This is a genomic window from Symmachiella dynata, from assembly GCF_007747995.1.
In the GTDB taxonomy this organism is placed as follows: Bacteria; Planctomycetota; Planctomycetia; order Planctomycetales; family Planctomycetaceae; genus Symmachiella; species Symmachiella dynata.
Genome location: NZ_CP036276.1, coordinates 7,681,897 through 7,767,809 on the forward strand (window position 1 = coordinate 7,681,897; position 85,913 = coordinate 7,767,809).

Genomic DNA, 85,913 nt, shown 5'->3' on the forward strand with positions numbered 1-85,913 from the left:
ATAGACATGAAACCCGATCGGCAATTGCACGCGGTCTCCCGTATAACGCACGCGCTGTAAACAACCATCATCGGGCGTATAGGAACCCCAGCCCGCCATGCCGGAGACATACAATTGCCCGTCCTGCGGATTGAAGCGTCCGCGATGCGCGCCCGAACGAAACTCGCCAGGAAGCGGCACAATCGCCCCCTGCAATTGCCCGTCGACTTCGTCACGTAACAACAGAAAACTTCGCCCGCCGCCAAACGACAAATGGACCAACGCCCCTCGTAGCGGTCCCCAGCGGTCACTGTCGATATAGGCTTGGCCCCCGCTGGAATTATCCAATCCCCGCGGTAAATAAACCAATGGCAGTTCCGGCGCTTTCCCGTCGCGCGGAGCTTGATAACCAAAGTACGGCGGAGTGCCGTCTTCACCTTCAGCAGACGGACGAACGGCGCACACCATCGAGGCGGGGGTCCAGTCTCCTTCCGATGCGGGTACTGTTAATGTCCCATCAGGCAAGATTCCCAACCCGTCAGGATTTCTTAGTCCGGTCGCCATGACCTCCACGTTTTTTCCATCGGGAGAAATCCGCACGATCCCTTGATTGCCCGAGACGGTGTAAAAATTACCGGCGTCGTCGCACTGCAAACCACAAATAAAATCGTGCCCCGCCGGTGAGGTTTCAAAGGCGTTGCTAAAACACTCATAATAATCGGCTTCGCCATCTTGGTTTCGATCATGCAACCGGACCAATTGGTCGCGGCATTGCACAAAGATTCCCGCATCAGTCACGACCAGCCCCAATGCATGGTGCAGTCCCGAAGCAAAACGCCGCCACTGCGCCTGCTGACCGCCATCGGTAAATCCACTCACATGCCACACGTCTCCCTGCATCGTGCAGACCAGCGCGCTGCCGTCGGGAAGAAAGTCATGTCCTCCGCAAAACAGCAGCGCCTTCCAAGGATTGTCGAAAGGCAGTTCAATCGTATCGACCGCATACGGCCGCCCGGTTCCCGGTTTGACCGCTGTGGTGATCACCTCCGGCCATTGCCGTTCGCCCGGTTGGATCAATTCTCGCAGCGGATGTTCGTCGGTCGGCGCAACAACGCGGGTGAATTTGCCATCCTCGACCCACGGCGCATCGAGATATTCAACGTCGCCAATACGGTAAGCAAACACCACGCGCCGGCCATGTCGATAGAACCCGTGATACTCGAATGGCTGGTTCGGCTTGGCTGTTTTCTCGTGCTTCACCGGTTGGCCGTCCATGATCAAGCCGTGCATGAATCCATGACGGACCGATGAAAACTTGACAAACCCCCCGCTCCAGACGGCGTCATAACTGAGCGTCTCAGGATTGAAACAAGCGGAGAGTTCGTCGTCGTCTCCCAATTGCATGCAAACCGCGCGGGGGACGTTCACACCCCCGCCATGAAACACGCCGCTTTGCACGCTGCCCAATCGCGTCTCATTCCAACGCCCGTCGGACCACGTTGTCTCGGATTGATTTCCCCAGTGGCCCAGTTCGCCCCCGTCCAGGCCCGGAAATCCGGGTAGCAACGGCGGAGTCGGTTTCTGTTTGCGAAAATGTGCCGCTTGCTTGGCATAAAAATCATAGATGCGGTCGCGATTGACCGGCTGTTGCCACGACGGCCAATCCTGCGGATGCAGCGGCGCGCGGTCGTACTCAAACGGGGCCGGCGTATGCATGTGCGCATGTCCCATCAGCATGTGCAAAGCTTCGGGCTTGGCTGCATCGGAGCGACCTAAGTCGGTCAAAAAGCGAATCAGGTCCACTTGTTGTTGCCGCGTCATCGCAGCGGTCAACCCGTCGGGCATCAGTGAACCGGCAGGCACAATTTCATCAATATCCTCGTGAGCAATCGTGCTTTCCACCCCGGTTTGCGGGTCGCGGAGCACGATCGATTTTTTATCCTCACGCAGTTTGTGGCCACGGATCGCTTTTCCATCGTTGGTGATGACCGTGAATGAGACGAACTCCGGTTCCACCGTCCGCTGCGGCCAAAAGACCGATTCAATAATCTGTTCCGGCTTGCGCTGTTTGCCGATCATCGTCAGATCAGGACCGACGGTCCCGCCCTGCATGCCGATTTTGTGACACGACAAACAAGCGGTTTTCGCATCGGCGAACAAAGCCGCCCCCCGCATGAAATCACCATTCTCTTTGGCGGCAGCGACGGTCTCGTCGACAAACCCGGCGTTGAATTCTGAAGCCATGGTGGGTGGCTGCTGCACCGCAACGGTTTTAGGAAATGTCCACAACTGGATCGTCGACGCATCTTTTTTCACGGCTTGTTGCGGTTCGTGTGGGATGTCGCGCGCGCCGTTCGAAATCCGTACCCATTCGATGTTGCCGTTGCACGCCAAGCCCCCTTCGACCAGCCGCCCGATCGCCAATCCCCCGGGAATCGCAGCACCGCCTTTGGCTGAGATCTTTTGACTGGCGACCTGCTTGCCATCGACATACAACCGCACTCGCGTGGCTTCATAAACCATCGCCACCGTGTGCAGCTTATTGTCGCAAATCGCCGCTTTCGAACGCACGTGATCGGGCGACATTCCCGGCAGGTAAGCGGTCAAAACTCCCTGGCGCGGCATGGTGAAGATTTCCCAGTGCGTGGGAGATTTCTTTTCATCGCAGGCGACGAGGATGTTGTAATCATTCTTGCGATTCAGGCGAACGCGACATTCCACCGTGATGGGCGGTTGGCGGAAATCGTCGCGGCCCTCATAGACTTTTCCCCCGTCCAATGCCGCCGGCGCGGAGGGTTGCCAACTGCGATACAGCGGGCGGGCGCTGGGGGGATGCCCGCTGAACGTCCCCACCAGCCAGGATAAACCATCCAGATTGTCCTGCAGCCGCGCTTCGGCATCTTCTTGCGTGTGATTCAAAATCCCAATCGGCCCGGAGTAGCCGCTGTCGCGAATCGTTTTTAGCAATTCCGCATCCAGGTCCCCTGCCCCAAGCGGAAGGATCTTCGCCCCCCGCTGATCACCGCCGCGGACCATGCCGTTGAGGTTCACCGCATACAAATACGGCAGCATCTTTTTGAGCAATTGCGGCATCTTGTCGACATGCGCATGGCCGTGGTGCAGGTTGTAAACGATCCCCACGTTCGGTAAATCCAGCGCACGGATGATGGCGATTTGATTTTCCGGTTCGCCGAACCAACCTCCATGGTTATATAGCCCCACGCTACAACCAATTTTCGCTGCTGCTTCTGCAATGGGACGTATCCGCGCCGCTTCCTGTTGAACCCACGCCTGCTGATCCTCGGGCGTCTTCGGTCCACCGCTGCCGGTGACCCACAACTGCGTTTTGATGTCGTGTCGCTTGAGCACCTCTAAAATATGCCGCGCATCGTCATTGAGCACAGTCGGAAACCACCAGGCGGTCAATTCGATACCATGCGCTTTGAGTGCCTCCATTTCGGCATCGAAGGTCGGGACATGTTCGGCGCGATAATCATAGGCCAGCTTGCCGATCCCCAACCGCTCCAACATCGCGGCTCGCTGCTCGGGACTCCGCTTTTGATTGTCAAACGGAACAATACACCATGCGACGAGATTGTCTTTGGCGTAGATGTCATTTTGTTTTGACGGCGCGTCCTCAGCCTGCGCAACTAATCCGCTATGACATAACAGTAGCGCGCACAACATCACCAACCACGATCGACGCATCATTAGTCCTAATCATCCTAGAGCTTCATTGCTGCTTAAATTGGCGGCTGTGTGCCAGTGTTTATCAGTGATCCCCATACCGAGATTGCACTGGCAGAACCAGTGGCACACAAATTCTTGGGTGTCACAAAGCGTCAGAGCTGTGCCCTGATGTGGGGCGACAACCATGTTGAGCGCGCCGATCGTTACGAAAACAGCGCCGCGATCGGCCGGCCGTTATCGGTGATCGGTACGGGGCGATCGTCGGGAGTATACAACTCCTCGTGCGGATCGATTCCCATGGCATTGTGGATTGTGGCATGCAAGTCGGGTAGCGAAACTGGATCCGATTCAATCTTCATCGCCAGTTCATCGGTCACGCCGATTGTCTTGCCGTTGTTCATCCCGCCGCCGGCCAAGACGACGCTGAACGCCTTGGAATAGTGCCCGCGTCCGCCGCCACCGTCAAACTGCGCCGGGCGGCCGAACTCCGAGGCAACGACGATCAACGTCTTGTCCAGCATCTTGTGTTGTTCCAAGTCGAGCACCAACGCCGAAAGCGCGTCGTCGAGTTCTTGAATCAACACGTGCTGCTTCAGTTGGCCGTCGTTGTGCGTATCCCAGCCGGTTCCGTTGACGAAATTCAAATTGTGCGAGACTTCGATAAACCGCACCCCGGATTGCAACAATCGCCGCGACAACAAACAACGCTGGCCGAATTCCCCACCGTACGATTCACGCAGCGACGCCGATTCGGAATCCAACTCAAACACGTTCGCGAATTTGGGTCCGGAGAGCCGCAAGGCTTCGCTGATTGTCGTATCGTAGTCGGAGACGACCGATCCGGCGGGGAGTTGTTTGCGATATTCGTCGCGAACGCGGCGCAACAAATCCTCGCGCCGCGTTTGCCGGGCGGCTGTGATATGCGGAGCGCGTGAAAAGCCGGCGGGACCCGATTTGGTGTCGGTCAGATAAATATAACCCGCCTTCGCTCCCAAAAATCCCGGACCACGCGTTACGTTGGGATAGCCGATCAACACGTATCCCGGTGCATGTTCGCTGGCCGGACCGCGCTTGTGCGCCACAATAGAACCCACCGACGGATAAACAACCGTGCCGCTGGTCGGACGACCGGTGTGCACTTGATTGGTCGCAGCGGCATGTTCGTCGATCACATCGTGATGCACGGTCCGCACGATGTTAAACCGGTCCAAGATCTGGGCGCATTTGGGCAGGTGTTCGCAAACCTGCGTGTCCGGCACAGCGGTCTCGATGGACGGATAATACGAACCCGGCTTTTTTGTTTTGGCATCGCCCATCCGTTTGGGATCCCACGTATCGATATGACTCGATCCGCCGCCCAACCAAATCATGATGCAATGCTCCGCCTTGCCCCGCGGCACGACCGGAGCGGGAGACGCCTCGTTGGCCAAACCGCGCAACGGTTGTCCCAGCGACAACGCCGCAAGTCCGCCGCCAGCGACAGCACTTTGCGCCAAAAACCGCCGTCGTTGCTCATCCATTTCTGTGATCCCAAACATCAAGACTGCTCACCTTTCAACATTTCCACCGGTCGTCGCGCTCTTCTCGTTCCCAAGTCCCACAAACGGGTGCCACTGGCGGCTTGTCCGCCAGTGCAGGGTTAGAGTGCGATTTCCATGCTCGTGTACGCCAACGCGCGCACTGGCGGACGAGCCGCCAGTGGCACCCAATCCCGACCATCGGTCCATCGATCGAGTGTGATTTCTTTTATTGATTTCCCTCTTACGGCAAATAGACAAACTCCGGTGAGTTCATCAACGCCCACAACATATCTTCCATCCGTTCCCGCCAATCGGTGTTCAATCGCGACGTGGGTAAGTCACCTCGTTCGACGGCGCGTTGCAATTCGATTTTAATCGCATTGGCCCGCTCACTCAGATGATTCGACCAGGAGACCATTCCCAACGGCAACCGCTGCGGTTTCTCGACGGCTTGTGGAAGATCTTCCAAACGTTCGACGTAACCGGGTGATAATAATTCCACAAACAGCGTTTGCTCCTGGGCCGTCGGTTTCCGCGTCAAGACACGCATGTAGACCCGTTCCACCAACCGCTCGACCGGTTGTTCTTCCTGAGCCAATCGCGTGAATGCACTGTCGTCCGAGAGGCGCGTCATGCGACGACCCAACACCCCGTTGGCCAACACCGCCGGTTGCCGGACAGTCGGATCGTCATCGCGCTCGGTGATCGGATTTTGCCGAGCACTCCGCCAACCGAATGTCTCTAGGAATGTCACAAACGGTTGGGCAAACGGCAATGCCAAACTGGGACGATCGCGCTCGTTCGATAACGAGGCAAACTCCCACGCCCGCAGCGGCTCGCCAAGGTTTGTTGCTGTATCCAGTTTCATCGCTCCGTCGGGATCCAAGCACAATTGCCCGGCCCGCAGCGGCTTGCCTGCCGCGGCGAACATCGAATCGACCAACTGCTCGGCCGACATCCGCCGTGGAACTTGGCCGGCGAATAGCTGAGTTTGCTCCTCCGACAATTCGCCAATTTCGCTCTGGTAGGTCCGCGAATTCAAAATCAACCGCGCGATGTGCTTCAAGTCGTAATCATGCAGAACCAACTCGCGCGCCAAGTATTGCAACAACTCGGGATGCGATGGTTCGACATCGTGCCAATCGTCGACCGGTTCGACAAAACCGCGACCGAAATACCGTTTCCACATGCGATTGACGATCACCTCGGCAAACCGCGTATTGTGCGGCGACGTGATCAGAGCGGCCACATGCTCGCGAGGATCCGCTTGCGACGCAGCTGCTTCCGTCAGTGCCGCGTCATCAATCAATTCCGAAAAGGTCCATTCCGGTGCCACCTGCGATCCTGGTTTGAGCGTGACTTCGACAATCATCGAGGCGAGTGACTCTTCGTCACCCGGGACGCTACTTGTTTTGGGCACACGCAGCGGCTTGCGGTCGAGCATGGCCGCCAAGGCAAACAAATCTTGTTGTTTGTGATCATGAAACGGCGCATCGTGACAACGGGCGCAGGTCATGTTCAGCCCCAAGAATGCCCGACCGATGATCTGTGCCTTGGCCGCCATCGGTACGTCGTTTTGGGTTGCCATCGCAAAGCCGGCCGGGCCTCCGAAACGACGACTGCCGTCCATGCGAATCAACTCTGTGACAAATCGATCGAACGGTTTGTTGTCCGCCAACGATTCATGCAGCCAAAACCGAAACGGTCCGCTGTTGTTTAATTTGGGTTTGACCAATGAAGGATTCTCGGCCAGCACGTCTTGCCAATACCCCATCCAATTGTCCGCCCAGCCCGGTTCAGCCAACAACCGGTCAATCGCCCTGCTCCGCCGATTCGGATCTTGATCCGCTTGAAATTCCGCGAGGTGTGCTTCGCTGGGAATCGTCCCCGTCACATCCAATGCCACCCGTCGCAAAAACGAATAGTCATCCGTCAACGCGGCCGGCGCGACTTTGGCTTTTTCCAGTTGCGCTAGAATGAAACGATCGATGTCATTGTAAACCTCTGCCGTTTCCGCAACTTCCGGCACCACCGGTTTGTCTTGCCCGGCAATCACGTCGCGCGCTGCTGCGTGCCGCTGTGCCCATTTTTCGGCTTCTGCACTGCCCGCCACGTGGCGACTTTCGGCGCTCAACTGTGCAATTCGCTGCCGCTCACCTCGTTTGAATTCCGTCCAACCTTCATCCGTCAACAAAAAGGTTCCGCCACTGCCTACCAACCGGAAATCCTCACCCGGAGCAGCAATGCTGACCGAGGTTTCACCAAACTCCGGACGATGCCCCTGCCCTCCCACGATCATTTCAAACCGCAGATGGTGCCGCTTTCCGTCTCCTTCAATGACGGCGACCGTTTCGGTATCGCCGCGGCGCAAGGGGCGGATGTTGGGGGCTAAACTGGTATCCACATCAAAAACGCGCCCATGCGCGCTGCTGGAGATGCTGTGAAATTTCGTTTCCGCAATCAGTCGTCCATCCAAATACAGCCGCGCTGCATTGCGTGACCGCAACAAAATTTGCTGCGACCCGGCCGGGATTTCAAACGTTCCCGCCGCACGCAACAAAAACGGATTTGAGCGGTCCTTTTGCAGTCCCCGCGCATCATATTTCTTGGGAACCGCTACAAACGCCAACGTCGAAGTGGTAAAGCTTTCGACATATTTGGGCGGGCGGAATTCCCAAGAGCGGCGATTGGGCAGTCCTTCAAAAATATCGACCCACAACGTCCCGTTGGGAATCTCTTCCCAAACAATCGGCCGCAGTTCGGGAGCCACATAGCGATAACGCGCGGCGATCCGTTCGGGTGCCAATGCTTGGCGGTACAGCGCAACTTCGTCCAAGGCACCGCCAAAGGCGCCGCCATGGAATGTCGACCCGATGCGGACTTCGTCGTCATCGACCACCGGTGCACGATCGGTCGCTCCGCCGGAATCCCAAACGCCTTTCACCGGTCGACCATCGATGTAACCGACCAAGCTTTTTTCTTCGCCAAACGTATACGTCACCGCCACATGGTGCCAACCGCTATCGCCGCCTAAACCCTCTTTCGAAGTCCAGCGATGCCATTCCCCCTTCTCGCCACGACTGCGAAACAAAAAGCTAAGCGTGCCGGTTGGGGATTGCAGTCGCAAGGCCCAGTTCTGATTGTCACGCGCAAAATCAGGATGGTTCGTTCGCCCCTTGCCGATGATGTAGTGATAATCGCGGCCGCTGGTCAATTTGGGATTCACCCAAGCCTCGATCGTGATCGCATCCCCCGTATCAAAATCCAAAGGACTGTCCGCCCCCGGATCAGCGATACGAACGTACGAGCCTTTGGCCGGCAAACGAACGGACAGGTTGTCGCTGCCGAATAACGGAAAATCGGGCGATTGCGGACCGGGCGCTCCTGGTGAGACTTTTCCCACCACAGTTCCGTCCAACAACGCTTCCGCCTCCGGGGCCGCTATTGTGTTGCGTACCGTATCGCCCTGAGCATCCTGAAACCGCCAATAGGCGATCGGTTCGTCTGCTTTGACGATATCGGTATAACGATCAGACGGTTTATCGGTTTCTACTTCGGCAGCGAAGTTCGGCGTTGTGATTGCGCAGCCAATCAGAGCGGCACAAACGAGCGCGGTTCTCCTGTCCAACAGCATGAGCGAGTCCTTACGACAGATCTAGTAACTTGGTAGTGGCCCTACCCTGCATTATACTGGTTTCCGCCCACGAAAAACCATTGTAAGTGATGATCCAGCCGTGCATTTGTTCCGTTATCATGATTGCGTAGATTTGTGGCCGTATTGACCGGCCGCTTGCTTCCTTCCTCGGTTTTCGCCTTTCAGAAAGGCTTCTGAATGCTCGCCGACGCGCCGCAGTCCGCGGATGAACAACTCGAAATCTCCTGCCAGTCGTGCGGCGCGACAGTGCTGGTGGCAGCGAATATGCGGACTGTGCAATGCCCGTATTGCGCTTCCACGTCGATCGTCGAACGCCCCCCCACAGCCGATCGCCCCGATCCGACCTTTGTTTTGGGCTTTGTCATCGATCGTGACCGAGCCAAAAAATCGGTACGGCGTTGGCTACGCAATAGCGGTGTCTTTGCCCGTTCCGACTTCAAAGAAGCAGCACCGGAGGTCTTGCAAGGGGTCTACGTGCCCGCCTATCTCTACGGTGCCGTCGCCCACACAAACTACACAGCCGATATCGGTGAAAACTACACCGAGACCGAAACCTACACGACCACCGATGCCAAAGGAAACACCGTTGTTCGCACGCGGACCGTTACCCGCACCGAATGGCGACCGCTACGGGGTAACCACGCCTGCTACGTCCTCGACGTGATCGTCACTGCTTCCCACGGCGTCAGCAACAACAAACTCGAAGCGATCGAGCCCTACGACCTCCGGGCACTGAACCGCTATTCCCACGCCGCGATCGCCGGCTGGATGGCCGAAGATCCGTCACGGACCCAAGAAGAATGTTTCCAACTCGCGCATAGAGAGAGCGTGCAAAAAGTGGGCCGGATGCTCGACGAATTCATGCCCGGCGACAGCCACCGCGACCTGCGCTACCACACCAATTTAAGCAACGAAGTCATCGACCTCGTGCTCCTGCCGCTCTGGACATTCGCCGTCAAATACAACGAAACCAAACCCCCGGTACGAATTTTACTCAACGGCCAAACCGGCAAAATCACCGGCGACGTTCCGATCTCAGCGAAGAAAGTCACCACAGCAATAATAGTCGGCTTGGGCATCATCCTCGCCATCATCCTATTCGTCGCCGCCTTTCAATGATCGTTGTTGTCGATTGGAAGGTTTTCAGTAGCCACAGATGAAACACGGATCAAACACAGATAAAAAGTTGCGTGGAGACATTTCCCAAACCGACCGCTTGCGGTCGTAAGCAGCGCGACTTGTCGTTTTGGCAATGGGCCATCAGGCCTGTCCCCCGCCTGCCGCATCCCAACCGCAGTTGACACGCCGGGACCGGTTGGGCGACAATCGTTGCTGCACGCCCCATGACACCGTTATTTCCCTCCCCATGCCACGGTTTTCTTAAACGATAAAAGGTCTCACCATGACGGCTCCCACCACTGCCTGTCGCGGACCGGTTAGTCGCCGTAGTTTTTTAGAAGCGGGGTCGCTGGCGCTGGGTGGATTGGGGCTGAGTGATTTGCTGCGGGGGCGCGCTGCTGCCAAAGAGGCGACGGGACTGGCCGATGATACGTCGGTGATTCTCATTTGGCTGCAAGGCGGGCCGAGTCATCTGGAGACCTATGACCTCAAGCCTGAAGCACCGATTGATTATCGTGGCGAATGCAATCCGATCGCAACCGCTGCTCCCGGAATGGATATCTGTGAGCACCTGCCGATGCACGCCCAGGTGGCGGACAAAATCAACGTGATCCGCTCCATCTCGCACGGCTTCGCCAACCACGCCGCCGGAGCGGGACGGTTTTTGTCCGGCTACAACCCATTCAAACTCCTCGATCCGCTCGGACAGTTTCCCTGTTTGGGACCGGTCGTCTCGAAGATGTTAGAGGGCCGCCGCAATCCGGCCATGCCTCGCTACGTCGCCGACGCGTCGAACGTCTACGGCGGCGGCAGTGCTAGTCTTGGACCGGCGTATTTGCCATTCGTTGTCGGTGGGGACCCGAACGCCCCTGACTTCAAGGTCAAAAACCTGTCGCTCTCCCCGGCGATCAAAGACCGCTTAGATGACCGCAGTTTGCTCCGCAAAGCGTTCGACGGACTCAACCGCGAAATCGATCAATCGCGCGTGATGGACTCGATGGACAAATACGATCGCGAAGCGGTCAGCCTCCTGACGAGTAACAAGGCGCAGAACGCATTTGATTTGTCGCAGGAAAACCCCAAGGTCCGCGACAAATATGGCCGTCACAAATGGGGCCAACGCGCGCTGTTAGCGCGGCGACTCGTTGAAGCAGGTACGAGTTTTGTGACCATGCAAATGCAAAATCCCAGCATCCCGGGGGCGATTGGCAACTGGGATATCCATGCGGTCAATGGACACCTTTTCGACGATGCCCGCGCACGTCTGCCGGTCTTTGACCAAGCCATCGCCGCCCTGGTCGAGGATCTTTATCAGCGCGGTTTGGACAAAAAAGTGATGCTGATCGTCTCGGGAGAATTCGGCCGCACGCCGCGGATCAATCCACAAAAAGGGACCGCATCGAAGGTGCTCCAACCGGGCCGCGATCACTATCCCGGCGCCATGTCCGTACTCGTTTCCGGCGGCGGCATGCAAACCGGACAAGTCATCGGTTCGACAACCGCCAAGGGCGAACGCCCCAAGGATCGCAAGCTGGACCCCAACGACCTGTTGGCGACGATCTACCGTTTTCTGGGCATTGACTACGCAGAAATGGTCCCCGACAACAACGGCCGCCCGGTCCCGTTGATTCCCTTTGGGACACCGATCCGCGAGTTGCTGTAGGCACGTCACCATTGCATGCTGGGCGGTAGCTTTCCACGACGGACGGTTCAATCAAACGGAATCGGCGGGAGCGTCTCGACCGATGGCTGAGTCGGCTCCTCTTCTTTTTCAAACAATTTCTCTACCGGATCCATGTTCTGCGGTTTGATGGGGGACCCAATGTCGCGATACAAGTCCCAGGTGACGTTTTTAGATAGGCCTTCAAAATTCTGAAACAGCTTCGACGCCGGTCCGTCAACATGAAAAATCCCCGGAGCCTTTTCCCGCTCCGAACTAGCGATACGATCTTTATCGCACGGATGCGTATCAAAGATGCCGGTCTTTTCCTCATCGCCTGACTGCTTGATTTGGCGCAGCGCTTTCGGTGTTAATTCATCGCCCATTTTCAGCATCACTTTGGCTAGGTCGTCTGGATACAAACCTTGATTCAGCAACCCCACGACAGCTTGCTGAGTTAATCCGTAGGCCACACCCAATTGCCGGATTCGATGCGATGTCTCGGCGAATGTCTCCGAGCCGGCGACGCGGGTCTCATAGCGGTCCGCATCGTATTCCATCTGCCGCAACATGAATCCGCTGACCGCATGTCCTACGAGCATAAGGAACCAGAGCACGCCACGAGTGATCGCCACACACAATTGGCTGAGCAATAAAATCCAGCCGATCCGAAAATCGACTTCCGAAGCGGTCTCCGCCAACCATTCATCCCACTCGTCCCGTTCGTAAACAACGCGGGCAAACCAGCCGTTGACGTTTCGTACAATATACGTCAACCGCATCCCCACACCTTGGCTAAAATGGCCGAATTCATGGGCCAGTACGCCGGTGAGCTGCCGAGCAGAAAGCCCGGCTGCTAAGGGAATGCCGATGGTCAAAACCAAATCCGATCCAAAAAAACTCAACCAACCACGGCGAAATCGCGCGGATGCGTTTAATTCATAATCGATGTCAATACGTCGCGGTTGCGGCGCCCCAACAACTTCGCAAATGCGTTCAACAAGCGCGAAGATCAACGGCTCTCCCGCATTGGTCAGCGAACGGCGGCGGACATGTTTGGCCGGTCGCGCAAATAACGGTTTGATCATAAACAGCACGAGAATCCCGCCAATAACCAACGGCGCGAGATAGACCAGAAACACCATAATCATGCCGCGGCCGCGGGCGGCTCCCAGCATGCCGGTGTGGTTGACCGCATGGTAGTAGACCGCATATCCGGTCAGGCCAATCAGAGCCACGTACAGCAACGGAAGCACGACCATGACGATGGTCACCAACAAAATACCGAATCGGTACACGATCGATCGTCGAACCGGTTTGATGTCACCCCGAAATGCGCGGTTTAGCCATCGCGCAGGGTCGGTCGTGGCCGGCGTTTTCTTTTTGCCATTCGTGCGTCGCTGTGCCGTCGCCGCGGGATCCGACCGTGATTGGGTGGTTTGAGCCTTGATACTCTTCGGTGAAGTACGAGGAGTGGGTAGGGTGAATACTGAACTGCATTTGGGGCATTTCCGTTTTTTGCCCGCAAGTTCGGGAGCGACTTTGAAAACTGCCGCACACTCTGGACATTTCGCCTGGAAGGACATCGCGCTTTTCCAATTCTTGATTTGATGTACGACATTGCATGCGCGAACCAGTCAGAAATGCGAAATTCATTTCATCGCTTAAAAAGTTTTTGAAATCGCGCAGATTCAGCATACGGAGGGGGCACCAGGCAAGCAAGAAAAAATTGGGCGCAGGCCAAATCCTTCGACAACACGCAGTCCACTTGCTCAACCTGCGAATTGCGGGTGCCACGACTGACTTGAAGGCCCAAAAAGTCGCACCAATTATTGTGGCAAATAAACAATATTTTTCTTGATTCGACGAGCCAGTTGCGCATACTAGCTCTTACGTCGAGTCGCTTCTGCGAATCCATCTCTTCGACGTTACAGAATGATGCCGTCAAGATTTCGAACCGGCCTTCGGTTTCGAAGTTTGGCCCATTTCGTATTTCCGAAGAGAGACACCATGCTTGCTCCCGCGCATCGCCGTTCGCATTCTCCCCTCTGCCATGACAATTTTCCGTTGTCGCTGCAGCTACGGATCCGAACTTAGCAATCCGTTTCCGTGGCACAAAAAGTATGCGCGCATTTGCCGTCATGTCGTCAAGCCGTAGCTGTCATTTTGATGATACGTGAAAACGGACATGTCGTGGGAAAAGCTGGTTTCCATCTTTGGTCGTCGGTTCATCAGTTTCTCTACTTCTTTTGAAAGACGATTCTTATGAGTTCGTACACATCTCCCTTGGATTCACTGCGACAAGATCACGAGGTCATGGAAAATCTCCGCGATCTCTTTGGCAGCCGTCGAAAAGTCGATGAGTTGGAATTGGCACAAGAAATTCATCCCCTCAACCGGCGAGCGATCGTCGAATTTCTTGATGACCCGGTGGGGCCGACGGAAAACCACAGCAGCGACGACGCATTTTTCTCCGAAGCGATCGTGCTGGCGACCGGCCGTCCGTCGTTGTTCATTCAAGACAACGAAATCCAATTGGGTAACGTGCAACTACCCAACCTGAAACAACGCCTGGAGGCAAACCGTGCGACCATTGAACATCCCATCCCGGCCATTGGTCGTGTTGAGTTGATGTTTCACCCGGACTACGAATGGGTGGGTACCGGTTGGTTGATTGAAGATTTGATGTTGGTGACCAATCGTCATGTCGCCAACATCTTTGCGGAACGGCGCGGCGGCGCTTATGCCTTCCGGCAATTCGCTGGAAACACGGTCAGTGCCTGGATCGATTTTCGCGAGGAACATCATCGTGCGGATGCAATCGAAATCGAGGTCGAATCGATCCTGTACGTGGCGAACACGGGAAGTCGCAATCCCGACATCGCCATTTTAAAGCTCCGCAATCAAGGCAATTTACCCCCACATTTAGAGTTAGCCGCTGCCGACGCAAACCAGCGCGATCATGTGGGAGTCGTCGGATACCCGGCCTGGGATGGACGTCGCAATCCAGGACCGGCCATGTCGCGCATTTTTCAAGACATCTACAACGTCAAACGCTATGCGCCCGGGCAAATCGCCGACGTGCGTAGCGGCGTGATCACACACGACTGCTCCACCTTGGGCGGCAACAGCGGTTCACCGGTGCTTGACCAAACAACAGGCAAGGTCGTCGGTTTGCATTTTGCGGGCCGCTTCATGTCGGAAAATTACGCGCTCCCTGTGAGTGCCATCAAGCGAGAACTACGCCGCGTATCCACTCAAGTCGCGGTCGACGATGTCCCGGTCCCCGTGGAATCGCTGAACAATCGCCGCGGATACGCTGAAGCGTTTTTAGGCAATCGTTCGCTCGCCGTTCCGCTACCAGCTTTGAACTCCGATCAATTGGACCACGCCGCTCCCGTCAGCGGGCGGGAACGGGATCGCGGGATCGGCAAATACGTACTCGACTACACGCATTTTTCGGTCGTCATGAATAAAACCCGACGGCTCGCCTATTATGCTGCTGTCAATATCGACGGAACTCAAGAAGTGGCCGTACGACGAACGAATACCCGCTGGCGAGTGGATCCGCGCATCGACCGCAACCACCAACACGACAACGATCTGTATGTGCGGAATAAACTCGATCGCGGTCATCTGGTCCGACGCCTCGATCCCGTCTGGGGAGACTACAACGAAGCCAAGCGAGCCAACGACGATACGTTCCATTACACAAACGCCGCACCGCAACATGCCCGACTCAACCAGCGCGACTGGCTCGCACTGGAAGACTATCTGCTCGTCAACACCAACCAGGACGACCAAAAATTGACAGTCTTCACCGGACCGGTGTTCACCCGATGTGACACGGACTACCGCGGAACGACGTTGCCGGAGGACTTTTGGAAGGTGGCGGTCATGGTTCAGGACGACGACTTGCTGGCCACCGGTTATCTACTCAGCCAAAAACAATTCATGGATGACTTGGAATTTGTGATCGGTGAATTTCGCACCTATCAAACACCGATCCGAACGATCGAGCAATTGACGGGCCTGTCATTCGGCAGCCTCGCCGAGCACGACCCCCTCGATGCAACCGAAGCCTTTGGCTTTCCCACGATCAACAGCCCCAACGATATCATTTTGGGGTAATCCATTCAGGGGACCCTCCCGTCTGCCGTTCGGTGTATCGAAAGCGATTTTAACCACGCGTCAGGCGGGAGCCTTCACACTCCTACGGTGATCGAATTTCCTGGAACCTAGTCGGCAAGCTCCGTCCAAAGCACCCCAATGTCGGGTGCCGCTGCTAGCTTGATGCACGAGGATCGCCAGCCACCACGCGCAAATCCACGCAACCGGCACAACCCGGCCAACACGCACCGCCGGGATGTTCGCGAAGACCGTCATGCCGGGCATGATCGACGGTCAAAATCCGCATACCCAGTCTCTAGCCCAAAACTCCCCAAGCGAGCATGCAGGTTTTACCGATTCCAAACGATGAATCGTCGAGATGACGAGAATCGCTATCAGCCGGTTATGTCTCAAAACCGGTGCGGCGATTCTCCGGGCTTCGCTCAGGTAATGTCGCTGCTGCGCTGCGAGCGCGATGCACTGAAACATACAAAATACGTGGACGCGAATCATGTTGAAGTATCCAGGGATGGGACGGTCCTTTGCCGTTTCGGTGACATTCGGCTTATCGCTGTTGACCGCCGTCGGCTGCCGCCACGCGCAACAGCACGAGTGCCGTACGCAACCAATGGCCTCGGCTTCCAACTACTGCCCCACCGCCCCCTATTCGACACCCGAGACAATGTCTCAACCGTATGGGGATGACGGCGAATATGTGCCCATGCCTCCCGAACCCGATGAAGCTACGCCGGCACCCAGCGAAGCCTATTCCGTTCCGCAACGCCGCAGTCCTGTTCAAGCCATCAAGGATGGGTCGCGCCGCTTGGGATCCAAATTGAGTCGCATGATCAAAGGGGATGAAGAAGTCGCCGAAGACGAAATGATCGGCCGTGATCACGTGTCGTCACCCGATCTGCAATCACCCGGCGCGTATTCCGCGCAGCCACAACTCGGACAACCGGCCGGTAACCAGTCCGGCGCATTCTCGGGCGCAGGCAACGCCTATCCGCCGCGGGTTCCACCCGTCCCCGATTCTGAATCGTTCGACGAGTTCGATGAAAACATCGACTTGAGCCTGCCGACGGAAAATATCCCCGGCGACGTGGAACTTCCCGACGGAAACGCGAACTACCGTCAGCCCCAGCAAAACTTGTCGCTGCCGGTCTCCAATTCGCAAGGCGAATTTGATCTGTATGCCCCACAATTACGTCATAGCACGCCGACTCCCACACTAGCGCCGGCGCCTTCCGACGTGCCACAACTCAGAGACGATTTCAATGAGAGCGGCAACGAATTCAACGACGCACAATTTGACGACGACGACTTCGACGACCGTGGTCCGCAACTCCTGCCCGCTCCAGGCCAAGGCGGCGCAAAACAAGTCAAGTTCGTGCCGGTCCAACCGAGCGGACTGAACCTGTTTCAAATCGGGACCTTGGGACTCTGCTCCGAAGTCCGTAGCTACGAGGATTTCAGCGAGATTGATCGCAACGAATTGCGCGCCGGGCAGGATTTGTTGATTTACAACACGCTCACCAATACCGAGAGCGTCCGATCCGCCGCAGGATTTCGCACGCTAACCCGGTCCCGCGTCGAATGGCTGGGCGCCGGCGACCGTGTGTTGCATCAAGTGCAATTGAGCGAAGCCCCCGATGCGTCTCGCTCTGTGCGACAAGACTATTTCCTCACGCACCAAGTCGCCGTGCCAGAGTCCCTCCCGGCTGGGCTGTACACGCTGCGGCTGACAGTCGAGGACCTCTTCGGCCACCAAGCGGCTCACGCGACCATGCAGGTACGGGTCATCGACTGACCGATCACACGCGAGCCTTGCCCAGTTCACTGATCGGACGGCTCGTCGCGATCGAAAACTCCGTATCATCCGGCGCCGTCAACGTGGTTGCTTGAGGAATCCCGAAGGCAGCGGCAATGGTCGAGAGCAGTGCGTCGGGCGTCACCGGAGAGTCAATCGGCGCAGTTCCCCGCGCGTCGCTAGCGCCAATGACCCGCCCGCCACTAACTGGCCCACCAGCCATCAAGGCCGACCACACCCCGGGCCAATGATCGCGTCCCCCGTGGGAATTGATCCGCGGTGTGCGTCCAAATTCCCCGCTGGCAACCACCAATGTCCGTTTGAGCAGACCAGTCGCCTCCAAGTCATCCAACAGGCTGGAAACAGTTTTGTCGAAGTCCGGGCAAACCGTGTCGCGCAAATCGGACATCGTCGTGATCGTCCCGTGACAATCCCATGACTTGTGTTGATCAAGATCAAGGAACATATTGACGGTCACAAAACGGACACCCGCTTCGATCAGTTGCCGCGCTTGAAAACAGGCGCGGGCGAACGGAGTTGTGCCATACGGTTGCGAGCTTGTTTTCTGAAGGGCCGATTCATAACCGCTGTCGGTCACCGGGTCGTGTGCGGTGCCCAGTATGCCAGCGGTTTGTCCCTGATAGGTCCGGATGCCGGTGTTCCCCAGCAATTGCGGCACGACACAATAACTCGGCACCCCTTCGCGCGGGCCAAGCAATGCATCAATCATCGATCCCAGCGCCGGGAACATAATTCCGCCTCGCGCGCAGCGACCAGTTTGGAGCAACTGCAGACCCGCTTCATGAATCGGCGCCGCCGTGTGATGCAGTGAGCGGAGCAGGGCGAACTGATGCGTCCGTTGCGCAAGACGTGGCAACGTTTCACTCAGTTGAATGCCGGGTGTGTTGGTGGCAATGGCTTGAAACGGCCCGCGAATCTGCGTCGGCGCCGCCGGTTTGGGATCGAATGTATCCAACTGGCTGGGACCGCCGGTCAGCACAATAAAAATACAACCGTCAATATCACGGTTGGCTGCGCGTTGATCCTCAGCGCGGAGCGCAGCTTGCTCAGCCGTCGACATTCCCAATATCCCCGCACTACCAAGTTTAAGCACATCGCGCCGAGAAACCGAGTCCCCCCCGGTGGGCGGAGAGTCCGATGAGTGTGACTGGGGCATAAGGTTTGACTCAGCTTCCTATGTATTTCGCGTACAGCGTCTTGGCGGTGGGAATGTCCTCGGTCCCTTTAATAATCACGCGACCGTCCTGGAACGCCGTCAGTTCATAATCCCCTTCGTTCAGGGCGATTCGGAACAAGTATTTGTTGTAGTTGATCGTGCCGATTCCTGCGAGGCGATTTGCCAAATCGTCGAACACCAACCGCGTCTTCGAGGGAGGTGAAACCTGGACAGCATTCCGCCCACAGAGGATCGTCGTCTGCGACCCCAACGTACCCCGCAGCCAAACCCGTTCCCCCGCATGACAGGCAGGGCAGCCGGAGCGATCGCGCAGCCCCTCCATATTCATCCGCCGAAACGTGCCGTCCCAAACATCGATCACCGTCAACTTCGGCTCGATCAAATTGCGTTGTCCCGACAGAATTTTCAGGGCATCGACTACCTGCAACGATGCAATCACATTGATGATCGCCGCCAACACGCCCGCCGTATCGCACGTCTCAACCGACCCCGGCTCGGGAACCGCATCAATCAGACACCTCAAACAAGCCGTCTCGCCGGGCAGAATCGTCATCGTTTGACCATGACTGCCAATGCACCCACCATAAACCCAAGGTATTCCGGTTTCCAACGAAACATCGTTGAGTAAATAGCGGATTTCAAAATTGTCAGTGCCGTCCAGAATCAGATCGACATCGTTGGCCAACCCCATCACATTCTCATAACTGACGTCGGCAACAATCGGGTCGATCTCAATCGTGCTGTTGATCTTCGCCAACTTGCGCCCCGCAGCAACCGACTTAGGAAGTTGATCGGCGATATCCTGTTCGTCAAAGAGCACCTGCCGCTGCAAGTTACTCAGCTCAACAAAATCGCGATCCACAATCCGCACAAAGCCGACCCCCGCACGGACCATCCCCTCAGCCAGCACCGTCCCCAGCGCGCCGCAACCACACACCAGCACGCGCCGCCGCATCAACTCCCGTTGTCCCTCTTCGCCAATCCCATGAAACAGGACTTGCTTGCTGTATCGTTGTAGGTCGTCGGTCATTTTTTAGTCGGCGGTGAGTGAGTGGTGAGTGGCCAGTGGCCAGAATTTCTGCAGTGAATGCAATCGGTATCGTTTTTCGGTTCTAAGTTCGTCATCGCCTCATCGATTTGAATCGGCCAACCCTCAAGCCTGTTCCCTCACGCCTCAAGCCTCCGAAGTAGTTTTTCCGCGGGCGGCATAAAAAATTCTCCGAATCTGTCTTCCCACGATGGGTGTAGTAGAGTCAGACTGTCGCGCGCAGGGGTGAGGTGCGATGGGTGGCGCGACGATGCTGAATCACGACGTGATCATCGATGCGCACCCAACCACTAGTCTATCGGATGATCCCAGGGTTTCTCAACGGGGAGGGTGACTATGTCGACTGTGAAATTAGACGGGACGAAGATTGTGCTGCCAAAAACCGGAGCCGACGTGTTTTGGCAAACCGTACACGAACATTATGCCGGCGAAGATCAGCGCAAGTGGAAGTACTTAGCCATGCTGGCATTGCGGGAAAACGCCGGATGGCCGCTGGACAAAATCGGCATGGTCTTCGGACACCCCAAAGGCCACGTCACCCGCTGCCTAGCCCGCATCAAACAGGACCTCAGGCAAGGATTCCGCGAAGAGAGCGAAGAGAAATGGCCGTTGGATAATCCGCGATAATCAGTAGGCAGGAAATTAGTGGCCGGTGGTCAGTGGCCGGTGGCCAGATAGGGGAGGGGAGCTGTTGATTGTGCATTTGCCCAACGGCCCACAACGACCAACCCTCACGCCTGTCCCCTCAAGCCTCACCCCTACGTCCCTACAGCCTAACTCCAACTAAGGAGAACCAACATGGAACTACGAAACGTCCCCATCGCGCAGCTACACGGTGCCGAATACAATCCGCGCGTGCAATTGCAACCAGGCATGCCGGGGTATGACCGGTTGAAGCGGTCGATTGATGAGTTTGGATTGGTGCAACCGATTGTCTGGAATGAACAAACCGGGAACGTCGTCGGCGGACATCAACGGTTGTCGGTCCTAAAAAATGAAGGGCACGAAACCGTGGACGTGATGGTGATAGCCCTCGACGAGTCACGCGAAAAAGCACTCAACGTCGCCCTGAACAATTCACAAATCGGTGGCGATTGGGATGCGGAGAAGTTATTAAGCCTCGTACAAGAACTGCACGAACTCCCCGACTTCGACGAAACCCTCACCGGATTTGACGTCGACGACGTGCGGGACCTTCTACTGCTCCCCGACCCCGATTGGAAACCCGAACCAGAACCCAACGATGCGCCCGACCTCGTCCGCGTCACCTTAGAAATCGCCACAGAGTCCTGGACCGAAATACAACCCGCTATCGATCGTTTAGTCCAACAATGGGGTTTGCGCGCGCATGTGAAAACGTGATGAAAGCCACCGAGAAACGTTGATCCCCCCCCTAAAAGGGTAGCCGCGATTGCGAACAGCAATCGGGGCGGGCGCAGCCCGCAAGAAGCCGCAGTGACCGCGAACCTCGACCGGGAAACCTTTGTTAAAATGTAAGCGCTAAATTGCGGCTTTGCATGCCTTCGGCACAACGATTTGGTATAGAACTGGGGGTGGTTACCTGACGCAAACCCAAACCAACCATCCATGAGAAGTGGCAATCCGGGACTCGTACCCCTAACTTTTGGATAACGATGAACTGCGCGTTGGCTTCCAGGTCTGGACCTTCAATGAGACTGCTTGGGAAGACTGGGAAAGGAAAGACAAGAAAATCAATGGGCTAGTACATCTGGGATTTTAGGAGTGATGATGAAAAACTATGAGTTGTTGGGTTATGAAGTGAATGAAGTGACCAGGAATTATTCAAAGTATCTACGGGAAAGACGGGGCGAACTTCACGGATGTCCTCGCGCAACGTTTCGTCGGAGCCACATCGAAATATTGCTCGATTATCCATGCCTGCAACAGTTGGGTTACGAGGAGATAGGAGATGTCTCGGCGGAGTTGGAGGAAGGACTGGCGTTGGTTGTCGATTACTTCCATGGAGATTGGTGGCGGGCTGAGAATATCCGCCGGATTGAACGTGAGTCTCCCGAACTGCTGCATATCAAGCCATGGATGAACGTCGACGCGATTATCCTGGACAATTCCCAGGACATGGATCGGTCGAATCCGGATTGCAAGTTTGAATGGCATGACGAGTTGCGGAGCGGGATCATCTTCGGCGGGTTGCTCGAAAAGTGGGACGAGGTCGCGCACATTTGTGCGGCGCTGGATGCCGACGTGTCCCCTGAGTACTCTGCCGGAACAATTATCGATGAGTATTTCCAATACTACCTCTGCGTCGCCGGCAAACTGAGCGGGCAATGGGACGCGGGGTTTGAGAAGCTGCTGGAGAGCGCGAAGAAATGCCGCCAAAAGCGGCTTCGCGATCTGTTAGCTGCCTGGGAAGCAGCGGTGGCGGGAAATCAAGCGGCGTTCGACAAAGCGTTTCCCGCGGCGATCAAGTCGTTCCTCAAACGCGAAGACGACCCGTCGGAATATTTTGGCGTCGCGATGGATGAAACGGTGATCGGGCTGATCACCAAACGCGCCGGGCTGTCGTTCCCCGACATGTCGGACAAACTAAACGCGGCAGTGATGACTCGCAAATCGCTGGGACTGGACTCGACACCGTAGGTCTTATGAAATTCTAAAGATAGCCAATGAAGAATTACGAACTGCTGGGCATCGATGCCAACAACCCTGAGGAATTCGCAGACCGCTTAAGGGAGCTTGATGCGGAACGCCGCGACGCCGAAGAGTGTCCTCGCTGGACCTATCGGAGAAGCTATATTCTGACACTATTGGAATATCCTTGCTGGGAACAGATGGGCTACATAGAGATTTCAGATTTGCCGCAGCGATTGGAAGATGGCTGCAAGGCGGTGATCGATTACTTCCATGGAGATTGGTGGCGGGAAGAGAATATCCGTCGCATTGAACGTGAAACACCTGAACTGCTGCGTATCAAGCCGTGGAGCACAGTAGAAAACATTATCGAAAACAATGCACAACGCATGGATCGATCCAATCCTGATTGCATGTTTCAGTGGTATGAGCCTCTGCGGAGCGGGATCATTTTCGGCGGCTTGCTCGAAAAGTGGGACGATGTCGCGCACATTTGCTCGGCTCTGGATGCCGACGTCGCCCCCGAGTACTCCGCCGGAACGATTATTGACGAATATTTCCATTACTACCTTTGCGTCGCCGGCAAACTGAGCGGGCAGTGGGACGCGGGGTTTGAGAAGCTGCTGGAGAGCGCGAAGAAATGCCGTCAAAAGCGGCTTCGCGATCTGCTGGCCGCCTGGGACGCAGCGGTTGCGAGTGATCAAGCGGCGTTCGACAAGGCGTTCCCCGCCGCGATCAAGTCGTTCATCAAGCGCAAAGACGATCCGTCCGAGCACATGGGCGCAGCCTTGGACGAAACGGTGATCTGGCTCATCGCCAAGCGCGCTGGGCTGTCATTTCCCGAATTGTCAGACAAACTCAATGCGGCCGTGATGACCTGCAAATCGCTGGGACTGGACACGACTCCGTAGCCGGAGCGACGACGAATCATGAGATACTCGATCCACTTCTTCGCCATGGATGCCGCCGCAGTTGCCGAACGGCTCCGCCATGAGCCGGACGCGATTGCCGAAGCAGTCGTCGCCAGAATATCCGCTGAGGGTGATCCGACGGAGCAGGATCTAGTCTATTCCCGGCAATTCGCGAAGAACATTTGCACGGAAAGTTTCTCAGACGAAGATACTGCCGACGAACTCAACACGCTGTGTTGGATGTGCGAGGTGCTTTCAGAAAAGATTGATATTCCGGAGTTCAACCTGTTTCGCTCCATCGATTATCTCGAGGACATCGGGGTGTGGCCGTTGTTTCAAGCAGAAAGGCCGCCGTTTCCCGTGCCTGGTTCCTCCAAAGAATTTCCACAAGTAGGCTATCTGAGCCGCCCCGCCATCGAGCAGTATGTCGCCGACGAGTTCGCCTCACTGCCCCCTTGTAACGACCCCGAAGCGGACGATGCTCGCGACGATCTGCTAGGCATCATGGAGTCGTTATGCGAAGACCAGTTGGATCTCTTAGCAATTTTGGTGGAAGTGTAAATTCCACACGGGTGCCACTGGCTTTGCCAATGTTGGACAGCGCCCGCCGACTGCCCGCCTACACCCCCGCCGCTTCGCGGCCGGCAATCAGCGCATCTAACTCCGCCTTCAATCGCGGCAGAATCTCGTCGTAGCCATACGCCCCAATCGATTGCGGACCTTTTTTGAGGTTCACAACGGTCGGGCCGCACCACAGGCCTAAGTCGGCGTCGTCGGTTTCGCCGGGGCCGTTCACGCGGCAGCCCATCACGGCGATCGTGATGGCGTGGTCCTTGGCGTAGGCGGTCATTTCTTTGACGTCTTGCGCCAATTCAATGAAGGCTTCGTTTTCCACACGCGAACAACTGGGGCAGCTGATGATGTTCAGTGTGTCGAGTTGAAAATCGACGAAGCTCCGCACGCGGCCGGCGGCGATGTCGGCTAAGATTCCTCGGCCGGCGTCGATTTCTTCCGGCTTGCGGGAGTTGGGCAGCGTTAGAGAAACGCGCACCGTGTCGCCGATGCCTTGGCTGATGAGTTGTTCAAAGGCGATGCGGGTTTTGATGATCCCATCAGGCGGCATGCCCGCTTCGGTGACTCCCAAATGCATCGGCACATCAGGACGCTCTACAGCGAACCGGCGATTGACTTCAATCACCTTTTGCGGATCCGAATCTTTCAGCGAAACGCAGTATCGCTCAAAGCCGAGTGAATCTAAAAATTCGCAATGGTCCAGCGCGCTTTCCAGCATGGGCGAGATCGAATCGTCGTCGTCATATTTGTCCGCCATGGCCGGATCAACAGAGCCGCAATTCACGCCAATACGAATAGCACAGTCAGTCTCTCCCGCGATGCCGACAATGTATTTCACCTTCTCTTGCCACGGCTTTTCTCGTTCGTGGTGGTACAGGTGTCCCGGGTTGTAGCGAATCTTGTCGACGTGCGGACCGATGATCTCCGCCAACCGGTAATTCTCCTGCAGATCGACGGAGAGATTGGCGGTGGTTTGTTTGCGAATTTCGGCTAGGGCAGCCGCATCCGGTTTGCTATCAGCGGCAATCCGCACGACATCCGCACCCGCTGCAACCAGCGCATTGGCCTGCGCAACGGTGGCATCGATGTCTTGCGTGTGCGTAGCACACATGCTCTGCACGGCGATGGGATTTCCATGACCGATGGTGATAGAACCAATATTGACGGCACGAGTGGGGTTGCGCGGCAGGTCCACCAGAGGCTCCCGGAGAGAAAATTTAAAGAAAATCAAAAAAAATGGGTAGTAACCCTTGATTCTTAGTCTATCATCAGTTCAACTATGCATCTCAAAGAGCGAACCGGCATATTTTGCCAAAGTCGCGCTTTGTGACGAAAACGGAATTTCATATCTGGCGCTCCTATCATATCCCTCTATTTTTTGCCCAGATACATACTTGAGACGTTTATTCGCTCCTCATCCGCCATTTTTGGATCGAGGAGCTATTTTTTTGCGCAGTCCTCATCGTTTGAATCCGTTTTGCCGCTACTGGGGTAATGAACCATTACAGCCCCGAATGATTGACTGAGAACTCAACGCTGTTTCCGATACGAGTCGGTAACCCAAAGACCGCAGAAAACGCCGATTCACAACTGTTCAGGCAACCGGGCGTCACGGAACACATCATAACAAATTGCTGTCGCCGCGTCGCTGATCAACAGGTTTGACCGTCACCAGAGCCGGTTTTCCCCGACTCCGCTAAACATTGAACCGCACCAGAATCTCGTCGCCATCGCGCATCACGTACTCCTTGCCGACCAACTGATGCAGGCCGGCCGCTTTGACTTCGCGTTCGGAACCGAGCCGCAGCAGGTCGGCCACCGCCATGATTTCTGCTCGGATAAAGCCCCGTGCCAAGTCGGTGTGAATCGTGCCGGCCGCCTCGACCGCTGTTTCGCCCCGCCGCAACAGCCAGGCCCGGACTTCTTTTTCGTCTGAAGTGAAAAACGTGATCTGCTCGGTGATCTCGAAAATCGTCCGCAATAGTTGTTTGCGACACGGTTCCCCCAGTCCCAACTCAGCAGCAAACTCGGCGCGATCGGCTTCGTCAAGTTGTTGCACATCCAGCTCCAACCCGGCCGGAGCGGCAATCACCGGGTGCCCCAATGCTTCGATGGCCGCCAGTTTGTCAGCATCGAAATCGGCTTCAGCGGTGTTGATCAGGACCAGTAGCGGCTTGCGCGTCAACAGCGAAAAGGACTTGGTATGCTTTTCCTGCTCGTCAGAAAACTCCTGGCTGCGGAGCGATTGTCCTTCGTTGAGCAGGACTTCGATCGGCTCTAAGAATTCCAATTCCGTCTGCAGTTCGTCGCGGTCGGGGCGGGGCTTTTTGATGTTTTCTCGCAGTCGGGCAATGCGATTGCTGATGACCTGCATATCGGCCAGCATCAATTCTTCTTCGAAGGATTGCACATCGCTGAGCGGATCCGCTCCGGCATAAGCGCCGATGACTTGGATCAACACGTTGGCTTCCCGCAGCACCGACATCCGCTGCGCGTTCCCTTCGCCCTGATCGCGACTCAAACCGGGAGTATCGAACAGTTCTATCTTCGCAGGTGAGATTTTTTTGGGATTAAACAAGGCAACCAAATCATCAAAACGCTGATCGGGAACCGTGGCGGTGCCGAGTTGTCCGGTGTGCGCTTTGGAGATATCGGGGGCGGTTCCGGTCAGCAATTCAAAGATACTGCTTTTTCCGCCCGCTTGATAGCCCACGAGTCCGATTTTCATCACGCGTTCCTGGTCGTTTGCTTGCGTTCTCAGTACACCAATACTGCTTGTCGCACCGCGCCGGTCGGGGTGTGAAGCAGGGGCGCGCTAGTGTAGTTGGGCAGCCGCCACCGGTAAAGCGATCGCGTCTAGAGACTCCGGAACCGTTTTCGCCACGGATCGCGCGTTTTTTGACCGCTGGGAGTCATGCCGAGGAACGACGCATGCCGATTGTATCGATTGAGACGCGCGCGAAAACCGTCGCCGGACTCCCCGTCTTAAAACCGCACAAGAAAGCCTGCCGACATGTACGCCCAACACTGGGGTCTCGTAGACATCCCTTTTCAATCGACCATCGACCAACGTTGGTTCTATGAAGGACCCTCTCACGAAGAGGCGGTCGCCCGGTTGTTATTCATCGTCGAACAACATCGCCGCCTAGGTGTGCTGGTGGGAGAAGCGGGAACCGGCAAGTCGATGTTGCTGTCTGTCTTAAAACGCGCCGTGCAACGTGCCCAAGGCCAAGTGGTGAACGTCAACGTCGCCGGTCGCTCGGGGGAGGAAGTCGTTTGGGAACTCGCTGCGGGATTACGACTCAGCCCACGACCCGACGATCCCCCCAGGACGCTTTGGCGCAAGATCGAAGAAGTGTTGCTCGGTAACCAACTAGCCCATGTACAAACCGTATTGGTGTTCGATCACTTTGAGTGGGCCGATCGTGAGTGTCAAAAAGCCATCGCCCGCTTGGTTCACCTCAATACGCAAACACCCACCTGGACAACCATCGTGGTCGCCGTCCGAGAAAAAGCCCTGCAGGAAAGTTGCGACCTGTTCCGGCACTTGATTGATCTGACAATTGAAGCACCGCCATTCAGTAACGATGAATCGCGCGATTACGTGATTAGCTTGTTGAGCAGAGCAGGGCGTCGCGATCCGTTGTTCACCGATTCGGCATTGGACCGCCTGCACGCATTGAGCGGCGGCGTGCCGCGCGAGCTCAACCGCCTGTGCGACATGAGCCTGCTCGCCGCCATGTCCGCCGGAGCAGTGGCCGTGACAGCCGATATTGTTGGTTCCTTTGCCGCCGAGGAGTCTGGCGATAAATCGTTCGACCGGCAATCAATTCTGAGCAATGCGTAGCTCGGCGGAAGCATCCAAGAAATTGGCCATGCGAATGTCGTCAGCGATGGGTCGTCGGCAAGTGCAACATCTTTTCGCGGAAATTAGTTCCTGACAGACTCCTGGACCAGAATCGGCTAACGGCAAGTTTGGGAGCTACCAATGGCGAACGAAAACAGAAAACTGTATTACTGGGTAGAGGGCGTTTCTGTATTCGTCTTTGTTGCCCTCGGGAGCGCCGTCGGACAGGCAACTCGATTGGTACAGGTGAATGTTGTTGATGGCGAGTTTATTTTCCCATCGCATTTTCCGATCTATGTTGGGGCCACGATCGGGGCCATCATCGGCTTGCTATTGGGATATGCGATTGCATGGCTGATAGAACAAATATCTAGCAACTCTGGTGACGAAACTAGAAATTTAGACAATACGTTGCTAACGGTTTCATCCTCTCAGCACCAATGCGATTCTTGACGCGCGCTGTCCGACCTAGTCCCAAACTGTCGGGCAAACATTCGGGTTGCTGCGCGAATAGCTGTGCGAAAACCCTCACCCCCGACCCCTCTCCCAGAGGGAGAGGGGGGAGTTGATGACGGTGATTCCGCGCAAGCTCCCTCTCCCTTTGGGAGAGGGCCGGGGTGAGGGGCAAGCCACGTATGATGTACGCCGACAGGTTCGGCCCAGCTTTGCCAAGAAGCACGAAGCCGCAATTCCCACGCTCTGAAACGAGCAAAGTCTCATCAGCAGGGACAGCTGAAACTGCTGCTTCTTGTGCCTGCGGCACACCGATTGCCGTTGGCAATCGCTGCCACCCGATGCTTGATTTTCCACGGATAAACGCAATCTGTCCCAGAGGGTGAGGGGCAAGCCACTTGGGATGCTCGCCTTCAGGTACGGCGCGACTTTGCCAGGAAGTTGACGCGCAGTACTCAGCCGTTTCATATGGTCTCCGGTGAATTTCTCGCTGGAATTGTGCTATCATGGCGTAAACATCACTGCAACAGTTTGCTCCGATCTGCTCAATTCACAGGACCGGTTGATGACTAACACACGCCGCGACTTCTTACGAACTTCCGCTGCACTGGGAACCGGGATCTTGATTCCCTATACGTTCACCACCGGGGCAGAAACCAAACCGCGATCGCCCAATGAACGGCCCCGCATTGGATCGATTGGGATGCGCTATCAAGGTTCGGTGATTGCCCGTAAGGCGGCGGAGCATGGCGATATTGTGGCCATCGCCGATGTCGATCGTGAAATTGCCGATAAGGCCCAAGCAGAGTTCGGCGGCAAAGCGGACATCTATGAAAACTATCGCGACTTGCTGTCGCGTGACGACATTGACGTTGTCACGATCGGTGCGCCGGATCATTGGCACGCGTCAATGCTGATCGATGCCTGCCGCGCGGGCAAAGATGTCTATTGCGAAAAGCCGCTCACATTGACGATCGATGAAGGCCAGGCGATCCTCAAAGCGGTCAAAGAAACCGGCGCGGTGGTACAAGTCGGAACGTGGCAACGCAGCGATTCGCGGTTCCGTTTGGCCTGCGAATTGGTCCAGCAAGGGCGGATCGGCAAGTTGCGGCGGGTGTCGATTGTGCTTGGCAAAAACGTCGTAGGCGGACCGTTTGCCGTGTCGGAACCACCGGCGCATTTCAATTGGGATCTGTGGCAAGGCCCGACCCCCGATGTCCCCTATATCAAAGAGCGGAGCCATTACACATTTCGCTGGTGGTACGAATACTCCGGCGGGCAGATGACCGACTGGGGCGCGCATCATCTCGACATTGCCCAATGGGGCATGGGCCAACAACACAGTGGGCCGGTACAGATTGAAGGGACCGCCGATTTCCCCCACACCGAGAACGGTTATAACGTGGCAACCAACTATCACGCGGCATACCGCTACGACAACGGCGTGGAACTGGTCGTTGCCGACAATGGGCGCAACGGCGTGATGTTTGAAGGGGACGAGGGCCGGATTTTTGTGAATCGCGGGACCGTTTCGGGAAAACCGGTCGAAGATTTGAAAACCAAGCCGCTGAACCGTGGTGATTTTGCCTTGTACGGCCATGACAATTTGGACCGCCCGGAACGCGCCGGTAAATTGGATGCGATCATCAATCACATGGGCAACTTTTTCGATTGTGTGGTCACACGCGAAACCCCGATTTCCGACGTCGCCAGCCAACACCGCAGCGTAAGCGTCTGCCATCTCGGCAACATCGCCATGCGCCTGGGCCGTAAGCTGCAATGGGACCCGCAAGCGGAGTTGTTCGTCGATGACGAAGAAGCCAATCGCTGGCTATCACGCGACCGCCGCGCGGGATTTGAGTTAGACGCCTGAAATGGCCCGCGACGGGGGAGAGTGCGTCGAAAAAGTTGTGAGCAAAGACGCAGTCATTCTCTAAGTCTCCAGGGTAGCCGCGATGGCGCAGACATCGGGGCGGGTGCAGCCCGCACGAAGCCGCAATTTCCGCGCTCTAAAACAAGCAAACTCTCGCTGGCAGGGACAGCTGAAATTGCTGCGTCTTGTGCCTACGGCACACCGATTGCCGATGGCAATCGCTGCCACCCTGTGATTGCTGCCCCACGACAGTCGGCTGTGAAAACAGCCAGACGTCATTCGCCCCCTTCGAGCACCACCTTCGTCACGGCAATTTGGCCGGAGAAACAGACGTCGATATCGTGTCCTGGTTGTCGCGGACGATCGTGATAGCTACCGACATAGTGATAGCTCCCTTCCCGGCAATCGTACTCCAACCGATGGGGACTGGTGTCCAAAGGGCAAAAGACGATTTCCGGCTCCGCTGCGGAGTCGTCGTCGAGTGCGGGGAAGTTGACGTTCCAATAAGCGCCCGGTGGCAGCGGTTGGGGAGCGAGTAATTCCAGGACGCGGCGAGCCATCACTTCGGCGGCCGCCCAATCAATGGCTACGATACCCCGATGATATTGCGAAAAAGCGATGCCCGGTTTGCCCAACAGGACCGCTTCGCGGACAGCGGCAACGGTGCCGGACATATACACGTCAATGCCCAGGTTTCCCCCCTCGTTGATGCCTGACAGAACCCACGTTGCATCGGGTAGGATTTGCGTGGCACCGATCCGCGTGCAGTCGGCGGGTGAACCATCGAGCGCCAGTCGTCCGGGAGCGACTTCGGTTAAGGACAACGGCCGAAAGACATTCACGGTATGCCCGCAACCAGAGTAAGGCTCGTTCGGTGCAACGACCGTGGCTGTACCCCATCCACTGACCGCCCGCTCCAATGCCGCTAACCCGTCGGCATGGATTCCGTCGTCGTTGGTCAGCAGAAGTTTCATCAGTGTTTGTTTCTTGAAAGGGAGTTTTGGGGAAGAGACGCTTGCCGAAGCCAGCCGGGTCGGCACTATAACGGATTGCGCAGTGACTCAGGAAAACGCATCGCGGGCTAAAGCCAATGCTCCGTGAATCACGACTTCCTCACCCAGCGCCGCAGGGACGATCTGTGCGACGTCGGCAAACGGTGCAAAGACATGTTTGCGATATGCGGCACCGACCGGTTCAAAAAACAAGGTGTCCCCCATCAGTGAGACGCCCCCGCCGATTACGATCCGTGCGGGATTGACCAACGTCACGACCTGTGCGATCGCCCAGCCCAAAGTGTCGGTCGCGTCGTTGAGCAGTCCGCGGCAAAATGGATCTCCCGCCGCCGCAGCTGTGGCGATGTGCTTGGTCGTGATTTTCTCAGGATCATTCCCGGTCAATTCCAAGAGACGACTGGCCGGCGCGGATGGTTCGGCCTGGGCAATCATATCCGGCGCAGCGGCGGTGCGGTGAGCAGCGGCGAAGGAGGCGGCTGCTGTATGATCGGCAATCGCTTGTCGTGCGCGCTGTGTGATGCCGAAACCGGAGGCGATTTGTTCGACGGTGGTGCCGGGGTAGGGCAGGTGGCGGGGAACGTTGCCGGGCCGCAGATGTCCGATCTCAGCCGCTCCGCGACCACTCCCGCGATAAACCTGGCCCCCCAGAATCAAACCGCCGCCAATCCCCGATCCGACGGTGATATAAAACACAGGATCGAATCCCCGGCCGGCGCCGTAATGCGCTTCGGCCAGCGCAGCGGTGTCGGCGTCGTTTTGCAAGATTCCGGGAATTCCCAGCGTCTTTGCCGCCCAATCAACAATCGGGAAATCATCCCAACCGGCGACTTGATGGCTGGTCATCGTACACCCGCGATCCGCATCGACCGGTCCGCCGAATCCAATGCCCATGCCGGCGACGTCGCCATGTTGCAAGCCGCGCGGCTTGAGTAATTCGTCAACGCCTTGCGCGATCTGCGTGCGGATACGTTCGGCGCCTTGCGTCGCATCGATATCGGCGCGCCACAACTGTTCGATCGTCTCGGAGTCCAAAGTCCCCAAGCCGATTTGCAGCTTCGTGCCACCGATTTCCACTCCCAGCGCATAGGCCGGTTTGTCCGTCATGTTCGATTCCCCACCGGTCGCGCCGGAATGTTTGCTACAGGTCGTTTCAAACCCTTTGACGCGTTCCGCTGACACGAAAATGCGAGTCTCCAGAACAATCGAAACTGGATTTTGAAACTGGTTTTCAGCGAATCAATCGCTGCCTTGAAATGCGACCCAGGCGCGGTTTTGGTAGCTGCAGCGGCAACCGGCTGAGGCATCGGGCAGCAGCACCAATCCGCCGACCGGCAAAGCATTGATCCAGCAGCCGGGGCGAATCCCGCCAAAGTCCTCGCGTCCTTCGGGTCGTGACAAATCCAAATATCCCAACGTCGCTGAACGGAACAACAACATGTTTTTCCCAGCAGCCAATTGTCCGCAACCATAGGAACGTTTGAATTCAAATGGCTGCGTTTCTCCCGTCAGCAAGTCCCAGGCGCCGCCTTGGGTATAGATGGTGCGGTCAGTGACGAGCGGACGGGTGACATATTTCATCGGTTTGTCCCACACGCGATACCCTTCCGAAGCACGAAACACAGCGATGCGGCCTCCCACCTCCGACGGCAGACGAAACCGCGTCGGTTGGTAGCTCATGAGCAGCATGTCGTTTGCTTCGCTGAAGACCAGGACCGTTCCGAAAATGTCCTTGTCGTTTTTCATTTTGATCTTGCCGCTGCGAGCATTCAAAATCACCAATTCGCCGGTCGGATGCTCGGCCGGTTTCATATCCGTCTTGCCGCGGCGTTTCTCCGCTTGATCCAACCGGTCGCCGGGGGCTAAGGCGCGGTCGATCAAAAAGACCTGACCGTCGCCGATGGCAATCGCGTTGTTGCGTATCGATTCCTGCGCATCGTATTGCCATAACTTTTCACCACTCTCGACGTCGAAGGCGAACAGCATTTTCGACTCGGTGAAGAGTTCGCTCATATCGGCCGGCTTCCAGGAATGTTGCACGATGTGGTCCTCATTGACCACCGACCCGAATAGAATGCCATCCTCGCAGGCGATGTAGCCCCACTTCCCTTTTTTGCCTTCGGGCGATTGAGGGGCTTCGTAACGCGTCAGCACTTCGCCGATCGCCGCGTCGAGTCGTACACAAATATCATCCCTGCGAACGAACACACTGTCTCCGGCGGCGCAGAAATTACTGCCGGTGCCGGCGGTGCCCATCAGGTGATCGGCGTCGTGGGCTCGCTGCACGCCGGGCAGTGCATATTCCCACAGCGTGCGTCCGTTGTAGGCATCGACCGCGCGGAGCGCATCCATGCCTTCGACAAACAACCGCCCCTGATGAAACAGCGGAGCATGTCCCCGACCGTGACGCTGCGGCATCTCCAGAGCGACGTCGCGAAACCATAGAATGCTGAGCGGGCCTTTGATCGTGTCGACGCTGCTACAGGTGTTGGCCGGGTTTGAGTATTGATGCGTCCACTGCCCCGCATCGGCCAGTGCGCCGCGCGTTTTAACGGACATTTCGCCCGGAGCACCCAGGCAAACCATCCCGCCATAGGGCCGTTGCAACCGAGCGATTTCGTCTTGGCCCTCGGCGATCTCCTCGCCAGCCACGGAACGCCCCGAGACGATCAGGTTTGCGAAATACTTGGGATAGGTCGTCGCCGCGAGATCGCGTTGATGCACGGTGACGCGTGTCCCGTACAGTCCGGCGGCATTGATGAGCTGACGGGCAGCGGCGACGTTCGCGGGATCGGAATCGACCGCGAAGATCATTAAGTCGGTTTGCTTGGCCAATTCCAACGCCAACCGCCCATCGCCACAACCAAAATCGACACAATACCCGGCCGTCACACCGGTCGTTTTGATAATCTCTTCTGCTGCTTTGGCAACCAATTCATCGGCGGCCGTTTCTTGTGGTTCGGCCTTGACCGTTTTTGTTTCGTCAGGACTGGCTGCGGCAAAACAATAAATCGTGCCTTGATCGGTGCTGACGTACAAGCGCCCCGCAGCGACCGCCAATCCGTACGGCTTGCCGTCGACCTGCGCCGTCCATTGTTGTTCTCGGTCCTCAAGCCTGAAGGTGGCGACGCTGTCACTGGCACCGGAAACAATGGTGTCACCGGCGACGATCAATGAGGTCCCGCCGGGAATCTTCTCCGCCTTCCACAATTCTTTGTGCGTCATTTTCGTTTGCGGTTGACCGCGACGATCCGGTTCGGTGGTTTCTACCGGCTTGAGCGCTCGCAGCGTATGGCCATCGGCGTGGAGTAGACCCTCGGGGAACGCGGCCACAGCACCAGCGCCTAGCTTGTCGGCTTTCTCACCGTCGCTCGCCACAAACGCCAGTCCGCCGTTATAGAAAAATGGTCCGGAGGCCATCGTCGAGGTGCCGCCGGTGTGTCCGTTTTTTTGCAGATGATAATATTGAAACGCACCGTCGGTCCGTTGAAACGCCGCTGGAACCGCGCGGCCTGTGGGGACGAATAATTGATCACCGGCAGCAACCACATACCCTTGTGCGGAGATGCCGCTGTTGGCATTCGCTCCACCGTGTGGCTGCGGCATTTCGATCTGGCCCGATTCACCATTCGTCCAGACGCTTTCACCGGTCGTTAAATCGAGCGCGTGCAGGAAGACCTTCTCCGACTGCCAAATCCCGGCCGCGTAATACAGCGTGTCCTCCACAATGACCGGCCCCCCCCGCGCCGGCCAACGCGACGTCAACGTGCCGTTGCCCAACACCATGTCATCCTCAGGACCACCGCGCCACTTACGGATCAATGACCCGTCCGCAGCGGACAGGCAGTATAAGTATCCGTCGTCGCTCACGGCATAAACTTGATCCCGCCAAACCACCGGCGCAAACCGCACCGGGCCGTCGGTATAAAACGTCCATTTTTCTTGCCCCGTGGCGGCGTCGAGCGCGTGAATCTGTCCGTCGGCGGAACTGCCGTAAAAAACGGTGTCCCCCGCAGCTACAACGTGAAACGCACGGTCGAACAGCATACGGTCATCGCGCGGCCAAGCCGTTTGTGGTGGATGTGCCGGGTGATGCACCCAGGCCAACGAGAGTTCCGCCGGCAGACTGTCTGCCGTGTAACCGTCGCGCGCGGCGTTGCCGCGAAACTGCGTCCAATCGGCAGCGGACAATGGCGAGACGAACAGAACCAGGAGGGCGGGTATCAGGAAATTGCGCAGCATGGAGTGCACCTTTTCGCAGGGGAGGATGCAAAGACGAATTGATCCCTCCAATATACCGCCCGTCGCAGGTCGCCGAAACCCAGGCTTACGACCGCTGGTATTGCGCAGCAAAGTCGTGAGGGGCTGCCTATTTGACAGTGGCCGGTTGATCGGTGACTTGGGGTTTCTCATCCCCCGCTGGCCAGCCCTCTTGGTTTCCATTGACGTAGTTCGGTTTGCGGAGCGGGGATTCTGGTTCCGCCGCGGGTTGATCGTCGAGTTCGTCATCGTGCTGCATGATCGATTCGAACCACATCGTCGTCTTGTAATACACCAGATAGAACACCGGCACGAGGTACAAGACCAACACGGTGGCCAACATCAAACCAAAGCACAAACTGACCGCCATCGGAATTAGAATCTGTGCCTGAAACGACGTTTCGGCCAACATCGGCGCCAGTCCGGCCACCGTGGTGACCGATGTCAACAACACGGGGCGAAAACGGCGTTCCCCGGCTTCTAAAAGCGCTGTCTTCAGCGGCAACCCATCTCCGAGGCGACTATTGATGAAGTCGACCAAGACGATGGAGTCATTCACCACCACACCCGTCAACGCCACGAGGCCGAACAGACTAAACAGCGAGATCGGCAATCCCATGAACGCATGCCCGATCACGGCGCCGATCATGCCAAAGGGGATGATCGCCAGAATCAACAACGGCTGCAGATAAGAACGGAATTGGACCGTCAACAAAACAAACATCCCCAGCACGGCAACGACGAAGCCTTGCATCATGCTGGTCACCGAATCTTGCGTTTGCTCGGCTTCCCCTTCGTAGCGGGCATAAACACCGGGATATTTGGCCAATAGTTTCGGCATATAATCGCTGCGCAGCGCCGCCATCGTTTGTGACGTATTGCCGACTTGCTCATCCATGTCAGCCGTGACGGTAATGGACCGCATTTGATCGATGCGGTTGATTTCGCCATAGCTGCGGGCGACGGTGATGTCGGCCAATTCCGTCAGCGGACGTTCGGCGCCGTCATCGGTACGCACGCGAATGTCGTTGAAGTTCGTCAGCGATTGACGTTCCTCGGTGGGATAACGGACCATGAGTTTGACTTCATGCCGCCCCCGCTGCAGCCGCATGACTTCGGCCCCGTAATAGGAATTGCGCACGGTTTCGGCCAAATCGCCAACCGTTACGCCCATGGCTTGCGCATCTTCCTTAACCTTGATCTGAAATTCCCATTTCCCCGGCGTCGAGTCGTCAGCGACGTCGGCGACACCGGGATATTTTCGCAATTGTGTTTTACACTCTTCGACGGCAGCTTCCAGCGAGGCGAAGTGGGACTCATCGGCCAGCAGTCGGAATTCGATCGGCAAGCCTTCGGGACCCATGCTCGGACTACGGAACGACACACTTTGCGCGCCGGGAAATTCTCCGCACCCCTCTCGCCACTCTTTGACAATATCCAAGCTGACAATCGATCGTTGTTCGGGCGGGACGAGTTCGATGGTGACTTCACCCACGTTGCTGCCGGTGGATTGCCCACCCGCGCCGATCGGCCCATCGGTACTGACACTCCCCACCGTTCGCCGCCGCAAGTCGACCAAATTCATACCCTGGTCGGCGTACTTTTGATTGATTTTTACGATGGCCTCCTCCATCCGCTGGGTCGCCTCGTCGGTGATTGAACTCGGCGTGCCATCGGGATAGACCACCTTGGCGATGATGGTGTTGCTGTCCAATTTGGGAAAGATGCTCCAAGGAGCGATCCCGCCAGCGATCAGGCCGAAGCAGATCATCATCAACGCAATGGCGCCACTGATCACGATGGCCGGGTTATTGACCGACTTGCGCAACGTCGGCACATACACACGCTTGATGAACCAATCCAAGAGCCGAATGCAGTACCGGTTCATCCAGCCAAACATGATCGCCAAGGGACGAAACGGATAGAGCAGCCATTCGACCACCATCAAAAACATGCCCCGTTTGTGCGCCAAGTGGCAAGGCAACACAAAACTGCTCTCCACTAGCGAGATGACCAACATGGCAATCACGGCAACCGGCATCACGGCAATGAATTTGCCCATCACCCCCGAGACATACATCAGCGGCAAAAACGCAATGATCGTGGTGGCGACCGACGCGACCACCGCGGGGACCACCTCCGCTGTTCCGTCGATAGCCGCTTGCAGCAGCGGCTTGCCCAGTTGGCGATGCGCATAGATGTTTTCGCCAATGACGATCGCGTCGTCGACTACGATCCCCAACGCCAACAAAAACGCGAACATCGTCAGCATGTTGAGCGTATGTCCGGTAAATAACAACACCGCACTGGCCCCCAGGATGGCAATGGGAATTCCCAACGCGACCCAAAACGCCAGCCGCAATTCCAAAAACAGGGCCAACACCAAAAAGACCAGCGCCAATCCTTGCAGACCATTGCGGGTCAATAAGTCCATACGATCCCGCACGTCGACCGATCGATCGCGCCAGGTTCGCAATTCGTACCCAGCGGGGACCTCTTGGCGAGCCGTGTATTCCTTGACTTCATTGACGATGGCCAGCAAATCTTCGCTGGCGGTGCGGTCGACGGAAATCAGCAAACCGGGCCGCCCATTGATGACTGTCTCGGCCGTCATATCGGCGAATTCATCCTGCACGTTCCCCAGATCGTCGATGGTCAGCACCACTCCGCCCGACTGCGTGACGAGCGGAATCTTCGCGATTTCTTCGCCAATGGTTTGTTTGTTCTTCCCACGCAGCAGCACCTCTTGAGAATCGGTTTTGATGCTCCCGCCGGGCAATTCCAGATTTTGCCGTCTCACGATTTCGGCAACCTGTCCCAGCGACAAGCCATGCTTGCGCAGCGCCGTCTCCGAGATTTCGATATCGATCTGATAATCTTTGCCGCCAATGATATTCGCTTGCGACACGGAGGGGAGTTGCAGCAAGTCGCGGCGGACCTGTTCGGTCACCTCGCGCAGTCTCAAAGCCGCATCAGGCGAGTCGTCGGCAGTCCCCAAGATCCCTACGCGAATGGCTGGTTGCCGAAACGTGATCTGCTTGATTTCCGGATCTTCGGCCAATTCGGGAAAGCTGGGAATCCGGTCGATTTCCGAGCGCACTTCAGCCAGCGTCTTTTGCACGTCGGGAATATTCGATTCCAATTCCAGAATCAGATACCCAAAACTTTCGCGTGCGACGGCTGTCTTCTTTTTAATACCCGTAATCGAGTGCACCGCTTCTTCGATCTTCTGGCAAATCCCCTCTTCCACCTCATCGGGACTCGCGCCGGGATACGGCACGGTGATCAAGATGACTTCCATTTCAAATTCGGGGAAGACTTCACGGCGCATCATGAACAGACTGGCGCTCCCCATCAGGAGCACGCCAATCATCAACGTGTTCATGGCGGGAGAATTGGAGACGGCCCAACGGATGATCGATTTCATGGCGATGTCGGTAGATAGGCTGAAGGCTATGGACTGTAGACCGTAGGGAGGTTTTTCCTGGTAGAGAAAGCGGTGGAAAGGCTATCTCTTCCTCTGTGCTCTCTGTGTACTCTGTGGCAAATTCTTTTCGTCAATGCGTGTGCGGCACTCGGTTTGTCATTCGATGATCGTTTGTCCTGCATCGAAAGGTGCGTCGTGACGCACCCCACGGTCGGTTTGTGATTCGTGTGGTTAGTTTATTTCGGGAGTCGTCGTGGCCACTGGTTGAGTCGATTCGCGGACTTTCATGCCGTTGCGGACCTCTGCGAGCGGCGAGGTTACGACATGGTCGCCGGCTTCGATTTTGGACGATGCTGCCGGAAGGACGACCGACCCATCGAGGGTCTCGGCAGGCTGGATGGTTTCGATGGAGAGGACGCCGTCCCGCACCACCCAAATGCGATTGCCCGGCCGGACCGCGCTTTCAGGGACGCTCAATAGCCGCGCTGTCGGCTGTGCGTGAACGCGGACTGTGGTGTACATGCCGGTGACCATTGCCCGCGGTCCGTGAAAGTCCACCGGTCGCCCTTGATCGTCGGTGATGCGGACGTCGCGAGGATTTTTAACCACAACGCGGCAAGGGATCGTGCGCGTCGCAATATCGAGCCCCGTCCCCTCATACCGTGATAAAACCCCTTGCCAATGAAAATTGCGGCCCAGCAATCGGTAGGTGACTGTCACCGGTGTTTCAGGAATCTCAAATGTAGCGGCCGCCGACATAGCCTGATCGCTCACATACCGCTCACCCGTTTGATTCCAGATCCAAAATAGTTCGTCCATCTTTAAGCCGCACTTCACTTCAGCGGTTGACGAATCATTGATGCGGACCAGTTGTGTGCCGTTGGTGACGTGCGTGTCCGTCTCCACCAAATCCTCGACAATCACTCCGCTCAGTGGAGCTGTGATCTTGGTTCTGCTCAGGTCCAATTGGGCTTTCTCCAATTGTGTCCCCTTCAATTCCAGCGCGCTTTGCAATCGCTGGCGGCGGGATTTTTGCAACGTCAACAGGTTCTTTTGCACCTGCACTTTATTGCGAGCGGCCAACTCGTCGCGCTTGGCAACGTCGATGTCCGATTCAGTGATCACCCCCCGCTTGGAGAGATCCTCCACCCGCTTCATTTCTTGTCCTTGCAGCACCAAGTCTTCCTGGCTCAATGCCACCAGCACCTCGGCATTTTTGATCTCGACATCGTTCTCCAACAAATCCGCTTCCGCTTGTGCGATCTCCTTGCTCAACCGGCGAACTTCCAATTCGTAGTCGCGGGGATCAATTTCCAACAACAGCGTCCCCGCCTCCACATAGTTACCCGAATTGCACTCGTCCGACTTGAACGTAATGCGTCCCGCCACTTCGGCAGAGAGATAGATCTCTCGATGCGGCACGACGACACCATCGGTTTCGATGTCCAATCCCGACTCATGCGCCGCGACCGAAGCCCACTCGACGAGAGGATCCATCTGGGCCTGTTCCTCTTCGATCACCATCTCGGGACGCGCGCTCAGAACCTGAAACCCAACGATGCCGCCTATCAAAATGATAACCGGCAAAACGATCCGCAAGATGAGGTAACGGAGAAATTTCATCGTAGGGAAACAACCTTCAAACGATTGAGACTCAAACTTGGTTAACGCGAAACGCTACGACGCGCAGACGTCGAAGCGTGGGAATGGTTGGGGGCCGGAATATTTCGCCCCGATTCTGACGTCGTCCGCTCCGAATAAGGCGCAATACAGCCCAAAGCGGCTAATGAAAACTCGGCAATATGCTCGGCGAGTTGCGGCACGCTGTAATGATCCCGTCGCTCTTGTTCGTCTATCATGATGGAGACCACTTCACCCGCCACCCGGTAATTCAAACACTGGCCCAGAATACTGAAACCGATGAGATGCAATTTGAAATCAGGAGTCTCCTCAGGCATGATCTCCCGCAAAATCCCCACCAGCAAATCAAAGTCGGGTCGAAAATGATCCTTGACCAGCGCCTTGCAAGCAGCCGTGGGATGCAAAACTTCACGCATCATCAATGTCACCTGCCAGGGCGCCTGATTCGTCCCCAACATCCGCGTGATCATCGTCTTCAAATAATCACGTAACTTTTCCTCCGGAGAGGTTTCCTCTGACCAGACGGGAAACTGAACCTGCCGCACCCTCAACTCACGGGCCTGTGTCACCGTCGCGATATACAATTGCTCCTTGTCGCCGAAATGATAATTCACACTGGCGACGTTCACATTCGCCGCCTGGCAAATGTCGCGCACCGTCGCATCGGAAAAGCCCTTCTCCGCAAAGACGGGGCCAGCCGCATTGAGAATTCGAGTTCGAGTATCGTCTGTGGACATAGGAAAGAGAGGCTGTCTAGAAGCGTGAATCAAACAGGCGTTTGAAACAATTGTATTAAACAGCTGATCAACGTCAAGATCACTTCCCCTCTTTTCCAACCTCCCCAATCCAATCCCCCTCCTCGTGAATTCATTCGCTCCTCTCGCCGTTTTCTTAAGATTCCAATCCACAACCCCCTTCACCCTGCAGGGTTTGCGGTTTTTGTTGTTGGCCACCCAGGGGAGTGTTATGATGTCCTAAGAGCGTGACTTCAAAAAACGTTTTACAGACTGCCATATCGCGTCACGGGAGGGCGAAGCTCCTGCTGAGCCGCATCGGGGCGTCTAGCGGGAAAAGGGTAAAGTTTTCCATGGCCGTGGCAAGCGATAGGGTTCATCGCGGCTCGGCGGGAGCCTCGCCCTCCCAGTTTGAAGACACGCACTTTGGACACGTCATTCGCCGTTTTGGTTCCACGGACGTGCTTTGGGAGAAATGACATGCGTTGCGGAATCGCCCGCCACTTTCTGATCGTGATCTGTTCGCTCGCGATCCTCGCCAGCTCCCACCGTCATGCCCAGGCCGAAATTACGGCTCATCAGGTCCATGAGTCGATCGACAACGGTGTGAAGTTCCTGTTGCGGAAACAGAAATCTGACGGCTCTTGGGCCAGCGGCGGGAGTTGGGACATCGGTGTCACGAGCCTGACCGCATTGGCACTGTTTAATGCCAAAGTCCCAGCCGACCACCCACAAATGGCGCTTACACTGCGCTACCTCCGCAACGTGGCCCAGCCCAACCGCACCTACGAAGTCGCGTTGATGATCATGGCACTGGCTGCCGCCAAAGATGGCAAACGGGATGCCGCGCTGATTGCGGCATTGGTGGAGAAATTGGAAGACAGCCAAATCCGCCGCGGCGAAGGACGGGGCGGGTGGTCGTACGGTACTGCACCCGGCGGCCGACTGAATATTCAGGGAGGAGACAATAGCAATAGCCAATATGCGGTGTTAGCACTGCGCGACGCACAGGAATACGGGGTGGAAGTCAGCACCGCAACCTGGGAGCGGATTCGAGCACATTGGCTTGGCGCGCAAAACGTCGACGGTGGTTGGGGCTATTCCCTCACATCCAAGTCGAGTACCGGCAGCATGACGGTCGCCGGAATTGCCAGCATGGTCATCGTGCATTCCATGCTCAGCGACGATGCCAACGAAATCGACGAGGATGGCCATCCGATTTGTTGCGGAACCCCGGAAGAGGATCCCTATCTGAAAGCACTCGAACGGGGCGTCGAATGGATGACACGAAATTTCGCCGTCGGCATGAACCCCAAAGCTCACACGTGGCAGCTTTATTATCTCTACGGTCTGGAGCGAGCCGGACGGCTCAGCGCGCGACGATTTTTCGGACAGCACGATTGGTACCGCGAAGGAGCCGAGTATCTGGTGGCGCGACAGGCGACGATCGCCGGAAGCTGGAAGGGAAGCGGGCATATGGAGGACGAAATCATCTCCACATCGTTCGCCCTGCTGTTTCTCTCCAAGGGACTGGCGCCGGTCTTGGTCAATAAACTCAAATATGGGCCGCGGGATAACAACGGCCGCCTCACCGAGCAGGATTGGGACAACCACCACAACGACGTCAACAACCTCACCAAACACATCAGCGGCTTAGAAAAATGGCCAAAATTGCTGACTTGGCAACAAGTCGACAGCCGCGCCGCGACGGTCACCGATTTGCATCAAGCGCCGGTCGTCTTCATCAGCGGCCGCTACGGCTACGACTTCACCGAAGCGGAACGAGGCAAGCTCAAGGAATACGTCAGCGGCGGTGGCACGATCTTTGTCGAGTCCTGCTGCGACGGCGAAGACTTTGACCGCAGCTTCCGCGAAATGATCCGCAAAATGTACCCCGATGGGGAAGCAGAGTTGGTCCGTCTGGGACCCGACCATGAAGTCTATCGCAGCGAATACCGACTCGATTCCGAGACGGTCGAACTGTGGGGTGTGGAACTCGGCTGCCGAACGGTGATCATTTATTCGCCGGACGATCTCTCCTGTTTATGGGACAAATGGCGGCTCCGTATTCCGGAGAAGCGTGCCCCCGCATTAACCTCGATGGTGCTCAGGGCGATGAAGGTGGGCGTGAATGTGATCGCCTATGCCACTGGCCGGGAGCTGATGGAAAAACTGGACGACAATCGTCTGGCCGCCGATGAAGGGGCGCAGGTCAAGGTGTCGCGGGGCTTGTTGCAAGTCGCCAAAATCCGCCACGCCGGAAGCTGGAACACCGCTCCTACGGCGCTGCGCAATATGCTCTTTGCTCTCAACGACAAATTGGGCATGGTCGCCTCGACCACCGAGCGCGATCTGGTAGCGGTCGATGACAACATCTTCAAGTACCCCATCCTCTACATGCATGGCCGTCACCGGTTTGAATTCAGCCGCCAGGAACAAGAGAACCTGCGGAAGTACCTGGACCAAGGGGGCTTCCTATTCGCTGACGCCTGCTGCGGCGCCCCGCAGTTTGATAAGAGTTTCCGGGAATTGATGGAGCAGATTTATCCCGATGCGCCACTAAAACGATTGCCGATGGACCACGAGATCTTTACCTCACAACTGGGCGGGTTCGACATCCGCAAGGTGCAGCGACGAGCTCCCGAATCAGGCAGTACCAAAGTGACGCTCAAATCGAACGTCTTCGAAGTCGAGCCGCTGCTGGAGGGAATCGAAATCGACGGCCGCATTGCCGTCATCTACAGCAAGTTCGACATCAGTTGCGCCCTGGAACGCCAATCCTCAGTCGCCTGCGCCGGGTATGTCCACGAGGACGCTGTCAAAATCGCCTTAAACGTCGTGCTGTATTCCATCGCCCAATAAGCCGCCGCCGCATCGTCTGGCACGGATCGCACCATGCGACGGCAAGCCGTCGGTTTGGGATGTTGCGGTTTCAAGCCCATTAATCTGTGTTTTATCCGTGTTCCATCTGTGGCTAAGAAAACGTCATCGCACCGCAGTTTGGATTGCAAACCGAAACGGCTGCGACTAGGCTAAACGCTACGCAGGCAGCGTATTTCCAGATAAATGTCTCAGCGACCGACTGCGCGCAGTTGGCGGGGAGTGGAACAGCATGGGCCTGCGGTGCAATCACTACGACGTGGCGTTCGAGGAATTTCTGCGCGGACGCAAGACGCCCTACGTTTTTGTCGACGAGCGCCGTCGTGCGCTCTTGGAGGGCGCTTCGCTCAAGTCGATGGACTTTATTGTCTATTCACCCGGCGAGACCAACCTGCTGGTCGATGTGAAGGGGCGGCGGTTTCCTTCGGGACAGCAGATACACGGGCACAAGTGGGAGAACTGGACCGGTGCCGAAGATGTGCCGGCGCTGTTGCAATGGCAAGAGGTGTTCGGCGCGGGATTTCGCGGGCTGCTGGCTTTCGCCTATCATATCGTGCACGAAAAGCATTGCCGGCACTTCGACGAACTGTTTGAATTTCGCGGTCGCCGTTATGCATTTTTCGGCGTCTGGGCCGATGCCTATCTGGAGGTCATGAAAACCCGCTCCGCCGGCTGGGACACGGTTTGCCTGCCGAGTCGCGAGTTTCGCCGTCTGCGAGTTCCGCTCGGTGAATTGTTATAGGCGAATTGTTATAAAATGCAGCGGCTGCAATTTGCCACTGGTACCGGCGCCCGCGGGAGCGTATGCTGGATCTAACAGCATCTCTTCAAACTGGGAGGGCAAGACGCCTGCCGAGCCGCGATGAACTTGATCGCTCGCCTCGTCTTGGGAGGTCTCCAAATTTTCCCACACGAAATGTCCTTTGCGGCTCAGCAGGAGCTTCGCCCTCCCGTGGCGCGAAAAGGCAGTTCATAGATGTGTTTTGAAGAGACGCTGTCAGGTAATCTGCGAATTAAACATCCTATCAATTGCGTCAAATAAATGCTGGCTGATGAAACAGCTTCCTCGAGGAATACGCGCATGAATTGGTTAAACGGGCGATGCTGCCAGAGATTGGCCGCTTTTACCGCCACCGGTTGGGCGACCTTGTGGCAGGCGGCCGCTGCTCGGGGTCAAGACGTGCCCCCACAGAGTGGCGGAGCCGCTGCCGTAACTCCGATGTCGGGGACCGATTTTATTTTGCCCGCTTTCGTCGTGATTTTCTTGTTCGGAATTTCCATTTTCGCCGTCTGCCGCTCCAGTCGCCGCGTCTAACTGCTCACAGCGTCGCACCAGCAGTACGACGTCAACGTGTGCCGCTTCTGCCGATTGCGCGGATGATCGGTCGCTTCCGCACGGCGGCCCGGCGAAAAAGTCGACGGAACCTACCCCGCCACCCCTGCCCGCGCACGCTCCGCATGTTATGATAAACGCGTATCCCAGTTGTTTATCTACACGGAAACTATGTGAGTCCCATGTCGAATTCCGCCAAACTCCAAGGTATTTTTACCCCCAATCTTGTGCCCCTCGATGCCCAGGGCGATATCGATGAAGGGGAACTGCGTCGCTATACCGATTGGTTGATCGATCGAGGCGTGCATGGGTTGTATCCCAACGGTTCGACTGGGGAATTCACCCGCTTCACGGTTGAGGAGCGGCGGCGGATTATTGAAATCATGGTCGATCAGACCCGCGGCCGCGTGCCGATTCTCGCTGGAGCTGCCGAAGCCAACGTCAAGGAAACGATCAAAGCTTGTGAGTTCTACCACGGGTTGGGCGTGCGGGCGGTCGCAATCGTCGCGCCGTTTTATTACAAGCTCAGCCCCGAATCGGTCTACGCCTACTTCGCCGAGATCGGCCGCAACACTCCGGTCGATGTCACGCTGTACAACATCCCCATGTTTGCCAGCCCCATCGATGTGCCAACCGTACAGCGGTTGGCCGACAACTTCGAGAAGATCGTGGCGATCAAGGATTCCTCGGGCGACATCCCGCACATGATTCGCATGATTCAAGCAGTGCGGCCCAATCGACCCGAGTTCAGTTTTTTGACCGGTTGGGATGCGGCGCTGATGCCGCTGTTGTTGATCGGTTGCGACGGTGGAACCAATGCCACCTCTGGTGTCGTGCCGGAAATCACCCGTAAACTATACGACCTCACCACCGCCGGCCGTCTGGATGAAGCGCGGCAAGTGCAATACGACCTGGTGACGCTGTTTGACGCGATGCTGTATTCGGCTGAATTCCCCGAAGGCTTCCGCGCAGCCGTCGAACTGCGCGGCTTCAACATGGGAACCGGCCGTCAACCGATGTCCGAAAACCAAAGTACCGACCTCGGCATGCTCAGCAAAACGTTGCAATGCCTATTGGCCGAGCAAGGCTTCACCGGCCAACCGGTCGGCGGCTGCCCCGTCCAGGCCAACACGGTGGACCGCACCGAGGTCGACGCGATCGTCCAAAACGTGCTGTCCGAACTACAGCGCCGCGGCATGGCGTAAACAGGTGGGAACGTCGCGCACAACTCCAATGCCCAGGAAAGTAAATCTCACGCAAAGCCGCAAAGCTCGCAAAGAGATTTGCAATGTCAATGCGCTGAACATCGGTTGGCGTAGATCGCGCCCAACCGGCAAAGCATTTTTCGTTTACAAACGATATCCCCACCTCGCAGCCGTCATTTCTAAATCCGTTTCTCCCGGTCACTCCTTTGCGGTCTTTGCGGCTTTGCGTGAGGCATTTTTTAACTGCGGCGGCGAATCACACTACGCGCCCCAGAGCGAGCGTTTGTAGCGAGTGCCGCGCAACAGGTCGACGGCAATGGTGGTCGGCGAGCCCCGTGGTGCGGTATAGTGCAGAGGTTCCGCCGGATCCTTACGAATCACCACTAGCTCATCCCGCACAGGAGTCTCGCAACCAAAATGACAGTCACACCTCAACCGCACGATACCCATTCCGACCGCCGCCATTTTCTGAAGCAAAGTTTGGCCCTCGCAGCAGCGGGTGCCGGCGGCGCGGTCCTCGCTCCAGAAGCCGTGGCTGCCAAACCAATCGTGCGAACCGGCAAGCCGTACATGAAGCTCAGCTTGGCGGCTTATTCGTATCGCAAGTATCTGGATTTCAAAAACCCCACGATGACGATGCCCGATTTCATCACCGAAGCGGCGTCGCTCAATCTCGATGGATGTGAACTGACCAGTTATTGGTTTGCGAATTACCCTGGAGAAATCGACACCGCCTATTTGCTCTCGCTCAAGGAACAGGCGTTTCGCTTGGGGTTGGATATTTCCGGCACAGCGATCAACAACAACTTCTGCCTGCCGGAAGGGGACGCCCGGCAAAAGTCGTTGGAACATACGCGCCGCTGGATTGACTACGCCGCCATTATCGGCGCCCCGGTGATCCGCATCTTTGCCGGCTATGTCCCGCAGGGGGAGACAATGGAGACAGCACTTGAGCGGTGCGTCGCCGGTGTGAACGAATCGCTGGATTATGCCGCTCAAAAAGGAGTCGTGCTGGCAATCGAAAACCACGGGGGGATCACAGCCGAAGCGGACGGTCTGTTGGCGATCTGCGAACGCGTGCAAGATTCGCCCTGGTTCGGGGTGAACTTCGACAGCGGCAATTTCCACACGGCAGACCCCTATGGCGATTTGGCCAAGATCGCGCCGTATGCCGTTAACGCGCAAATCAAGGTCGACATGAAACCAGCCGACCGACCGCAAGAACCGGCGGACCTCGATCGGATCATCAAGATTCTGGACGATGCCGGATACCGCGGATATGTCGTGTTGGAGTACGAGGGGAAAGGCGAACCGAAAACCGAGATCCCCAAATACATCGATCAGCTTCGCAAAGCGATCGGACGTTAGTGCCGTTTTGTAAGCAATAAAAGACTCACGCAAAGTCGCCAAGACGCGGAGAAATAGAAAGAGCTCGCTTCCCCTCGTTCCCCAGCTCCGGCTTGGGAACGAGGGGCGTGTTTTTTCAGTTCTGTGTAGGAGTGTTACATCGTCATGTTTGATGCAATTTCACGCGTTATGTATCACGCCTCACCAGATATGATTCTGGAGTATATGCATAAAGAGGCGCCTAACCTCGGAATCGAACTACATGACTTTGCCAAGAAGTGGGAACATGACGATGCTATCATTTTCAAAAATAGAATTGCTGTTCCGCTGCTTAGAAGGAAATGGCCAACTGAACCCGATGACGAAATGATATGGTTCCTGTCAGAGGTGATGTCCAGCGTGTCGAAAAATGACACCGCTGGGTTCCTCGAAATGTATCTTGCATGTTTGCTACTTCACAATGAAGCTCTCAAGGGCGAATCGGCAATTCCTCAATCACCGATTTGCACAGCCATTATCACTAAACATGTATTGGCTCGCGCTGACGACGTCTATACGGCGATGGCGTTCCGGTTCATGTTGAACACATCCATCCATAGAAAAACACCCTTTGATGACAGTGTATTTCCGTGCCCTGAAATGGCGATTTTTATATTGATGTTATCAATGTGTGAGAGTTTGTCAGGCATTATTGGACGGGGTGTTGAAAATGGTTCACTTCCCTGGCTGTGGAGTATGGACGGCAAGCTTTCACAGGACGCTTCACTTGTTGCATGGCAGGAACTTGCAAAAGAGTATCGAAATCGCCATCCCACGCATGATTTTATTGATGTCATTCAGAGCGCGATTCCAAAATAACTGAATCCATCGAAGCAGAGCTTCGAGAAGTCGGGTTCCCAAACTGGAGTTTGGGAACCAGGAGATTCACTATCACCTGACTCGGAGAGCGTTCTCATGCTAGATCACAAATTGCTCGAAGCTGAAGGCATTCTCGTACTGACTCCCCAGGCACCTCTGACGTCTGACGACTTCCAAGGGATTGCTGCCGAGGTTGACCCTTACATCGAATCGAAGGGGAATCTCCAGGGAATTCTGATCGAGGCAGAGTCCTTCCCGGGGTGGCACGACTTTGGATCTTTTGTTTCTCACGTACAATTCGTACGCAATCATCATCGCCATGTGAAAAAGATCGCAGCTGTTTCCGACAGTGAGTTCCTCACAATCGCACCAAAGATCGCCAGCCATTTTGTCCAGGCCGAAGTGCGGCACTTTGCATTCGGAGACCGGGAAGCGGCCATGACATGGCTCAAGGAATGAGATGTCCCGGTGTGAAACTACCCGGGTGCCACTGCTGGCTTGTCCCAATCCTGTTCGGCACGGAATTTGCGCCATGGGCTTTGGTAGTCTTTCATAACTGCCAATTTGACGGAGAGGCGCCCTGTGGCCAGGAAGAAAGCGAAGCGGGTTTCCGATGCGGATTTGACCGGACTGAAATATCTGAAACGAATCTCTTCGCTGCTCAAACGCTTGCGGCCCGTCGGCTGCGAACGGGACAAAGCGGGCAATCGCGACTTGTTTTTTGATCAGTATTGCGGGTTGATACTGCTGTACATGTTCAACCCGATCGTCACTTCGCTGCGCGGCATGCAACAAACCAGCCAACTCAAAAAAGTGCAGCGCTTGCTGGGCTGCCAACGGGCTTCGCTGGGTTCGTTGTCCGAAGCGGCACGTGTGTTTGACCCGGAATTGCTGCGGGAAATCGCCGGTGAACTGCTCCAGCGCGCTCCGCAACGCGCCGACTGCGACCCGCGGCTGAAAGACTTCGCGCAGACCTTGACCGCCGTCGACGGCAGCCTGCTGAAGAAGCTGCCGCAAATCACGCAGGCCTGTTTTGCCACCCGCAACGATCGCGGTTTTAAGCTGCACGCGCACTTTGAAATCCTCAAAGGCGTGCCTGTCAAATCGGCAGTCACCGACGCCAGCGGCCAAGGACCGGCCAATGAAAAAAACGTGTTGCGCAGCCAATTGGAACCGGATCGCTGCTACGTGATCGATCGCGGTTACGAACAATTTTCGCTGTTCAACGCGATCGTCGATGTCGGCAGCAGCTACGTTTGCCGCATCCGCAACGACCGCGCGTTTACGGCTGACGAGGTTCGCGAACTGGACGAGGAGGCGCGGGCGGCGGGCGTGTTGGAAGACGCCATCGGCCAACTCGGTTCGCCCAAATCGCGACGGATTGAGCATCCGCAGCATCGCGTGCGGCGGGTGGTGATTCGCGCCGAAACGCATCCCAAGCGAGGCGGACGCAAGCGGGCCGCTGCCACGCACGACGTCGTGCTGGTGACGAACTTGCTGGACGTGCCGGCGGAAATCATCGCGTTGATTTATCGCAGTCGCTGGATGATCGAATTGTACTTTCGGTTTTTGAAACATGTGCTGGGCTGCCGCAAGTTATTAAGCGACTGTGACAACGGAATCGAAATTCAAACGTACTGTGCGATCATCGCTTGCCTGCTGATCAGCCTAGTGACCGGCCGCAAGCCGACGCTGCGGACGTATGAAATGCTTTGTTATTACTTCCAAGGTTTGGCGGATGAAGAAGAACTACTGGCCCACATAAACCGTTTGCCGCCGCACGCCACGACAAGCGTCTAACCCCACTCGCTCCGCGACTCCCCGCAGATGACGAGCCGCTCAACGCTGCGCTGAGACAACTCCCCACCCCACCAACCGCAGCCCTTGCAGCCACGCCCTCCCCCAAAAAACAAGCAAACACACCGCCACCTTGCCATCACGCCCAACAATAGCAACAATCGAGCCGAACAGGATTGGGCTTGTCCAGCAGTGCTGGAGCCTCTAGCACGATTCATCACTCATTCCCAAGCTCCGGCTTAGGAACGCTGCTTCGCTGGTTGAAGAGAATCGTGACGTTTTTCAATCGAAGCAGAGCTTCGAGAAATTGGGTTCCCAAACTGGAGTTTGGGAACCAGCGTAATGCAAATTGTGTCGGTCAATCGCTCACGCGACGCCAATCAAAGTCGGTCGACTCGTCGTGCTCCACCAACAAACGGTCGTCGGTCAATTCGATGATGATCTCTTCGGCTTGATCGCCGTAGATTTTCGAGACCAGTGCGATTTTCTTGGCGGGCGTTCCGCCCAACGTTTTGAGAATCATCACCCCTTGTTCGATCTTCCATTCGATATCGAACGTCAGTTTTTTAGCAAACAAGGCTGCCCCGATACCTTCGGGTTCTACGATCATCGTGGCTGTGCCGTCCGCGCGGAGGTCCATGGTCCGTTTGCCGTGATAATCATCTTCCCAGGTCCCGATCGCTTTTTGTCGCAACTCCTCGTCCCGGTTGTCACCAGGGATAGGGAGCGCGATCTCCGGCGACGGGTTGTCGCTGCGTGGAGGCAAGGATTGAATCGCCAGAGCGGCCGGTTGTTTTTCAGCAACAGCCGGATGGTGATCGACATACGATGTCCAGGCCCAGAAAATCGCCAACGACAGGCAAATGATCACGCCGAAGTGCCGCTGCACGGGACGCTTGGACTGTTTCGTGGGCTTCGACATCGGCTCAACACCTCTTTGTTGTCTTCGCGGGTTTTCTACGCGGCGAGCGGGAGAGCAAAATAACAAGTCTGCTCCATCCAGCTCCACGCAAGACGGGGGACTTTACCCAAGCTCGAATTTTGATGCAATTGGAGTTTGTCCTCCCCGCCAAAATTGCCAGTGCGCTGGTGCTCTGAAGTTCACCAATCCCAGATGAAGACAGCACGATCGCGCGCAGCTCGCTGCAGGTCTCTCGGCATGGAAAACTCGCCGGATCACCGCACTGCGTGACAAGCCAGCTGTGGCACCCCGCTCCGGAAGTTCATATTATTGCCAATGTTACGAATAAAATCCGCGGTAACTCCATTTGGAAAACCGGGTTTTGAGATCAGTGCGGCAACTGCTTCTGGACGCCACCGGTTAGCCATGTCATGATGCATGTACGCGGATTCGTCAAAAGCTTGGCCGGGGAAGTCAACTCGTTGTAATTCATGGACTCCGGTTTCCCGCAGGCTCAGGGGGATCGCCGGTGCGGGGATTCGACTTTTCTCGAATGACCATCTCAAAACTCTCCGATTTGCTATGAACATTCTGGCCTGATCGACTGTCGAACAAACATCACCAGGTATTGAAACCAATTCTCAGGCGATGCCGCATTGGGATCTGCGATGGAAACTGAATTTGCACAGGTCAGTGGTACCAGCCGGACGATTGCGATCATTCGCTTGATTCTCGCCTGGATCGGGACGTTATCCATCCTGCCCTACACGTGGGGGCGCACGATTGTGTATTGGATGTCCCAAGGAGCACCGGAAACATCGTTTCTGCAACTGCTGATTGCCACCATTGCTGGGCTGGCGGTGCTGACTTATGGAGTCGGTAGCAAATTCAGACATCCCCGCACTAAATACGTGCTGTTGGGCTGCGTCGTGGCCTCGTGGCTAGCGGCCAATGTGGCGTTGATTTGGACGAACTCCGGCACGGTGATCTCGCGGTTTTCTCTGCTGCCGGGATTCTTACCGGCGACGCTGTTTGTGCTCTGGCTGGGTTGGATAGCATTTCTGCCTTGGTCCTGGCCGCGACGGTTCTTTGTGACCTGCGCGACGGCAGTGTTGCTAATCCCGTTTCTCATGATCTATCGCGTGGCGGGTTTGACCGGCGACGGCAAAGTCGACTTCGCATTTCGCACGACCGCGCAGCGGACGTTTGCCGCAGACAAAAAACCCCAAGCCAACGACGCGGTTGATCCCTCTGAGCACACGCTGAATGTGGCCCCGGGTGATTTTCCGCAATTTCTCGGCCCGGATCGCAACGGTGTCATCACGGGTGTGGATTTGGCCCGTGACTGGGAAGCGAATCCGCCGCAATTGTTGTGGCGCAAACCAGTGGGATATGGCTGGAGCGGATTTTCTATCGTCGGCGATTACGCGCTGACGCAAGAACAGCGCAACGAACGGGAATGCGTGGTCTGTTATGACATCAATACCGGCGATGAAATCTGGGTGCACAGCGACGACGCCTTTTACGATTCCACTCTGGGCGGCCCCGGCCCGCGGGGGACTCCGACCGTTCGCGACAATCGCGTCTACACCTGGGGCGCCACCGGCGTGCTGGATTGCTTGGATGGTTCAACCGGGGAAGCAATCTGGTCCAAAAACGTGCTTCAGGAAGCCGACGCCAACAATCTTACCTACGGCATAAGTTCGTCGCCGCTGGTGACGGACACATTGGTAATGATCGGATTGACCGGCGGCGAGCACCCCGCTTTGGTCGGCTATGATCGAGAGACGGGCGAACAAGTCTTTGCCGCCGGGGAATGGAAAACCAGTTATAGTTCGCCGATTTTGGTAAACGTCGACGGTGTTCCTCAGGTCTTGAACTTCACCCGCAACGGCCTGCTGAGCCATGATCCGGAAACCGGCCAAGTCTTGTGGCAACACAAATTTGGCAACGATCAAGGAATCAATGCCTCGCAACCGTTAATGGTTCCCGGGCGGGACGATCAGATTTTTCTGAGTAGCGGATACGGCGTAGGCAGCGAATTGATCACCGTCAAACAGACCGACGGCAAGTGGAACATCACCTCAGAATGGACCAGCCGCCGCATGGCCACGAAATTCACGACAGCTGTGATCGACGGCGACCATGTGTATGGTTTGGACAACGGCATCTTTGCCTGTATTTCGTTGAAAACCGGTAAGCATGTCTGGAAGAAGGGCCGCTACGGACACGGACAAATCCTGCAGGTGGGCGATTTAATTCTTGTGCAAACCGAAAAGGGGCCGGTGGTGCTTGTTGATCCCGATCCGGAAAAACTGATCGAGCTCGGCCGCATCCCCGCCTTGTCCAGCAAGACTTGGAACACGCTCGCCTACGCGCACGGCAAACTGCTTGTCCGCAACGATCTGGAAGCTGTTTGTTACGAATTGCCGCTGGCCAAATCGGCGGAGTAACCGCGCGGTCAGGTCTGGGGTTTGCGAGGCCCGAACCACTGCGGCATGCGCTTCTTCCAAAACGATGGCGAGGCAGCGACACGCAAACGGGGCAAATACAACCGCGCTAAAATCCCGATCGCACGCTCACGCCGGTGGTCGATGCGATCTAGATAGCGGGGGATGACAGCAGCGTCTACCAGACGATCCATCACTCTCAGCGGCGGCCAAACCGGTTTCCAAGCCCGCGTCGCGTTTTTTACGTCGTCCGGGATGTGGCAATCGAAATAACGAGCCGTATACCGCAGGGCGTAATAGCAGGGGCCGGCCAAGTCAAATTGTTCAGCGAGGGTCACGAGGTGTCGCCAAAAATGCTCGGTGGTCGCTAACTCCTCCAGCATGCCCCGCAAATCGGCCAAGTCTCGCAGGCCTTTGGAAAAATCACCGTTGCGGAAAAGATGCGTCGCCGCATGTAAAAACATGTCTGCCGGACAGAGCACCAGGAATTGATCGTTCCCCTCTTCATAAGGGACCGCCTCGTCGAATAACAATTCGGGCCGCACTTCCAAGCGATCGGTCCGTGGCAAAATCGTATGGTGCACATCGAGCGACGTACCGCGACGGAAGTGTGTCAGCGGAGGCAACTCGTGCAACCATTCGCGGTAGTACTGTTCATCGAGCGGGCTTTCCTCATCGGCGATCCATCCCCAGTCACGGAGCTGCGCTTCGGCGGCGGCCAAGTTTTGTCGAGGAAGCAAGACATCGACATCAGTAATCACGCGGCCCCGTGAAAAGCGGCATCCCGCCAAAAGGTATGCGGCGCCTTTGAGAAAGACGACCGGTGTTTCCATCTCCATGAGCGCGCGTTCGACCCGTTTGACTTCCCACAAGGCGATCCGCTCGTGTTGGATAGCGACGGTTCGCGCAGCTTCCAAGTGCGGACGGGGACCGTCGGGGATCTTCTCCAGCAGTTCCAATTCAGCAACGCGGACCGCCAAACTAGAAAGCAAACTGGTCACGCGTGCCGCACGCAACAACACATCCCATTCCGCAGGCGAGAGCTCTTCGAGATCCTCAGGCTGCCGCAGCGCTCCTAGCAGCAATTCGCGAATCCGGGTCGGCGCTGCGCCGATTTTGGCGGGACTCTCCTGGGAAGCACTCGGAGCGGAAGGAGGCGTTTCGGCCGGCAACGATGACTCCGCCGAATCCGCCTCGGGCTGTGCGGAGTCATCCAACTGCGTCCACTGCCCGACAACGGTCACCGCATCTTCTAAATCGCCGTAGGTCAGTTCATAACAGTCACACGCATCGACCAAGCGCGACAAAGCTGTAAAGCCCTCAGTGCCAAGCACGCTGTAGTTGAAGGAATCGGCAGCGGCATGGACCAAGGCGCGCGGTTTGGAGATGGGCGTCAGCTCCGTTTCAGCGCCGTGGCGATAGGCAGGAAACATCAACCAGCGCGGCTGGGCGGTCTCCCCGGCGCGGCGGATACTCTCTTCCGTGGGTAGGCAATGCGCGACCGTCCCTTTCGCCGTGCCGGGCCAACCGGGGCCGAGCACTGCCTCAGGGGCGAATTGTTGAATCACGTCGATTGAGGCATTTTTCAGTCCGATAGGACGGGTCGCCGGCACAACGCGGCCGTCGGTCCGCCGCAAGATCGCCACCTCGTCTGAGAGTAATCGCCAACCACGATGCGCCAGTGCCGCGCAAAATGTGCTTTTCCCCGAACCGGGAACTGCCGGCATAATCAGCGCATAGCCGCCTCGTTCGACGACAGCGGCGTGCAGGATCAAATTTGTGCTCGGCTGGTGAAACACGCAAAGGTTCAGTGTCCATTCCAACAATGGCACAGCGATGGCGCGCGGTTCGGAGGGATAGATCGCGCGCCCGTCGGCGATGATACTGACCCGTTTCCCGGTCATGCCGCGGGGAAGAACCACGACTTCATGATCGGCATAGTCGGCACCGTCTAGTACCGGGAAGCCGGCATAAAGGAAGGCGATGTTCTCGACGATGTCTTGGAGCGGCGTCCGCAACCGGACAATGAACGGTCCCACACGCCAACACAGGCCCTCACCGGCTGCCCGTTGGACTAACTGCGTTGTGGAAAGATCATTTAGCTTCACGTAACCGGCTCAATCAGCCCCAGTTGGTCGAAGTCGTCCAGAAGTTGCTCGACCTGATCGGCCAAGCTGTCGTCGTGCACATCACCCAGCGAGATGGTAACGCGTTTCACGATTTCCTCGAAGGGCAAACTGGCGTGTTCCAATTCTTTGAGGACGACAGCTGCCGGAGGACTCAAGACGTGCGTATCGCCCGAAGCGGTATGAAACAGGATGGTTTCGGTTTCATCCCAATTGCGCCATTGAAATGTTCCCAAGCGCGAAGCGGTCCACAGTTGATGAGGCTGTGTCATAGGAACCGGCCAGCAGGGCCAAAGCGTGGAGTTTGAGGGACAGCAAAAACAAGGACTAACGACGACGGCGTCTGACTTCGTCGTGTTCGCGGGCCTGTTCTTGCGTGTGCCAGCAACCATTGACCGATTCCGGATTTCCATTCACGATCGTATAGCTATTGTAGCCATACGATCCGTTGGTTTGAGCATGCGCAGGGCGTGCGTGGAGCGTGACGATTGCCGGAACCAGCAATGCTCCTCGCTTGAGCAATTGACGCCGTTTGGCGCGATTGGCGTCTTGTGATGTCATGTCGATTTCGTGATTTTCGTCGTTGTTGATCATCGTTTTCTTCACCTTCTTACCCGGCTCGTCACGCAAAATCACCGCAATTCCGGCTCAATGTATGACGAATGACTGCCCTAAATACTTAGATTTGCCCCAAACAGCCTATTTATGTTCCTGAAATTATCACGGACAATCAAGGCCGTGTCAACGAAATTTCGCTTGGTAGTCTTGAAAAGTCAGGGAATAGAGGAAAACCCTGAGCCATTGAAGAGATCAAGCCGCTTTTCCCTATCATCCTGATCGGCAGGTGAGGCTGTCGCAACCCCCTAAAATCGACAGAAACGTCATTTTCCAAGGGGATTTTTTCACCCGCAGCCACAGAAGCGGCTCAAAACGACGCCGCGCTTGAGTTGTCGTGGCCCCCCGATATGATGCGGAGATAGGAAAAATCGCCCTCGCACCCTCTCTCACCGAGCCAAACAGCGGCTCCCGAGGGAAACAACGGACGTCCCGTCGCAGCGGGGCGAACTCAATGTGCGGACGAAACCCAACCACTCTCCTGCCCAACCGACAACGTGGAACCCGACTTATGACGGAATTGACACCGGCACCAGGCCCCCGACCAGGGCCGCGCCCCCAATCGTTTCAAGCCCCTCAAGGGGACTTGACGCTGTTGGCGGGGACCGGAAATCCGCAATTGGCAGCGAAAATCGCTGCGGAGTTGGGTGTGCAACTGCTCCCCTCCGAAGCGCCGCGGTTCAGCGAGGGGAACGTCTTTGTCCGCGTGCTTGAGAACGTCCGCGGTCGCGATGTGTACGTCATTCAAGGCGTCCACCTGCCGGTCAATGACAACTTTATGGAATTGCTGTTTTGGATCGACGCACTCAAACGAGCCAGCGCGCAGCAAGTGACCGCCGTGATTCCCTTTTTCAGCTACTCCAAAGGGGATAAAAAAGACGAACCGCGTGTCTCGATCCGCGCACGCGTTTGCGCCGACGCTTTGGAAGTCGCCGGCTGCGACCGGGTGTTGACGATGGATTTGCACAGCCCGCAAATCCAAGGATTCTTTGGCATCCCCGTCGATCATCTCTACGGCCGGCATGTCATCTGCGATCATATCCAAAAACTGAACATCCCGGATCTCGTCGTCTGTAGCCCCGACATTGGATTCGCCAAAGATGCTGCCGCCTATGCCGACTTACTCGGCACGCCGGTCGTGATCGGCAACAAACTCCGCACCGGCCACGATGAAACCGTCCAGGCGTTGGAAGTGATCGGCGACGTCGAAGACAAAAACGTGCTGCTGGTCGATGACTTTACCATCTCCGGCGGAACGTTGATCGCGATGGCCGACATTCTCAAACAGCGCGGAGCCAAGGACATCTACGCCGCCGTCACTCACGGCGTGCTCTCCCAGGGAGCAGCGCCGCGCATTGGCAACAGCGTGATTAAAAAGCTGTTCATGACCGACACGATCGAATATCGACTCGACGAATTTCCCGATAATATCGAAATCATCCCCGTCGCCCCGGTCTTCGCCGAAGCCATCCGCTCCGTCCACGACCGCACCAGCGTCAGCCAACTGTTTCCGGAAAAATAAGAGTACCCACTTTCGGTCGCAGGTATTCGTAGCCACAGATTAAACACAGATCAAACACAGATTCACAGGAGTCAATCCCAAACCGACGGCTTGCCGTCGTGCACAGCGATCCTTGTCCAGCACGGTAACCGAATGATTTGCGACGTAAAACAACCGGTAGGGTCGTTTGGTCGCAACTATGATTTTGAAAATAAAAAAAGCCACAGAGGTCACAGAGAACACCGAGGAAAGATGGAATCAGCGGTCATCGTGGTTGAGAGAACTTCTCTGTGTCCTCTGTGATCTCTGTGGCTAGTATTTTCCTGCAAGACCAAGTGGTCGCAAAAAACGCAGAAGCTTGCCACAGACAGTTCCGCCATGTTTTATGCGTCTGCATAAACTTCTGATATCGATTTCGTGTGTTTCGTTGCTTTCGTGGTTCCTTTTCGAAGGTGATAATTTGCACAATAAACCCAACTTTGCAATGTGAAGGGCACGGATGAATACAGTTGAGAAAGAACAGCAGAGCGTCGCTGTGATATGAATCGGCTCTCAATCGTTCCTCCAGTTTGCTCAACAGATATCTGTGCTTTCGCTGTGGCTTATTGAAATCACGGCCAAGCCGTGTTGAATTTTCCAGGCTCCGGCAGCACCATTCGTTTTTATTCGCCCTGTTTTATTGAATCCGCACCTCCGATGGCCGCATCCAAAACGACTGCTCCCAAAAGCGACGCAAAAAAACTGACGCCGATGATGCAGCGGTACTTGGAGGTCAAAGCGGAGTACCCCGATTCGTTGCTGCTGTTTCGGATGGGCGATTTTTATGAACTGTTTTATGAGGATGCCGAATCCGCTGCGCGGGTTTTGAATCTTACGCTGACCAGCCGGGACAAATCTTCCGCTAATCCGGTGCCGATGGCCGGGTTTCCCTACCACGCGCTGGACGGTTATCTTCACAAATTGATTCAAGCCGGTTTTCGCGCATCAGTCTGCGAACAGGTCGAAGACCCTAAACAGGCCAAAGGGTTGGTCCGCCGCGAGGTCACACGCGTCGTTACCCCCGGCACACTGACCGAAGACGCACTGCTCGATCCGCGGCAACACAACTTTTTGGCCACGATCTTTCCCACCAAAACAGCGGTCGGCATCGCGTGGCTGGAACTCTCCACCGGACGCTTTGTCACAGCCGATTTAGCACCGGCGCATCTGGGCGACGAACTGGCGCGGTTGCAACCTTCGGAATGTCTCGTCCCCAGCGGCCAACGTCCCGATTGGTTGGAAGAGACCCTCAGTTTTGCCGACGGGATGCTGATCGGCGAACGTCCGCCCTGGAGTTTCGCAGCTGACAATGCCGGGCAAACATTACTCAAACACTTCGGCACAACGACGCTGGAAGGTTTCGACGTCGATATCACCTCCCCCGGTGTGGCTGCCGCCGGCGCGCTGTTGGAGTATGTGCAGGAGACGCAAAAAAGCTCGTTGGATCATATTACGCGGCTGGAACCGTATCGTCGCGGCACGAATTTGATCATCGACGAAGCAACCCGCCGCAGCTTGGAACTGACGCAAACACTCCGCGACGGCGCTCGGGACGGCAGCTTGCTCTCGGTGATCGACGAAACCGTTTCGCCCATGGGCGCGCGGCTTTTGTCAGATTGGCTGTCCAATCCGCTCACCGACCCGGTGCCTATCAATCGGCGACTCGATGCAATCGAGGAGTTGCTGCCCGATGCGGTACTTTGCCGCGATGTCCGCGACTGTTTGAAACAAACCTACGACCTGCAGCGGCTGACCGCCCGCATTGCCACCGGCCGCGCCAGTCCGCGGGATCTCGGATTTCTCGCCGCGACGTTGGCGCTGTTACCGAAATTCAAAGCCAAACTGGCCGGGCGCAGCAGTGACTTGTTGCGCGAGCTGGAAACCAACCTCGACCTGTGCGCCGACATCCGCGCCGATATCGACAACACGCTCGTGGATGAACCGCCGCTGAACTACACCGACGGGGGGCTGATTCGTGTTGGTTATCATGAAAAACTGGATGAACTCCGTGACCTGGCCCGCGGCGGCAAGGAATGGATCGCCCGTTATCAAGCGGCCGAAGCGGAACGGATCGGCATTCCGAATCTGAAGGTCGGTTTCAACAAGGTTTTTGGGTATTACCTGGAAGTCACCGCCGCCAACGCCGACAAAGTGCCGGCGGAGTACATTCGCAAACAGACACTCAAAAACCAAGAACGGTATATCACCCCCGCACTGAAAGAGCACGAAGAGAAAGTGCTCACGGCGGAACATCAGGCCAATGCCTTGGAACAGGAGTTGTTCTCAGCCCTGCGGGAATCGGTCCGCGGACACGTGGCCCGCCTACAAACCACGGCTGAGATTTTGGCTCAGATCGACGTGCTGACGGCATTGTCCGTGTTAGCGGTGGGTAACGATTATTGCCGGCCACAACTGACCGACGATCCGCTGCTCGATATCCGTGACGGCCGGCATCCGGTGTTGGATCGTCTGCAGCCGACCGGGCAATTCGTCCCCAACGACGTGTTGCTTGATCCGGAAAACTGCATGGTGCAGTTGATCACCGGCCCGAACATGGCGGGAAAGAGTACCTACATCCGCCAAGCGGCGCTGCTGACGATCATGGCGCAGATGGGTTCATTCGTCCCGGCCAATGCCGCCACGATCGGCATTGCCGACCGCATCTTCGCGCGGGTCGGGGCTAGCGACGAATTGGGCCGCGGGCAAAGTACGTTTATGGTCGAAATGACCGAGACCGCCCGCATTCTCAACGCCGCCACCGAGCGGAGCGTGGTGATCCTGGATGAAATCGGCCGTGGAACGAGCACTTACGACGGTATTTCGCTGGCTTGGGCAATCACCGAGTTTTTACACGACATCATCGCTTGCCGCACATTGTTCGCCACACATTACCACGAGCTGACCGAACTGAGCAAAACGCTTTCAGCCACCAGCAACTGGAATGTGTCGGTGCACGAGGATGACGATGGGATTGTGTTTTTGCACAAGATCGTCGAAGGCTCGGCGGATAAAAGTTACGGCATCCACGTCGCCCGCTTAGCGGGTGTCCCAACCGGCGTGCTGGAACGGGCCGACGTGATTTTATCAACGCTGGAAGCGGACCACGTCGATGAACACGGCCGCACCAAAATCCCCCGCCGCCACACCGACCGCAACAACCGCCAACTCTCACTCTTCGGCGTCGAACCGCATCCCATGCTAGATTCAATCCGCGACATGGACATCAACACCATGACGCCGTTGGCGGCACTGGAGAAATTGCAGCAGATGAAGGATGAGTTGCGGCAGTGAAGGGGGGAGGGGAGTGGCCGGTGGTGAGTGGCCGGTGGCCAGTAGTTAGTGGCGTGATGATCTTGTTGGAAAAGACCGCCGCGTTTTTTTGGGTCGAAGGCCAAGCACAACATAGCCTAGGGCAACGCCCTAGGTAAGCGTGATATGACCGTCAATCATTGGCCGAAGGCCATACACAATTGCCCGTTTGATCATGGCCGTTGGCCAAACAACGTTGGGCCTGTCCGCAGTCCTGGGGCGTTGCCCCAGGCTAAGGTGGAAAAAAGGCCTTTGGCCAAACATAGGCACGATGTTTGAAAGCGCTTGTTCGCGATCTTGTTTTGGTGACACAGATTCACACACGCCCCGCCTACAACATCTCATGCCCAATTTTGGCGAAGTGTTCATTTTGGACCGGGACGACGACGTTGAGGATCTGTTGCAGCACCTCGGCTGGGGAACCCATGGCGTTGATTTCGGAGATCATTTCGCTGGGGTAGTGATCCAAGACCGGGTACGTCTCTTGACGGTAAACCTCGAAGCGATGACGGATGACCGTTTCGTTAGCGTCGTCGGCGCGGTTTTCGCGAATCGCCCGTCGTCGCATGCGGTGCATCATTGCCTCTTCACTGGGGCAGACCAGGTGGATGAGCTTCAAGACGTTGACGTGCTCGACGATCATCTCGGCCTGTTCGACATTCCGCGGAATGCCGTCGAGCACCAGCAGATCTTCCTCCGGTTTGTAGTCCGACCGGGTCGTGAATGCGTCCATGCCCCGCTTCCAAATCCGTACCGTCAGATCGTTGGGCGCCAATTTCCCCTGGGAGCTATATTTATAGATCTCCCGCCCTTCGGGGGAATTCATGTGCAGGCCGCGAAAGACATCGCCGCACGACAGATGAAAAAAACCGGGAATTTGCCCGAGAATCGCCCCTTGGGTCCCTTTGCCCGCGCCGGGTGCGCCGAATAATAAAACCGTGTCGTACCCTTTTGTTGCCATCATGGACCTCGCCGTGTGGGTGACTGCGACTGATTGGGGACGGGCTCAGGACCGTCTTGTATTTGCCGTCGTGCTAATTAATTGGGCAGTCATCGTAATATACGACCTCAGACCGCTCAACACCCATGGCTAGGGGATCGCAACGGAATTACCGATTCGCTGCGATGAGAAACACCAGGTAAGACGGCTCATGACAGCCCACAACTGCATCCTCTCATTGTGGATTCGCGATTTTTTTGTTCGCACCAACCAACCACCAGGCTTGCTCGGTCGCTGCTTCAACAGCGGCAATAGTTCCCGCCGGGATACCGCCGCACCATGCGTTTCATTTCCAAGACCGTCAATGTCGACAAGATGCGGGAATGCTCAATGTCGGCGTGGCGGAGGATTTCATCGATGTGTACCGGCTCCTTGGGTACCAGGCTCAGAATCTGCCGTTCCTGATCGCTGAGCGATAATTCCCGCGGACTATGGACCTCCTCGGTGGCCGGGGGATCACTTTGTTCCGGTGGTTGAGGCGGCTGTTTGGGAATCGCGACCGGTTCGGTCAAAGGGCCGAGCTCTTCGAGGATGTCATCGACCGAGGTCACCAGTCGCGCACCGTCGCGAATCAGGTCATGACAACCGCCGCTAGCAGGGGAGTCGATCCGGCCGGGGATGGCGAAGACTTCGCGGCCCTGCTCCATCGCATGCCGCGCGGTATGCAGCGCACCGCTTTTACGCGAGGCCTCGACGACGATCACCCCCAATGACAATCCGCTGATGATGCGATTGCGTTGCGGAAACAATCCCGCCAAAGGTTTTTGTCCTAATGACGATTCGCTGACGACCGCGCCTTGCGCTGCCACTTCACGAGCCAACTCGACATGCTCGGCCGGGTAGATTTCGTCGACACCTGTGGCGAGCACGGCAATCGTGCGACCGCCGGCTTGTAGAGCGCCGCGATGTGCGAAGCCATCAATGCCTCGCGCCAAGCCGCTGACAACCGTCATCCCAGCGCGGGCCAACCCACCGGCCAATTTTTCCGCCATTTGCCGCCCGTAAGGGGTACAGCTCCGCGAACCGACCATCGCAATGGCCAACGAATCGCGCGGCTCAAACTGCCCCTGGCAATACAGCACCGCCGGCGGATCGGGGATTTCCCGCAGCATATTGGGAAAGTCGGGGCGGTGCGGCGCTAGCAAGTTCACCCCCCGTTGCCGACAACGCGCAAGGACCAATTGCGCCGCATCGCTACTCCGTGCCTCAAACAGCGCAGCAGCGACTTTCGGTCCGATGCCCGGCACAGCACGTAGCATGTCGGGCGGCGCAGCCAACACCTCTCGGGGTGTGCCGAACCGCTCAAGCAGCACTTGCGTGAGCCGCGGCCCGATTCCCGTTACGAGGCTAAGCCGCAGAGCGTCGAGCAACAGTTCGTCGTCTTGGAGGAGGTCGGTCACGTGGCGACTCATTGGAGAAGAACGCGTGGGGATGAGGCGTATCGTAACACGGGTTTGCGGCGGATTGCCAATAAAATCTCACCCGAACAGCCCGTAGAAAAACCAAGATGATTCGAGAGTCGGGTGCCACTGCTGGCTTGTCCAGCACTGTTTTTCTGGTCATGCCGTTTGCACTGGCGGACAAGCCCACAACTGTCCGGTTATAAGTCGAACAATGATAACTGTTTATGGTTTTGCAGTATCTGGGATTGAAACTGAATCTCGTTTAACACTGTTTTTATAGGGGTTTTCTCGAAAATTGTGACGCTCAGAATCTGTAAGATTTCGGACATCGTCCGTTCGATCCGCAATTCTCGGCGGAGGATGGCGACGAGCACATAAGTGCTCACTGCAATCCAGATTTGTGTCCGCACTGCGTTGGGAGTATTGCCCACAAAGTGTTTGATTCGCAGATGTTGTTTGACCCATTTGAAAAACAGTTCGATGTCCCAACGCCGCCAATACAACTCCACCAAGTCGGCTGCCGAAAGCAAAAAATGATTGCCAATGAAAACAAAACGGCGGCGCGTCTCGGCATTGAAAAATGTGATGCGACGCAGGCGGTCGGGATACTTCCGAAACGTTCGGCGGTCTTTGAGCAGAATGATTTGATCGCTCCGCAATCCCGTTGTGCGATCCACGGTTTGCGATCTCTGGCGGCGGTAGGTGAGATTGCTTTTGGCCCGCACCAGGAAGAACGCTCCCGCTTGATGAAGCCGGTGCAAACGGCCGTAATCGTTGTAGTCGCGATCCATTACGTACAGCGATCCGGCTTCGACGGGCACTTCGTCGAGCATCGCGCAGTCGCGAGTTCTTGTGCCCGAAATCCGCAAAAAGCAGGGGATATTGCCTCGCAGGTCGAGCAGCGTGTGCAGTTTGATCGCCGCTTTGTCGCGCTGCGAAGGAGCCCAAGGAAACAACGTCAGCGAAAGATTGAGAACCGTGGCGTCCAACGCGTAGGCAGCGGTTTGCAACTCGCTGGGCAACGGGTCGGCGGCGTACAGTTGCCGCGCCCGGTCGATCAAAGCTAATCCCAAGTCCTGCCAGATCCGCCAATCTCTGAGGCGATTGGCATCGGCCAACGTGCTGCGTTTGATAGGCCCGCGAAACCCGGCATGAAACAGTTTCGACTGTACTGCGGTGAGGCAGATTTCGATATCGCGCAAACTTTCCCGCGCGGTCAATTGCGCAAACATCATGGCCAAAAACTGATCGCGACACGACAACGCACGAACACGTTTGTTGCCGTGATAGCGTCGCACGCAATTGTCCAATATCCGTCGCGGAAGAAACGCCAACAGTTGTGGAAACACCATCTGACCTTCGAACATTACGCGGCTCCTTTTTGCCAGAGAGAACAAAAAGGATGGCGACATCACCCCCGCGAGTTGAAGTCGTGCGCGCCTGAAAATTGCCGAAAGTGTTGAATTTCATAGAGAGTTACGACAAGAACCGAAGAATTAAACCGGACAGTTGTGGGACAAGCCGCCAGTGGCACCCTTTTTCAATTGACTTTAACGAGCGGCTCAATTCACTAAGTCGTTCGTCGGCAATAGCCGCAATGCAGAGAAAACGTCCTAACATTGACGCACGTAGGTTTGAGAGTCGATAATAAAAAGTTGTGCATTCTTTGCACCTCGACAATCCCCGCGCCCACCCCCAAACCTCTGCACTCCTACTTCAAACCCGACCAAAGCATGAAACTATCCACCCGATTTGTGTTGGCCTTCATTATTGCATTGTGCGGTGGTGCGGCTGCCTGTTTTGCGAAAGACCCCACGGCGGCGGAGTTGGAGTTTTTTGAGAAAAAAGTGCGACCGGTATTGGCGACGCACTGCTACAAGTGCCACAGCGACAAAAAACAAAAAGGGGCTTTGCGACTCGACTCACGGGCGGGACTGATCACAGGTGGCGATACCGGCGAAGCGATCGTCCCGGGCGAGCCGGGTGAAAGTCTGTTGATTGAATCGATCCGCTACGGCGACGACGGCTACCAGATGCCCCCCTCCGGAAAACTGCCGGCCGCTGCCATCGACGATTTGACGAAGTGGGTCCGAATGGGCGCGCCGTGGCCCGCTGAAGAGGTCCCCGAGTCCAAAACAAACAACGGATTTGATCTCGCTGAGCGCGCCAAACATTGGTCGTTTCAACCGCTGCAAAAAACCGATCCTCCGTCCGTGCAAAATACGACTTGGCCGCGCACGGCTGAAGACCGTTACATTCTGGCGGCATTGGAACAGAGTGGCCTGCAACCGGCGGGCGAGGCTTCGCGGCGCGTGCTGATTCGGCGTTTATCGTTCGCCCTCCTCGGACTGCCGCCGACACCGGCGGAGGTCGAGGCGTTTCTTAATGACGATTCACCGCAAGCCACCGAGCGGCTGGTCGATCGTTTGTTGGCCGCACCGCAATTCGGAGAACGTTGGGGGCGACATTGGCTCGACTTGGTCCGCTACGCCGAGTCGCACGGCCATGAATTTGATTTTCCGATTCATCATGCTTGGCGGTATCGCGATTATGTGATCCGCGCCTTGAACGCCGATGTGCCGTATGACGACTTTGTCCGCGAACACATTGCCGGCGATCTCTTGCCGCATCCGCGAATGCACCCGGAGGAACAATACAACGAATCAATCCTCGGCACCGGGTTTTGGTATTTGGGCGAAGCGACACACGCTCCGGTCGATGTGCGGGGCGACGAAGCGGGCCGTATCGACAATCAGATTGATGTGATGACCAAGACGTTTCTGGGAATCACCGTCGCCTGCGCCCGCTGCCACGACCACAAATTCGATCCGATTACGACCGCAGATTACTACGCGCTGGCTGGTTTTCTACAAAGTTCGCGCAAAAATGTGGCATTATTGGACCCACATGGAAAAATCGCCAACGCTGCTGCCGAGTTGAGCCAGCTGCGTAACAAGGCAAACTCGGAATTCACAGCGGTCGTCCCCCAACCGTCGGATGAAGCCGCCGCGGATTTTGCCGCCTATCTCGCTGCAGCGATTGATTTTTCACAAACGACCTCCGGATCAACGGCTGCGACATTCGCCCAAGAACGAGGACTCGATCCGGCGCGGCTGAGCCGTTGGGTCGAAGCCGTCAAGCCGACGGATAAAGATCAACCCGCGCAGCCCGATTTCCTCTTTAAGTCACTCGTCAAAGGTCTGCAAAACAAACCACAACCAACGTTCGCCGCTTGGAAGCAAGACGTCATTGCCGAATTGGCAACAGCTGCGAAAACGGCTGAGGACACGTTTGCCAGTACTGAGCTGTTCGCCGATTTTAATTCCGGCGACTACGGCGATTGGTTTGTCACGGGAACTGCGTTTGGAGCGGGTCCGACGCAGGCACAGGATAGCGATGCAACGTCTCCCGTAGCAGCACCCGCGCTGGCAGGCGTGGCTCATAGCGGACAATTGGCGGGCAAGCTGCAAGGCGTGCTGCGGTCGCCGACGTTTACGATCACCGGCAATCGAATGTTCTACCGCATGGCGGGCCGCGGGGGGCGGATTCGGTTGATCATCGACGGCTACTACATGAACGAATTCAGCGGACTGCTGTTTGGGGACATGAAATTCGACGTCAACACCGAGGGCCGGTATGTTTGGCGCTCGCAGTACGTCGGTAAGTATCTGGGGCATAAGGCGTATATCGAACTGATCGACGATGGCGACGGGTTTGTGGCTGTCGATGAAATTCGGATTGGCAACAGCCAACCGCAAGACACGCCTGACCCGGCAATTCTCGAATTGCTAAAAAGCGAACCGATCGATTCGGTCGCTGCACTCAGTACTGCTGCGGGAGAGCGCTGGCAGACCGCGCTGTCGAAGTGGCACGCGGGCGAAGCCGATGCGCATGACCTGCAGTTGTTGCAATGGGTCATGGCCGGTCAATTGATCGATCTGCCTGATAGCGAGTGGGCTGCGACGACCAAGCAATGGCAGGTACGCGCCGACGCGGTCCCCGCTCCGATCAAAGCCTTGGCCCTCACTGCCGGTTCGCCGGAAGATGAACGGATTCATATTCGTGGCAGCCATAAAAAACTGGGCAAAGTTGCGCAGCGACGCTTTCTAGAGGTCCTCGCCGGACCCGATCAACCGCCGATCCTCAATGCGTGCGGACGTTTGGAATTGGCACAGCAGATCGTCGATCCGACAAATCCGCTCACCGCTCGGGTGATCGTTAATCGCGTTTGGCATCATCTGTTTGGCCGGGGAATTGTCGCTTCGGTCGATAACTTCGGTGTGCTGGGACAGGCACCGACACACCCCGAACTACTCGACCATCTCGCAGCAGAATTCATCGCCGATGGTTGGTCGATCAAACGTTTGATTCGCCGGTTGGTCTTATCGCGGACCTATCAAATGACGAGTCACGTCACCGCCCCGGCCGCCGAAGAGACCGATCCGGAGAATCTACTGCTGCACCGCATGCGGATGCATCGTCTCGAAGGAGAGGCGATTCGCGATGCGATCTTGCTGATTTCCGGACGGCTCGAAAACCGCCAATTCGGCAACAGCATTCCGGTCCACCTAACCCGATTCATGGAAGGTCGCGGACGACCCAAAAAAGACGGCCCGCTCGACGGCGATGGGCGGCGCAGTATTTATATCCGCGTGAACCGCAATTTCCTCTCGCCAATGATGCTGGCCTTCGACACCCCCATCCCCTTTAGCACCGTCGGCCGTCGCTCGGAATCGAACGTCCCCGCGCAAGCGCTGATCCTAATGAACGACCCCTTCGTCAAACAACAGGCCGAGTTGTGGGCCAAGCGGTTGGTTGACGCCGAAGATGATCGTGCCCAGCGGATTCAAACCATGTACCAACAAGCCTACGCCCGCCCGCCGAGCACGAAGGAGACCGAAGCAGCGGAAGCGTTTTTAATATCACAAGCAACCGCCTACGACATCGCTGGCGAGCAAGCCACGAATGACCCGCGCGTGTGGACCGATTTGTGTCATGTGCTGATTACGCTCAAAGAGTTTACGTTTGTGGAGTGAGGCACGGAGTTAAAATAGAATTTAGGCTGTAGACTTTAGTCCTTAGGGAGAAAACACTCGTTCCCAAACTCTGTTTGGGAACGCACCCCAGCGAAGCTCTGCTTCGCAGGCAGAACAAGATGATGGACACGATCACGTTTGTCGCTAACGAAGCAGAGCTTCGGGAAATGTGGTTCCCAAACAGAGTTTGGGAACCAGGCTATATTTCTTTCCTAAAGTCTACGGTCTAAAGCCTTCAGCCTATCCCCCCGTGGTGAAATAAAAAAACCGTCCCTTTAAAAATAGCAGCCAAATTATGTCCCATTGCCGAAAATTCATCGAACAGCCTGTTTGCCGCCGCGAGATGTTGTTGCGCTGCGCCAATGGTTTTGGCGGGTTGGCCTTGGCCGGTTTGTTTGGCGAAACGGTTTCGGCCGGAAAGACATCATCGGACAAAAATCCTTTCGCCCCCAAAGAGCCGCACTTCGCTCCAAAGGCGAAAAGTGTGATCTATTTGTATATGGATGGCGGGCCATCGCAAGTCGATACGTTTGATCCCAAACCGGCGCTCGACAAACATGACGGAAAGGATCCTCACTCCGTTCTCAAAGTCGAGCCGACGCAATTCGATGCTGTCGGTAAGGTCATGCGCTCCCCGTGGAAGTTCAAAAAACATGGCGAGAGCGGACTGCCGGTCAGTTCGTTGTTTCCGCACATCGCCACCCACATGGATGATCTGTGCGTGATCAACTCCATGGTCGCGCAATTCCCGGAACACACCAACGCCAACTATTTTCTGCACACCGGACACGGCATCCAAGGGCGGCCCAGCATGGGGGCCTGGGCCAGTTATGGGCTGGGGAGTGAGAACCAGGACCTGCCCGGTTTCGTCGTGCTCAATGGCGGCTTGATTCCGCCGGGCGGGTTGGATTGCTTCAACAGCGGATTTCTCCCCGCGACGCATCAGGGCTCGATCTTCAAACCGTCAAACCCGCCGGTGGCCAACATCAAACGCGCCGAGCAAAACTCGCAATTGCAGCGCAACAAGTTGGCGCTGATGCGAAATTTGGATGCGGGGACCTTAGATCGCGTCGGACGGGTGGACTCTTTGGAATCGGCAATCGCCAACTACGAACTCGCCTATCGCATGCAGATGGCGGTCCCGGAACTGATGGACCTCAGCGGCGAAACCCCGGCGACGCAACAGATGTACGGCATGGACCATGAATTCAAACAAACACAGATTTTCGCTGCCCAGTGCCTGATCGCGCGGCGGCTTGTGGAACGGGGGGTGCGGTTCATTGAATTGACCTGCCCCAACGTGGGCAACGACCGTTGGGATCAACACCGAAACCTCAAAGAAGGCCACGAAAAAAACGCCCTCGTCGTCGACCAGCCGATCGCCGCTTTGTTGTCCGATCTCAAGGCCCGCGGCATGCTGGACGAGACGCTGGTCATCTGGTCAGGCGAATTCGGCCGCACCCCGTTCGCACAGGGGAAAAACGGCCGGGACCACAATCCGCAGGGGTTTTCGCTGTGGATGGCCGGCGGGGGGATCCAAGGGGGAATCCGCTATGGTGCCACCGACGAATTTGGCTATCATGCGGTCGAAAATCGCGTCGAAATCTACGATCTACACGCCACGATGTTGCACCTGTTGGGCATGAACCACGAAAAGTTGACGTTCCGTTTTTCCGGCCGCGACATGCGACTGACCGATGTGCATGGACATGTGCTGCATGATATTTTGGCGTGAATAATAAAAGTGGCCGGTGGTGAGTGGCCGGTGGCCAGTCAGATTATAATCCGACTGCTCCCGGCTATCATCAGCGCAAAAGGGTGCCACTGGCGGCTTGTCCGCCAGTGCAAACCGTGTGACTGGCAAGTACACTGCTGGACAAGCCAGCAGTGGCACCCAACGTTTTTAAGTTTCAGGTTTGATTTTTGAATCCGTCATGATATTCGCAGGGAGGCGAATTTGTGAATCGTGGGGAGTGGTTTCGCCGGTTGCCGTGGATGATCGTGTTTTGCACGGTCTCGTTGGCGCTGTGCGGACTGTCGGGTATTGCCCATGGTGACGCGCTCGCCGGAGAAGGTGCCTTCTTTGAACGGCAAGTTGTCTGGCTGGTCATTTCGCTCCCCGCCATGCTGGCCGCGACACTGGTGCCGTATCAGTTGTTCAAACGCAATAGCTACCTGCTATTTGGCATCAGCTTGGTGCTGTTGTTGGCGGTCTATTTTTTCCCGATTCGCAACGGCTCGCATCGTTGGATTCCGTTGGGCGTGATGAACTTCCAACCCTCGGAACTGGCCAAGCTGGCTTACATTCTGGCGCTGGCTCGCTATTTGATGTACCGCGCCAACTACCGCAATCTAACCGGACTGCTCGTGCCGTTTTTGTTGTCGCTCGTTCCGCTGGCGCTGATTCTCCGCGAACCCGACCTGGGAACGGCGATGTTGTTCCTGCCGGTGCTATTCGCCATGCTGTTCGCCGCCGGCGCGCGGACACGGCATTTGGTGTCGATCGCCTGTCTGGGCATCGCCGTGCTGCCGCTGTTGTGGATGGGGATGAGTGCGGAACAAAAGTCGCGGATCGTGACGCTGTTTGTGCAACAAGACTCGGGACGCGCTCCGGCGGGCGATGGTTATCATCTGCATCAATCCAAACAAGTCATCGCCCTGGGAGGCGTTTGGGGAAGTGAAACCACCGGCATGGCGGTCGACGACCCCCGCGCCTATCACCTCCCCGCTGCCCGGACGGACTTTATCTTTTGCATGATCGGCGAACGCTGGGGTCTGGTGGGATGTGCGGTCATGTTGATTTTGTACCTGTTTCTCTTCGCCCGCGGGTTAGCAGTCGCCGCCTCGACGCGTGAACCGTTCGGGCGTCTGATTGCCGTAGGCATCGTCGCTCTCCTGGCAGCTCAAACAGTGATCAACACCGGCATGGTCGTGGGACTAATGCCGATCACCGGTTTGACATTGCCGCTGGCCAGCTACGGCGGTTCGAGCCTGTTATTCACCTGCGTGGCGCTGGGTCTACTGATGAACGTCGCCCTGCGCCCCGGCTATCATATCGCTAGTGAGCCGTTCCGCTTTTCGCGCGGTTAATGTTAATTAGGTTCACCACGGAGGACACGGAGGACACGGAGTAAGGAAAAGGCTTTAGACCGTAGGCTTTAGGAAAGAAGTATCGACTGGTTCCCAAACTCTGTTTGGGAACCGAATTTGTCGAAGCTCTGCTTCGTTCGAGTCAAACGTGATCAGCGTCCATCATCGTGTTCTGCATGCGAAGCAGAGCTTCGCAGAAGTGCGTTCCCAAACAGAGTTTGGGAACGAGTGTTTTCTCCTAAGGACTACAGCCTAAAGCCTATTTCTTACTCCGTGTCCTCCGTGCCTCCGTGGTGAACCCATCAAAAAAAGGTGGGTGGTACGCCGCGGTTTGGTGACGAGCGTGGGGCATCACGAGAAATGGGGTCACGCTCGACTGGTGCTGAAAAGCACATTGATCGGGCAGCCGGCTGTGCCGGTCGGGCAGGGGCGGACAAGGCACCCTTGCTCGATTTCGGGGGACCGAACTGCCGTGATCAATTGACAAAACCAAAACTTGGCTGCGACGTACCACCCGTCCACAGGGCTTTGCGGGGAAGAAGTCATGGGGAAAAGACCGTTGAACAGCGGGACATCCCTCGGTCGGTGAGTTCCCGACGGCGCCCTCGTTCAACGGTCTGTTATGAAGAACACGCCGACAGCGGGGACACGGACGAATCGCGGAGGAAGGCATTGATAAACGCGCCAATCGTCCGTTGCGCTGCCGGCGTGGTTGTGATGGTCAATTTTCCATCGGCAATCTTGGTTTCCATCGAAACCTGGGTAGTTTTCTCCAGCAGTCCGACCAGCGCGGCTGCTTTGTCGTGTGGGACTTCGTAGGTCGCCCGCAGCAACGTCTCGACTTCAGTCGCCGCCGGGATTTCACAGAGTGCGTCCGCACAACAGTGGTCAGACTCGCAACAGGCAGGACAGTCGGTGTTAGATTCAGCGAACTTCGCTTTCCCACCCAACCCGCAAACCTGAGCAACTTTGCCGGCCAAGCTGGTGACTTGATCGGCCGATGTCATTCCGACTAACCGGCCCGCTTCGCGTCCGCGGATTAACTTCACCATGGTGGGCAGCGATGTCACGCGAAACTTACGAGTCATCGCCGGGTCGTTATCCACATCGATTCGCCGAATGTTCAAGCCCTGCTTTTCCAAATCAGCCAGCACCGGGGCCATCTTTTGACATGGTCCGCACCAACTGGCTCCGAAGGCGAGGATCTCCGTCGCGGGCGTCGTCGCCTGGGCTGTTGCTGTGGGTTGTCGTGAAGAACGTGTGCAACTCGCGGTGCGTTGATTTCTGGGACAGGGGCAACAGGTTTCGTCCGCATCGGCGGCACAGGCGATCGTGATGATTCCGCCGAGTACGAGACTGAAAGGCGTTACGTTCATTTTGAGAGTCCTCTTCTCAGAGAGTGGTGGGTCACATGGCAGATTGCTGTTACTGCTCACGTGCCGGGACTCAATGCAAATCGCTTGCCACTTCGCAGCACAGCGACGGAAGAATTCTTTTCGAGAGACACCAACCACTTGGCACGGTAGCGGGTTGTGAAAATGTTTTTTTCACAGCGGTCGCGTATCCCAATTTCGCGGCGCGCATCAACCGGCAGCGAGGTTGTAAAATCGTCACACCCACTTTGCACGAACGACAACCGGCAGGTGTATGAACTCAATCACCACGGAGGCACGGAGGCAGAAAGGCTGTAGGCTATAGACCGTAGGCCTTAGCAAGAATCATGGACGTCGCAAAAGCAAGCAGCGACCAACGGGAGCGGACCAATGACCTCGAGCGGCAGCTCGCACCAAGCGGCTAAGCCGCACGGCGACTGGATTGGCCGGAGTCGAAGCCCCATTTTGAGATCCAGCGCAGATACGATTGCAGATGCAACAGCGCATCGCGGGAGAGGACGCTTTTGCTGCCGCGTTGTTCGTGATGATAGCAACGAGCAGCACCATTGATCATGACTCGCCAACCCGCCTGTGAGACGCGGCGGCACATGTCGACGTCTTCAAAATATTTAGCAAACCGGTTGTCGAACGCGCCGACCTGTTCGTAGGTTTCGCGACGCAGCATCATGAAACAACCCGAGACCCAGTCGCAGTCGACCGTGCCGCTGTGGTCCTGCTCCATGCAGAGGTAATCCGCGATCGCCTTGGGAAAAATCATCTCCATTCCCAACCGCCGTGCTGCGATCGTCTTAATGGTTTGAAATCGTCGAGCGGGATGTGCGTAGTTGCCATCGGGATGATAAATCCCGCAACTGGCCAAGCCGCAATCGGGATAGGCATCCATGAATTCGACCATCCGCGAAACGCAGCGCGAATCGACATCGAAATGCATATCGGTGTTCATCAATAAGATGTAGCGCGCTGTTGACGCTTCGAGAATCCGGTTGAGATTCTCGGCATAGCCCAGCCGCTGCTCGTTGTGAATCACCTGTGTGGCGGGAAAGGTTTGCTCCCAATCCCCGGTTCCGTCAGCGGAACGATTGTCGACAAGAATCAGCCCCACATTGTCGGTCCCATCCGACGCTGCCAGCGACGCAATCAACGGCGTCATAAAGTGCCGTTCACCGGTATAAATAATGCCGACTTCAACCTCGGGACCTTGGCCACTCATGAAAACTGCCCTTTTTGAACGACTCGAAATCGCCGAGTCGTTCGGGTTTTTTACGGCTTTAAATTAGCCACAGATGAAACACAAATTGAACACAGATCAAAAAAAGTTGCTATTGGTCTACGTACTCACAATTCCAAGTCTTTTCGTTGTGCAACGAAACAACGAATGAAATACCGATTGCTGTATGTTGGACAGTGAGAGTTACATTTCTCGGTACGGCTGGTCGTGCGTGACAGTCAGCGGTCGTCTGGGGAATCACTGATCGACGGTATCGAATCTGTGTTTCATCTGTGTTAATCCGTGGCTAAGAATTCTTCTCAAATGAAACGTCATGATGCTTTACGGTAGTGGGTTTGTTGTTTGTACAGGTTGTCGATGTGATCGTTGATGAGTTGTTGTGCTGCTTCGGATTCGATCAGTTTTTTGATGTGGTGATCGACCCACCGTTGCCAACGCGAGGCGGAGAGTGTTGTCGGGGCAACTTCTTCTGGTTGGACCGATTTCCAATGCGGAAACAATCCTCGGAACCACGCGATGACCGACAGCCCGATGTCGAGCAGTTCAATCGGTATGTCGGCTGCTTTAATCGCAGCGATTTCCAAACGGGAATTGCGTCCGCCATAAATGGGGATCCACCGTCCCAAGCGCGCGGCATTGTCTCGAATCAAAAAGGTCGCCAGTTGTTTGTGAGCTGCATACATTTGTACGGGAAAGGCCAAACTCCCGACCAACGGTAAGATCCCGATCGCCAGTGCTTCGCCATAACGGACGCCGCGCCAGCGATTGCGCGCCATGCGCCACAATGTGATCGCCGTTCGAGCGATGGGAGAAACAGCCATTGGCAACAGATACCACGGATCTTTTGTGACCGCAAAAGCCGCCAGTCCGCCCACTTTGAGAGGAATCAGCACCGGCATGATCAGCTTCAAACTGAGGTGCATGCCAAAGCACCGCGCGTATTCGTCGAGTTCGTGGGAATCCGATTGTTTTTCTAAGCTGGCCTGTTCTTGGGGATGCAGTCGTCCGTCGGTCGTCCATTCCCGCAGCGACCGACGAATCATCTGCCGGCCATATTCGCGTTGATAACGTCCCGAGGCGATCAACAGGACAAATCGTGCCAGTTGCGTCCGACGTTGTTGCGGATCGGACAACCAGCGCTGCAGGCCGGCCGGCGTTATTTTGGCCAAGGCGGCATTCGTCAAGAACCGAGGAGACAGCCGGGCAAATCTCCGCTCCGGAGAAATGCGTCCCGCCTTTCGCCATTGTTTGGTTTTGCGATCACAATATTCGGAAAAGAGTTTGCGTCGAAAACTGCGATGCAGAATCGCCTGCCGCGCTGTGCGACGAGCCGTGCGATTGCCGCACATTCGCTGCAGAAACCGTCCCGGGCTGCCGGGAATCAAGCCCAGCCAAAAGATCGGTCGCGACCAGAGTCGTGACGATGAGCGGAACTGGTCTGCTGTCTTTTCGTCGATGATCTCCTGCCGTTGCCAAATGTCAAAACAACGTCGTCTCTGCGCTTTGCGAAACGTTCGTGAGAATAACGACGTACTGCGGCGGCCCAGGGCAATCTCGGCTTGTTTCCACCGTGCCGTATGTTCGATCAATGCTTCGACATCGTCGGCCAACTGTTGATATCCAGTGCGGCCCAGTTCGGTTTGTAAGTTAGGCCAATGCGCTTCGACGAAATTTCGCAGCGTCCGCGGTTCCAGATCATCAAACAGCGGCATCGACCGCATTCGCCAACCTGCCGCGAGGTAATAGGGGACGAGTAATGCCGGAATCCCAGATTCCAGGTCGACGACGACGTACTCGGATTTGGTCCGGAGTAGATTCGCCGTGGCGACCACGGCCGATTGACTCACCTGCCAACCGGAGCCGACCAACCCGCATTCGTGCATCAATGCTTCCAACCGCCGCATGATTCGCAACAGACCGTCGATTTCTTCCGGGGGCTGCCGATTGTTTCCGTTCGGATTTCCAAAACCGTTTTGCAGTGAGCGGCGCAGTATCTGAGGATCGGCGGGTGCGGGACGAATCCCCCGTCCGCGAATCAACTCGCTTCCCAAGACAAACGCGCGGCTGGAACGGTCCCAGCGGACATACAACGGTTCAGCGACGCTCACGCCGGGGACGAGTGCTTCGACAAGTCTTGCCGCAACCCGTCGGCGATAGAAACAGGCAAGAATGGCATCTTCAGAATTTTGGTAGGCAAACGGCGCTTGAAAGGCGCAGCGATAGACCGCACGTGTCAGCCAACCAGGTCGAAAGATTTTTTCGACACACAAGCGAGTGTTGCCGGTTTGGTCGCGGGCTTTGACAAGCATCGCCTCGGCGGCCCGTCCTGCCCCCAATTTGAGTAAGGACTCGATCTTCTGTGGGACCCAATTGTTGCGCGCGGGCACCAAACCAATTTTGTCGGGCGGGGAAAATTGGATTGCGCTTGTCGTCTGTGCGACGGCGACGCACGGTCGGTCCTGCATGTGCGATCTCATTCACTCCGGTCGATCCTTGACCGAAGCAGCATTCATTCGGAATCGGGTGTTCGCTTAAAAAATGAGCAACATCCGGCGGATTGTAAATCGTGTCCCGGCCTTGGCTGACGGAGGGAAACGGGCGGGATGTTAACGAATGTTCAAAATTGCAGCAACTTCGGTTTTTTTGAGATGTTCGAGGGGAGGGAAGGTCGCGCAAGGATGGATTCGCCCGATGGTGTGGTGCTGTTGTTCACAACGTAGTTAATTGACGAATGGGCACCAACGCGTTACGATCCAGCCCTCACGACGTGAGAAATCCGTATGCGCGCCGGGTCTAAAGGCGGGTCCCAGTGCAACGGAATTCCTAATAGTTATCTACCCGCCACGCTAGTCAAACGCAAAAGCTCGTCTGGACATAAACCGTTTCCAGTACACGAGTTTGCCGCATGTAGTCGCCCTGAAACGCGACTGCCGGTCACGCCGTTTTTCTGGTCAAAATCTGAGGAGATTTTCGTCGCATGCCGAATATTGTCGTCAAGGAAATTTTGGAAGCAGGTGTTCACTTCGGTCACCGGGTGAGCAAATGGAATCCCAAGATGCGGCCGTACATTTATGGTCGCCGCAACTTGATTCATATCATCGACTTAAAGGAAACCGTCCGCGGGCTGTTGCGGGCGAAAAAGTACCTCTCGCAGGTCTCTTCGCAAGGCAGTTTGATCCTGTTTTGCGGCACCAAACGCCAAGCGGCCGATCCGGTCGAACAAGCGGCCAAGGCTTGCGGAATGCCCTATGTCACCGAACGTTGGTTGGGTGGCACGCTGACGAACTTCCGCACGATTCGCAGTCGACTGCGTCGTTTGGAAGAGTTGGAAGCGCTGGAAGAAAGCGGCAAACTGGCGACGTTTTCCAAGAAAATGCAATCGTCGCTCAACCGTGAGCGGACGAAGATTTTCCGCAACCTGAGCGGAATTCGTGCGATGAACCGCCTTCCCGAAGTGCTGGTCGTCATCGACCCCCGCAAAGAGAAAAACGCCGTCCACGAGGCACGGATTTTGGGAATCAAAGTGGTGGCTTTGATCGACACCGACTCGGATCCCGATGTCGTCGATCTGCCCATTCCCGGCAATGATGACAGCATCCGCTCGATCCATCTGATCCTGCAACACCTGAGTCAGGCAATCAACGGAGGCAAAGTCGACGTCCCCAAAGATGACGGACCGGCTGCTCCCCCCGAACCTGCTCCGGTTCCGTCCCTCTAGACTGAATAGCCTCACGATGAACCGGTTGGGGCTGCCCGTCGATGGGCCCCCAACCGATTCGTATTTGCTTCAACACAGTCGCCGCAAAACCATGCGTTGGGCAGTTTGCGGCTAAACGTTACCAATTGATAAAAGAAAGTAGGCACGATGGCAGAAATCACAGCTGCCGCTGTGAAGGCACTGCGGGAGCGGACCGACCTCCCGATGATGGAATGCAAAAAAGCATTGGTGGCCGCTAATGGTGATGAAGAAGGTGCTGTTGAGTACCTGAAGAACCAAGTCGGCAAAGTGATGGACAAGCGCAAAGACAACGTCACGGCCGAGGGCAAGTTCTGCGTAGCGATTGCCGACGACGGCAGCGCCGGCGTGATGATCGAAATGATGTGCGAGTCCGATCCGGTTTCCAAAAGCGACGACTTCAATTTTCTCGCTGCCCAGTGCGCCAAACAACTGTTGACCGGCCCAGGCGCAACGACGGCCGACGAATTGATGGCTCAGCCAGTTCCGGATGATCCGTCGAAAACGCTCAAAGATCTGCACGAAGAGATCACCAACAAGATTCGTGAAAAGATGGTGATCGGTCGCGTGATCAAGGTCGACGGTCCGGTGGGCTCTTATGTGCACCACGACGGCAAAACCGGCGTGTTGTTCCAAGCAGCCGGCGAATCCAAATCGGAAGATATCCTCAAGGACATGGCGATGCACATCGCCGCTCTGAAACCCAAAGTCGCCTTGCCGGAAGAACTCGACGCAGCCGACGTGGACGCACAACGCGCAGAGTTGTCCGAAAAGGCCAAAGCTTCGGGCAAACCGGAGAACATCGTCGACAAGATCGTCGATGGCCAAATGAAGAAATTCTTCGACGAACAAGGCGTGCTAATCGCCCAAGCCTTCGCCAAAGATGATTCAAAAACGGTCGAAAAAGCACTGGACGAAGCAGGCCTCAAAGCAGTCGGCTTCACCTGCTGGGAATTGGGGAAAAAGTAGTTCCTCGATGAACCAACATTGAGCAATCTAAAACGGGCGAGAACTAATGCAGGTTCTTGTCCGTTTTTTAATGCGCACTTTGATCGTCAAACAGAAAATCGAGGGAGCCACTGGCTTGACCAGTGTTTCGCAAGTATCGCACACACGGGAAATCGCACTGGCACCCGAACATCAATCGTGATGAAGCGCTGGATGCATTAGGAGCGCCGTGCACGACGGCAAGCCGTCGGTTTGGGACGTTGCGGTTTGACGCCCGCTAATCTGTGTTTTATCTGTGTTCAATCCGTGGCTAAGAATTCCTGCCATCGCAGCTTAGCTTTTCGCCTGTGCGCTTTGTTTGCGGAGTATTCCCGCGCGCAAAGTAGCGAGATCGCGGATGATTTCCGCAGCGGCGCGGCGTTTTAATTTGGGGCCGTTGATTGCACTGTTGGCCCGTGCGAGAAGTTCTCGTACCTGTTGCGGATCCTGATCCGCGCGGCGGGCCAGCGTCTCCACAGCTTGGTTGTCAGAGAGCGACATATGCCGAAACTGCAGATCCTTGCGCAACTGTTCGTAATAGTCCCGCAGTGCCATACGGCCGTCGCCGGTACGATAGTACATGTTCCCCAGCGCGTCGGTATGGTCCACGATATTGTGTCGTGGTTGATACAACGCCGGGAGTTGCCGACCGAATCGTCGTGAGCCGTACCAGACAAACAACAGCAACAAGGCCAACATCTGCACCGTCAACGGACGCAATAAGGGATCGAACAACAAGCCCACGACCTTTGGCGCGCCGATCGAGTTGTAATATTCGTCGAAAATCACATGACTCTCCGGCGAGGCGACCGATTCCACCAACCGCTGCGCTAAGATGCCGTTGTCCTTATACGCCAACGAGCCATTGGAAAAAATGTCATCCGAGGCAATCAATAAAACGCGGCCCGATCCATACGGTTTCAACACAGCTTGCGGTGCGTCATCAAACTCGACGATGACCTCACCCCCGTCGCCGGTGATTTTCCCGGTCGATCGCCAGCGTACCTCGCCCCCGCCAAATAACGTGGTTTGTACTGGCTGCGATTCCTCTTCCTGGTTTTGTTCCTGCGCCTGCTCCAGCATCTCTCCAAGATTCAGTTCAAAATCGAACAGCGGTTCGACCTGCAGTCCTAACTCCTCAATCTTTAATGATGGATCGCCGTAGGCGGGTGCGATGATCAGCGAGCCGCCTTGCTCGACCCAATCCAAAAACACTTTCCATTCGCGTTGATCGGGTTGCCGACTCGGGCCAAGCAGGCAGAATACGTCATCGTCGTACATCTCTTTCACGGCGCTGGCCGGCGAAAGATCATTGCGGCGGGCCTCGACGAATCTTCGCTGCGCCAACAGGTAAAACGCCTTTTTGCCCGCGCGCTCGGTGCTGTAGGTATCGTTCAACGGTTGCTGCGAATAGCGCGGAAACCAGAAATGCAGCGAGACCACCGCTATCAAACCGGCCAGCCACAACCATGACCAAAATGTGGACGCGTTATGTCGCATGAAACGCCCCCAGATAATTGTCCAACGATGTTTCATAATGTTCGGGAAGCACGTCGCGGCGGCCGAAACAGATCGGTTCGTAGATCCCGACAATCTGACCCAGCGCCGCATACAACTCTTTTCGCGAACGCACCGCACGGAGATAGTCGCGACACGTCAATCCGCGGCGAAATCGAATCAAGCCTTCCCGCTCGATATAGCTCATTGCTCCCAACAACAGCTGGGCAATGGCTTCGCGCGTATTGCCGGCGGCGGCCAATTCCGCAGCGCGATTCAGATAAACGTCGGCCGACAATTCCGCCGGGGAGAGAGCAGCATCCCCTTCCTCAAATTCATCCGGCAGCCAGCTTTCTTTTTTCGGCCGCCGCTTCATTGCCGTGATCCCGGCGTAGACCACATAGACAATCAACCCGCAGATCACAGCGACGACAATCCAAAACAAATAGGACAATGTCGGTCCCAAGACGCTGCCGATCGCCTCGGCGGTTTTCTTGACCCAATCGGGCAATTCGGCCGGTTTGTATTCTGAATCGGTGATTTCAGCGTCGCTGCGGTCGTACTTCAGGCGACGAAATTCCGGTGTCGAGAAAATATCCTCGATCTCATCGCGGACGACGTTGGGATCTTCGAATGTGGGCGGCGGCGGTCCCTCCTGAGCGTTGAGCGGAGTAGCCGCCGTCGCAATCAGGATCAACCAACAAACACCGGCCAGCGCGCGGTTCGTTAGTGCGATCATGACGTGGCCTCCAGTCGATCGGCTTCCTGCGCCAACTCCAATTCCATATCCCAGCAATCGCGGCGGACGCGGAGGTCGATGTAGGTGAAGAACCACGCCAAACGCCCCAATGGATAGACCAAAAAGGCGCAAAACGTGATCAAGCACAGCACCTTGGGATCACCCCATAACAAAAATCCCATTTCACCGTCGGGGCCGAGTCGTGGGAAGAAAATGGGAACGTGAAACAAAAAATTGATTGCCAAATCAAAGACCATAAAGAAGACCAACCACAACAACGCACAATAGCCCACAATCATGCCGCCGCCGATCAACAGATCGCCAAACTGCTTATGAATCAATTTGCTGCCCCGCGTTTCGTGCAGATGATTCGACAAGTCCGCCAACACGGTCCGCTCCACGAGAAACCCGGAACGAATGGCCAACCACACGCCGGGAAACAGGCACAACACAAACCCCAGCAGCACTCGAATTGCCAGGTCCCAATCTTCAAGAAAGAACATCAAGATGACCGAGCCCACAGCCGCCCGCAATAATAGTCCCCGCAAGAACAGGCTCATCAAACGACCCGGTTTTTGTTTCAACACACGCCCCCAAGAGAACGGTTCGCCGAACGATGCCGCGGCTGTCCCACTGATGAGCAAAATACCCATGGGGGAACTGAGGACGAAAAACAACAGTGCCGGCAGACGCAAATCGTATTCGTAGAAATACGACATCACATAGACTGCGACGCAACAGGGCAAAGCAAACAGAGCCAGCAACTGTGCGATCGGCTTAAAATATTGGCGGTAGAATAGCACAGCCATGTCGAGGCAATTGGAAACGCTCAGCGGTTCCAGGCGGATGCGGACGTGATCAAACCTCATGCCACCTCCTCGCCGCGACCCGCGAGTGTGAGATACAAAATCACCAGCAGCCACAGCATGCCGCCGGCAGCGTATTTGATTTGATCCGCAATGGGCGCCGGGGACCAGAAGGCTTCGATCATGGCGGCCACCACCAACATCACAGCAGCGCCGCCGGCAATCTGCACCGCTTCGAGTCCACGGGTCCTGAGCGAATCGAGGCGCGTCCGCCGGCCGGGATGCACGATCGCCTCGCCCAGCATCAGTCCGGCGCCCCCTGCGACGGCGATGGCGGTCAATTCAAACGAGCCGTGCGAGACGACGAAACTCAAGATGTTCTCCCCATGCCCCTTGCCGACGAGATATCCGATTGTTGCGCCGATGACGATACCGTTGGTCAATAGCAGATAGACCGTGCCGGTGCCCAATAAGACTCCCATGGCGAAACAACGCAGCGCGATGCCGACATTGTTCATGATATAAAAACCCCCCATCGCCGCACGGCTGGAACCGAAATCTTCAAAACTGGACTCGGCGTACATGTCTTCCATTTGGTCGAGTTGTTGCACAGGCAGAATGCGGGTGGCCAGTTCCGTCCGGTTTTGCACGACGACCCATGTAATACCCAGCGGCAGAAAGAACATCACAGCTGCGGTGATGAAAAAGCCAATGTTCCGGCGGAAAATGCAGGGGAACCCTCTGGAGAGGAAGGCAAAAAAATCATGGCTGCGCGTCGGCGGGGCCTTATAGAAGATGTTGTGCCCCTTGGTGACCAACTCGTTCAGGTACGAGGTCAGCCCAGCTCCCCAATCGCGCGTGCGGACGATGGATAAGTCGTGACAGACTTCACGAAATAGCTGCGAGAACTGTGAGGCATCGTTTCCGGATAACTTCTTCCAGCCTTTGCTGTCCACCTTATGGATCAACGCCTCAAAGCGGGTCCAGTCCGCCTGGCGTTTTCGTCGATATTCCCGTTTGCTAATCATGCAGGCAATTCCGCTTCGTGTGACGCGTGGGCAAGTTGAAACGTTCCAAAATGCCTCACTACTGGTTCCCAAACTCTGTTTGGGAACCCATTTCTCGAAGCTCCGCTTCGAGTGCGATCATTAATAAGTACTGGCTAGTTGTGGTTCAGCGAAGCAGAGCTTCGCGAGGGTGCGTTCCCAAACGGAGTTTGGGAACGAGTTAATTACGGTGAGGTAATCATGGCTTCACCGGCGACGGCCGGTTGTCGCTGGTCCGGGTTGTGGTGATGTTCTTCGTCGGCGTCGTTGTTCATGGTGCGATGGAAGGTCACGTAGACGCACGCCAAAAAGGCCATGGGGTATTCCTCGACAAAATTCGCCTGCCCTTGGAAATTGAGTTTCTTCGCCAACACCTTTGCTAATCGCGCCGCCAGTTCGTGGCCGCGCTGATGCGTGACGACGAATCGCCGCTGCAAGAATTCTTCGATCAAAGTCAACGTTTTGTGTGGCGGAACGTAGGTGCCAATGTCTGAGCGGGATAGCGGTTGAATTTTTTCGAGGATGATCGGTTCACGCGGAAGCTGCACCTTGCGTTCTTCAATCACAACCGTTCCCGCAGCCAGGTCGCCCAGTCGGCGGAACTTGCCGGAGGTGAATGCGGAGATGAAGCCGATGCCGTAGAGTGGAATCATGTCAGCCGCGCGGAGAAAGTTACGCATCAACGCTGACCAAAAACTGATCGGATAGCCCGCTTCTTGAATCACGCGAATGTTCATCGCATGTTTGCCGATCGTCTTGCCGCGAAAGAACCCTTCAAAGATGGCGAAGTAGCCCCACTCCATCAGGAACAACAGCACCAGCCACAGGCCCACAGGTACCCCTTCGATGGCCATTTCCGAAATGCTCGCGATGATGGCCGCCACGAACAACACGATCCCGCGAATGACCGTATCGATGACATAGGCCCACAATCGCAGCGCCGGCCCCGCTAGTCGATAGGTCAACACCACGTTTTCTGGCGTTTCGATAGCGCTGTGCAATTCGACAATCGCCGGAACGTCGCTGGATGTCAGGTCGAGGGAACTCATTCAGTCGAGCGCCAACCGTCAAAGGATTGTGAAAACCAGGGAGACTTCGTCAACGGAAAACGATGTCCACCCTTAGATCGTAAACCGCCGCCCGCCGCAACGCTACTGTGTTGTGGCCCTCGTCCCCCAAATCCGCTCGCCCCGCCGCTTGTGATGTCGACAGCTTTCCAGGTAAAACAGCAGGAACTCCACTTCTTTTCTCTCCACAACGTCGTGAATTCATGGCCGCTGATACGTCTCATCATCTGATCTATCTCGACAACAACGCCACCACACGGCCGTTGCCGGAAGTGTTGGAGGTAATGCAGCGGCATTTTGCCGACAGTTTTGCGAATCCCGGGAGTCGACACGCCGCCGGTCGCGCTGCTCGCAAGGTGCTGGAGGCATCTCGCGAATCGATCGCTCAGATTCTGGGAGCCTCGCCGGAGGAACTGATCTTTACCAGCGGCGGCACCGAATCGATCAACCTCGCCATACGCGGCTTGGTTGGCACAAACCCCGGCACGATCGCCTTGCCGCACGGCGAACATCCCGCCACGCTCGAAGCCAGCCGCGCCCTGCAGCGGCGTGGCTGGAAACTGCATTTTCTCGATATCGACAGCGAAGGCCGCTTGGTCGAGGACCAGTTGCCTCACCTGCCATGGGAGGATTTGCAACTGGTTTCGGTGATGTTGGCACATAACGAAACCGGTGTAATTCAGGATCTGGGCTCGCTAGCAGCGTTGTGCCAGCAGCATCGCGTTCCGTTGCACGTGGACGCCGTTCAAGCAGCCGGCAAGATTCCGGTCGATTTTCATGTGCTGGGCGTCGATGCCATGAGCATCGGTGCGCACAAATTCAATGGCCCGCGGGGGATTGGCGGATTGTTGATCAAAGCGGAGCGGACGCTGAATCCGTTGATTTTTGGGGGGCACCAGGAAGCAGAGCGGCGACCAGGTACCGAACCGGTGGCTTTGATTGCGGGAATGGCCGCTGCCTTGGAGGCGTTTGACGCGGATCCGACGTCACGATTCCAGCAATTGCAGCAACTCCGGGACCGGTTGCAAGCGGGATTGCGGGAGCGGTGTTCACCGGTTATCGTCAATGGCTCGCAGCAACATCGCTTGCCCAATACGCTGAACATCGCCTTTCCTGGATTGGAGGGGGATCCGCTGCTGATTGCTCTCGATTTGGAAGGAATCGCCTGTTCGTTGGGAAGCGCCTGTGCCAGCGGTTCGTCGGAGCCGGCCCCCGTTTTGGTGGCGATGAATTGTCCGAACGAGGTGTTGGATTGTTCGATTCGTTTTAGCGTGGGAGTCGGGAATACAGAGGCGGAAATGGATGACGCCATCGGTCGCATCGCCGGTGTCGTGAACCGCATGCGAGACAATTGCTCCTTGTAAACAAGACCGGGTAAACAAGACCGGAATGACC

At 56.3% G+C, this 85,913-nt stretch carries 58 protein-coding genes and 1 pseudogene (1 of these 59 running past the window's edge); 29 read left to right on the forward strand and 30 right to left on the reverse strand.

Going from position 1 to position 85,913, the window contains the following annotated elements; translation table 11 throughout:
• The 3 genes from Mal52_RS29230 to Mal52_RS29240 all read right to left on the reverse strand — a co-directional run.
• Window positions 1-3,690 carry the 5' portion of a DUF6797 domain-containing protein gene (locus Mal52_RS29230; RefSeq protein WP_197534556.1) on the reverse strand. 807 nt of this gene lie to the left of the window's left edge, so 3,690 of the gene's 4,497 nt are visible here — the first part of the coding sequence; its start codon is at window positions 3,688-3,690; its stop codon lies beyond the left edge, outside the window.
• Between the two features lie 182 nt (window positions 3,691-3,872).
• The gene (locus tag Mal52_RS29235; protein WP_231962483.1) at window positions 3,873-5,207 is read right to left on the reverse strand and encodes a DUF1501 domain-containing protein; all 1,335 of its coding nucleotides are present in this window, start codon (window positions 5,205-5,207) and stop codon (window positions 3,873-3,875) included.
• A gap of 223 nt (window positions 5,208-5,430) precedes the next feature.
• Complete coding sequence (locus tag Mal52_RS29240) at window positions 5,431-8,823, reverse strand: DUF1553 domain-containing protein (protein ID WP_145380424.1); 3,393 nt, start codon at window positions 8,821-8,823, stop codon at window positions 5,431-5,433.
• A 198-nt stretch (window positions 8,824-9,021) separates the two neighbouring features.
• Here Mal52_RS29240 and Mal52_RS29245 point away from each other — a divergent pair, with 198 nt between their 5' ends.
• Both Mal52_RS29245 and Mal52_RS29250 read left to right on the forward strand, forming a co-directional pair.
• Window positions 9,022-9,963, forward strand: coding sequence for a TFIIB-type zinc ribbon-containing protein (locus tag Mal52_RS29245; RefSeq protein WP_145380425.1), 942 nt, complete (start codon window positions 9,022-9,024; stop codon window positions 9,961-9,963).
• A 283-nt stretch (window positions 9,964-10,246) separates the two neighbouring features.
• The gene (locus tag Mal52_RS29250) at window positions 10,247-11,626 is read left to right on the forward strand and encodes a DUF1501 domain-containing protein (protein ID WP_145380426.1); all 1,380 of its coding nucleotides are present in this window, start codon (window positions 10,247-10,249) and stop codon (window positions 11,624-11,626) included.
• Between the two features lie 47 nt (window positions 11,627-11,673).
• On the opposite strand, the gene Mal52_RS29255 is transcribed toward Mal52_RS29250, so the two are convergent.
• Both Mal52_RS29255 and Mal52_RS30650 read right to left on the reverse strand, forming a co-directional pair.
• Window positions 11,674-12,921: a M48 family metallopeptidase gene (locus Mal52_RS29255; RefSeq protein WP_197534980.1), complete on the reverse strand. Its 1,248-nt coding sequence runs from the start codon at window positions 12,919-12,921 to the stop codon at window positions 11,674-11,676.
• A gap of 195 nt (window positions 12,922-13,116) precedes the next feature.
• Window positions 13,117-13,209: pseudogene (locus Mal52_RS30650) on the reverse strand (hypothetical protein); the annotation flags it as partial.
• Between the two features lie 679 nt (window positions 13,210-13,888).
• Between Mal52_RS30650 and Mal52_RS29260 the strand changes: the two are divergent.
• Both Mal52_RS29260 and Mal52_RS29265 read left to right on the forward strand, forming a co-directional pair.
• The gene (locus Mal52_RS29260; protein ID WP_145380428.1) at window positions 13,889-15,754 is read left to right on the forward strand and encodes a DNA/RNA non-specific endonuclease; all 1,866 of its coding nucleotides are present in this window, start codon (window positions 13,889-13,891) and stop codon (window positions 15,752-15,754) included.
• Window positions 15,755-16,244: 490 nt separating this feature from the next.
• Complete coding sequence (locus tag Mal52_RS29265) at window positions 16,245-17,543, forward strand: hypothetical protein (RefSeq protein WP_145380429.1); 1,299 nt, start codon at window positions 16,245-16,247, stop codon at window positions 17,541-17,543.
• Window positions 17,544-17,547: 4 nt separating this feature from the next.
• Here Mal52_RS29265 and Mal52_RS29270 read toward each other — a convergent pair whose 3' ends face one another.
• Together Mal52_RS29270 and Mal52_RS29275 are read right to left on the reverse strand one after the other, a co-directional pair.
• The gene (locus Mal52_RS29270; protein WP_197534557.1) at window positions 17,548-18,624 is read right to left on the reverse strand and encodes a DUF1501 domain-containing protein; all 1,077 of its coding nucleotides are present in this window, start codon (window positions 18,622-18,624) and stop codon (window positions 17,548-17,550) included.
• Window positions 18,625-18,730: 106 nt separating this feature from the next.
• Window positions 18,731-19,771 (reverse strand): ThiF family adenylyltransferase, encoded by a 1,041-nt coding sequence (locus Mal52_RS29275; protein WP_145380431.1) that lies wholly within the window; start codon window positions 19,769-19,771, stop codon window positions 18,731-18,733.
• A gap of 354 nt (window positions 19,772-20,125) precedes the next feature.
• On the opposite strand from Mal52_RS29275, the gene Mal52_RS29280 reads away from it, so the two are divergent.
• From Mal52_RS29280 to Mal52_RS29300, 5 genes are all read left to right on the forward strand, one after another.
• Entirely contained in the window at window positions 20,126-20,416 is a 291-nt protein-coding gene (locus Mal52_RS29280) for a hypothetical protein (RefSeq protein ID WP_145380432.1), read from the forward strand.
• A gap of 171 nt (window positions 20,417-20,587) precedes the next feature.
• Window positions 20,588-21,151 (forward strand): ParB N-terminal domain-containing protein, encoded by a 564-nt coding sequence (locus Mal52_RS29285; protein WP_145380433.1) that lies wholly within the window; start codon window positions 20,588-20,590, stop codon window positions 21,149-21,151.
• 384 nt (window positions 21,152-21,535) lie between these two features.
• Entirely contained in the window at window positions 21,536-22,408 is an 873-nt protein-coding gene (locus Mal52_RS29290; RefSeq protein ID WP_145380434.1) for a hypothetical protein, read from the forward strand.
• A gap of 26 nt (window positions 22,409-22,434) precedes the next feature.
• The gene (locus tag Mal52_RS29295; protein ID WP_145380435.1) at window positions 22,435-23,310 is read left to right on the forward strand and encodes a hypothetical protein; all 876 of its coding nucleotides are present in this window, start codon (window positions 22,435-22,437) and stop codon (window positions 23,308-23,310) included.
• A gap of 18 nt (window positions 23,311-23,328) precedes the next feature.
• Window positions 23,329-23,871, forward strand: a complete 543-nt coding sequence (locus Mal52_RS29300; RefSeq protein WP_145380436.1) for a DUF7691 family protein — start codon at window positions 23,329-23,331, stop codon at window positions 23,869-23,871.
• Window positions 23,872-23,929: 58 nt separating this feature from the next.
• Here the strand turns inward: Mal52_RS29300 and ispG are convergent, their stop codons facing one another.
• Together ispG and Mal52_RS29310 are read right to left on the reverse strand one after the other, a co-directional pair.
• On the reverse strand, window positions 23,930-25,078 hold the full coding sequence (gene ispG, locus Mal52_RS29305; RefSeq protein ID WP_145380437.1) for a (E)-4-hydroxy-3-methylbut-2-enyl-diphosphate synthase: 1,149 nt from the start codon (window positions 25,076-25,078) through the stop codon (window positions 23,930-23,932).
• A 501-nt stretch (window positions 25,079-25,579) separates the two neighbouring features.
• Entirely contained in the window at window positions 25,580-26,611 is a 1,032-nt protein-coding gene (locus tag Mal52_RS29310; protein ID WP_145380438.1) for a DUF933 domain-containing protein, read from the reverse strand.
• A 285-nt stretch (window positions 26,612-26,896) separates the two neighbouring features.
• Here Mal52_RS29310 and Mal52_RS29315 point away from each other — a divergent pair, with 285 nt between their 5' ends.
• The 3 genes from Mal52_RS29315 to Mal52_RS29325 all read left to right on the forward strand — a co-directional run bounded on the left by Mal52_RS29315 (window position 26,897) and on the right by Mal52_RS29325 (window position 30,056).
• Window positions 26,897-27,730, forward strand: a complete 834-nt coding sequence (locus Mal52_RS29315; RefSeq protein WP_145380439.1) for an ExeA family protein — start codon at window positions 26,897-26,899, stop codon at window positions 27,728-27,730.
• A gap of 141 nt (window positions 27,731-27,871) precedes the next feature.
• Window positions 27,872-28,183: a hypothetical protein gene (locus Mal52_RS29320; RefSeq protein ID WP_145380440.1), complete on the forward strand. Its 312-nt coding sequence runs from the start codon at window positions 27,872-27,874 to the stop codon at window positions 28,181-28,183.
• Between the two features lie 565 nt (window positions 28,184-28,748).
• The gene (locus Mal52_RS29325; RefSeq protein ID WP_197534558.1) at window positions 28,749-30,056 is read left to right on the forward strand and encodes a Gfo/Idh/MocA family protein; all 1,308 of its coding nucleotides are present in this window, start codon (window positions 28,749-28,751) and stop codon (window positions 30,054-30,056) included.
• 275 nt (window positions 30,057-30,331) lie between these two features.
• Here the strand turns inward: Mal52_RS29325 and surE are convergent, their stop codons facing one another.
• The 6 genes from surE to Mal52_RS29355 all read right to left on the reverse strand — a co-directional run bounded on the left by surE (window position 30,332) and on the right by Mal52_RS29355 (window position 41,131).
• Complete coding sequence (gene surE, locus Mal52_RS29330) at window positions 30,332-31,030, reverse strand: 5'/3'-nucleotidase SurE (protein WP_145380441.1); 699 nt, start codon at window positions 31,028-31,030, stop codon at window positions 30,332-30,334.
• 87 nt (window positions 31,031-31,117) lie between these two features.
• Window positions 31,118-32,248 (reverse strand): ROK family protein, encoded by a 1,131-nt coding sequence (locus tag Mal52_RS29335; protein WP_197534559.1) that lies wholly within the window; start codon window positions 32,246-32,248, stop codon window positions 31,118-31,120.
• Between the two features lie 57 nt (window positions 32,249-32,305).
• Window positions 32,306-35,308 (reverse strand): outer membrane protein assembly factor BamB family protein, encoded by a 3,003-nt coding sequence (locus Mal52_RS29340; protein ID WP_197534560.1) that lies wholly within the window; start codon window positions 35,306-35,308, stop codon window positions 32,306-32,308.
• A gap of 127 nt (window positions 35,309-35,435) precedes the next feature.
• On the reverse strand, window positions 35,436-38,753 hold the full coding sequence (locus Mal52_RS29345) for an efflux RND transporter permease subunit (RefSeq protein ID WP_145380443.1): 3,318 nt from the start codon (window positions 38,751-38,753) through the stop codon (window positions 35,436-35,438).
• Window positions 38,754-38,984: 231 nt separating this feature from the next.
• The gene (locus Mal52_RS29350; protein WP_145380444.1) at window positions 38,985-40,376 is read right to left on the reverse strand and encodes an efflux RND transporter periplasmic adaptor subunit; all 1,392 of its coding nucleotides are present in this window, start codon (window positions 40,374-40,376) and stop codon (window positions 38,985-38,987) included.
• Window positions 40,377-40,417: 41 nt separating this feature from the next.
• Entirely contained in the window at window positions 40,418-41,131 is a 714-nt protein-coding gene (locus Mal52_RS29355; RefSeq protein WP_145429210.1) for a CerR family C-terminal domain-containing protein, read from the reverse strand.
• Window positions 41,132-41,608: 477 nt separating this feature from the next.
• Here Mal52_RS29355 and Mal52_RS29360 point away from each other — a divergent pair, with 477 nt between their 5' ends.
• From Mal52_RS29360 to Mal52_RS29395, 8 genes are all read left to right on the forward strand, one after another.
• On the forward strand, window positions 41,609-43,990 hold the full coding sequence (locus Mal52_RS29360) for a DUF4159 domain-containing protein (protein ID WP_231962484.1): 2,382 nt from the start codon (window positions 41,609-41,611) through the stop codon (window positions 43,988-43,990).
• Window positions 43,991-44,240: 250 nt separating this feature from the next.
• The gene (locus tag Mal52_RS29365) at window positions 44,241-44,750 is read left to right on the forward strand and encodes an HYExAFE family protein (protein ID WP_145380446.1); all 510 of its coding nucleotides are present in this window, start codon (window positions 44,241-44,243) and stop codon (window positions 44,748-44,750) included.
• A 339-nt stretch (window positions 44,751-45,089) separates the two neighbouring features.
• Window positions 45,090-45,323: a hypothetical protein gene (locus Mal52_RS29370; protein WP_145380447.1), complete on the forward strand. Its 234-nt coding sequence runs from the start codon at window positions 45,090-45,092 to the stop codon at window positions 45,321-45,323.
• Between the two features lie 200 nt (window positions 45,324-45,523).
• Window positions 45,524-46,546, forward strand: a complete 1,023-nt coding sequence (locus tag Mal52_RS29375; protein WP_145380448.1) for a dihydrodipicolinate synthase family protein — start codon at window positions 45,524-45,526, stop codon at window positions 46,544-46,546.
• 417 nt (window positions 46,547-46,963) lie between these two features.
• On the forward strand, window positions 46,964-47,914 hold the full coding sequence (locus Mal52_RS29380; RefSeq protein ID WP_145380449.1) for a sugar phosphate isomerase/epimerase family protein: 951 nt from the start codon (window positions 46,964-46,966) through the stop codon (window positions 47,912-47,914).
• A gap of 144 nt (window positions 47,915-48,058) precedes the next feature.
• The gene (locus Mal52_RS29385; RefSeq protein ID WP_145380450.1) at window positions 48,059-48,751 is read left to right on the forward strand and encodes a hypothetical protein; all 693 of its coding nucleotides are present in this window, start codon (window positions 48,059-48,061) and stop codon (window positions 48,749-48,751) included.
• Window positions 48,752-48,847: 96 nt separating this feature from the next.
• Window positions 48,848-49,210, forward strand: a complete 363-nt coding sequence (locus Mal52_RS29390; protein WP_145380451.1) for a SpoIIAA family protein — start codon at window positions 48,848-48,850, stop codon at window positions 49,208-49,210.
• A gap of 123 nt (window positions 49,211-49,333) precedes the next feature.
• On the forward strand, window positions 49,334-50,551 hold the full coding sequence (locus Mal52_RS29395) for an IS4 family transposase (RefSeq protein WP_197534562.1): 1,218 nt from the start codon (window positions 49,334-49,336) through the stop codon (window positions 50,549-50,551).
• A 355-nt stretch (window positions 50,552-50,906) separates the two neighbouring features.
• Here Mal52_RS29395 and Mal52_RS29400 read toward each other — a convergent pair whose 3' ends face one another.
• Window positions 50,907-51,470, reverse strand: coding sequence for a hypothetical protein (locus Mal52_RS29400; protein ID WP_145380452.1), 564 nt, complete (start codon window positions 51,468-51,470; stop codon window positions 50,907-50,909).
• Between the two features lie 647 nt (window positions 51,471-52,117).
• Here Mal52_RS29400 and Mal52_RS29405 point away from each other — a divergent pair.
• On the forward strand, window positions 52,118-53,902 hold the full coding sequence (locus Mal52_RS29405; RefSeq protein WP_145380453.1) for a PQQ-binding-like beta-propeller repeat protein: 1,785 nt from the start codon (window positions 52,118-52,120) through the stop codon (window positions 53,900-53,902).
• An 8-nt stretch (window positions 53,903-53,910) separates the two neighbouring features.
• On the opposite strand, the gene Mal52_RS29410 is transcribed toward Mal52_RS29405, so the two are convergent.
• From Mal52_RS29410 to Mal52_RS30075, 3 genes are read right to left on the reverse strand one after another with little or no spacing between them, the layout of a single operon-like run.
• Window positions 53,911-56,007 (reverse strand): HprK-related kinase A, encoded by a 2,097-nt coding sequence (locus Mal52_RS29410; RefSeq protein ID WP_145380454.1) that lies wholly within the window; start codon window positions 56,005-56,007, stop codon window positions 53,911-53,913.
• The gene (locus tag Mal52_RS29415) at window positions 56,004-56,297 is read right to left on the reverse strand and encodes an HPr-rel-A system PqqD family peptide chaperone (RefSeq protein ID WP_197532313.1); all 294 of its coding nucleotides are present in this window, start codon (window positions 56,295-56,297) and stop codon (window positions 56,004-56,006) included. Before Mal52_RS29415 ends, Mal52_RS29410 begins: the two co-directional genes overlap by 4 nt.
• Before the next feature lie 55 nt (window positions 56,298-56,352).
• Entirely contained in the window at window positions 56,353-56,661 is a 309-nt protein-coding gene (locus Mal52_RS30075) for a hypothetical protein (RefSeq protein ID WP_197534563.1), read from the reverse strand.
• A 490-nt stretch (window positions 56,662-57,151) separates the two neighbouring features.
• Between Mal52_RS30075 and Mal52_RS29420 the strand changes: the two genes are divergently transcribed.
• Together Mal52_RS29420 and mutS are read left to right on the forward strand one after the other, a co-directional pair.
• The gene (locus Mal52_RS29420) at window positions 57,152-58,162 is read left to right on the forward strand and encodes a ribose-phosphate diphosphokinase (RefSeq protein WP_145380456.1); all 1,011 of its coding nucleotides are present in this window, start codon (window positions 57,152-57,154) and stop codon (window positions 58,160-58,162) included.
• A 675-nt stretch (window positions 58,163-58,837) separates the two neighbouring features.
• Entirely contained in the window at window positions 58,838-61,471 is a 2,634-nt protein-coding gene (mutS, locus tag Mal52_RS29425; protein WP_145380457.1) for a DNA mismatch repair protein MutS, read from the forward strand.
• A gap of 349 nt (window positions 61,472-61,820) precedes the next feature.
• Here mutS and Mal52_RS29430 read toward each other — a convergent pair whose 3' ends face one another.
• The 3 genes from Mal52_RS29430 to Mal52_RS29440 form a co-directional block, all read right to left on the reverse strand.
• Window positions 61,821-62,453 (reverse strand): adenylate kinase family protein, encoded by a 633-nt coding sequence (locus Mal52_RS29430; RefSeq protein WP_231962013.1) that lies wholly within the window; start codon window positions 62,451-62,453, stop codon window positions 61,821-61,823.
• A 275-nt stretch (window positions 62,454-62,728) separates the two neighbouring features.
• Complete coding sequence (dprA, locus tag Mal52_RS29435; RefSeq protein ID WP_231962485.1) at window positions 62,729-63,889, reverse strand: DNA-processing protein DprA; 1,161 nt, start codon at window positions 63,887-63,889, stop codon at window positions 62,729-62,731.
• 200 nt (window positions 63,890-64,089) lie between these two features.
• On the reverse strand, window positions 64,090-65,259 hold the full coding sequence (locus Mal52_RS29440; protein WP_145380459.1) for an IS4 family transposase: 1,170 nt from the start codon (window positions 65,257-65,259) through the stop codon (window positions 64,090-64,092).
• A gap of 366 nt (window positions 65,260-65,625) precedes the next feature.
• On the opposite strand from Mal52_RS29440, the gene Mal52_RS29445 reads away from it, so the two are divergent.
• The 3 genes from Mal52_RS29445 (at window position 65,626) to Mal52_RS29455 (ending at window position 72,018) form a co-directional block, all read left to right on the forward strand.
• Window positions 65,626-68,928, forward strand: a complete 3,303-nt coding sequence (locus Mal52_RS29445) for a PSD1 and planctomycete cytochrome C domain-containing protein (RefSeq protein WP_145380460.1) — start codon at window positions 65,626-65,628, stop codon at window positions 68,926-68,928.
• A gap of 295 nt (window positions 68,929-69,223) precedes the next feature.
• Window positions 69,224-70,663, forward strand: coding sequence for a DUF1501 domain-containing protein (locus Mal52_RS29450; RefSeq protein ID WP_145380461.1), 1,440 nt, complete (start codon window positions 69,224-69,226; stop codon window positions 70,661-70,663).
• A 224-nt stretch (window positions 70,664-70,887) separates the two neighbouring features.
• The gene (locus tag Mal52_RS29455) at window positions 70,888-72,018 is read left to right on the forward strand and encodes an FtsW/RodA/SpoVE family cell cycle protein (protein WP_231962015.1); all 1,131 of its coding nucleotides are present in this window, start codon (window positions 70,888-70,890) and stop codon (window positions 72,016-72,018) included.
• Between the two features lie 620 nt (window positions 72,019-72,638).
• Here Mal52_RS29455 and Mal52_RS29460 read toward each other — a convergent pair.
• The 3 genes from Mal52_RS29460 to Mal52_RS29470 all read right to left on the reverse strand — a co-directional run bounded on the left by Mal52_RS29460 (window position 72,639) and on the right by Mal52_RS29470 (window position 77,105).
• On the reverse strand, window positions 72,639-73,394 hold the full coding sequence (locus Mal52_RS29460; protein WP_145380462.1) for a thioredoxin family protein: 756 nt from the start codon (window positions 73,392-73,394) through the stop codon (window positions 72,639-72,641).
• 418 nt (window positions 73,395-73,812) lie between these two features.
• A complete protein-coding gene (locus Mal52_RS29465) occupies window positions 73,813-74,622 on the reverse strand; it encodes a glycosyltransferase family 2 protein (RefSeq protein ID WP_145380463.1) in 810 nt (269 codons plus the stop codon).
• Between the two features lie 329 nt (window positions 74,623-74,951).
• On the reverse strand, window positions 74,952-77,105 hold the full coding sequence (locus Mal52_RS29470; protein WP_145380464.1) for a hypothetical protein: 2,154 nt from the start codon (window positions 77,103-77,105) through the stop codon (window positions 74,952-74,954).
• 512 nt (window positions 77,106-77,617) lie between these two features.
• On the opposite strand from Mal52_RS29470, the gene rpsB reads away from it, so the two are divergent.
• Both rpsB and tsf read left to right on the forward strand, forming a co-directional pair.
• The gene (rpsB, locus tag Mal52_RS29475; protein ID WP_145380465.1) at window positions 77,618-78,358 is read left to right on the forward strand and encodes a 30S ribosomal protein S2; all 741 of its coding nucleotides are present in this window, start codon (window positions 77,618-77,620) and stop codon (window positions 78,356-78,358) included.
• Between the two features lie 147 nt (window positions 78,359-78,505).
• Window positions 78,506-79,345 (forward strand): translation elongation factor Ts, encoded by an 840-nt coding sequence (gene tsf / locus Mal52_RS29480; protein ID WP_145380466.1) that lies wholly within the window; start codon window positions 78,506-78,508, stop codon window positions 79,343-79,345.
• Window positions 79,346-79,657: 312 nt separating this feature from the next.
• On the opposite strand, the gene Mal52_RS29485 is transcribed toward tsf, so the two are convergent.
• The 5 genes from Mal52_RS29485 to Mal52_RS29505 form a co-directional block, all read right to left on the reverse strand.
• Window positions 79,658-80,863, reverse strand: a complete 1,206-nt coding sequence (locus Mal52_RS29485; RefSeq protein WP_145380467.1) for a DUF4350 domain-containing protein — start codon at window positions 80,861-80,863, stop codon at window positions 79,658-79,660.
• A complete protein-coding gene (locus Mal52_RS29490) occupies window positions 80,853-81,599 on the reverse strand; it encodes a DUF4129 domain-containing protein (RefSeq protein WP_145380468.1) in 747 nt (248 codons plus the stop codon). The genes Mal52_RS29485 and Mal52_RS29490 overlap by 11 nt, the downstream gene beginning before the upstream one ends.
• Window positions 81,596-82,468: a hypothetical protein gene (locus Mal52_RS29495; RefSeq protein ID WP_145380469.1), complete on the reverse strand. Its 873-nt coding sequence runs from the start codon at window positions 82,466-82,468 to the stop codon at window positions 81,596-81,598. Before Mal52_RS29495 ends, Mal52_RS29490 begins: the two co-directional genes overlap by 4 nt.
• Window positions 82,465-83,433: a stage II sporulation protein M gene (locus tag Mal52_RS29500; protein WP_145380470.1), complete on the reverse strand. Its 969-nt coding sequence runs from the start codon at window positions 83,431-83,433 to the stop codon at window positions 82,465-82,467. Before Mal52_RS29500 ends, Mal52_RS29495 begins: the two co-directional genes overlap by 4 nt.
• Before the next feature lie 203 nt (window positions 83,434-83,636).
• Complete coding sequence (locus tag Mal52_RS29505) at window positions 83,637-84,500, reverse strand: RDD family protein (protein WP_145380471.1); 864 nt, start codon at window positions 84,498-84,500, stop codon at window positions 83,637-83,639.
• A gap of 221 nt (window positions 84,501-84,721) precedes the next feature.
• On the opposite strand from Mal52_RS29505, the gene Mal52_RS29510 reads away from it, so the two are divergent.
• Window positions 84,722-85,882: a cysteine desulfurase family protein gene (locus Mal52_RS29510; RefSeq protein WP_145380472.1), complete on the forward strand. Its 1,161-nt coding sequence runs from the start codon at window positions 84,722-84,724 to the stop codon at window positions 85,880-85,882.
• The last annotated feature ends 31 nt before the right edge of the window (window positions 85,883-85,913 follow it).

Bases quoted from the DNA above. Each gene is read 5' to 3' on its own strand.
- Mal52_RS29235 (WP_231962483.1), bottom strand. From the start codon at position 5,207: ATGTTTGGGATCACAGAAATGGATGAGCAACGACGGCGGTTTTTGGCG.
- Mal52_RS29240 (WP_145380424.1), bottom strand. From the start codon at position 8,823: ATGCTGTTGGACAGGAGAACCGCGCTCGTTTGTGCCGCTCTGATTGGC.
- Mal52_RS29245 (WP_145380425.1), top strand. From the start codon at position 9,022: ATGCTCGCCGACGCGCCGCAGTCCGCGGATGAACAACTCGAAATCTCC.
- Mal52_RS29250 (WP_145380426.1), top strand. From the start codon at position 10,247: ATGACGGCTCCCACCACTGCCTGTCGCGGACCGGTTAGTCGCCGTAGT.
- Mal52_RS29260 (WP_145380428.1), top strand. From the start codon at position 13,889: ATGAGTTCGTACACATCTCCCTTGGATTCACTGCGACAAGATCACGAG.
- Mal52_RS29265 (WP_145380429.1), top strand. From the start codon at position 16,245: ATGTTGAAGTATCCAGGGATGGGACGGTCCTTTGCCGTTTCGGTGACA.
- Mal52_RS29270 (WP_197534557.1), bottom strand. From the start codon at position 18,624: ATGTCGACGGCTGAGCAAGCTGCGCTCCGCGCTGAGGATCAACGCGCA.
- Mal52_RS29275 (WP_145380431.1), bottom strand. From the start codon at position 19,771: ATGACCGACGACCTACAACGATACAGCAAGCAAGTCCTGTTTCATGGG.
- Mal52_RS29280 (WP_145380432.1), top strand. From the start codon at position 20,126: ATGTCGACTGTGAAATTAGACGGGACGAAGATTGTGCTGCCAAAAACC.
- Mal52_RS29285 (WP_145380433.1), top strand. From the start codon at position 20,588: ATGGAACTACGAAACGTCCCCATCGCGCAGCTACACGGTGCCGAATAC.
- Mal52_RS29290 (WP_145380434.1), top strand. From the start codon at position 21,536: ATGATGAAAAACTATGAGTTGTTGGGTTATGAAGTGAATGAAGTGACC.
- Mal52_RS29295 (WP_145380435.1), top strand. From the start codon at position 22,435: ATGAAGAATTACGAACTGCTGGGCATCGATGCCAACAACCCTGAGGAA.
- Mal52_RS29300 (WP_145380436.1), top strand. From the start codon at position 23,329: ATGAGATACTCGATCCACTTCTTCGCCATGGATGCCGCCGCAGTTGCC.
- Mal52_RS29310 (WP_145380438.1), bottom strand. From the start codon at position 26,611: ATGAAAATCGGACTCGTGGGCTATCAAGCGGGCGGAAAAAGCAGTATC.
- Mal52_RS29315 (WP_145380439.1), top strand. From the start codon at position 26,897: ATGTACGCCCAACACTGGGGTCTCGTAGACATCCCTTTTCAATCGACC.
- Mal52_RS29320 (WP_145380440.1), top strand. From the start codon at position 27,872: ATGGCGAACGAAAACAGAAAACTGTATTACTGGGTAGAGGGCGTTTCT.
- Mal52_RS29325 (WP_197534558.1), top strand. From the start codon at position 28,749: ATGACTAACACACGCCGCGACTTCTTACGAACTTCCGCTGCACTGGGA.
- surE (WP_145380441.1), bottom strand. From the start codon at position 31,030: ATGAAACTTCTGCTGACCAACGACGACGGAATCCATGCCGACGGGTTA.
- Mal52_RS29340 (WP_197534560.1), bottom strand. From the start codon at position 35,308: ATGCTGCGCAATTTCCTGATACCCGCCCTCCTGGTTCTGTTCGTCTCG.
- Mal52_RS29345 (WP_145380443.1), bottom strand. From the start codon at position 38,753: ATGAAATCGATCATCCGTTGGGCCGTCTCCAATTCTCCCGCCATGAAC.
- Mal52_RS29350 (WP_145380444.1), bottom strand. From the start codon at position 40,376: ATGAAATTTCTCCGTTACCTCATCTTGCGGATCGTTTTGCCGGTTATC.
- Mal52_RS29355 (WP_145429210.1), bottom strand. From the start codon at position 41,131: ATGTCCACAGACGATACTCGAACTCGAATTCTCAATGCGGCTGGCCCC.
- Mal52_RS29360 (WP_231962484.1), top strand. From the start codon at position 41,609: ATGCGTTGCGGAATCGCCCGCCACTTTCTGATCGTGATCTGTTCGCTC.
- Mal52_RS29365 (WP_145380446.1), top strand. From the start codon at position 44,241: ATGGGCCTGCGGTGCAATCACTACGACGTGGCGTTCGAGGAATTTCTG.
- Mal52_RS29370 (WP_145380447.1), top strand. From the start codon at position 45,090: ATGAATTGGTTAAACGGGCGATGCTGCCAGAGATTGGCCGCTTTTACC.
- Mal52_RS29375 (WP_145380448.1), top strand. From the start codon at position 45,524: ATGTCGAATTCCGCCAAACTCCAAGGTATTTTTACCCCCAATCTTGTG.
- Mal52_RS29380 (WP_145380449.1), top strand. From the start codon at position 46,964: ATGACAGTCACACCTCAACCGCACGATACCCATTCCGACCGCCGCCAT.
- Mal52_RS29385 (WP_145380450.1), top strand. From the start codon at position 48,059: ATGTTTGATGCAATTTCACGCGTTATGTATCACGCCTCACCAGATATG.
- Mal52_RS29390 (WP_145380451.1), top strand. From the start codon at position 48,848: ATGCTAGATCACAAATTGCTCGAAGCTGAAGGCATTCTCGTACTGACT.
- Mal52_RS29400 (WP_145380452.1), bottom strand. From the start codon at position 51,470: ATGTCGAAGCCCACGAAACAGTCCAAGCGTCCCGTGCAGCGGCACTTC.
- Mal52_RS29405 (WP_145380453.1), top strand. From the start codon at position 52,118: ATGGAAACTGAATTTGCACAGGTCAGTGGTACCAGCCGGACGATTGCG.
- Mal52_RS29415 (WP_197532313.1), bottom strand. From the start codon at position 56,297: ATGACACAGCCTCATCAACTGTGGACCGCTTCGCGCTTGGGAACATTT.
- Mal52_RS29420 (WP_145380456.1), top strand. From the start codon at position 57,152: ATGACGGAATTGACACCGGCACCAGGCCCCCGACCAGGGCCGCGCCCC.
- mutS (WP_145380457.1), top strand. From the start codon at position 58,838: ATGGCCGCATCCAAAACGACTGCTCCCAAAAGCGACGCAAAAAAACTG.
- Mal52_RS29430 (WP_231962013.1), bottom strand. From the start codon at position 62,453: ATGATGGCAACAAAAGGGTACGACACGGTTTTATTATTCGGCGCACCC.
- Mal52_RS29440 (WP_145380459.1), bottom strand. From the start codon at position 65,259: ATGTTCGAAGGTCAGATGGTGTTTCCACAACTGTTGGCGTTTCTTCCG.
- Mal52_RS29445 (WP_145380460.1), top strand. From the start codon at position 65,626: ATGAAACTATCCACCCGATTTGTGTTGGCCTTCATTATTGCATTGTGC.
- Mal52_RS29450 (WP_145380461.1), top strand. From the start codon at position 69,224: ATGTCCCATTGCCGAAAATTCATCGAACAGCCTGTTTGCCGCCGCGAG.
- Mal52_RS29460 (WP_145380462.1), bottom strand. From the start codon at position 73,394: ATGAACGTAACGCCTTTCAGTCTCGTACTCGGCGGAATCATCACGATC.
- Mal52_RS29465 (WP_145380463.1), bottom strand. From the start codon at position 74,622: ATGAGTGGCCAAGGTCCCGAGGTTGAAGTCGGCATTATTTATACCGGT.
- Mal52_RS29470 (WP_145380464.1), bottom strand. From the start codon at position 77,105: ATGCAGGACCGACCGTGCGTCGCCGTCGCACAGACGACAAGCGCAATC.
- rpsB (WP_145380465.1), top strand. From the start codon at position 77,618: ATGCCGAATATTGTCGTCAAGGAAATTTTGGAAGCAGGTGTTCACTTC.
- tsf (WP_145380466.1), top strand. From the start codon at position 78,506: ATGGCAGAAATCACAGCTGCCGCTGTGAAGGCACTGCGGGAGCGGACC.
- Mal52_RS29485 (WP_145380467.1), bottom strand. From the start codon at position 80,863: ATGCGACATAACGCGTCCACATTTTGGTCATGGTTGTGGCTGGCCGGT.
- Mal52_RS29490 (WP_145380468.1), bottom strand. From the start codon at position 81,599: ATGATCGCACTAACGAACCGCGCGCTGGCCGGTGTTTGTTGGTTGATC.
- Mal52_RS29495 (WP_145380469.1), bottom strand. From the start codon at position 82,468: ATGAGGTTTGATCACGTCCGCATCCGCCTGGAACCGCTGAGCGTTTCC.
- Mal52_RS29500 (WP_145380470.1), bottom strand. From the start codon at position 83,433: ATGATTAGCAAACGGGAATATCGACGAAAACGCCAGGCGGACTGGACC.
- Mal52_RS29505 (WP_145380471.1), bottom strand. From the start codon at position 84,500: ATGAGTTCCCTCGACCTGACATCCAGCGACGTTCCGGCGATTGTCGAA.
- Mal52_RS29510 (WP_145380472.1), top strand. From the start codon at position 84,722: ATGGCCGCTGATACGTCTCATCATCTGATCTATCTCGACAACAACGCC.